This is a genomic window from Paenibacillus sp. (assembly GCF_035645195.1).
In the GTDB taxonomy this organism is placed as follows: Bacteria; Bacillota; Bacilli; order Paenibacillales; family YIM-B00363; genus Paenibacillus_AE.
In genome coordinates this window covers 113,932-229,274 of record NZ_DASQNA010000041.1, presented here as the reverse complement: position 1 = coordinate 229,274, position 115,343 = coordinate 113,932, and the positions used below count along the sequence as shown (strand labels likewise).

Here is a 115,343-nt window from a genome sequence, read left to right as displayed (position 1 = left end):
CCGATCTCCTCCCCTTCCGAATGCTGCGGCGCGGCGCGCACCGTCTCCGGATCGAAGCCGCCGCCCGCGACGGAATACAGCGTTTCCCCGTCGAGATCGACGATGAACCGCGCACGCTCCAAACCGGACCGATGCGGCGGATGAAGCTTGGCGAACAGCTCTTCCTCCTTCAAATTGATCGCGACGATGCCGCGGAATTCGCCTTGAATGAGAATTTTGCGAAACAGCGTCAGCTCGGTGCCGCTGTTGCGGACGCCCGCGCCCGAAGGCACCGAACGTTTGCGAACCAGCATTTTGGCGTCGCCGAATTCGTCCGCGACGCTCACCCACTGCGAATCGACGAACGTTACGCGGCTCGAGCTGTACCCTTGCGGCGTCGCCACGAAGCTGCCGCGCGCTAGATCGTGCACGTAAATGCTGTCGATGTACGACGTGTTCGCGATCAGCGTATCGAAGAATTCGTAAATTTTGCTGACGTTGTCGTACGAATTTTGGTTCTCCGACGTCAAGAACGTGTAAACATTCGGATGCAGCGCGACCGTTACGGCGATTTGATCCGTTTTCTCGATATACTCGTCGATGAAATTCATGCTGATCTGGAGCATTTGGTGCTGCGGTTCGCTTAATTCGCTCTGCAGGACGGACTTGGACGTGTAATAGGAGGTCAAGCTGACCCCCGAAATGATAACGCAAACGGAGACAGTCAAAAACAGAACGAGACGGGTTTGCGTGTTGGTCAACGTATACGCCAGCCATTGTTTCACAGATTGCATCATTCCGTTGTCCACCTTTCACAGTATCATCCCATTATACTGCGATACGGTTCGGGCATCGCAAACGCTTCCAACCCCGTCTCGTCCGGCTGAGCCCCGCTTTTCGGACGCTGCCTCCGTAATCCTGCCGCAGACGCCGACTTCCGGGAATTTCCCAGACGTGTCAGCTTACGGCGATCCGTTCGTTATTGTTTCGTCTTTTCGTACCATTCCTGCACTCGCTGCGTGACCGTTTCCCCGCCGGCTTGATGCCAGCGCTCGACGAATTCGTCGAATTTTTCGATATCCCATTCCCCGATCACGATTTTCGTCAAATACTCTTGGAACAGCTTGTGCGATTGAATGTCGGGGAATCCTTCGTAAACGGTGCTCGGCAGGCCGTCTCCCGCGATCCGCCGCGCGTCCGCCGTGCTAATTTCGAAAATGTCGCGCACCATCTGCTGCATATCTTCCGGAATCGTCTGCTGAATGCGGACCTCCATGTCTTCCGCCGTCGTCAAGTTGCGCATGCCAAGACCGATCGGCTTGTCGTCCGCCGGCGGCAGGAGCACCTTCTTCCCGTCCACGACCTCATGCTGCACGCCTTCGATGCCGAACCGGACGAATTCCTCGTGCTTCGGATCATAAAAGAAGTCGAGCAGCCTCAGCGCATCCGGCGCCTTCTCTTCGGACGCTTTCGGGATGACCCACTCCGGCTCGCCCATGCTCTTCTGCGTCACGAAGCCTTCGAAGCCCTCGGCTTTCGGCAGCGGCAGCCCGGCGACGTACGCGTTCGGCGCGCCCTGCCGCATCGCGGTCAAACGATCGCGCAAGTTCGCGGGCAAATGGTACCAGCTTCCGACTAGGTTGTTGTTGATTTTCGCGGTCCATACGTCCCCTTTGTTGAGGAACGTTTCGTTGTCCAGCAGCTTCTCCGCATACAACTCCCGGATGAACGCGATGGCGGCTTTCATGTTCGGCGTGACGCCGGCGTACTGGATTTTCCCGTCGTACACATCCCACTCCGGGTACCCTTCCCACATCGCGACGCCGTACATCGCGAACAAGTGGTCCATCCAGCGGCCGAATTCGCGGCCCGTCGTCGGCAGTTCGTCCGCTTGGCCGTTGCCGTTCGGGTCTTTGTCGCGGAACGCGCGGAGCAGCTCCTTATACTCCTCTACCGTCTTCGGCATGTCCATACCGACGGCCTCCACCCAATCTTTCCGGATGAGCGGCGCGCGCTCGGGCACGAGGAACACTTTCGGGACGTAGTAAATTTTGCCGTCTTCGGAAGCGGAACGAACGATGTCCCACGCTTCTTTCGGAATGCTGTTCCACACGTTCGGCGCGTATTTCGGCAGCAGGTCGTCGAGCGCGAGCGCGCCGCCTTGCTGAATCAGCGTCTGCTCGACGCCGCCGATTGGACGCAAAATATCGGGCAGATCGTCGGACGCGATCATCAAATTGACGTACTCCGCCGGCTCGGAGCCGGGCGGCGTCGTGATGAGCTGATATTCTACCCCCGTATGCTCGGCGACGTATTTCACATGCGGATCGTCGCTGCCGGGAATCGTACCCACGCCCATATGACTTTTGAACACTTTGATCGATACCGGCGTTTCCGCCCCGCCCGCATGGTCGCCCGCCGCATCCGACCCCTTTTCCGCGGGAGCGCCCCCCGCGCCGCATCCGGCGCTCAGCGCCATCGCCGCGGCCAACCCGATCGCCGCCGTCGGCTTCCATCGTCTCCAACCCCATTGTTCCATATCAAATATTCCTCCTTCGCCTATTATTCTTTCAGCGAGCCCAGCATGGACCCTTTGACGAAATATTTTTGCAAGTACGGGTAAACCAACACGATCGGAAGCGTCGCGAACAAAATCGTCGCCGCCTTCAGCGTCGTCGTATTGAAATCGTAGTCCCCGAGGAACAAATTGACCGCGGCCAGCTCCTCCGGCGACTGCAGGAAGGCGCGAAGCTTCATTTGCAACGGCCACAGCTGCGGATCGCGGAGGAACAGCACGGCCCGCTGGAACGTGTTCCAATACCCGACCGCGTAGAACAGTCCGACCGTCGCCATCACCGGCTTCGACAGCGGCAAGTAAATTTGGAACAAAATGCGGAAATCGTTGCAGCCGTCGATGCGCGCGGAATCGTCGAGCTCTCCGGGAATGCCCATGAAGAACGTGCGGATGATAATCATGTTGAACGTGCCGATCGCGCCCGGAATAATGAGCGCCCACAGCGAGTTCATGAGGCCGAGCTCCCGGACCGTCAGGAAGAACGGGATCATCGGCGCGTTGAAAATCATCGTGATCACGATTCCCAGCATGATCGGCTTCCGCAGCAGAAACTCCTTGCGCGCCAGCGGGTATGCCGTCAGCACCGAGAACAGCATGCTGACGAGCGTCCCGACAATCGTAATGTACACCGTAATGCCGAACGATTGCCACAACGATTCGTTGCGCAGGATATGCGCCCAGGACGCCGCCGTCGCGTCGACGGGCAGCAGAAACACCTTTTTGGAATCTGCGGCGATCGGCGAGCTGAACGACATCGCCAGCAGATGCAAGAGCGGGACGATCATCGTCGCCGCGGCCGCCGTCAGCAGCGCGTAGTTCACCGCTTGGAACGTTTTTTCGCCGAGCGTCAGTTTCATTACCACAACCCCTGTTCCGTTTTTCGCGCGAGCCGGTTGAACGTCCACAGCAGGGCGAAGCCGATCACCGATTGGAACAGCCCGATCGCCGTCGTTACGCTGTACTGCCCTTGCAGCACGCCAGCCCGGTACACGTACGTCTCAATAATGTCGCCGACCGAATACGTCATCGGCGTCAGCAGGTTGTACACCTGGTCGAAGCCAAGCTCTAAGAAATTGCCGATGTTCAAGAGGAACAGCACCAAAATCGTCGGAGCCATCGAAGGCAGCGTAATGTACAACGTTTGCTTCCACCGGTTCGCGCCGTCCATGACGGCCGCCTCGTACAAATTCGGATTGATGCCCGTAATGGCGGCGAGATAAATGATCGTCCCCCAGCCGACCTCTTTCCAAATGCCCGACAGGACGACGATCGAACGGAAGTACCGTTCCTCCTGCATGAACAGCACCGGCTCGTAGCCCATAAACGCGCGCAGCTGATTCACGATCCCCTGCGACGACAGCAGCTCGAACACGATGCCGCCGACGACGACCCACGACAGAAAATGCGGTAAATAAAAGACGCTTTGCAGCGTTCGTTTGGCGAGCATCCATCGGACCTCGTTAAACAAAAGCGCGAGCGCGATCGGCGCCGGGAACGCGAACAGCAGCTGATACAAGGCGATCGTCGCGGTGTTGCGCAGCACAAGGTAAAAGTCTTGGTACGTGAACAGAAATTTGAAATTGTCGAGTCCTACCCAAGGGCTGCCCAAAACGCCGTGGAAGATTTTGAAGTCTTGGAACGCGATGACGCTGCCGGCCAAAGGCACGTATTTAAAAACGATATAAAACGCGACCCCCGGCAAAATCATCAAATACAGCATCCAATGCTTTCGTATGTTCCGCAAGTACCGGTTCTCCGTCAGGCGCCGCGGCGGCGTCGAAGAACGGAGCGGATCGCCTCGTTCCGCGCGGATCGGTGTCGATGCCATGGCTTCATTCCCTCCCTTCTCTTTTGTACGCCCATCGTACCCGTTCTCCGGCGAAACGCACAATCGATACATCTTCCAACGAATGCGCAAATCTTGCGAACGGGCGAAAATCGGCGCCGTTCCTGCTTTTTTCGGGGCGTCGGCGGCGGGATGGTTTGCTCCGTGGCGGATCGGTTCATCGGTTTGCGGCTCCCCCGGTCAATGGCCGCCGCGGGTTTCGCGGCCTGAAAACCGGCCGCGTCGTATTCGACGGAACTCCCGGGATGTCACCCCCGACCTCGGCCAGGCGGCCAACGGGGAGTAACCGTGGCGGTACCGCGGGATAGTCGGAGTTTCTCCGACTATTTCGCTTCCCGCGGCTGTTGAGCCGCTAATAGTCGGAGTTTCTCCGACTATTTCGCGTCCCGCGGCTGTTGAGCCGCTGATAGTCGGAGTTTCTCCGACTATTCCGCTTCCCGCGGCCGCAAGCGCCGCATTTGATGCTCTGCCCGAAGACGCGTATGATAGAAAGCGACCAAGAGTACCGGCTTAGAAACAAGACAAAGAAAGGGTCGTTGCTGAAATGAATTCGTTCCAATTCGCCGGGACGCCGAACGTTAGGTTCGGCAGCGGATCGATCGCGCAGCTGCCCGAAGCGCTGCCCGCACAAGCGAGGCGCGTCTTGTTCGTGATGGGCGGCTTCCAGCGGACGAACGCGGAGGCGTGGGCGCGGACGGAAGCCGCTTTGCGGGCGCGGGGCGTAGAGTACGAGATCGCCTACATTCGCCAGGAGCCGGACGCGCCGTGGGTCGACGCCGTCGCCGACGCGTACCGCGGACGCGGCATCGATGCGGTCGTCGCGATCGGCGGCGGCAGCGCCTTGGACGCCGGCAAAGCGGCGGCGGCGATGCTGCGCACGGAGCCCGGCGACACGGTGCTCCACTATTTGGAAGGGCAGCCGCTTTACCGGCCCCATAGCGGCGATAAAGCGTTCTTCGTCGCCGTTCCGACGACGTCCGGCACCGGCAGCGAAATGACGAAGAACGCCGTCGTCTCCATCCCGGGCGGCTTTAAGCGGTCGATCCGCCACGACCGCTTCATCCCCGACGCCGCGATCGTCGATCCGCTGCTTACCGTCAGCTGTCCCCGCGGCGTGAAAGCCGCGAGCGGTCTCGACGCGCTGACGCAGTTGATCGAGTCGTACGTGTCGACGAAGGCGTCGCCCATTACGGATGCGTTGGCGTTCTCGGGCATCGAGGCGGCGGCCGGCAGCTTGGTGCCGATCTGCACCGACGCGGAGAACGACGTCCTGCTGCACGAGCGGATGGCGTACGCTTCGATGGTGTCGGGCGCGACGCTGGCGCATGCGGGGCTTGGCGTCGTGCACGGCCTCGCCGGTCCGCTCGGGGGGCGTTTCGGGATCCCGCACGGCGTCATCTGCGGCACGCTGCTGGCCGAAGCGACGCGGCGCATCGTGGACCGGCTGCGCGCCGGCGACGGCGGCGGGGACGAAATCGCCGTCGCGAAGGCGAAGTACGCGCGCGTCGGCGCCGCGTTGACCGGCCATCCGGAGAACGATCCGGAAGGCTGCCTCGTTCAGCTAGCGGCAACGCTGGCGGAATGGACGGAGCGGCTCGCGATCCCGCGGCTGGGGACGTACGGCGTAACGGAGGCGAACGTCGACGACGTCGTCGCCGCGGCCGACAGCAAGCAAAGTCCGGTGCAGTTCGACAAACAAGAATTGTTCGAATTGCTGAAAGCGCGCATGTAACGAAAAAAAGACCGACGCGTCGGCGGAATCGCCGCTGCATCGGTCTTTCGGTGTATTCGAAGGATTACGGATTCGTCGACCAGAGGCCGGCCGTTTTGACGAACACGCGAGGATTGAGCTTCAGCTGAGCTACGATCAGCTCGGCCAAATCTTCCGGCTGCGCGACCTTCTCCGGGTTGCCGTCCGTCAATTTTTGCTCGACGGCGAGATCGGTCGCGATCGTGCTCGGCGTCAGCGCCGTAACGCGGATATTGTGCTTGCGCACCTCCTGCATCAGCGACTCGGTGAGGCCCAGCACGGCGAACTTCGACGCGCTGTACGCGCTCGTCACCGGAGCGCCCCGCTCCCCCGCCGTCGAAGACACGTTCACGATATCGCCGGACTTGCGTTCGATCATCTCCGGAAGCACGGCGCGGGTAACGTTGTAGACGCCCATCAGATTCACGCGAATGATGTTCTCCCATTCCTCGGGGGTGAGCTCGAGGAACTTGCCGAATTTCGCCGTACCTGCGTTGTTGATCACAATGTCGACATGGCCGAGCTCGCCTTTGATGCTTGCGACAGCCGCTTCGACGGATGCGAGGTCCTTCACGTCCGCGGTCGCTACCGCCGCCTTTGCGCCGAGCTGACGAATTTCTTGCGCCACCGCTTCAAGATTCGCCGCAGTAAGACCGATCAAGCCGACTTGAACGCCTTCCTTCGCCAGCGCGATCGCGGTCGCGCGGCCGATGCCGCGGCCCGCTCCGGTGACGATGGCCGTTTTCCCTTGCAACGATTGCATAGTTGGTTCCCTCTTTCCTTCTCCTAAAATTCTATCTGTAACAAAAACGATTATAGTTTAAAGCGCCTCTCAATGCAAACTCATAAGAAAAACTTCTATCGAAGTAAATTACAAGAAGAGCGACCGCGGTCAAGCGGAAGTTTTCTTGGTATAGAATTTATTCGTTCCGAAGTCAGCGAAACTTATAAATCCTATATCGATGAAAAAGAGCAGATTCTTATGAATCCGCTCTTCCTTTCAACCTCTTCCGCGCCGCCGCCCGATCCGGGAACACGACGTATTTCATGAGAAGGAAGCTGGACGCCGATGAAACGGCCATCGCCAGCCCCTTCGCGACGTTGTACTGCGTCCAAGCCGGGACGCCCCACGTCGACGCCGCGGCGAACGCCGCGACGCCGACCAGGAAGACGCCGTTGTTCAGCAACAGCGCAAAGCCGGCCTGAAGCGCGAAACCGATTTTTTCCCGCCAGCGGAACGTCGCGTGCCGCTTGAACGTAATGCGGGCGTTCCACACGTAGCTGTTTACGACGGCAGACACATACGCAGCCGTATTGTAAACGAATAGCCAAGTCGGGTCCGTCGTCGGCCTCGCGAACAGGAGCAGATTGAGCAGACCGATGTCGATCAGCGCATTGGCGACGCCGATCGCAAGGAAGGAACCGATTGCGAACCAAGGCCTGTCCCTTCCGCCGCCGGCTTCGGGCCGATCGTTATGCATCCTTTTCCCGTACCCGCGGTGACGGCTTCGCCTTCGGTCGCAGCACATCGCCGTAAAAATCGAACAGCTGCCGGCTCGGCTCGTCCCATCCGTACCGCATCGCCGTCCGATGCGCCAGCTCGCCGACCTCGCGCCGCTTCCGTTCGTCGCGCAGCGCGGCAAGCACCGTCTCCACGAAGTCGTTCGGATCCTGCGGGTCGAACAAAAATCCCGTTCGCCCGTCGTCGATCTGCTCCTGCGTCGGTCCGCTCGCGGCGGCCACGGCGGGCAAGCCCGAGGCCATCGCTTCAAGCAGGACGAGACCTAACGTCTCCGTCGTGGACGGGAAGACGAACAGGTCGCTGGATGCGTACGCCTGCGCCAGCTCTTCGCCGTGCAGAAAACCGGTGAACGTCGCGTTGGTGCCGGCGAAATGCTGCTGGAGCGCGTTCCGATGCGGCCCGTCGCCGACGATCGCGAGCCGGACGTCCGGCGCGGCGCGCAGCACGTCGCGGACGCGTTCGATGTTTTTCTCCGCGGCAAGGCGTCCGACATACAGCAGCAGAGGCTTGTCCGGTTCGCCTCCGGACAGGCGCGAGCGCATCGCGTCGTTCCGGTGGCGCGGCCCGAACAAATCGACGTTGACGCCGCGCTTCCACAGGCGCACGTTCTTGAACCCTCGAGCGTCCAGCTCGTGCAGCACCGCTTGCGACGTGCACAGGTTCAAATCCGCGCGATTGTGAAGCAGCTTCAAGTAGCCCCAAAGAATCGGCTTCAGCCAAGGCAGCTTGTAAAAATCGGCATACTGCGGCACGTTCGTATGGTACGACGCGACGAGCGGCCAGCGGCGCCCGTACCAGATGCCCGCCGCGCCGAGCACGGCCGGATTGACGACATGCACGAGATCCGGATCGAACTCCCGGAGCGCCTTCCCCACAAGCGGCCGCGGAAACGCCAGCTTCAAGTTTTTATACAAGAAAAACCGGAACGAAGGGATGCCCCGGATCGGGACCCCTTCGAATTCCTTCACCCCTTGGTCGGGGGCGATAACCAAGATGTCGTGCCCTTGGCGGCGCAGCCACCGAATCGACGACGTCAGCCGCGTCACGACGCCGTCGGTCGAAGGATAGAACGTTTCGGTTACGATCGCAATGCGCATAATTCGCTTATCAGCCCCACTTTACGTTCGGAAGCACGTTATCGAGCAGCACGCGATCCTTATGCTCGACGACCGAGCGGTAAATGTCGCGAAGCACGTCGTCCGTCAGCAGGTTCGGCTCCAGCCCAAGGTCCTGCAGCTTCGTGTTTTTCGCGTTATAGTAGTGCGATTCTTTCTCGATGCGCGGATTTTCGAGATTCGCGATGTTGACGCGGGCGCCCTCCTGCTCGGCGACGCGCTGCACTTTCTGCGCCAAATCGAGCACGGAGAACTCCTCCGTAAACTGGTTGAAGACGCGGAATTCGCCGCGATCGGCCGGGTTTTCCGCCGTAATTTCGATGCAGCGCACCGTGTCCGTAATGTTCAGGAAGCCGCGGGTTTGGCCGCCGCTGCCGTACACCGTCAAGTCGTGGCCGATCGCCGCTTGGATCAGGAAACGATTCAGCGCAGTCCCGAACACGGCGTCGTAGTCGAGGCGGTTCGTCAGCATCGGATCGAGGCGCGTCTCGTCCGTGTGCAGACCGTAGACGACGCCTTGGTTCAGATCGGTGCAGCGCAGTCCCCAAATGCGGCAAATAAACATCAGATTATGGCTGTCATGGACTTTCGACAAATGGTAAAACGATCCCGGCTGCTTCGGGTACGGCAATACGTCTTTGCGGCCGTTGTGCTCGATTTCGATGTAGCCTTCTTCGATGTCGATGTTTGGCTGCCCGTACTCGCCCATTGTGCCGAGCTTGATCAGGTGGCAGTCCGGCGCCAGCTCGCGAATGGCGTACGCCACGTTCAGCGTCCCTACGACATTGTTGACTTGGGTGAAAATCGCATGCTCGCGGTCAATCATGGAGTAAGGTGCGGACCGCTGCTCGGCGAAATGAACGAAGGCGTCCGGCTGTACTTGCCGCATCACTTCGCATAAGAAATCGTAATGGTTCAAATCTCCGATATACGTACGGATTTCTTTCCCCGTCAGTTCTTTCCAACGGCGAACCCGATCTTCCAACGACGCGATCGGCGTCAACGAGTTGGAGCGCAATTCGATATCCCATTTCCGTCTCGCCAAGTTGTCGATGATGAATACTTCATGGCCTTTCTGCGATAAATACAGCGCCGTCGGCCACCCGCAAAAACCGTCTCCACCCGCCACGATAATTCTCATCCAGCTACCTCCATGATCTGCTTGTTTATACTTATTATATCTACCTTCCTAAAAAAGATATCATCTATTTATTAAAAACGTATTAACTCTCTATATTAATATTTTATAAAGCAGCGGTTATGTACAGTTCATGGCAAAAGGCCCGGACGTCTTCTCGTCCGGGCTGCGGTTTTCGGTTATCGGATCGCCTGCTGTTCCTCGTCCGCGATGAAGTAGAAATGCAGGTCGTAATGCGGGATTTCGAAGCCCGGATGGCCCTCCGGCTGGAATTCGATATCCGTTTGAACGATCGGCGGCATCGGGACGCCTTTCATCCCTTCCAAGTTCACGTGGTTTTTGCCTGTTACGAAGTCATCTTGCGCGATCATGTACTCCAAGAAGACTAGCTTCCCTTTGTAAACGCCGTAGATCGGCCCGATCGGCAAATCCCCCGCCTCCGGGTTCGCCCAATGCTCGCCCATCGCAGGCACGACCTCCGGATCGAGCTGAATCGTGCCCTTGGGCAGCGCTAAGACGTACGCTTCCCGCGCGTCCGCGTCCCATGCGATCTGCTGAGCGCCGATTGCGTCCGCCAAATCGCGCACGCGCGCCGTCGGCTCGCCCTGCACGACGCGGATCGCGCCGATTTGTTTTCCGCGAAGCGAGAGCGTCTTCCGGTCCGCGCTGACGGCCGCCTCCTCCCCGAACAGCTCGGCGAACGCTTGAACGGACACGTACGCCTTGCCGTCCGTCCCGATATGGTTCGCCGCGGACTGCACCGGCACGCCGTTGACGAGCACGGTCAGTTTTCCGTCATTGCTTTGCGCGGATTTCGCCGCGGCTGCGGCCGCCCCGTGACTGCCGCCCCCCGCATGACCGTATGCCGTTCCCTGCAGCATGGCAAACAGGGCACAAACCGCAGCCGCCATAAACACCGCTCTCTTTTTCGTTTTCATCCTTCTTCGCAACTTCCTTTCCATCGACAGCTTCATTCGCGCTCATCGGGATCGACGCGCGGCCGACCCGGCACAGGTATTATTGTATCGCTCGAACCCTAGGGCGTCTGTCGGTAGAAATACGTATTTGATTATGGAAAAAAAGGACCGATCCCCGCATCGCAACGGAAATCGGTCCTTCCCTTACCAGCCGCCCGACACGCTGATCGTGTCGCCGGTGATCGAGCTGGCCCCCGGGGAGGCGAGGAAGACGCAAACGGCGGCCACTTCCTCGGGCAAAATAAACCGCTTCAACGCTTGCTTGGCAAGAAAATGCTTATGCAGCGCCTCCTCGCGGCCGATGCCGTCCTGCGCCGCCAGATGCTCCAGCTGATTCTCGATGAGCGGCGTGCGCACGACGCCCGGCATGACGGCGTTGACCGTAATACCGTCCTCCGCCGTTTCCAACGCGACGGTCCGCGTCAGCCCGACGACGCCGTGCTTCGCCGCGATGTACGCCGATTTGTACGGCGACGCGAGCCGGCCGTGCACCGAGGCGATGTTGATAATCCGCCCGTATCGGCGCGAGCGCATATGCGGCACGGCGTACTTCGTCATGAGGAACGGCCCTTTCAGCATGACGTCGATCAAGAGATCCCATTGCTCGATCGGGAATTGCTCGACGGGCGATACGTACTGCAGCCCCGCGTTGTTGACGACGACGTCGAGTCGGCCCCAGCGCTCGATCACGCTCTCGATCAAGCCGCGAACCGACTCGGCATCGGTCACGTCGAGCCGGCAAGCGGCGGCATCGACACCGAAAGCCGATTTTAGCCGCTCCGCCGCCGATGCGGCTACGGTCTCGTTCAGGTCCGCCAGAACGGGAATATCCCCTTCCCTCGCGAACGCTTCCGCGATCGCGTAGCCGATGCCGCCGGCGGCGCCGGTGACGACGACGACGTTCGGTTCCCGTTGCTTCATCTTTAGTACGCCTCCATCCGCACGGCGTCCGCGACGATGAGCGCCGGTTCGGTCGCCGCCTGCACGTCTTCGATCGTATATCCGGCGGCGACTTCGACGAGCCGCAGCCCGTCGGGCGCGACGTCCATGACCGCCCGGTCGGTGATGATCCGGTGCACGACGCCCCGCCCCGTCAGCGGTAGCGAGCAACGGCGCAGCACCTTCGGCTTGCCGTCCTTCGTCGTATGCTCCATAACGACGACGACGCGTTTCGCGCCATGCACCAAATCCATCGCGCCGCCCATGCCTTTGATCATTTTGCCGGGAATCATCCAGTTCGCGAGATCGCCGCGCTCGGACACCTCCATGCCGCCGAGAATCGCGATATCGATATGCCCGCCGCGGATCATCGCGAACGAATCGGCGCTGCTGAAGAACGATGCGCCGGCGACGGCCGTGACCGTCTCTTTCCCCGCGTTGATCAGGTCGGGATCGACCTCGTCGGGATGCGGGTACGGTCCGATGCCGAGCAGCCCGTTCTCCGACTGCAGCACGACGCGTTTGTCGGGCGACAAGAAATTGGCGACGAGCGTCGGCACGCCGATTCCCAAATTGACGTAGCTGCCGTCCGCGATTTCGCGCTCCGCCCGGATCGCGAGCTTCTCCCTGACGTTGTTCGCCTGCGCCGCCGTCATCGTTCCGCCCCCTCCCCTCCGCCGCGAACGGTCAATCGTTCGATGCGCTTCTCTTGCCTTGCGACGACGAGCCGCTGGACATAAATGCCGGGCGTATGAACGGCATCGGCGTCGAGCCCGCCCGGCTCGACGAGACGTTCGATCTCGGCGATCGTGACCCGTCCGGCCGCCGCCATCATCGGATTGAAATTTCGCGCCGTCTTGTTGTACATCAAGTTGCCCATCGCGTCGCCCGCGGCCGCCCGAATGAGCGCGTAGTCGGCGCGCAGGGCCGTTTCGAGCAAATATTCCTTGCCGTCGAACGTCCGCGTTTCCCTGCCTTCGGCAATCGGCGTGCCGACGCCGGCCGGCGTGTAGAAGGCAGGGATGCCTGCCCCGCCCGCCCGAATGCGCTCCGCCAGCGTGCCTTGCGGGATCAGCTCCACTTCAAGCTCGCCGCTCAGCGCTTGCCGTTCGAACTCCTTATTTTCGCCGACATACGAGCCGATCATTTTCCGAATTTGCTTCTGCCGCAGCAGCAGCCCGAGTCCCCAGTCGTCGACGCCGCAGTTGTTCGAAATGACCGTAAGCCCCTTGACGCCGGTTTCCGCAAGCGCCAGGATCAGCTGTTCGGGAATGCCGACGAGTCCGAAGCCGCCGACCATGATCGCGGCGCCGTCGGGAATGTCGCGCACCGCTTCGATCGCCGAGGAGAATACCGGTTTCATGCGATCCCTCCCGCTCTAAATGACGAGGCCGCCGTTCACTTCGAGCACGGTCCCGTTCACGTAATCGGCGTCGTCGGAAGCCAGATACAAATACGCGTTCGCCACGTCCGCGGGCCTCCCGAGCCGGCGCAGCGGCACGCGCTCGATCATCGCCGTCAGCACCTTCTCCGGCACCTTGGCGACCATGCCGGTCTCGATGTAGCCCGGCGCGACGGCGTTGACGTTGACGCCTTTGAACCCGAGCTCCTTCGCCCACGTCTTCGTCATGCCGATGACGCCCGCCTTCGTCGCGGCGTAATTCGTCTGCCCGATATTGCCGTGCACGCCGACGACGGAGGACGTGTTGATGATTTTGCCTTTCCCCTGCTGCACCATGTAAGGCGCAATCGCTTTCGTGCAGTAGAAGACGCCGTCCAAGTTGACGTCAATGACTTTGCGCCACTGCTCGACCGACATTTTGGACAGCATCGCGTCCTGCGTAATGCCTGCGTTGTTGACGAGCACGTCGATCCGGCCGTACCGCTCCGCGATCGCGGCGGCCATTCGCTGGACGCTGTCCCAATCCGATACGTCGACCGGGAAGAACGCGGCGTCCCCGCCCTCCTCGCGAATGCGCAGCGCCGCGGCCTCGCCCGCTTCGGCGTCGAATTCCGCCACGGCGACCCGCGCGCCCTCCCGCGCGAACGTCAGCGCCGTCTCGAGGCCAATGCCGTTGCCGGCTCCGGTAATGACGGCGACCTTCCCTTGCAGTCTCAGGTTCATATGAACGAAGCTCCTTCCTTCTCGTCCGTCCGCGCAGGCGCCGTCAAGCGATGAACTCTCGAGTTGCCGAGCCGAGCCGATCCAATTGATCGATCATCGGCGAATGGCCGCAATCTTCCAGCCACAGCACGCGAGCATGCGGCAAATCGGTCATCAGCTCGAGCGTCATCTCCTGCGAAATGACGTAATCGCGGCGGCCCCACACGATCATCGTCGGCACGTCGACGCGCTTGACCGCTCCCGTTCCTTCGGATACTTCATTATTAATGTCGCTAATATTAAATGTGTTCAAGCAATGGTAAATGTCCAATATGTTTCGCTGCGTTAAAATATCGTCCATATATTCGTCGTACAGCGGCTCGGGCGGGCGGTTATGCGTGTAAATGGCCGCTTCCCAAATCGCGCGGAGCGTCGCCTTGTCCCGATTGTCGAAAATCTCCTGCACCATCCGGTTTCGGGCTTGAGCGGCAATGTCCTCCCTTGTCTTCAAACGGCTATCCGGGATCGGCTCCAGATTGTCGTTCAACGCATAGAACGGATAACCGCGCGTCGACATCGAGCTCATCAATATGAGCCGGTCCGCATATCCGGGATGATCGGCGATAAATTGCATCGCGACGCCTCCTCCCGTCGACCAGCCCAGCACCGCGAAGCCGCGGAAGCCGATCGCGTCGCAGAACAGCCGCAAATCGTCGGACAAATCCTTCAGCCCTTCGATCGGCCGATGGTACGAAGAGAGCCCGAAGCCGCGCATGTCGACGGCGACGACCGTATACGCCTCGGGCGCGAACGTGTCCATCAACAGCTCCATATGCTTCGAAGACGTCATGTTGCCGTGCACGAGCAGCACGTTGCGCGGCCCGTTCCCGCGGCGGCGGTACCCGTACGTTTCGCCGTTCGGCAGCGTGACGACGGCGACGGTAATCGAATTTGTCATGCGGAATCCCCCCACAAAATAGTTGTCGCGCTCCAAGCGTAGCCGATGCCGGCGCTGACGAGGACGACGACGTCGCCGTCCTTCAGCCTTCCTTCGCGCTCCGCCAGCTGCAGCGATAAAATCGGATCGAACTGGCCGACATGGCCGTATTCGTGCAGATAAATCGATTGCTCGTCGCGTAAGCCCAGCTCCTTCAGCACATGCTCGTGCGCGGACCGCTTCATGTGCAGCAGTCCGAGGTACGCGATATCCCGCTCGGCATAGCCGCTCGCCGACAATGAGGCGCGGACGGCCTGCAGGAAATTGTCCATCGATTTCCGCTCGAGCCGCTCTTTCATGCCTTCCGGATCCGGCACGTCGAGGCAGTGGAGCCGGCGGTCGAGCGCGTCGGCCGTCAGCGGAAGCTTCGTCCCGCCCGCGGGCACGACGACGTCTTCGGAGAACGAACCGTCCGTAATGACGCATGTCTCCAGCAGAACGTTCCGCCGCAGCCCGCCGCGCAGCACGACGGCGCCGCCTCCCGCCGCCAAGTTGTACATGAATCTCGTCCGCGGGTTCGCGTAATCGATCAAATCGACGTTCCGATACCCGCCGGCAAGCAGCACCGTCCGGATGCCCGGGTCGGAGGCGATCATGTGCTTCGCGATTTTGATCCCGGCGAGCGCGGTGCTGCACCGGAGCGACATGTCGAAGCCCCACGCGCCGCGCGCCCCGACGGCTTCCTGCAGACGCAGGGCGGCGGTCCACACCGGGTATTCCTTATGCTCCTCGCCGATGTACACGACGAGGTCGATCTCCTCCGGCGCCGTCCCTGCGGCCGCCATCGCCTCCCGCGCCGCCCGGATGCCCATTTCGCAGGTGTGGTCATCGGGACCGGGGATCGGCTTGCGCGAGATGCCCATCTTCTCGGTCACGACGGCGAGGGGCAGACCGGAGCGGCGGCTGAGCTCTTCCGCGGTCATATAAGTATCGGGCAAGTACGTCCCGATGCCGGCGATGCCGACAGGGTCCTTCGCGTTCACGACGCAAATCCCCTTTCCAACGTCTCGTTCATATACAGCGCGGCTTCCTCCATCGTGCGGACGGTGACCGCTTCGTTCGTTTGCACGTTCGTCACTTTGATGCGCCACTGGCAAACGCCCGATTCGGGATCTTTCCCGACCAGGAAGGCGCGCAGCACGAACGAGGAAATGAGTGGATTCGTCATGCCCGGTTCACCTCGAATGTTTTTTCTGCAGCTGCGCACGCCATTTCTTCACGGTGCCGACGAGGCCGAGCGGAAACAGCATGACGACGACGATGTACACGAGTCCGAACAAAATGAGCCAGCGCTCGAAAATCCAGTGCACCTTCGCGAGGTCCGTCAGCCCTTCGTGCGCAAGCTCGATGATGCCCGCGCCGATCAAGCTGCCGTACAAGGTGCCGACGCCGCCGATGATCGTCATGAGCAGCGCATCGAGCGTCACCTCGGTCGAGAATACGGCGGCGTTCACGAACCGCAGCGTCATGACGTGCAGCCCGCCGCACAGCGCGGCGACGACGCCGGCGACGACGCTCGCTATTACTTTGTAGTGGAGCACGGCGTACCCGAGCGAACCGGCGCGCGCTTCGTTCTCGCGGATCGCCTGCAGCACGCGGCCGACCGGCGATTGCGTAAACCGGCGCAGCAGCAGGAAGACGACGATCAGGAACGCGAGCGACAAAAAGTAAAACGTTTGGCGATCCTTCAGCGCGTCCGGAATCGGGAACGTAAAGCCGTCGTTGCCGCCGGTGAGCGACCGCCACTTTTGCGCCCCGACCAAAAACAGCCCCGCGAACGCGAGCGTCAGCATCGCGTAGAAATGGCTTTTCAGCCGAAGCGACAACATGCCGACGACATAGCTGACGGCGGCCGCCAGGATCACCGCGATCAACAGCGCCAGCAGCAGTATGCCGCCGGAGGCGCCGAAGCGATCCATCATAATCGCGACGGCGTACGCGCCGATGCCGAAAAACATCGCGTGGCCGAACGACACGATGCCCGTGTAGCCGAGCAGGATGTCGTAGCTCATCGCGAATGCGCCCATGATGAAAATATGCGTCATCATGATGAGCGTGCTGTTGGAATCGGTCAGCAGCGGGAACGCGGCGAGCGCCAGCGCGACCGCCGCGGCCGCCCAGTCGGGCGTACGCAGCAGAGACTGCCTTGTCTTCGCTTTCGGCATCGTATCCGCGATCGGCTTCATGATTTCACCCCGAACAAGCCCGACGGCTTAAATAAAAGTACGGCGACCATCAGCAGCATATTGACGGCGAGCGACAATTCCGGCAAAAAGTACGCCATGAACGCGCCCGAGAGGCCGACGAGCAGCGACGCGAACGCCGAGCCGAGCAAATTGCCCATCCCGCCGATCACGACAACGATAAAGGCCAAAATGCCGAACTCGAGCCCCATCTCCGCGTAGATGACGCCGGAGTACGGGCCGAACAGCGCTCCGCCGACGGCGGCGATCGCGCACCCGAGCATGAAGACGACCGCGAACACCTTCTTGATGTCGATGCCGAGCGCCTGCACCATTTCCTTATTCGCCACGCCGGCGCGGACGATGAGCCCGAGCTTCGTGCGCGTCATGACGAGGTGCAAGGCGGTGAGCACGACGAGACCGACAGCGATAATGAACAGCCGGTACTTGATCAGCACGATGCCGCCGAAGCTCCAGCTCCCTTGCAGCCAGGAGGGCACGCCGGACGACAGCGGGTTCGGTCCCCAGACGACCTTCAGCAGCTCGCCGAGCACGATCATGACCCCGAGCGTGATCAATATTTGCTGGATGTGATTGCCGTACACCGGCTTGATGATGAATCGCTCCAGCGCGAAGCCGAGCGCGGCGCCCGCGACGAGCGCGGCCCCGACCGCCGCCGCGAGGCTGCCGGTCGAAGCGAACGCGGCCGCGCCGGCGTAAGCGCCCCAGGCGAACAATCCGCCGTGGGCGAAGTTGAGCACGTCCATGAGCCCGAAGATGAGCGTGAGACCGGCCGCCAGCAGGAAGATCAGCATGCCCGTGGCGAGCCCGTTCAGAAATAAATTGATAAACGATTCCATGTTCGCCTCCCCTCCCGCGCAGCGCGGGCCGCTACGCGATGCCGAGATATTTCCGCTTCGCCGCGTCGTCCCCCGTCAGCTCCGCCATCGCCCCGCTGTGCACGGTGCGGCCGTCGTCGATGATGTAAAACCGGTCGCCGATGCGGCTCGCCATGACGTAATTTTGCTCGACGAGCACCACCGTCGTTTTTTCCTTCATCTGCTGAATGGCTTCCATCAGCTTTCCGACGACGATCGGCGCGAGCCCCTTGCTCGGTTCGTCGATGAGCAGCAGCTCGTTGTCGTTCACGTACGCTCTCGCGATCGACAGCATTTGCTTTTGTCCGCCGCTTAAGTTGCCGCCCTTCCGCTTCCAGAACGCGCGGAGATCGGGGAACAGCTCGAGCATCCACTCGAGCCGGCGCAGCGACTCGTCGTCGGCGGCGCGCATCGCGACCCGGATGTTTTCCTCGACCGTTAAATCGCCGAAGATGCCTTGATCCTCCGGCACGAACCCGATGCCGAGCCTCGCGATCCGGTGCGTCGGCAGCGCCTGGATCGGCTCGCCTTTGAACGATACCCTCCCTTTCGCCGCCGGGGTCAGCCCCATGATCGTGCGCAGCGTCGTCGTTTTGCCCGCGCCGTTGCGCCCGAACAGCACGGTGATTTCCCCCGCCCGCGCCTCGAACGACACGCCTTGCAAAATATGGTACTGATCGATATACGTCTCGATCGATTCGACGTTAAGAAGCGTCATCGTAAAGCCCTCCCAGGTACGCGGACTGCACGAGCTCGTTCCTCATAATTTCTTCCGGCTTCCCGTCGGCGAGCAGCTTGCCGTTGAACAGCACCATGATCGAATCGGACAAGTCGAGTACCATATCCATCTTGTGCTCGATTAGCACGATCGTTCGCGTCCCGGTCGCCTTAATGCTTCGAATGACGTCCAAGATCGCGGGCACTTCCTCGAGGGACATGCCCGCCGTCGGCTCGTCGAGCAGGAGCAGCTCCGCCTCGAGCGCGAGCAGCATCGCGATTTCCAGCTTCCGCTTTTCGCCGTGCGTCAAGTGCTTCGCCTGCGCCTCCTCTTTCCCCGACAGCAGCACCGTCTCCAGCAGCTCCATCGCTTTCGTTTCGAACCGCTGGTACCTTTTGAAATGGGAGAAGACGTCGAACCGGACGCCGGCCTGCGACTGCACAGCGAGGCGTACGTTCTCGAGCACGGTTAAATTCGGGAACACGTTCGTAATTTGGAACGACCTCCCGATCCCGAGACGTGTGCGGAGCGGCGGCGCCAGACGCGTGACGTCCCGCCCTTTGAAGATCACTTGGCCTCGGGTCGGCTGCAGTTGCCCGCTGAGCAGATTGAACAGCGTCGTCTTGCCCGCTCCGTTCGGCCCGATGATGGACTTGAAATGATTGCGGGGAACGGTCATCGCGACGCCGTTCACGGCCGTGTGCCCGCCGAACGAGATCGTAAGGTCTTTCGTCTCAAGGATCGGGTCCATACGTTCACCTCGGATGTTCGATTTACCGCGAGTTGCGGATCGGCGGCGCCGTCTCTTCCGGCGACAGTTCCTTGATCAGCACCGGCACCGGATAGTCGACGCCTTCCTGCTTCTCCAGCCGGACCGCGTACAGCGTCTGCAGCGCTTGGTGGTCCTCCGGCCGGAACGTCATCGTCCCCTTCGGCGTTTCGAACGACATGCCTTCCATCGCGGCGATCAGCGCGTCCGTATCGTTCGTCGCGCCGCCCGTCTTCTTCAGCGCTTCCACGACGGCGATCGCGGCGGACATGCCGCCCGGCGTGAACAAATCCGGCACCTCCCCGTTATGCCGCTTCTTGTGCTCCTCCACGAGCCAATCGTTGATCGGGTTGCTCGGAAGCGTATGGTAGTACACGCTGAAGCCTTCCATGCCGACAAGATCGTTCATCGTTTTCAGTGCGGCGATGTCCGGCGCGCCGGTCGAAATTTTGATGCCCTGGGACGTCACCTTCATATCGGAAATTTGCTTCCACGGCGAGTTCGCCCCCGCCCACACGACGAACAAGTAATCCGGCTTCGCGTTCATAATTTTTTGGATGTTGGCCGTGAAATCGGTCGCCGCCGGATCCGCGTATTCCTCCGCGACGAGCTCGGCTCCGAGCTTCTCCGCCGTCTCCTTGAAGGCGGCGATGCCGTCGCGGCCGAACGAGCTGTCGGGCGCGAACGTCGCGATTTTGACGCCTTGCCCCGCGATGGCGGCGGCGCCCGCCACGGCGTCCTGCGACGAGTTGCGGCCCGTGCGGAACACGTATTTGTTCCATGCGTCGCCGGTGATGCTGTCGGCGACGGCCGGCTCGACGACCATGATTTTCTTGTAATCCTCGAGCAGCGGCAGCACGGCGAGCGTATCGCCGGAGCTGGACGAGCCGACGAGGAAGTCGACTTTATGTTCTTCGAGCAGCTTCGTCGCTTTCGTGACCGCGACGTCCGGCTTCGTCTCCGTATCCTCGATGACGACTTCGATCGGGCGCCCGCCTACGGCGTTCGTTCCTTCCGTCGCGTACTCGATGCCGAGCTCGAACCCGCGAATCGTCTGCTTGCCGTACGCCTCGAGCGCGCCCGTCGTCGACGCCAGCAGCCCGATGCGGATCGGCTCCGCGTTCGCCGGCTCGCTCTCCGTCGCCGCGCTCTCCTTCGCCGCGCCTCCGTTGTCGCCCGCGGCCGCCTTCGGTTCGCCGCCGGACGCGGGCGCCGCGGCTTCGGGCTCCGCCGCTCCGCCGCCGCAGGCGGCCGCGAGCAAGAGCGCAGCGACCATGCTTAACGTCAAGAACGTCTTCATTGTTCTTCTGGTAGGCACCATGATTCAATCTCCCCCTTAGTGAAGTGCTTTCATCTTACGCCGCAAGGGTTACAAATCAGTTACACCGTCCGAACGAAGAACCGCTTCGTAGCATTTCTGCGTCGCTTCCATCGGCTCGATGCCGAGCTCGGCTTTCAGCGTTTCCACGCATTTCGCGTAATACTTCGCCGCCTGGCGGCGGTTGTTGTTCCGGTAATGGCAAATCATGAGCAGCCGGTACGCTTCCTCCCAGCACGAATCGTGCTCGAGGATGCGCTCGCACCAGCCGATCGCCGCGTCGATCTCCCCGCCTTCGAGGAGGAGACGCGCCAATTTCTCCGCTCCGCGCAGGAACAGTACGGCGAGCCGCTCGCGCTCCTCGGCGCTCCAATCGTCGTAGCGGCGGTCCGGCAAATAGTCGCCTTTGTACAGCTGCAGCCCTTTCTGCAGCGACAGCTTCGCCGTCTCGGGATCCTTCGTTTCGAGCCCGATTTTGACGTGCTGCTCGAACGCGACGGCGTCGAGCTCGAACCCGGACGCCAAATTCAAGGCGTAGGCGCTGCCGTGACGCTGCACGAAGAACGGGTTCGCGCGCGCCTTCCGGCCGGGCTCGAGCGCGGCGTGCAGCGCGTTGAGCGCGACCTTGAAATCTCTGGCCGCCGCTTTCTCGTCGCCGTCGCGCCATAGCGTCGCCGCGATTTCTTCCTTCGTCAGCATCGACTTGCGCTTCGTCAGCAGCAGCTGGAACAGCTCCTTCGCCTTCCCCCTCTGCCAATCGCGGTCCTCGACCGGCTTGTCGCCGAGCCAGACGCGAAATTCGCCCAGCGTCTCGATGCGCAGCGTGTAGCCGGGATGATGCTCCATATGGTCGATGCCGAGCAGCGAGAGCAAATATTTGACGAAATGCTTATGAATCCCCCGTCTCTGCGCTTCGAACAAAAGCGGCGCCAGCTGCTGCACGTCTTTGGGGCCGAACAGCGTCCGCTTCGAAAACAGAAACTCGTATTCGCCGTTCTGCACGGTTCGCAGGAAGGCGTCCATCGCTTGGTCGAATCGTTCGTCTTGATCTTCCTGATACGCGGTCAGCGACATCCACATGTGCGCGAGCGCGACGCCGTAGCTGTCCCCGCAGGCGGCGAACGCGTCGGCGCATCGCTCGAGCAGCGGCTGCGCCGTCTCGGCGCGGCCCGCGCAGCAGGCGGCGACCGCCGTCCCGAGCCGAATGAACGTCGACAGCCACACGTCGTTGACGCGTTCCGTTTCGGCAAGCGCCTGCCGGCCGTAGGCTTCAGCGGCTTCCCAGTCGCCTTCGCGGCCGTACAGCAGGCACAGCCCCATCAGCGGCTCCGCCTTCCCGCGAGGGACGTCGAGACCTTCCATAATGCGCAGCGACGTATTGTAACATTCGAGCGGCACATGGAAGCCGTAGCCCGGCAGCAGCTGCGCCGCATGGCCCATCCGCATCCATCCGACCGCCTCGGAGAACGGCGCCTTCCGGTGAACGCCGTTCAGCATGCCTTCCTGCGCGTATCGCTTCGCCGCCTCCGCTTCGCCGAGGAACGCCTCCACGAGCGACAGCAGCAGCTCCGTCTCCCGATGGGACCTCGGCAGGGCGGACGTCGGCGCTCCGTCGTCGCGCTTCGATCGCTCCAGCATCCGCTTCACCGAATGCAGGCGGCCCGTGCGCAGATGGAGCCGGGCGGTCAATTCGTCCGGGCGTTCGTCCTTCGCGGCGGCGCTTTTCTCCGCCCAGCGCGGCGCTTCCGCCGTCCGTCCGGCGTTCAGCAAATTTTCGGCGATGAGCCGATACAGCGCCCCGCGGTAAGCGGCGATCCGGTCGGAATCCCCCTCCTGCTCGAGCAGCTGAAGGGCGAGCTCCAGCAGCCGTTCGGCCTTGCCCGGCTGGATCGTGTCCAAATAGACGTTCGCTTGCCCCTTCAAACCGAGCATGCGCACGATTCGTTCGCCCGACGCTTCGCCCAGCGCCTCCACCCTCCGGTAATGGCGCAAAGCCGAGGCGTATCGGCAATAGTGCCGGTCCGCTTCGCCTTCGAAATACCACAGGAGCGGATACCGGTCCTTCGTCGCGTCCGGCAGCGGCCTGACGCACTCGACGACCCGGTCGAGACGGCCTTCGGCGACGATCGTCTCGCCGCGGCGGTTCAGCAGCGAGGCGAGTCGATCCTCGTCCTGAAGCGCTTTCAAATGGTGGAGCGCTTCCGCGTATTCGCCGCTTCGCTCGTAATGCTCGGCGGCCAACCGATGGCATTCCGCCTGCAGCTCGGGCTGCAGCGCGAGCTGTCTCGCCAAAAATTCGCGAAACAGCGCATGGTAGCGGTAATGCCCTTGCCCGAGCGCCACGAGGAACAGCCGCTGCTCGTACGCCCGCTCCAGCGTTTCGCCGCCGTCCGGCGAATCGAGCACGGCGCCGCACGCTTTCTCGTTCAGCGCGTTCAACACGGACGATCGCAGCAAAAATCGGCGCATCGGCTCGGGCTGCTGGCGCAGCACCTCCGTCGCCAAATAAGGGAATAAATCGTCCATCGTGAGGTCGGGCCTCTCGAGCAGACTCGAGACGTCCCCGCCGGACAGCAGCCGCTGCCAAATCAACTGAATGGCGATAACCCAGCCTTCCGTGCAGCGGTAAATTCGCTTCGCCGCTTCCGGCGCGAGCGGATACCCGTACGCGTCGCTGAACAGCACCTCGAGTTCTTCTTCGGATAGGACGAGATCGCGCTCGGTGATTTCCAGCAGCGTCTGATTCAGCTTCATCCGGGCGAGCTGCGGCCAGTCCGGCCGGGAACGCGTAGACAGCACGAGGTGGACGCGCGGCGGCAGGTGTTCGATCATATATCGGAAAAACGTTTCCGTTTCTTTCGACGGTTCGAGGTGATGATAGTCGTCGACGACGACGATCAAATCGTCGCGGAGCCCGGCCAGCTCGTTGACGAGCGCCCCGCATACCTGCATCAAATCCTCCTCGCGGACGTAGCCGTCCTCCGGCAGGAGCAGGTCGAGCGCGTCCTGCCCGAACGACGGCAGCGCCGTTCGGACGGCATGGACGAAATAAAGCGCCGCGGCCGTCCAGCTTCGGTCTTCGGCGGAGGCGGTATACCAGCAGCTCGGCGCCGCGCGATCCGCGAGGAAGGTCGCGATCGAGGTGCTTTTGCCGTAGCCGGCGCCCGCGTGGACGAGCGTCAGCGGATAGTTTCGAATTTGGTTGAGTTTTTTGGCCAAAGAGGACCTGCGGAGCACATGCTTTTTCATGATCGGGGGAACCAGCTTCGTGACGACGACGGACGTGTTCATGACTCACGCTCCCTTCGCATGCGTTCGGCCAACGGATAAGTTGGAAACGTTGCCAAGATTATCATAGCATATTTACGATCGCTTGCTTGTTAATCTTGCCGACGGGCGTTTTCGGCAGCCGATCCCACACGACGATGCGTTTCGGCACTTTGTACCGCCCGAGCCGTTCGGCGCAGTGCGCGCGCAGCTGTTCCGGCGTGGCCCGCTGGCCTTCGTGCATGACGACGGCGGCGACGACCGCTTCCCCCCACTTCGGGTCCGCGACGCCGACGACGGCCGCCTCCTTCACCGCGGGCGCGGACAGCAGCGCCTGCTCGATTTCGATCGGGTAAATGTTCTCCCCTCCGGAAATGATCATATCCTTCAGCCGGCCCATAATGTAGACGAACCCGTCCTCGTCCCGCTTCGCCAAATCGCCCGTCCTAAGCCAGCCGTCCCGCATCGCCTCGAGCGTCGCCGCTTCATCGTTCCAATATCCGTTGAACAAATGATGGCCCTGCAGCCAAATTTCGCCCACTTCGTTCGGACGGGCATCCTCGCCCGAGCCTGTGACGATCCGCACCTTATTCAGCAGCATCGGCTGGCCGACGGAGCCGCGCCTTCGCATCGCCTCCTCCGGCGCAATGACGAAATTGTTCGGACCGGCCTCCGTCATGCCGTATCCTTCCTTGAATTTCAGCCCCCGCGCCGCGAAGGCGTCGTAAATCGACAGCGGGCAAGGAGCCCCGCCGGAGATGAAGACGAGGTTCGGCGGGAAGGCGCCCGCGCGGAACTGCTCCGTCTGGACGACGAGGTGGTACATCGTCGGCACGAGCAGCACGTTCGTGCACCGGTATTGAATGAGCCAATCAACCGTTAGGACGGGGTCGAACTGCTTCCCCAGCACGACCGTGCCTCCGGCGAGCAGCACCGGCAGCGTCAGCGCGTTGATGCCGCCCGTGTGAAACATCGGCATGCAGTTCAGCGTGACGTCGGCGTCGCTCAGCCCCCAGCTGACGATCGTATTGACGGCGTTCCACCAGACGGCTCGATGGGAAATGAGCACGCCCTTCGGCTTGCCGGTCGTGCCGCCGGTATAAATCAACAGCCACGGCTCCGCCCAATCGACCGGCTCGCTATCGCGCCGCGGCGCGGAATTGTCGTCCAGCAGCCGCGCGTAAGCGGCGTCGTCCACTCTCCGCCGGTCGGGAATCGGCCAAGCCGCGACGGTCGGCTCGTGAACGCCGGCATAGCCGATCGCTTTCGGGGCGCAGTCGTTCACGATGTACGCGAGCTCCGCTTCCGACAGCCGATAGTTCAGCGGCACGAACAACGCGCCGAGCTTCGCGCACGCGAACATGTAGTCGAAATACGCGACGTCGTTCGGGCTGAGCAGCGCGACGCGGTCGCCTCTGCCGACGCCGGCGTCCCGCAGCGCCGCGGCGAGGCGCGAGGCGCGGTCGTCCAATCTCTCGTACGTATACCGACCGCCGCCGTCCGCGTCGATCAGGGCGATGCCCGCGGGCGACACGCGGCGGCGGCTTGCCAGCCAATCCGCTTCCCAGTTCATGCGCCATGCTCCTCTCCGGTGTCGTTACATCCTTTCGAATACGGCCGCCACCCCGTGTCCGCCGCCGACGCACAGCGCGGCGACGCCGTTCGCGGCGCCTCTGCGGCGCATCTCGTGCAGAAGCGTTACGACAATGCGGGCGCCGCTCGCGCCGATCGGATGGCCGAGCGCGATCGCGCCGCCGTTCACGTTCACGAGTGCACCGTCGAGGCCGAGGGTACGTACGACCGCCAGCGACTGCGCCGCGAACGCTTCGTTCAGCTCGGCGAGCTCGACGTCGTCGGCGGCGAGACCGGCGCGCTCGAGCGCGCGGCGCACGGCCGGCACGGGCCCGAGCCCCATGACGGCGGGCTCGACGCCGACGTACGCGTACGCGCGCAGCTTCGCGAGCGGCGTCCAGCCGTGCCGTTCGGCCGTCTCGCGCGCGCACAGCACGACCGCCGCGGCGCCGTCGTTAATGCCCGACGCATTGCCCGCGGTGACGGTGCCGCCGGGCCGGAACGCGGGCTTCAGCTTCGCGAGCTTCTCCAGCGTCATGCCGGGCCGCGGATGCTCGTCGGCGTCGACGAGCTGGACGGCGCCCTTCTTATCCCGGATTTCGACGGGGACGATCTCTTCGCGGAAGGCGCCCGCCGCCATCGCCCGCTCCGCGCGCAGCTGGCTCTCCAGCGCGTAGAGGTCCTGCTCCTCGCGCGTAATGCCGTTCCGCTCCGCCACCGTCTCCGCGGTAATGCCCATGCCGACGTTCTCGATCGAGCAGTGCAGCCCGTCGAGCGTCATAGAGTCGACGACCGCGCCGTTCCCCAATCGATAGCCGGCGCGCGCGCCCGGCAGCAAATACGGCGCCTGCGACATATTCTCCATGCCGCCGGCGACGACGACGTCCGCATCGCCGGCGCGGATCGCCTGTGCGGCGTTCAGCATCGCCTTCAGTCCCGAGCCGCAAATTTTATTGACCGTGTACGCCGGCACCTCCGGCGGCAGCCCCGCGCGAAACAGCGCCTGGCGTGCCGGTCCCATGCCGAGCCCCGCCTGCAGCACGTTGCCCATGACGACCTCGTCGACCTGCTCGGCCCGAACGCCCGCGCGCTTCAGCGCTTCTTGAATTGCGATGCCGCCCAGCTCGACGGCCGGGACGGACGATAACGATCCCATGAACGATCCGATCGGCGTTCTCGCGGCGCCGACGATGACGACTTCTCTCATCGCAATGAACCCCTTTTCGCGTCGAAAATGTATTACGTTCACTGTACGGAAGGGCAGTTACAAACCAGTTACAACTCGATCGGCGTGCCGCTTTCGGCGAGATCGGCATGAAAAAAAGCAAGCCGGACGATGCCCGGCTTGCTCTCTAGGTTAGATTTAGTAACAGTTCCTGATTGCATCTTACCATACGGCGTGCTATCTTTTATTGTTCGAATGTAATCGAATTTTGGAATTTTAAATAAGCGAGGGATCTGGTTATGGCTTCCGATAAATCTATACGAGAAGGGCTCGTCACCGCTCTGCTCGGGATTGCGATCGTACTGGTCATTATGAATACGATGATGTTTAATTTAGCGCTTCCAGACGTTTCTCGGGACTTCTCCCTGTCGGCATCGTCCGTTTCATGGATCGTAACCGCTTATTCCATCGTGTTCGCCATATCGTCCATTACATACAGCCGATTATCCGACTTCGTTCCGATCCGCAGGCTGTTTCTCATCGGACTTGCAACGATCGGCGTTTCCTCCATCGCGGGCTTTTTCACCAACGAGTTCATTCCATTGCTAATCGTGCGCATCCTTCAAGCTTCGGGAGCCGGGGCGATCCCCGCTTTATCCTTAGTCCTGTTTTCAAGGTACGTACCGCTGGAGCGGCGGGGGAAAGCGATGGCGACGATCATGTCTGCCGCTTCGCTCGGTCTAGGCCTCGGACCGATCGTCGGCGGGGCGGTCGTTCAATATCTCGGCTGGCCGTATTTGTTCGCCGTGACCGCGCTCACGTTACTGCTTCTGCCGTCCTTCGCGATTCTCGTCCCAAGGGAGCAGCCGTCTAGAGGCTCGTTCGATGCAATGGGCGCACTGTTTGCCGGCATCGGGACGACAGGGTTGCTGTTATTCCTGACAAGCGGATTGTGGATCGCTTTAGCGGCGGGGCTTGCCGCTTTGATTCTCTTTATTGTGCGTATTCGCAGCGTTTCGGACCCTTTCGTTCAACCGGCGTTGTTCCGCAATCGGTCTTTCTTGACGCTCGGAGCCGTAGGGATCGCCGCCTATTTGTGCAGCTTCGCTACGCTGTTCTTAATGCCGCAAATCCTTGTCGGCACGTACGGATTAAGCGCCGGCGCAGCGGGACTGATCATCTTCCCCGGATCGCTGCTGGCGATGCTCGTTTCGCGCAAGGCGGGGACGATCATCGATAAGAACGGGAACGATTCCATCATCCGATACGGGCCTTTGGTGATCCTGGCGTCCGTCGTACTCTTCGCATGGCTAGGGGACGTTTCGCCGATCTCAATTATGCTGATCTATATGATCCTGAGCGTGGGCTTTACCTTTCTGAGCAGCAGCATCTCTAACGAAATGTCCCGCATTTTGCCGCCGTCGCAAATCGGGTCCGGGATGGGGCTGTTTCAGCTGCTGCAATTTTTCAGCGGCGCCTTCGGCGTTGCGGCTACGGCCAGCGCGCTGGAGTGGCAGGAAGGATTGCCGCCAAGCGCCGCCTATGCAAACATTTATTGGGGGCTGGCGGTGATCGTGTTCTTTTCGATCGGCTGCTCCATGCTGTATCGCCGCATGTCCGCGGACAAAGCCATCCAAACGTCGTAATGTTCGGCAGCTTCAACGCTGAGACAACAGAAAAGGCCGCCACCGCGGTGACGACCTTTACATTGTCGTTGCGCTACTTTTGTCCGTGGACGAAACCGTCCAACCCTTGCCGCTTTAAGTCCTCCGCCACGAGGCGGGCGAGCTCCCTCGCGCCGGCCCGGTTCGGGTGCAGACTGTCTCCCGGCATGTAGAGCAGCCTGGTCGCTTCCGGACCGATCGACGTGAAATACGCCGAGCTCAATACGTTCAAATCGACGAGCGGCACTTGCTCCTCCTGCGCGAGCGCGACGGTCGCGTGGCGGTACCATCGGTTGACCGAGCTGTGCACGCCTGCCGAGTTGAAATCCGTAGCGCGCCCCTGCGGCGTGGAGAGGACGACCGTTGCGCCGGTCGCTTTCACCTGCCGCACCATGTCGCGCATAATTTCTTTGAATTCCGCTTCCGTCGTGCTGTTTTTCGGATTCGTGTCGTTAATGCCGAGCTGGAGGATGAAATAGTCGCCCGGCTTAATGTATTTCAAAATCGCTTCCAGCTGGCCGTCGTTCCGGAACCCTCTCGCGATTTGTCCGCCGGAGGCCATGTTGCGGATTTGGAAATGCCCCTTCCCGACGAATTCGCCCAGCATTTGCCCCCAACCGGCCTGCATGCTCGTCTCGAGCGGATAATAATTGGCGACCGTCGAATCGCCGCCGATGTAAATCGTCCGATTCGTCACCGGATCTTCCGATAAACGGCGAAGTTTCAGCGCGCTCAGCGTGAACGGCGTGCCTGCTCTCCCCTCCGTCACCAGGAGGTTCAACTGGCCGTCCGTAATCGGAATTTGGAACGAATCGACCGCGTTGTTCCCCGTCATATTGATGATTTGGTACACGCCTTCGGCCGCGACGCTGGCCCGGAACGTGTTGCCGAGCGTGACGGTCACTTGGTAGAGACCGTTCGGCACATCGACGTTGAAGGTGTTCGGCCCCTTCCGATCGTACTGCAGGAACTGCACCGCATCGCTGGCGGCGCCGACGCCGGCGGCGGGCACGTCGCGCATGTGCTCCGGCGTCGCGAAGCCGTACCCTTTCGCCGGGTCGTACGCATCCGCCGCGCGGACGCCGACATGCCCCGGCTCGACCGGTCCGGCGCCGAAATCGAATTGGTACACGTTCGGCGTCTTGACGCGCTCGAGCCGTTCCTTCGCGCCGGCGCCGACGCTTGCCGACGCGCCGCCGAGCAGCGTCGAGAGCAGCAGCGCCGCCGCGACTCCGACTTTCCATCCTTTATTCCCCATTACGATTCCTCCTTCGAGTTCAAGCAAGGACCTTCCGCGGAAGGTCCTTGCTGATCGATATTATTGGGTTACGATTTTGATCGTATCGCTGCCGGCGAAGCCGCTGCCGTCCTGCATCGTTCCTTGGATATGCACGGGCTGCTCACCGCTCGTGCCCGCGAACGCCTCGCGCACCTGCGCGGCGTCGAATTTCACCATGAGATCCTGCTTGCCGTCGCCATCATAGTCGCCTACAGCGGTCGGTTCGGCCTGCGCCGCGATCGTCCGCCCGTTCGCGATCATCGTGACCGTCGCCGGATTCGGCAAGGAGACGTCGCCTCTCGGCTCCATGTACACCGTCACCGCGTTGTCCCCGCTCGATGCGTTCAAGTTCAGCGCATCCGGATCGACGTCGACGGCGACCGGCGAGACGACGCGAATCGCCGGCGCCGGCGGCGTCGACATGCCGTAGCCGAGGAAGAAGCTCGGGTGCGGCGGCTGGTTGTACGATACGTTCTGCCAAGCGATGCCGAGACGGTACATCGGGTCGTGCATGAGCGTATAAATTTTCGTGCCCGTCAAAGCGGTCGTCGTGTAGATGTGGAGCGCGCTGCTGTCCTGCGCCCGCACGACGACTTCCTCGCGCCAATCGCCGAACAAGTCCGCCTGCAGCGTCGGCGTTCCTTTCGTATGGTTGTTCGAATACGTGCCCTCGAACGTGACGACGTTTTGCGTCGTGCCTGTTGCGTAATCCCATTTGTCGATCTTCGGAATGCCGGTGCCGAGCTCGTTCCCGAGCCATACGTGATCGAGCAGCTCGCGCTGCACGTCGCCGTCCCACCAAATGCCGAAGTTGATCGACGACGGCACGGACGTGCCGATTTTCTCGCCTTGGCTGCTCCACAAGCCGACGCCGGCAGCAGCCCACACTTCTTCGCCCGGATACCGCGGGTCGATGTCCGCGGACATGCCGCGGCCGGTGTCTCTGCCGGTGTACACGCCCCACAGCACCTCGCCCGTCTTCGGATCGCGGTACGATGCGCCGTACGGCGAGTTCCGGCTTTCATGCACGCTGAATACTTCCAGACCCGGACGCTGCGGGTCGAGATCGCCGAGATGCATGGCGTCGCCGTGGCCGAGACCCGTCGTGTACAGCCCCGTGCCGTCGTCGTCGATCGCCATCGCGCCGTATACAATCTCGTCCTTGCCGTCGCCGTCCACGTCGCCGACGCTCAGTTGATGGTTCCCCTGGCCGCCGTACCCTTCGTTGCCGGGCTGCGTGCTGTCGAACGCCCAACGCTTTACGATTTGACCGTCTTTAAAATCGTAAGCGACGATGACCGACTTCGCGTAGTAGCCGCGCGCCATGATAAGGCTCGGCGTCTCGCCGTTCAAATACGCGATGCCGGCGAGGAAGCGGTCGACGCGGTTGCCGTAGCAGTCGCCCCAATCGCACACGTTGCCGCGGGCGGGCTCGAACGGCACCGTTGCGAGCGCGCGGCCGGTGGCGCCTTCGAACACCGTCAAGTACTCGGGTCCTTCCAAAATGACGCCGCCGTCGGTCCGATAGTCGACGTTCGGATCGCCGATGACGTTGCCGACGCCGTCGACCGTGCCGTCGGCCGTCTTGAACGCCACCTCCGACTTCCCGTCGCCGTCCAGGTCGTACACCATAAACTGGGTGTAATGCGGGCCGGAGCGAATGTTTTTGCCTAAGGAGATGCGCCACAGGAACGTCCCGTCCAGCTTGTAAGCGTCAATGAACGCTTCCCCGGTTTTGCCGTCGGGCAAATTGTCGCGCGAGTCCGACGGATCCCATTTCAGCACGATTTCGTACTGCCCGTCGCCGTCGAGATCGCCGACGCTCGCGTCGTTGGCGCGGTATGTGACCGTATTCCCGTTGTTGTCGGGATCCGGTCGATCCGCCGGCTTGTTCAGCGGCAGGCGGAGCAAATTCGACGCCATGACCGTCGCCGCCGCGGACGGGCGCTGCTCCGCGCCGTCGATGACGGCGCGCACGTCGTACGTCGAAGCCGGCGTGCCCGTCGGATCGAGGTAGTTCGTCGAGTCCGCGATCGGCTCGGCCGTTAGGCGGACGCCGTCCCGGTAAACGTGGAACGCCGTATCTTGGCGCTCGTAGCCGAGCAGGCGCCAGCTGAGGAACACGCCGGTTTCCGTGCGAATCGCCACGAGCCCGCGATCGAGAAACTCCATCTGTCTCGTCATGCCGTGCGGCGCCGCCGCGGCGCTTCCCGACTCCTGGGCGGCGTCGATCCCGACGAGCGCGTCGAGCGGCAGCGCTTCCGTCGCTTGCGCGCCGCCGAATGCAAGCAGTTGCGAAGCGCCGAGCGTCGCGGCCGCGGCAAGCTTCATGCGTTTCTTCCATAATGGGGATTTCATAGTCATGCCTCCTTATTTGTATCAGCTGCGTCGAGTTCCGATTGGTTTCATGCCGACGGCCGCGCAGCGCGCGCCGGTCGAACGGTCCGCGGTTTGGATGCAGCGAACGCTCCCATCAACATCCCTCCTTTGACCCCAACATAATGGAGTCGCGAAATGGGAACAAGCGTACTTTTTTGTCCGCAAGTTTCCCGCGGGTTGATCGCCGCGTTTGCACCGTTTTTGCCGTTTTGCACATTTTGGTTGGACGATTTTGGACGTTTTGGCCCCGTTTGCCTGACGCTGCCCGCACTCTCGGAAATAAGCGCTTTCAAACGATCGCGCGGCGAAAAAATGTCATCGTTCCGCTGCGCGCGTGCGAAGCGCCCCCGCCGTTCAACCGTCCCCGGGCGCGCGGCTTCGCCGATTTGTCCTACTCCGGGCCCGGTATTCGCCGGGCGTCAACCCTTCCTGCTTTTTAAACATGCGATTAAAGTAGCTTTGTTTATAGCCGACCGCCTCGGCCACCTCGTTCATTTTGAGCTGCGTATCCCGGAGCAGCTCCTTCGCTTTGTTCATGCGCAGCTCGGTCACATACTCCACGAAATTTTTCCCCGTCACCTTCTTGAATGTGCGGCTGAGCGCGTTCGGCGTCGTGCCGGCCCAAGCGGCGCACAGCTCCAGCGTGACCTCTCCCGTATAATGCGCTTCTACGTATGTGAGCGCCTGCTCAATCGTTTTCGCCGCTTGCCGGTCTCCGCTTCCTTCGAGCGCTTCGGCGTACGGCGCTAAGACGCGCCGCTCGAACCACTGAAGCAGCTCTGCCGGATCCTTGCACCTGGAGAGCTCCTCGTACCAATCGACGCCGGGGTACAGCCGGTGGACGGAGACGCCCGCCTGGAGCATCGCCTGCATTGACGCGCCGAGCAGCTGCAGCATCGCCTGCTGCACGTCCGACTCCCTCCCGCCCTGCTCCACAATCGCGCGTTGGAACGCTTCGACGAGCCGCAGCGTTTCGTGCGGCAGGCCGGAGCGGATCGTCTGCGCGATCTCGCTTTCTAGCGTAGCGGGGTACCCGACGGGGACGAAGGCATCTTCGCGCAGCTGTTCGACATCGATCCATTGGCAGTCCCGCTCGAAGCTTCGGTGCCGCAGCGCTCGTTTCGCCTCCGCCGCAAGCCGCGGGATGTCCCGCGCGGTACCGGACGCTCCGCTGATCGACACCGTCACCTTCAGCCGAAGCAGCCGGCGGACGGCATCGATCAGTTCGCCGGCGAACGTCTGCAGCTCTTCCCGAGACGTACCCGCGCCGCCCGACGTCAACAGCAGGGCGACCGTCGTCTCGGGCAGGAGCGCCGCATCGGCCTGCGCGAACCGGATCGCCCCCAGCTCCTCCGCCACATTGGCGGCGGCGAAGGCGGCGAGTCCGTCCTCCTCCGGGGCGAACGGCGCCCCTTCCGCGCCGAAGCCGTGGAGCCGCACGAAGCAGACGACGAACGATCCGCCGCCGGAGGGCCAGCCGAGCCGCTTCATTCGCTCCCTCAGCTCTCGTTCCGAATAATGGGAGGCGAAGCCCTGCACGAGCTGGAGCAAAAATCCGGCCTTCGCTTGCGGCAGCTGGAAGCGCAGCCGGCGTTCGAGCTCCGTCCGCTCCCCCAGCAGGCGGCGCCATTCGCTCTCGATAACGCGAAATTCGTCGCCGTTCGGCACGGAAGGCGACGCCGACAGTGACGGAGGCGTCGGCGATGCGGCCGAAGGCCCGCCGAACGACCGAAGCAGCCGCTCGATCGGCGAGTACAGCGCGCGGCAGGCGAACCACGCGCATGCGGCCGCCGCCGGAAGCGCCGCCGCGGCGAACGGCAGCGGTTCGCGCAGCGCATGAGACGTTCCGTCCCCCAGCGCCCAATGCCGAACGACGTCGATTGCGACGCCCGGCAGACAAGCGAGGGCGAGCAGCAGCGCGAAGCTTTTCCAATAAAATTTGCCTTTTCTTCGTAATTTCCCACCCATCTGCGAAGGTATCGTGACGAACAGCAAACGACGTACCATGAACACCACCCGTTTCGTGTGATTTTCATTCCTCCGTGCGAACCGCCCGCGGCGGTCCAAATGGAACACGGATGCCGCGCCAGCGTGACATCCGTGTGTACGATCGAACAATTCGTTATGCTTCTTCCAATTGGTCGCCGATCAGAGCCATACAAACGATGACGTTGATCGACCACTGCGATGCCGTATTCGTCGAAATCCAAGGGAGCTCTTGAATATTCCTTACATATTCGCCGCGAGGCACCGGCGTCGTCTCGAACGGAAGAGGAACGGTCCAATGCGTGAACTGCTCCAGCAGCAGCGACCACGTCTCCCGCGCCAGCTCCCGGTCGCCCCGGTGCGCGGCCGCGAACGCCATCATCGTCGTCGCGAGCATCGGAATGTTCCAATCCTTGCCGCGGATGGCGCCGTTCGTCCGCCGCGCCTTCTCCTCGGCCGGCAACGTATAGAACGCTCCGAATTCCGCGACCATGTCGGCCCATTCCGGATCGTCGATCAGCCCCGCGAGCTCCGTCCAAATTTGCGCCCCGCCCATGCAGATGATCAGATGATGCCCGTAGTTTTCGTCGCCGAAATAGTGCATTTCGCCCGTTTTCGGATCGTAGCCGAAGACGGGACCGGTCAGCAGCCGATGCGGCATCTTCTTCAAGCATTCGATGCCGACGAGCATCTTGTCGCGGTACGCCGTATCCTCGTGCCGCTCCCACTGCGTGAGCCAGTTGGAGCAGAACGCCGCCCAGTCGGGTCCGCTGCGCGCGTGCGTCGGGAACTCGTCCTTCGGATAGTAAGCGCGCATCGGGTCGAGGCCGAGCAGCGCGAAGTCGGCGTCCTTGACCGCGTCCATCAAGTCGCCGATCCGCTCGTCCGCCGTCAAATAATAGTAGTAGCGGTGCAGACCGGCCATTGCGATGCGCGCTTCCTTGCAGCCGCAGCCCCAGTGCAGCACGTTATGGCGAGACCCGAGCCCCGCGTATTCGCCGATATGATACGCATCCACTTCGCTCGTATGGCGCGTCATCGCCTCGGCGAAGCGGAATACGTCCTCGCGCCCCGAGCGGAGGAACATGTACCACAGCCACATGTTCGGCGCGAGCTCCGTGTTTTGCCAAGCGCAGCCGCCGATGTCGTAGCGCCATGTGTGGCGGACCGTGTCGTAGCTGTGCATGACGTCGCCGTAATCCCAGAAGCCGTACCAGCCGCGCTGTTCGACCTCCTCCATGTAGAAGGCGACCAACCCGTCGAGCGCGTCCTCCAGCTTCGCTTTCAGCGGCGTGCCCCGGTCCGGCAGACTCCAGACGCCGAGCGTTTTCGTGCCGTGGTACGTCTCCGGATCCGCGATCAGAAGCGGCGGCGATTCTTTCACGGAAGCGTATGCATCGAGCGCGGACAGATCCGGCGTCGATTCGCAGCACCAGAGCGTCAGCTCGTTCGTGTTCGCGATGCCGTACGGCGTGCTGCGCATTTCGTCCGCGCCTTCGTAGCAGGACAAGACATGCGTCTCTGTATCGTAATGGCGCAAGTCCATCGCCGGCGCGTCCGGCGACCAGAGCCACGCGGTCAACGAAGCTTCGTTCGCCGACATCGCCTCCGCCTCGAGCGCCGTCGGCGCCTTCTGCCAGAAGTGGCGCAGCCCGACCGCGAGCCCGCCGCCTTCCCCGCCGGCGTACGCGAAGCCGCCCGCGCGGCGGCCGACGGCGGCGCGAATCCAGCTGCAGCCTTCTTTCGTGCGCTTCAGAACGGTGTACGAGTCCGCCGTATGCTGCACGAGCTTAAACCCGTTCCACACCGGGGAATCGTCGATCAGCTTCAGGAAATCGGCGTCCTGCGCCTCGTCGAACGCGATGCGCTCCCCCGCCGTCTGACGGCGGTACAGCTCCTGATACCGGTCGCGCGTCCGGAACGTCTCGAGCCCTTTCGGCGATTCGGCGAACCAGCCGTCGTCGCCCGCGAGCCGGACATGCCGGTTGTACAGCGGCCCCCGCAGCGGCACGCTGAAGGAGACGCCGAGACCCTTAATGTAGTCTTGATGCGGATTGCCGTCGTACGTGAACGTATGGACGACGCGCACCGACTCGAGCCCCGCATAAAAATACAGCCGCACGACGAACGGCAGCCATTTCCGTCCGCCGGCTTCGACGCGGTGCCGTCCCGTCACCTTCACGACCGCGCGCACCGGCCCCGCTTGCTCGACCTTCGCGCCGGCCACTTCGCTGACGAACGGCTCCTCCGCGGTCGTGTTTACGCCGCCGTCCGTCCGCCGCGCCTCCCGAATGCCGACCAGCTTCGCGCCTGAGCAGATGCGCTCCTCTCCGCGCACGATATCGCGGATGATCGAAGAACCGGTGCGGGGAATGCGGCAGCGAATCGCGCCGGTGTCGACCTCGATGTCGCCGTCGCCGTCCGTTACCGAGACGGTCGCCCCGCCCGGATTCGCCGAGCCGGCCGTCGTCCGCTCCAGCGCGAAGCCCGCTCCCGCGGCGCCTCCCGCGAACGACGCCGCATGCGCCGTCCATTTCACGCTGCCGTCCGGCCAATACGCCGTCGGCCAGCTCTGCACCGGAACGGCGCCGCCGTCCGCCGCGCGCAGCGCGAACGCGTCCTCGCGGGACAGCGCGCCTTTCGCCCAAGGGACGCCCCATGTCGTCCCGGCCGCGCAAGCGGGCAGCTCGCCGCCCAGCCAGCGCAAGGGCACCGTTGTCGCAGGAGCTTGAATCGAGTTTGTCATTGTGAGTCCTCCTCGCCGCATGCCGCTTCGCCGCGGATGCGATGGATTTGCAAATCGGCGTATTCCGCGATCAGCGGCGCCATTTGCCGGAAGCCGACGCTGCCGGCGCCGAGCGGCGGCCCGTGCTCGCCGTCGTCGATGTAATGAAATATAGGCAGTCCGTCGATCGAGAACGATACATGGTTGCCGAGCTTCGCGACCTCGATCCGGTACGGCGGATCGCAATCGTTGATATGCGGAATCGGATCCGCGCCCTGCGCGACCAAGTGGAAGCCGTAGCTTTTGCGCAAATTACACGTCTGAAACCGCCGCTCCGATTCGTACATGCGTCGGAAATACGACACATGGTACGCGTTGATGTCCCCATGGTGATACTGGTCGTACGGCCCGCTTCGCGGCGCCAGCGACTCGTCCAGCACATGCTCGCCGTTCCGCCCGCTAGCTGCGAAGAACAAAATCGCAAGACCCGGGTCCCGCACCGGCCAGAAGCTCCAGCTTATGGCGACATCGTCCGGGAACGTCTCGGGACACCAAAATACGATATTGGCCGCCTGGCCTTCGGCGGGGTCGCGCCTGCTCTCGAGCCGCATGCGGCCGAGCGGGAACGTGACCGCGCCGTCTCCCTCCATGACGAAATCCCGCACGTCCGACGCCTCTGCCAGCGCGTTTCGATACAGCAGCTCCGTTTTTTCATATTGCAGCACGCCTGCAGTCCTCCTTCTATAACCGTCTCTAATATTCTCCGCCGGGATACAGCGTCGAGCTGTACAGCCGCTTCGGCTGCGGCAGCGCGCGGCCCGGGTTCCGCGCCTCGAGCGCCGTCGGCTCGGCGCCGAAGATCGTTACCTCGTCGTCGGTATAGATCAACACCTGCTCCTTGCCCGAGCCGACCAAGTCGGCATGCGCGGCGTACCCGTCGACCGGGAACGATACGACCGCGTTCATATGGCCGTCGTACAGCGTCGGGAAGATGCCGCCGCCGCGGCGGTAGGCGAGAATGTGATCGAGCGGGCCGCCGTCCCAGCCGCGCATCGTTTCGACGATCGTCAGCCAGCCGCTCGTCGTCCGCTCCTCCTTCCACAGCTCCCTGCCTTCCCCGTCGAGCAGGAACATCGCGTCCTTCCCTCGGGTCGGAACGCCGGCATCTCCCCGCTCGATGCGGTCGAGTCCGGCGATTTGCAGCCCCGGCACGTCCGCGCGGAATTTGCCGAGCGCGACGTGCTGCGACTCGATCGATCCGGCGTACCGCCATAGCTCGCGCCCGTCCGGGGCGTACATGACGGTCACGCTTCCGCCGATGACGAGCTCGTTCGTCCCGTCACCGTTCACGTCGCCGACCCAGATGCAGTCCGCATGATCTTCGAGATCGCGGCATGACCACAGCTTCCGCCCGTCGGCGTCCAGCAGATCGTAGCCCGCCATCACCTCGTCGCGGCCGTCGCCGTTCACGTCATGCGCCCACGGGAAATGGCCGGGATTGCCTTCATGCGTCCACAGCGGCTCGAACGTATCCGTCATCGCCCACATGCGCCGGTACCGGTCCTTCAGAATGATGTCGCGCGGCCGCGGGCCGCCTCGTAAATTCGCGATGATAATGCAGTCATGCGCCTCGTCCGCCGGCAGCGCGTAGGACGCCTTGACCTTGCCCGTCGCGCCTTCTAGGACGAGGAACCGTTTCCCCATCACGCACAGCACCTCGAGCGCCCCGTCGCCGTCGATATCGTAAATTTGCACCGGATAATCGGATCCGGCTTTGCCGCATTGCGGATCGGGCTTTCCGACCTGCCATATCAGCCTGCCATCCAGATCGAACGCCGTCAAGCAAATCACTTGATGCGGCACGTACCGGTCGTCGATGCCGCCGTCGGGCTGCGCCATCAAGAGCTCCATCCGGCCGTCCCCGTTCAAGTCGCCGAGCAGCAGCTTGTTCCTTACGCCCGCCGCCCGGATATCGATGGTGCCGAGCAGCGCTGAAGTTCTCGTTTCCACCGTTTCCCACCGCTCCCCTCAAAAGGGACAGTGCCGCAGCCTATCGGCCGCAGCACTGTCCGGCGTATTATTGCTTCGACGCCTCGTACAGCTTATTGATTTCGTCGATATATTCCTGACCGCCCGTCTTGAGCCACAGATCGTGCGCGGCCTGCAGGCCGTTGTCGTCGATTTGACCGACGATGTACTGGATGCGCGCATCCAAAATAATGTTGTCAAGCTGCTGTCCCTTCTGCGAGTAGACTTCGGAGATCAGCGGCTCCGCCGGGTTCGCGACGACGATTTGTTCGTTAGCCTTTTGAACGTCGGTGATCATCTTGTTGATCGGCGTCACCTCGCGCGTCGGAAGGTCCGGTCCGATATACATCGTCATTTGGTTCAAGCTGAGGCGCTCTTTCTTAAGACCCGGTTCGTTGCTTTCGATCGGTACGACGAAACCGTTCTCCATCTTGTAATGACGCCCTTCGATGCCGTACTCCAGCACCATTTGCATTTCCACGTCGTTCAACTGGTCGAGGAACGTCAGTACGCGCTTCAACTGCTCTTCGGTTTTAATCGAGGTTTTGGAAATCGCAATGACGTTCGCGTAACCCGACGTCGGCATGTCGCGATGGCCCTTCGGACCGACCGGAGCTTGGAACACCGCCGTATACGGCTCGTCGCGCTTCCCGTATTTTTCCTGCATTTTGTCGTCGAGTCGGCGGGCGTTGTCCGCTACGTCGACGAATACGCCGGCCTCTCCGTTGATGAACGGATCGTTCCATACCGCCGAGTCCATGACCGCGAAGTCTTCGTTCACAAGCTTTTCGTCATACAGCTTCTTGAAGAACTTCAACGCTTCCTTGTACTCCGGCGTCATGTGCGTCGGCACGAGCTTGCCGTTCGCATCCTCGCCCCACTTGTTCGGCGCGCCGAACCATACCTGCATAATGTCCCACGGTCCGTGCCATTTCGTAATGACGATGCCGTACGTATCGTCCTTCCCGTTGCCGTCCGGATCTTGTTCGCTGAACGCTTTCAAAACATTGTAAAATTCATCGATCGTTTTCGGCGCTTCGAGACCGAGTTTTTTCATCCAATCCGCATTTAACGTCATCCCCATGCGGCCGAGCGTGCGTTCGCGGTAGATGCCGTAAATCTTCCCGTCGACGCTGGTGTTGTTGAGCACGACAGGATTCGCCTGGCTAAGGTTTTTGTAGTCCTTCAGATACGGTCCGATTTCCCAAAATGCGCCGTTTCGCGCCGCGTTAATAAAGCTCGGGTTTTTGGGGTCGATGACCATCAGCGTAGGCAGCTCCCCCGATGCGAGCGTAATATTCATCTTGTCGCCGTACGTACTGTTCGGCACGAACTGCATCGAAAGGTCGGTGTTCGTATATTCCTCGATCGCCTTAATTACGACGGAGTTATCGTCCGGATAACCTAGGTTTTCCGGATCGAACCCTGGAACCATGAAAGAGATCTTCAACGGATCCTGCTTCGCTGGCGCCTCCGCGCCTTTGTTGTCCGTCGATTGCGTCGTATCCCCGCCTGTCGAAGGCGCCGGCTCGCTGCCGGTTCCCGAATTGCCGGAGCATGCCGCAAGCGTCGTCATTCCGGCAGCCAGCAAAATTGCGAGCGATTTTTTCGATGTCCGTTGATTCGTCAACATGTTTTTGCCCTCCCTATTTTTTATAGCTAGTTATCTATAGATATCGCCAGTCGGCGACAATCTACCCCTTAATGGAGCCTAGCAGAACACCCTTGGCGAAATGCTTCTGCAAGAACGGGTACACCATGAGAATCGGAATCGTGCCGACCACGATGACCGCCATCTTCACGGATTGCGCAGGCGGCTGCACGAAATTCGGATCCATGTTATTGATGTCGCCGGCCGCCATCTGGGACAGCATGACGATCTCTCTCAGCATGACCTGGAGCGGCCACATCTTATGGTCGTTCAAATAGAGCAGCGCAGCGAAGAAGTTGTTCCAATGACCTACGGCGTAAAACAACCCGAATGTGGCGATAATCGGCTTCGACAGCGGAAGGACGATGCGCCATAGCACGCCCAGATCGGTACAGCCGTCGATCCGGGCCGATTCCTCCAATCCCGCGGGGAGATTTTGGAAGAAGTTCTTAATGACGATCAGATTGAAGGCGCTGATCGCCCCCGGAAGAATGACCGCCGCAAAGCTGTCCAACAACCCAAGCTCCTTCACGATGAGGTACGACGGAATCATCCCGCCGCTGAAAAGCATCGTAAAGATGATCATATTCATGAAGAAATTACGGCCGATCAAGTCTCTCCGGGACAAGGAGTACGCCATCGTCAGCGTGAACGCCAGGTTCGTTAACGTGCCGAATACCGTAATGATCACGGAGTTGCCCATTGCCCGAAAAATCGTATCGGTCGAGAAAATATACTGGTACGCCGCGATCGACGGATCGTGAGGGAACAAAAAGAATTTCCGGGCCGTTAATTCAGCCTCGGTCGCGAACGACCCGGCGATAATGTAGACGAACGGGAGCACCGTGACGAGCGCAAAGATGAATAAGAGCAAATAGTTCACGCCATCAAACATCTTTTCGATGAACGAATCATGTTTACTGATCATTTTGTTTCACCCCTTTGACGCTATAAAATGCCTTCTTGTCCGAACTTTTTCGCGAGCCAGTTGCTGCCGTAGATCAATACGATGCCGACGAGCGATTTGAATAAGCCGATCGCCGTACTGTAACTGAATGCGCCTTGCGTAATGCCTACGAAGTACACATACGTATCGAACACATCGGCGACGGAGCGGTTCAGCGAGTTCGTCATCAGGAAAATTTGCTCAAAGCCGTTGTCTAGGAAGTTCCCCATCCGTAAGATCAACAAAATGACGATGGTGCTGCTGATCGCGGGAAGCGTAATATGAAGCAGCCGTTGGAATCGAGTCGCGCCGTCGACGATCGCAGCTTCGTACTGTTCTACGTCGACCGAAGCGAGCGCGGCGAGAAAAATGATCGTCCCCCAGCCCGTCTCCTTCCACATGATTTGCAGAATGATTAACGGGCGGAACCAAGCCGGATCGCTGAGGAAATTGATTTGCTTACCGGTAATCAGCGCAATCAATTCGTACAGGATGCCGCCGTTCGGCGTCAGGAAGACGTACGTCATGCTCGCCACGATCACCATCGATACGAAGTGAGGCACATACACCATCGTTTGCACGAACCGTTTGAAAATGTCGATCCGAATTTCGTTCAGCAGCAGCGCGATAATGATCGGAGCCGGGAAGAAAAACGCTAAGTCGTATACGGCCAAGATTAACGTGTTGCGCAGCAATCTTTCGAAATCCGGATTGGCGAAGAAATTCCGGAAATGCTCGAAGCCGATCCAGTCGCTTCCGAAAAAGCCGAGAAACGGCGAATAGTTTTGAAATGCGATCAGCACGCCCCACATGGGCAAATATTTGAAAACGATAAAATACAGTAGACCGGGCAGCAACAGAAGGTATAACCAACGATCCCTCTTCAGCTTGCTGATCCAGGGCCGCGTCGCCTTGCGCATCGTTGCGTGCGGCGTCGCGTAAGCTTCATGGGATGACGGCAGCGACGAATTCATCGGAATGCTCCTTTCGGGTATTGAGTCCCGCGGCAGCCATCGCCGCTGCGGTTAACCTGAGTATGGAACAAGGGTGAGATCGCTTTCAATTCAACATTTTTGCAAGCGAAAAGGCCTTGCGTATCAAGGCCTTTCGCTGTCGATTGCACTCTTTTGTCGGATGTTTCATTTCTTGCGGATCACGTCATATCGCGGTATTGGCCGGGCGTCACGCCGACTTGCTTTTTGAAGATACGGTTGAAATAGCTCTGTTGGTAACCGACCGCTTCCGCGATGTCGTTAATTTTTTTGTCCGATTCGCGAAGGAGCGTTTTCGCCCGTTCGATGCGGACGTTCGTCAAATAGTCGATAAAATTGACGCCCGTCGTCTGCTTGAACCACTTGCTCAGCGTATAGGGGGTCGTCCCCGCCAAATCGGCGCACTGCTCGAGCGAAATGTCCTTCCAATAGTTTTCGTCGATATATGCGACCGTCTGATCGACCATCCGTTTCATTTCGGCATCCGCCCGCGCTTCGAGCTCCTTCACGAACGGTTCGATCATGTGACGCTTCATCCATTCAAGCATCTTGCCCGGTTCGCGCATTTGCGACAGCTCGCCGAAGCCGTTCGCTCCGCCGAGCCAACGGCCTGCGTCGAACCCGGATTCGAGCACCGCGTGGCGCAGGCTGCCGTACAGCTGCAGCATACCCTGCTGCACGCCGTATTCCGACCCCCTCGCGGTTTGCAGCTCTTGCAGGAACGCCGAGGTGAGCTTGCCCGCCTCCTGGCTGCGTCCCATGCGCAGCGCCTGTACGATGTCTTTCTCCAGAGAGAACGGATATTTGCTTTCGCCGCTCTCCGGTTCGGCCGTCGCTTCGTTCAGGTCGATAATTTGATTTTTGTTGCCGAATTGCCGATAGTTCGACGCCCGCTCGACTTCCATGAACACGTCCGACAGCCGTTTGACGCAGCCTTCGGAACGGCCGATCGTAATCGACACCCTCATTTTTAAAATCGCGTTGATCGCCTTCGTCATGTCGTCCCCTAGCTCGCGCAGGCGCCGCTCCGTATCCTCATCCGCCGGACAAGAAATTAACAACCCGGCGGAGAGGTTATAGAAAGGTATGACGCAATATTGCCCGAACCGCTCTCGCGCCAGCTCGTCGATGATGTTCGACGCCGAGAACGACACGAGGCTCTCGTCGCCGGAGAATCGGTCGGATACGCTGTCGTGGCCGGTCAATTGAATGTACATCAAATAAAACGAATGGCCGGCGACGTCCCATTCGTACTTGCGCAGCCGCTCGCGAAGCTCCTCCTCCGAGTAGCCGTACAAATGACCTTGGAGCAGCTGCTGCAGGAAGCCGATTCGCAGATGCGGCACCTGCTCGCGAAGACGCTCCTGCAGGTTGCGGCTTTCCTGCGTCAGGTCCGTCCACCGGTGCTCGAGGAACTGGAATTCGTCCAGTCCGTGCGGCTTCAGCTCGTGGGGTGTTCCGCCGGTCAACACCTGGAGCATGCGCGCTACCGGCGAATACATGCGGTTGGACGCAAACCACGATAAGACGACCGCCGCAAGCAAACCCAACGAACTGACGGCGAGAATGATGTTCGACGTGACGACGGCCGACGACACGATCGCGGTGAGCGGAGCGGCCGACACGTACGTCCACTCCGTCTCGATCCGGGGCATCCTCCCGTAGGAAACGGTGTACGCGACATCTCCCGTCTCGAACACGAACGTCCCGTTCGGCGACTCGAGCAGCCGCTTCGCGACCCGCTCGCGCAGCGTCTCCGTCGCTTCCGCGCCCACCGTACTGTCCGACACGATGCTTCGGCCCTCCCCGTCTAAGAGCATCGTGATCCCTTCATTGTACGGAGTCAACGTGCGCAGCAAATTCAACAGCCTCTCCCGCTCAAGCGTCAGCGACAGCAGCGCGAACGGCGTCTGACTGTCTCCCGGCACTTTGTGAACCAACGTAATGGGCTCTCGGTCGCTGATCCAATATACGGTGCGGCCATCGTCCATCAGCCGTTGGTATTCCCGTATGCGCGAAGGATCGGTTAGCCTCCGGTAGCCGGGCTGGAAGAGGACGGGCTTCTCTCTCCCGCCGACGTATAGCTCCGTATCTTTAATGAGCGGATGCGAGCCCTGCATGACGACCAGCGTCTTGCTGATATCGTTCGTTTCTTGAAAATAGTACACGAAATCGAGGTCGCGCATCCCCGAGCCGAATCGCGGGTCGAACGCCCAATGCGCGAGGTTCAGCTCCAAATATTGCAGCTGGTCGTCCACGTTCCGGGCCCGTTCTTCGATTTGCTCCTGATGCAAAGCGCCGAGATGGCGCTCCATGCCGCCAATGACGAAAAAGTAAATTATCGCGCCGGTAATCAATCCGGGTATGCTCGCCGTGAGCAAAAACATGATTAAGCTTTTTTTATAATAGGTCCCCTTTTTCGCCGATTGGGTTGCGCTGCGTTGAAACATGCGCGTATCGCCTGCCCTTCCGATGGTGATTATGATGTAAGCGTTTGCATTCCTCCCAAAAAAATGTCGTTCTCTATTATATCGCAATCTCTTTCTGAACATAGGTGAAAAAATCCGACCTAAATAGGTAAAAATCCGTTATTTTACCAGTATTTTTGTAAAAAAAGAACGCGGCCGGCAAATCCGGACCGCGTTCTTTTGGCGTTCGTCGGGGAAGCTTACTTTACCCCTGTGTATACGAACGCCCGTATAATTTGGCGTTGGGCGAAGAAAAAGGCGATTAAAATCGGCAGCACGAGAATGACGTTGCCGGCCATCAACACGTTCCACGTCTCCACCCCTTCGACTTCGCGAATTTTCGCGATGCCGAGCGGCAGCGTGCGCGCCGTTTCGTCCGTCGTCATGACGAGCGGCCAAAAATAATCGTTCCAATGCGCGATAAAGCTGAACAGCGCGAACGTGACGAGGACGGGCTTCGCCATGGGGACCATGATTTTCCAAATAATTTTCCATTCCGGCGCGTTGTCGAGCCGCGCGGCTTCGAGCAGCTCTTCCGATACCTGCATGAACGACTGCCTAAGCAGGAAGATCCCGAAGGCGCTGGAAGCGAACGGCAAGATCAGCGCCCAATGGGTGTTGAGCAGCTGCCATTGGCTGAGCTGCAGGTAGACCGGAAGGAAGATCAGCTGCGACGGGATCATGAGCGTGATCATGACGAGACCGAACAGCACGCTGGAGCCTTTGAACGTGTACCGAGCGAAAGCGTAAGCAGCCGGAATGATCGTAGCGAATTGGAACACGAGTATGCCGATCGCTACCACGAAGCTGTTGACGAAGTATTGCGGGAACGGTCCCGAATTCCACGCGCTGGCGTAGTTCGACCACTCGAGGCTGCGCGGGATCCATTCCGGCGGGAAAATCATCGTTTCCGGCAGCGTCTTGAACGATGTGGACAACATCCAGAAGAACGGCATCGCGAAGATGACGACAACCAGGAGCATGCCCGCGACGCTGATCGCCGATTTCGCGTATTGCAGCAGTTTGACGGGCGACAGCGCCGACCAAAGGTCGGGGCGTTCCGCCGGCGGATTCCACATCTCGCGGTTCAGGGCTTTCATCGATGCGCCTCCTTTCTCAACGGTAATGGACGCGGCGGGACAACAGCTTGAAATACAGGATCGTCAGCGCGCCGATGATGACGAGCAGCACGACGCCGGCCGCGGATGCATAGCCGATCTTGAAGAAGCGGAACCCGTATTCGTAGATGTAATACACGAGCGTGTTCGTCGTATTGATCGGTCCGCCCTGCGTCATGATCGCGATCGTCTCGAACACTTTGAACGAATCGATCATGTTGATGACGACGAGGAAGAAGACGGTCGGCGACAGCATCGGCAGCGTCAACCGATAAAACGTCGTCCATGGCTTGGACCGGTCGAGGTCGGCTGCCTCGTAAATATCTCTCGGGATACTTTGCAGCCCCGCGATAAACACGAGCGTGTTAAAGCCTACGTTTTTCCAGATAGCAACAAGCACGAGCGAAAAGAGCGAGGTGCTTGGATCGTTGAGCCATCCGCTCGGCCCGATGCCGAACAGCCCGATCACCCAGTTCAAGAGGCCGTACTCCGGATCCATCAGCCAGCTCCACAGCAGCGAAATCGACACGAGCGAAATGATGTGCGGACTGAAGATCGCCCCCTGCACGAAGCCGTGCAGCCAAGTGGAGCGATTCAGCCAAATCGCCGCCGCCAGCGCGATGCCGGTCGTCAGCGTCACCGCGAGAAACGTATATATCGTAGAGTTACGGATGACCTGCCGGAACCCTTCCTCCTTGAACAGATCGACGAAGTTTTGGAAGCCGACGAACGTTTTCGTCGGGCTCACGAAATCCCAGCTGAACGTACTTAAATAGATCATGAACAAGATCGGGTAGATGAAAAAGATCGCAAAGATGAGAATCGACGGCGACACCATCGCGTAAGGGCGAATTCGCTCCCAATAACGCATCTTACACTCCCCCGACGGCCGTCAGCGGCCGGACCGGTTCTTTCGCGTACAGACGCTGGCCGTCGGCGCCGAAGAAGTATAGCCGCTCCTGCGGTACGAACATCGCCGCGCGGGACGACTGCTCGACCGGGGCGAGGAACGTTTTCGCGAACAACGAGCCCGCCTCCGTGCGAATTTGGTAAATCGTTTCGGCGCCCAAGCTTTCGCGCGTTACGATTTCGCCTGCGAGCGCGAGACCTTCCTCGCCGCGGGCTTCGCCGAACCGGACATGCTCCGGCCGGAAGCCTACATGAGCGATGTCGCCCTCGACGTTAGGTACTAATCCGAGGCCGGCATGATACGGGAATACGTTCATCGCCGGCGAGCCGATGAACTGCGCCGCAAACAAATTTTTCGGCTCCTCATACAGCGTCATCGGCGCGTCCTGCTGTTGAATGACGCCCTTATTCATAACGACGATTTCGTCGCCCATCGACATCGCTTCGACTTGATCGTGCGTGACATACACGAACGTCGTGCCGAGACGCTGGTGCAGCTGGATGAGCTCCGTCCGCATTTGGCTGCGCAGCTTCGCGTCCAAGTTGGACAGCGGTTCGTCTAGAATGAACACCTTCGGCTTCTTCACCATCGCGCGGGCGAGCGCCACCCGCTGCCGCTGGCCGCCCGACAGCGTCTGCGGCTTCTTATCGAGGTAAGGCGTCAAACCGACGATTTCGGATATTTCTTTCACGAGCGCTTCCCGCTCCGGCTTCGGCACCTTCCGGTTTTTGAGGCCGAATTCGATGTTGTCGCGCACCGTCATCGTCGGGTACAAAGCATAGTTTTGGAACACCATGGCGACGTCCCGCATGCCCGGCGCCGTGTCGTTCACCAATTTATCTCCGATCCAAATATCCCCGCTCGATTGCTTCTCGAGACCGGCGATCATCCGCAGCGTCGTCGACTTGCCGCAGCCCGAAGGACCGACGAGCACCGTGAACGAGCCGTCCCGAATCGTCAGGTTCAGGCTCGGGATGACCGTCTCGTCTTTAAACCGTTTGACGATGTTTTTCAGTTCGATCTTCGCCAATCGTTCCGCCTCCTTAGTTGAGTTGCGCCGCCGTCGACCGCTCGCCGCGCTTCGCTTCGCGCAGCTCACGAAGCAAAGCGGCGAGCTCGCCGACCGTATGAACTCGTATATCCCAGGATTCCTCTTCCGCCAGTTCGTACGGCGATATGCAGCAGGTAAGGGCGCCGAGCCGCTTCGCCGGCAGCAAGTCGTTCCACGGGTTGTCCCCGATAGACAAAATTTCGCTAGGGGCGATGCCCCGGCGCACTAAAGCATCCATGTATTCCGCGATGCCCGCCGGCTTCTCCGCCGCAGGTACGACGTCGTCGAATGCGCCGTCGAGTCCCATGCGACGCAGGAAATCAAGCGCGGACTGCTCATACGTGTTCGTCATAAGCACTTTCGTCACCCCGTCCAGTTCGCGGACGGCTTGAAGCAGCGACTCGTCGAGCGGAAACGCATAAGGCGCTTCCAGCATCTCCTCCCGCACGCGGCGGAACGCTGCATCCGCGGTCTCCAGCGGAATCCGATGCTTATGGCGAAGCGCGTTGACGACGCCCCACGGGTCGCCGAGATACAGCAGCCGCTCATCCGTCGGCTCCATCGATGCGTAGGAAGCCGCGAACCGCCCGGCTTCCAGCGGTTCGCCTTCCCACGTGTACGCATTCGCGAAGATGCCGCCCGAGCGAACGAGCACGACATCGTCCTCGCGATGATAATATTGCCCGAGCCGGATCGGCGAGTCGCCGGTCAGCAGCGCTCGCGCGCGAAGCGCCGCCGCCGACCGGGCCCCCTCTTCCGTCTCCGCCATCATATAAGCGATATAGCGTTCGACGAATGTATCTTCTTGGTATAACGTTCCGTCCATATCGAAGATGACGACGGAAATGTCGGTCAGTTTCCTCATTGCGCGCTCAACAGCTTGTTCGCCTTCTCCGCGGCTTGGTCCATCGCCTGCTGCGGCGTTACGTTCTTATCGAGAATGGCCAACTCGATCGCTTGCTTAATGATCGTCGCGATTTCCGGGTACGCGTTCTCCATCGGGCGCGGTCTTGCGTATTCGAGCTGCTCGAACGCCGTTTTGAAGTGCGGAACTTCCTTATACAGCTGCTGCAGTTCTTCCGTTTCCACTGCGGACAGGCGCGTCGGCAAGTAACCTACATGCTTGTGCTGATAAATCGTGTTTTCCTTCGTCGTCATAAACTTAATGAATTCCCAAGCCGCTTCTTTCTCTTCGTCGCTAAGCTTCGACGTCATGACGAGCTGGCAGCCGCCCGTCGGCACGCCGTACGATTTGTTCGCAGGCATGAACGACGTGCCCATTTCGAACCCTGCGCCGTTCGCGACTTCGAGGCTCCCCGTAACGCCGGCCGTCGAACCGAATTTGAATGCCGACAGCTGGTTCGCCCAGTCTTTGTCCGCCGTCGCGCCGCCTTCGTTGCCGACCGGAATCTTAATGAGACCTTCGTCATGCAGACGTTCCCAGAATGCTACCGGCTCTACGCCTGCCGGGCCGTTGAACGTCGCCGTTTTGCCGTCTTCGCTGAGCACCGTGCCGCCGCTTTGCGCGACGAACGCTTCGTAGAACCAGATGTCCGCCGGCATCGTGAGGCCGTTCTTGCCCTTCTCCTTCAGGACGCGGGAATATTCCTCGAGCTCCGCCCAGTTGCGCGGACCTTCCGGATCGAGCCCGGCTTCCTTCAGCATCGTGTTGTTTTTGTAGAGGATCGGCGTGGAACGCATGAACGGAAGGCCGTACAGCTTGCCGTCGACGTATGCGTTGCCCATCAGACCCGGGTTGAAGTCTTCGATTTGTACTTCTTCCGCGTCGCGTTCAGCGAGCGCCGTCAGCTCCTGGATCATGCCCGAGCGCGCGAACACGCCGGTGGACGCGATCTCCAGATCGCTAACGGCCGGGGCGTTGCCCGCCGCGAACGACGCCTGCACCTTCGCGTGCAAGTCTTCGTAATTGCCTTGATGCTCGGCAATGACTTCGATGCGGTCCTGCGATTTATTGAACTCTTCGACGAGATGTTTTTTCGCTTCCTCGATTTTGCCGCCGAACGCGTACCAGTACTTGATCGTAATCTTTTCGCCGGAGCCGCTGTTCGCGCTCGCTCCGCTCGTCGCCGCCGGCGCGCTTCCGCCCTCTGCGCCGCCTTGCGTCTGCTGCGCCGTGCCGCCGCCGCAAGCCGTCATCGTCACTGCCGTTACCATCGTTACTGCCGCCATCGACCATTTCTTTAACATGTGTGTTTCCCTCCATTTTTTTAATAACGAAAGAAACCTAAATCTACCGCTGTGCGCGCTCAGCGGTGAATTAGGTTTCTCCAATACTCCAACCCGACTATTTACTTGTCTTTGGATACCTTAACTATAAACTAGGTTTATTAAACGAGTGTTATCTCTCTATGAAACTTCTGTAAATCTTCTTTGCAGCGGTTCGCGCCATAGTTCCGTGCGAGAGGACGAAACGGCGGAAGCGCCGTACCGGAGACATTCGAGCGATTGCGCGGCGTCCGACAGCAGTCCCCCGGTAATGATCGGCAGATTCGTGAACGTTCTCACCCGCTGGATCATCTCCGGTATGCGAGCCGGCATCAATTCGACGATGTCCGGTTCGATTTGATTGAGGCTCTTCGCGATGTTATCCAGCCCTTCGCTGTCGACGAGGAAGAACCGCTGCACCGTAATGAGCCCCATCCGCTTCACCGTCTTGACGACGTTCGTCTTCGTCGTAATGATGCCCGTAGGTCGAATGGCGTTCGCGATGTATTCGAGACCGTAAGTATCTACGCTCAAACCGCCGATTTTTTCTAAATGAAGAAACACGGGAAGGTCGTGCTTTCGAAACAAATCAACATAACCCTTGATGACGCCGATATGTCCTGTCAGCAAAAATACGCCGCTGAGCTGATGTTTTAAAGCTAATGCGGCTTCGATTTGCTTCGGCTCTTTGATCGAAGCGATCATCCGATGCGCAGTCAGCCTGTTCATAAACGCCGCGGCGTCCCAAGTCTGCTTCATGCCTGCGTCGCCGCCGTCAGCGATACGACGCACTCCCGGTCTTCCGCTCCGCCGCGCGCTTCGGGGTTGTGGCGGAAATGCGGCATATGCGCGTACAACGTAGGCGCGGACTCAAGCACGCCTGCTTCCTCTACGTCCTTCGCCGCAATGCGGATGCAATCGGACTCGACGTCTACGAGGCGAACGGCATGCTGATCCAGCACGGCGGACAGCTGCACGAACGTCCAATTGCGCTCCCGGTGGATCGAGTCGACGTGCGTGTGACCGTTGAAATATACGCCGACGCCTTGCTTTTGGCCGAGCACGCTCCACATGTCGATGCTGTGGTGGATCGAGCCTTTGTCCATCTCCGAGCGCTTCGTCGTCCGATACACCGGATGATGAGCGAATACGAGCATCGGCTTCGCGCCCGACGCCTGCACGACGCCCTCGAGCCAGCGCAGCTGCTCTTCGTCGACCCAGCCGCCCCAATCCTCGAAATCTTGTTCCTTCGCTGTATCCAAGAAAACAAGCGTCGCTCGCTCTGTATCGATCGAATGGTATCGTTTCTGCCCTGTGATGGCCAGCACGTCGGCTCTCTTCTGAGCGTACAGGTCATGATTGCCGAGCGCATGCACGAACGTTCTCGACGCTTGTCCGAGCAAGCCGTACACGCCCGCCAACTCCGTCGCCGTCCCGTAATTCGTCAAATCGCCGAGCGAGATGTGGAAGTCGCCTTCTTCCTCCAGAAACTTCCCGATCATCGTTTCGTAAAACCGGTCGCGCGCCTCCGTCCACCCGGCGATAGCGGCGTCCGTATCGTGATAATGCAAATCCCCCATAACGATCAATCTCATGAGTTTCCCTCCCTCGATTGTTGACTCCTCTTCTAGATTAGCCCAAATATATTCGGGGATTGTAAAACAAGCGTTGAGATTCTATGAAGATATCGATGCAGCGGCGTTTCATAGAAAAAGCGGCGGTCCAGGACGCAAATCATGTCCTGGACCGCCGCTTTTCGTGAGACTCTCTTACTCCTCCGTGAACGATCGAAGGAACGCGCGGACCGCCCCGCGCATCTCGGCCGTTTCCTCATGCCCGGCGTCGAACTGCCGCAGCCGCCAAGCATGCTCCGCATCCGCCTCCCGGTACGCCTGCGCGATGCGCTCCGCGAACCGGTCGACGCCGGGCGTCAGCGGATCGCGCACCCCGACCGCGCACAGCCGCGGACGCGGCGCGCCCATCGCTTGGATGTCGCCCGAGCTAAAGCGCGTCAGCAGCTTCGGCACGTAATAATAGATGCCGTGATAATCCAGCCTGCGCTCCTCGATCAGCGCGTCGTAATCGGCCGCGCCGCACAAATCCGCGCAGAACGCGATCCGCTCGTCGAGCGCCGTCAGCCACCACGCTTTCGTGCCGCCCATCGACATGCCGAGCGTGCCGATGCGCGAGGCGTCGATGTCGTCGCGCGAGCGCAAATAACTAACCGCGCGCATGCTGTCGTACAGCATCATGCCCCAGAGGACGCGGCCGCGCCACAGCATTTCCTTGAACAGCTCGGATTCCTTCCGCGTGAACCGATCCCCGAATCCCCAAGCGTCGGTGGCCAAGGCCGCGAACCCGAGCGACGTGAGCAGCTTCGCGTACGGCTCCGGGTCAAGATATGACGCACCCTCGATCAACTCTATTTTGCCTGCCTTGTAATTGCCGCCGTGCGAGTGATTGAATACGACCGCCGGGAACGGCCCCGGGCGGTCCTTCGGCAGCGCCAGCAGCGCGGACACCGGCTCCAGGCCGTTCAGGTCGAGCGTCAGCCGCTCCAGCACATAATCGTCGCGCTCCTCCGCTTCTCGCGCGATGATGCGCAGCGGGGCGTCGACGTCGGGCAGCTGGTCCAGCTCGAGCAGCCCCATCAACGCTTTCCGATCTTCGTTCACGTTCATGCGTCCCCCTCCGTTCGCATCGCGTTCGCCAGCAGCTCCTGCACCTGCACCGGCCGCTTCGTGCGGCTGCTCTCGATGGCGGCGAACACCATCGCCATCGACTGCAGATTCGAGGCGACCTCGGTTTCCATCGGCGCGCCGCCCCGCACCCATTCGACGAACTGTTCGATCAGCCATACATTGCCCCAAGAAGGCCGGTCCAGCAGCGCCAGCGGCTGCGCGCCGCCGGTTCCGTCCCGGACGTCGATCCGGCGGTGGTCGAGCACGATCGTCCCGTTCTCGCATTCCGCGCGGATGTACTCGTTCGCCCAATCGTTGAGGCCGTGCGCGTTCGTGTTGGCGCCTTCGTATACGGCCCGGACGCCGCCGCGCATGTTCATGACCACGAACCCTTGGGCGTCCCCCTTGAACGTCGACCACGGCGCGTTCCACGTTTCCGCGTAAATCGTCTCGCACACGCCGCCCGCGAGATCCGCGAGTATGTCCAAATGATGCACGGCCATCTCGATCAGCAGCGGATGCTCCATCTCGTGCCGGTACGCGCGGGCGCTGCCGTATTCGCGGTACCGTCCGGAGTAATGGCACGTCAAATAGTCGAGCGCGCCGTAAGCGCCGCTTCGGAGCGCGTGGCGCAGCGACGTCTTGTCTTGGTCGAATCGGTGCGTCATCGTGACGCCCATCTTCGCTCCGGCCGCCTTCACCTTGCGGGCGATGCGCACGGACGCTTCCAGCGTGTCCGCGATCGGCTTCTCCGACAAAATATCCATGCCGTACCGCAGCGCCAAGTCGACGACGCGCTCGTGGAAAGCGGGCGGCACGACGATCGCGCAAAAATCGGCCTCATGCTCCGCGAACGCCCGTTCCAAATCCGTGTAGCAGCGATCGTCCGCGAGCCCTAGCCCTTCCTTCGCGTGAATATGCGCCGTCGGATCGATATCGACCGCGGCGACGATGTCGACGAGCCCCTGCCGCAAGACCGGGGGCAAGTATGCCCGGCACCAATATGCTCCGTGTCCGCCCGTCCCGACTAGAATGCCTCTCAATGCCACGTCGGCCGCCTCCCCGTTCCACTCAAGTCAAGCAATGCATCCGCTTCGCGGGATCCGGCGTCGCCGGGCCGTGCGTGTGATTCCATAAATGACCGCGCCGCTTCCGCCCGATCAAGGTCGTCTCGAAAAACACGGCCTTCAGCGGCTTCACGACGATCGGAATGTCGTGATGGTCGCCGGCCGCCGTCACGACGCAGTCGCCGGCGCCGACGATATAGTGGCGCGACTCGGTGACGACGACGCCGAAGCCGTCATAGATAATGTAATATTCATCGCAATCGTGGTAATGATTGTCGTTGAACGTGTTTCTCGGGTATTCCGCCGGGTCTCCGTCGTTGCCGGGCAGCTCCGACGCCTCCATCCGGAATACGCCGCAACCGCCGACCTCCTCGCCCCATTGCCCGAACATGCGGATCAGCACGAACGGGCCTTCCCGCACGGAGATGCGCGCGGCGACGGCGTCTTCCTCCGCAGCGAAATCCAGCGCAGTTCCGGCGAAGACCGGCATCTGCCGCTCTTCCTTCGAAACGATGCCTGCGCCTTCGCAGCAAATCCATTTCTCCTTGTACCCCCGGCCGTTCAACGTCACCGACCAAACGTCCCCGGCCTCCAGACGAATAATTTCGTAATGCTTCAACTCGCACCAGTCGGGCAGCTGCTTCGCCCGTTTTAATACTGGCATGTGGTGCACACCCCCTTGTCAGAATGGTTGTTACAACGTTAGCCCTTCACGGCGCCCGCCACGAGCGCGCTTTCGATTTTACGCTGAAGCAGCAAGAATATTACAACGCTCGGCAGGACGACGACGACCGACGCGGCGAACAGCTGGCCGTAATTGCTGCCATACATGCTTTGGAACGCCGTCAGCGCGACCGGCACCGTCCGGGCGCTGTCGCCCGTCGTCAGCACGAGCGCGTACAGAAAATCGTTCCACGCCGTCAGAAAGACGAGCACCGCAGAGCTGGCGAGCACCGGCGCGGACAGCGGCAGCATGATGCGCAGGAACGTGCCGGCAAAGCCGGCCCCGTCCAAATACGCCGCCTCCTCGATCTCTTTGGGGATCGTCAGGAAGTAGCTGCGCATGATGTAAATGACGACCGGCATCGACAATGCGGCGTACACGAGCACCAAGCCGATTTTCGTATCGTACAAACCGATCGCTTTCACGAAGATATAAATGGGAAAAATGATCGCCGTCACCGGAATGAGCAGCGACATAGACAGACAAACGTAAAGGAACGCCTTCCCCCGAAAGTGAAAACGAGCGAACACGTAAGCCGACATGCTGAACACCGCGAGGCTTACGACGATACAGAGCGCGGATACGATCAAGCTGTTGCCGTAATATACTCCGAGCGGCAAGCTGTCGAACGCGCCGGCGTAATTGTCGAACCCGAACGCGGACGGCAGCGTGAACGCCGAAGTTAAAATATCGCGGTTCGATTTCATGGAAGACATCAGCGTCCACAAAAACGGAACCACCGAAATGGCGGCGACGAACCCGAGAAACAAAAGGCGAGCGGCCTGCCCCGTCCGAGCGGATCTTGTCATGTACGAGCCCCCGTCCGTTATTGATACGATGTTCCCATTCGAAACGCGCGGCTGATCATCGCGATGCTGACGACGCCGATTACAATCGTGACGACCGCGATCGTGTTCGAATAACCCAAATTGTTGTTGTTCATCGCCATGCGGAAAATGAGAATCGGCAAATTGACCGTGTCGTTCCCCGGCCCGCCGACCGTCGTCAAATAAATGATCTCGAACGACTTCAACACGTGAACGGTCGTTAAAATCATCGCCGTGCCGATCATGTTGCGCAGCAGCGGAAGCGTAATCGAGAACGCCGTGCGCAGCTCGCTGGAACCGTCGATTTTGGCCGATTCGTACACTTCTGCGGGAATCGCCGATATTTCCGCCGCAAACAGCAGGCATAATATGCCGCCGTACAACACCGACGTCAGCGTAACCGTGAGGAACGCCGTGCGCGTGTCCTGATACCAGTTCAGCGCCCAACGCTCCAAACCGACCGCCTCCAGGAAGCCGTTGATCGGACCGATCGAAGGATTGAAGATGAAATAAAACAAAAACGCGAGCGCCGCGATCGGAATCATGTTCGGCAGCAAATACGCGGTGCGGACGAAGCGGGAAAACCGGCTTCCGTTCGCCGTCATGACCGCGACCGCGAGCCCCATGCCGACGTAGACGACCCAATGGATGACGAGCCACAGCAGCGTGTGCGCAAGGCCCGCCGCGAAATCCGCGTCGGTCCCGAGCGAAGCGTAGTTGTCGAAGCCGACGAACGACATGCTCGACGCCAGACGCCAATCCGCGAACGAGGAGATGAACACCGTGATGATCGGATAAGCGTAAAATGCCAAGAAAAATAAAAGCGTCGGCGCCAAAAACAAAGCGATCCAACGGGCGTAACGAACCGTCATGCCGCACCCTCCTTCGCGCCGCCGCCGCGTCCGTCCCGGGAGCCGCGCCCCGGGACGGACGCTTCGCGCGCCTCGTTCCGCTTATTTATTCGCCGCTTGAGTGAGACGCTTCGCGAACTCCTCCGGCGTAATGGCGCCCGAGCCGAGCGCGGCGAGCTCCTGCGCGATGATCGCGGACACGCTCGATTGATACACCCGCCACGGCGACATCATCCGGTATTGAACGTCGTCCGCCATATCCATGTACGTCTGGAGGAGCGGGTCGACGTCGAGCTTGGTGACGTCGATGTTTTTGTCCGCCGGCATGAAGTCGAGCATCTCGAGACGCACGCCCTGGTCCTCCGTATTGTTGAAATGTTTGATGAACTCGTAAGACGCCTTCACCTTCGCCTCGTCTTTGGAGCCGGTAAACCACGCGTACGCCGGGAACGAGAAAATACCGTTATTCGGGAACGCCGCGACGCCCACCTTCGCGCTGAAACCTTCCGGGGCCGCGCTGTTGATCAGCGTAATATCCCACGTGCCGGTCGAGAAGATGGCCGCCTTCTCGTTGAAGAAGTTGTTTTGCGCCACCGAGTAATCGCCGCCGATCGCGTCTTTCGTCGTGTACTGCCGGAACATCGTTTGCAAGTCCGCGGCGGCTCGTACGAACTCCGGCGTCTCGTAGCTCTCCGGCGACGGCGTCAGCGCCAGCCTATTGCCCGCGTCGCTCTGCGTGCCCAATAGGCCGAGCAGCACATTGCTGGAGATGAACGCCGTCTTCGTCTCCAGCGCGAGCGGCGCGACGCCGATCGCTTTCAGCTTCTCGAGATTCGTGAAAAATTCGTCCCATGTTTTCGCCGGGGCGATCGCCGCTTTCTCGAACATCTCTTTATTGTAGAAATAGCCATAGAAATCTTTGTGGCTGGAAATACCGTACACATGATCCGCCCCGTCGTTCCAATCCGCGAGATCGGCCGGGTCGAGCGCGTTTTTGAATTCCGCGTCCGCATCGAGCAGCGGCTTCATGTCGTGCAGCAAATTCGCTTCCTTCGCGATGCGGATCATATCTTTATCGTTCGTGTAGAAGACGTCGGGCAGCTCGCCCGATGAGATCAGCACCTTCAGCTTGCCGTCCATGTTCATGTTGCCGGCGCCTGCGATCTCCTCGACCTGCACGTCGATGTTCGGATGCGCGTCGCGGAACTCCTGCAGCCGTTTGTCCCAATACGGGCTGAACGGGTGCGCGCCGACGAACTCCGTAAACACTTTGATAGACACCTTTTCATCCGCCGCTCCGTCCGTCCCGGCTCCCCCGGAAGCGGACGGCGCCGTGCCGCCCGAGCCGCATGCGGCCGCGGTCAGCATGGACGCGAGCGCCGAGGTCGCCGTAAGCCATCTCCATTTCGGTTTCAACACGAATGCCCCCTCATCTTCATTTCGCCTTCAACCTTTTACAATCCAAGTGTACGGGAAAGAAAGATCCATTGGAATGTAAGCGCTTTACATGATGTTCGACGATTTTTACTTTTTTTCCGCTTCCGCTGCGCCGTCATGTCGAATATATTTACTTTTCCTATAGTCTCTTTACTTTCTTCTCCCGGAGGAAGGATTCGGGCTTTCGCCGGACGAATACATACGTACTCTAACCGGCGCGAAGGATGAGTGGCGATGAAGGCGTGGGACAAGATTTGGAATTATTCGATCAAACGCAAAATTTCCGTATTTACCGTGTTTATGATCTTGATCCCGCTGCTCGTGACAGGCGCGTATTTCATTCGGACGATCCATACGATTCTCTCCGGCAGCCATTACGAGGAATTCGTGCGGCTCGCCGACGCGGCGCATGACGATTTATCTTCGCAGCTCGATTTAATCGAAAATACATACTTCATGCTGATCAGCGATCCCTCCTTTCGACAGGACGTCGACCGGCTGGCGCTGACCGGAGCGGACGTGTACGAAACGAACGAGCGCATCGACCTGCGTATGCAAAATTTTTTGTTCTTCAACTACCCTTGGACGAGCAAGCTGCTTCAATCCGTATACATCTTTATTAATGAAGAAACGAGCTATTTCTACGATTACAACAACGTATACTCCAACAATTATCAATATAATAACGAAGAACGCAACAAAACGATGACGCAGCTCCTACACGTTTCTTGGCCGGAGCTTCGCGACAACATCGCCCGCAAACAGCGCGTCAAGCAGCTCCTCCCCCCCTCGCCCGGGGATCCCACGCTCTATTACGCCAGGGATTTCTACGATTTCAATTCGACAGCGTTCAAAGGGCTCATCGTGCTGGGTATTGATGAAACCGTTCTCTCCACGTTTTACCGGACGAATTTGCGTTATGAAGGCTCGTTCGCCGCGGTCGTCGACGGGCAGGGCGTCATCGTCTCGCACACCGATCATGCGATGCTCGGCTCCTCGGCGCCGCCCGAGCTGCTCGGCGTCTCCTCATCGATTGCTTACAAGGAAATCGTCATTGAGGGCCGAACGTACTTGGCCGCGGCCCGGAAGCTCGGTTCGCTCGGGCTCACGACGGTCATGGCCGTGCCGAAAAACGAAGTATTCGCCAAGCTGACCGCGAGCATCCGTCAATACGCGATCATCGCGCTGCTTATTTGCCTGCTGTTCGTCTTCGTCAGTTCTTTGCTGTCCGCCCGCATCTCGAAGCAGATCGGCATGGTCGTGCGCAAAATGGAAACGGTCCACCAAGGCAACTATGAAACGCGCATGGAAGATTTCAAAGAGTACGAGCTCCGGAAGCTGAGCCGCATCTTCAACGAAATGACAAGTCAAATCCACTATTTGATCAACGAAGTATACGAGAAGCAGCTGACGGTCAAGGAAGCCGAGCTGAAATCGCTGCAGGCGCAAATCAATCCCCATTTTCTGTTCAACACGCTGCTCAGCATTGGGTGGAAAGCGAAAAAGACCGGCAGCGAAGACGTGTACCGGATGGTCACGTCGCTCAGCGAGCTGCTCCAAGCGTCGATCTTCGCCGGCTCCCGCGACAAAACGACGATCGCCGACGAATTAAAAAACGTCGACTTTTACTTGTACCTGCAGCAGGTCCGGTTCGCGGACCGGTTCGAAATCGACCGCTCGCGGATCGACCCGCACGTGTACGGATACTACGTGCCGAAGCTGTGCCTGCAGCCGATCGTCGAGAACGCCATCGTGCACGGCCTCGAGCGCAAGATCGGCAAGGGCCGGCTGTCGATTCGCGCGGAGAAGCGGAACGACGGCATCTACTTCGAAATCGAGGACGACGGCGTCGGCTTCGACCCGGGCGTCGTCCGTTGGAACGATGCCCGCGTCCGCCGGCATCTTCCGAACCATACGAACGTCGGGTTGGCGAATACGGACAAACGCATCCGCTACCTATACGGCGACGAGTACGGCTTAACCGTCGTCAGCGCGCCGGGGGCGGGCGCGAAGGTCGTCATCCACATCCCCGTCGACAGAGGTGAAGACGCATGACATACCGCATTCTGATCGCCGACGACGAACCGATCATTCGCGACGGACTCGTCCATTTCATGGATTGGGAATCGCTGCAGTGCCGGGTAGCGCACGTTGCGGAGGACGGCCTTCAAGCGAAACGAGCCGTCGACGGCGAGCCGATCGACATCGTCGTGGCCGATATTCGCATGCCCGGGATGAGCGGCATCGAACTCGCCGAATACGTGCAGCGTGAGCACCCGGGCATCAAAGTCGTCATCTTGACCGGCTTCGCCGATTTCGCTTATGCGCAGTCCGCCATTCGGTACGGCGTGATCGATTTTATCGTCAAGACGAATCCGATTCCGAAGCTGAAAGAAGCGATCGGCCGGGCGATCGACCGGATCGAAGCCGATCGGCGGCTCGCGCGGCAGCTGCGCGAAGTTCGCGCCGCCTGGTTCCGCGATTTGCTTACGGGCGCGGACGCGGACGAAGCCGACACGGCCCGAGCGGCCGCGGAGCTCGGCGTCGAGCCAGGGCCGTATCGTGTATTGGCGCTGGAGACGCCGGAAGCCTCGGACGCCGCGCGCCGGCTCGTCGACGCCTTCGCGGAAGAGCGGCATCCGCGCCCGATCTACGCACTGGCGGTCGATCGACGCCGCGTCGCCGTCGTCGCGCCCGCGGCGTCCTTCGAGCCGGAGGAGCTGGAGGACCGGCTTCGGGAGGTGCTCGCTCCGCCGCGGATCGGTTGGAACGGCGAAGCCGTGTCCCTAGCCGGGCTGCGGGCCGCCTGCGAGGAAGCCCTCGCCTCCTGCGGCGGCGCATCGCAGGCGAACGGCTGGCCGGAGCCCGCCTCCACGCATCGGGGAATCCAGCAGCTGCTGCGTTATATCGAAGCGCATTATCATGAGAAGCTGCAGCTCGAAACGCTGGCCGACCACGTCCATATGAATCAAAGCTACTTGAGCCGGTTGTTCAAGAAGGAAACGGGCGAGTCGCTGACCGATTACATTAACCGGTTCCGCATCGAGAAAGCGAAGGAGCTGATCGCTTCGGGCGAATACCCGGTCACCGAAATTTCGGCGATGGTCGGGTTCGGCGACCCGGGCTACTTCTCGCTCACATTCAAAAAGCTGACCGGGCAAAGTCCGCGGGATTATAAACACGGACATTCATGACGCGCGAAGGAAATGAAAATATATGCGTAAGCCGTTCCGTCGGATGTCATTCCGCGGTCAATTCCCTAATGTCCGCGATGTGCCCGATCGGAGCGACGCCCATCCGGCGCATGCTCGGCTCGTCCGCCCGGTAAGCGACGAACGGGATGCCGGCGGCCGCCGAAGCTTTGCCGTCCGCCCACGAATCCCCGACCGAAATCCATTTCCCCGCCGCTATGTCCCGAAACCGTTCCAGCACGTACAGAAATCCGTCGGGGGCCGGCTTCAGCGTACGCATCATCTCCCGGCCGACGACGCAGTCGAACGCTTCGTATATTCCGTTGTCGCGCAGCGCCCTCACCGCGGCTTCGACGGAGTTGTTCGTGACGACGACCAACCGGCGATTCCCGCGCAGCCGGGCGAGCGCCTCCGGGACGCCGGGCTCCAGCTCCGCGTTCTCCATGCCGAGCAGCTCGAGCCGTCTCGGAATGTCCCACATTTCCCGAATCCACTGCTCGGTCATGCGGTTCGTATTCATCGCCGCTTCGATGACGGTCGCCGTCGTGTGCGCCTCCAAATTCATGCCGCTCGGCAGCACGCCGCGGGCAGCGAGATACGCATGCGTCTCCGTCTTCATGCGCGCGAAATCGATGTTTGACCGCAGCAGCGTGTTATCCAAGTCGAAGATGATGCCTTCCGCTCGAACTTTCATGCGAAGCCTCCCGCCCGACGCCGGCGGAAGCGCGCGTTCGCGGCGTTCCGCCGCCTCGAAAATGTCTCTTTCAGGGTTTCCATCCGGCGATCTGTATGGTATTCTGTAACTAACGAAGCCGAGTGCGGCGAACACTCGGCTATACAATTGGCTTGGATGGGTTTCTCCCTTCTAAGTCTCAGGACACGAAAACCCACCTCCGGCGAGCAACCTTGGGGTGGGTTTTTACTTTCTCTTGTAGTGATTTCCGATGTACGTTAAAAGTGCTATGACGAACGTTCCGAATAGGATCATGATCGTAATCGCATCTTTCAACTCCATGGTTTCACCCCCTTTCGAAGGGAAACCATGACCCGCCCAAGATTCAATTGTACTTCATAATTATACCATGGGAATTTCTACAATGATAGAATGTATGTTCCTATTTTTTTAGTTCGCCAAATACGGAATGACGGATCGTTCGCGTTCGCTGCGTGATCCTCATTCCTTCCCGCCCTCGACGCTGGCCGCCCAGCGCGCGCTGTTGCGAATCAGCCTTCGATACGGTTCTACTTGGAACGACGACGCATTGTGTCCCGGCTGCAGATACACGACTCGGCCGAGTCCGTACCGCTGCTCCCATCCCGCAGGAATGCGCGCGCCTTCGAACTCGTATTCCAAGAATACGTTCCTCGGCGAGAACGAATCGAGCTCGAACATATACGGCTCCTCGTCCATCTCGAACGGTGCGACTCCGTCCATCAACGGATGTCCGTCCCCGGCCGGAACATACTTCAGCGGTTGATACGGCGGATGAGTCGTGAACTTGCCGCCAACCATTTGCGCCAGCTCGTAGCTCGCTTGGATGGATATACCGGTATGGACGACGAGCAGTCCCCCGCCGCCCGCCACGTAACGAAGCAATCCGGCGGTTTGTTCCGGCGTCGGGCCGCTCCGCAGCCAGCAATCCGTATAGCTGATGCACAGCGGCAGCCGCGACGGCTCGAGCCGCGCGAACGCGTCGTAATCCTCCGTGCCCGTTACGTCGAACTCCTCTTGCAAAATCTCCTGCATCGCTTTCAATGCCGGTTCTAGCGGGTGGTACGGCGCGTCCGTATCGTCCCCGATCATCCATGCCTCAAGGCGCAAACTCATCAATGATCTTCCTTTCCAGTAGTATGTAACATGGACGGAAAGGCGGCCGGTCGAACGAACCAGCCGCCTGCACGTTATTGCCGTTCCATCACGGCGAAATAATTGTCTTCGTCATCCGAGAAATTGAACACCCGTCCGGTAGGCATCGTCACGATTTCGCCGACGTTGACGTTTTTGTTCTTCAGATCGCCGTACAACCGGTCCAGATCGTCGGTGAAGAACATCAGGGAAGGCGTGCCGAGATTCAACCCCGGGGACATTCGGGCGACGAGCTCTTTATTGTGCAATACGATGCTGGTTTCCGCGTCCGCAGGTCCTACTTCGATCCATTTCATCTCGCCGAGGCTTCCTTCGGACACGATCCGAAAGCCGAGCTTTTCCGTCCAAAAATCCCGAGATTTGTCTTGATCGTTGACATACAGCATAATTTGACCGACTTTCCGAATCATCGCGCTTCCCACTCTCCTGGATTTTATGAGGCGAATCTTCTATCTTGCCTCTACGAAACTATTATACCATGGAAAAAATGCCAAAGGGATGCGCTTTCAAACGAAACTCCCCAAACCGGGGAGTCGATTACGCTTCTATGATCCGATGCGTATGCGTATACACGTTCATCGACTCGCCGCGGATGAAGCCGACCGCCGTAATGCCGAGGTCGTCGGCCAAATCGAGGGCGAGCGTCGTCGGCGCCGATTTCGAAAGGACGACGCCGGCGCCGATTTTCGCGACCTTGAGCAGCACTTCGGAGGAGATGCGTCCGCTGAAGGCGACGATCGCGTCCTTCGTCGGCACGCGCCGCTGCAGGCAGTAGCCGTAAATTTTGTCCAACGCGTTATGGCGGCCGATGTCGGCTCTCGCGACGACGACGGCTTCGGGCGTGCAGAGCGCCGCGTTATGGACGCCGCCCGTCGCGCGGAAGCCGCCGGACGACGCCTGCAGCTCCGCCATCAGCGACCGGCACTGCCGCGGCGTCAGCGTCACCGCGCTCGTCGACGTCTTCGCCGTCCGCGCGTCGTTGTGGAAATAAAACTGCCGGCTCTTGCCGCAGCACGAACCGATGAACCGCTTCGAGACGGTCGACTTGCCCGCCGCGTTCGGATTGACGAGCTCGACGCGGGCGAAGCCGGCGGCTTCGTCGACCGCCAGCGACTTAATGTCGCTAGGAAGCCGAATGACGCCCTCCGAGGCGAGAAAGCCGACGACGAGCTCCTCCAAATCGGCGGGCGTGCACACCATCGTGGCGAAATCGTCGCCGTCGAGCCGAATCGTCAGCGCGTATTCGACCGCGATCTCGTCTTCCTCGTCCCGCACGCCGTCGGCGCCGTAGCGCACGATGCGCCGCCTGAGCGAAACGCGTTCGCCGGCGAAGTCGTCCATGCCGCCCCCTCCTTCTTCATTAATGAACTTCCGTCTCCAATTCCTCGATCCGTTTCTCCGCGTATTTCGTGTCTTTGAACGCGAAGAACGTGTCCGCGCGTTCGACGACGACGGCCGCGTTATATTCGGGGATGCCCGCGTGCGGCTCGTAGACGCCTTTCGGTATCAGCACGTTGCCTTCGGGCCAATAGACGGCGACGTTGCCGCGGCGCGTGTCCGCGAACTTCGCTCGCCCGTGGAACGTGCCGTACCGGTTGTACGCGACGATGGCCTCGCCGTCCCGGATGCCGAGCGCCTTGGCGTCGTCCGGATGCATAAGCACGTCGCGCCGATCCGCGTCGTTGAACGGGTCCTTGTCGCTGTAGACCATCGAGTTGAACTGCTTGCCGCGCCGCGTCGTCACGTAGAAATGCCCCTCCGGCTTCCGCAGCTCCGGCAGCTCGATCGGGATCAAGCGGCCGCGCCCGTCCGGCGTCGGACAGACGCCGCCTTCGCACAGCCAGGAGCCGCCCCATTGAAACACGTCGCCGCGCGCTTTCAAATGCTGGATGCCGTCATAGTTCGGGTTCGCCTTCGCGATTTCCGCGCGGATCTGCTCGGCCGATTCGAACGCGATCAGGTGTTTGCGCTCCGGTTTGACGCGGGAGGCGAGATCGACGTAGATCTCCCATTCGCAGCGAGCTTCCTCGATACGCGGCCCTTCGATCTCCGGCGAGAAATACACCATCCGCTCGGTAGACGTCGAAGTGCCGCCGCCTCGCTGCTCGTACCGCGTCATCGCCGGCAGCACGATCGTCTCCTCCGCCGCGTCGACGAGCGTCGACGTGTTCAAAATAATGTCTTGGTGTACCCGCAGCTCCACCCGTTCGAGACATTGTCGGACGAATTCCGGGTCCGGCATCGTTTCGAGAAAATTGCCGCCCGACGTGTAAAACACCTTCAGCCTCCGCTCATGGTCGTCCGGCAGCGTCGCGTTCTCGAGCGATACGCCGACGATGTCCCCCTGCCATTCGGGCAGGCGGAAGCCCCACAGCCGTTCGATTCGATCGATCGTGCGCGGGTCGAATTCTCCGCCCGGCAGCGAGAACGGATCGGCCCCCATCTCGCCGGAGCCCTGCACGCCGGAATGGCCGCGAATCGGCATGACGCCGCAGTGCTTGCGGCCGAGAAAGCCGCGCAGCAGCGCGAGGTTGACGACCTGCGTGATGTTGTCGGTGCCGAACCGATGCTGCGTGAGGCCCATCGACCAGACGAAGACGCCGGACTTCGACCGCGCCAGCAGCTCCGCGAATTCCCGGATCCGCGCCCGGGACAGCCCGGACGACCGCTCCAGCAGCTCCCAGTCCTGCTGGAGCGCATGGACTTTCAGCTCCTCGAGCCCGGTCGTATGTTCGCGGACGAACGATTCGTCGATCGCCGAGCCGGGGCGTTCCTCCTCCATCTCGAACCACGTCTTGATGACGCCGTTCATGAAGGCGATGTCGCCGCCGATGTTCACCTGATACACATCATCGACGAGCTTCGTCCCGAACAGCGCGCTATCCGGGATCGACGGAATCCAATACTGTTCCATCGAAGGCTCTCGATACGGGTTTATCATAATGATTTTCGTGCCCTGCCGCTTCGCCGCGTACATATACTTCGTCGATACCGGCTGGTTCGTCGCCGCGACGGAGCCCCAGAACACGAGCACGTCCGTGCCGATCCAATCCTGGTAGTTGCAGCTCGACGCCCCGATGCCGATCGACCGCTTCAATGCTGTCTTGCTCGGCGAGTGGCAGATGCGCGAAGCGTTGTCGATGTTGTTCGTGCCGAGGAAGCGAGCCGCCTTCGCCGCCGTATAATACACTTCGTTCGTAATGCCGCGGGCCGTCAAGAAAAACGCGAGCTGCTTCGGGTCGATCGAGCGGATTTTGGCGGCGATCGCGTCCATCGCCTCGTCCCACGTGACGCGGCGGAACCGGCGCTCCCCCTTCTTCCGGCGCAACGGGTACGGCAAGCGCCCCAGCTGGCGCAGCTCCGCGCTGCTGAGCCTCCGCAGCTCGTCGATGTCCGCGTGCAGCACCTCCGGGCGAATCGCCGGCATCGTATTGAGCCGCAGCACGTTCAATCGCGTCGTGCACAGATGCGGCCCGGTCAACGTTCGATCGTACAGCCCGGATACGCCCAGCGCGCAGCCGTCGCAAACGCCCTGCGTCAAAATGCGGGCCGCGTATGGCAAATTGTCGCGATTATCCCAGGCGACCTTCAGCGTGTCCCGAATATGCTTCGGCTTGATTTTGCCGAGTCCGAACGGGACCGGACTGACCCACAGCTTCGGATCCGGCGTGCTGGGCAGTCGAATCGGCCCAGGATGCTTCGTAGTCCCCATCATGCTCACCTCATTGCCATTATATTCAAGCGCCTCCCGCCCAAGCGGAACAAAAAACCGCGCACGTCCCCCGATGTCGATCGGTTGTCGAGGATGCGTGGCGGTTAGTCTAGAGCAGGGTCGCTGCCAAGTGCCAACCTGCGCGCGGGCGGTCGAACAGCCGCCTTCGCGTCATGCGTGTCCGGCGCCGGGCGACCCGTTCGCCGGGCCGCCGCGGCCGAATTTCTCTTCCAAATTGATGTCGAACACGAAAATCGAAATGCCGTAATCCTTCTCGATGTCGATGTCGACGTACAAATCGACGAACTTGGCGCCGAGAAATTGTTCCATCTCGACCGGATGATGCTTCCGGTACATCGATTTCACCATCTCCGTGCGCGCGGCGCGAAGCATCGGTTTGCCTTCTTTATGCTCCGCGATGAACTTCTCGACCGGGGATAAATTGCCTTCGAGCTCGCAGATCGCCCAATTGCGGCAAAACGTCGTGCGGATATGGCTCGGGCCTTTCCCCATGTGGCGCTTTCGAAACGCGCGTACCAGATTGCTGAATTCCGCTTCGTATTTGTTCATAAGTGCGTCGTTCCTTTGGACTGCCGAATTTTCGAAGTAAGCGATTCCAAGACGAACTGCGTCCCTCCGCGTTACGAGGCGATCGTGCGCGTGTTCGCGTTCGCCGCTTGGCGCTCGTTCTCCTCCCGAAGCCGGCGAATGTCGATGCGGATCAACAGCGACACGATTAAGGCGACGACGAACAATCCCGAGAAAAAGACGAGACTGTTGGCGTACGACCCCGTCGTATCCTTCATCCACGCCGCGAACAGCGGACCTGCCAGCCCCGCCGCCGCCCATGCGGTCAAGATGTAACCGTGGATGGCGCCGAGCTGCTTCGTTCCGAACAAATCGCCGATGTACGCGGGAATGGACGCGAAACCGCCTCCATAACAAGTATACACGATAGCTAGCATGATCTGGAAGGGAACGGCGGCCGTCGTGAACGGCAGCAGCGCGAACAAGACGATTTGGAGGGCGAAGAAAATCGTGTACGTATTCGGGCGGCCGATATAATCGGACACGCTCGCCCAACCGATGCGCCCGATCCCGTTAAACAGTCCGAGCACGCCGACGAGCGCCGCCGCCGCGGCCGTGCTCATCCCGATGCTCTCCTGAGCGAGCGGCTTCGCCGCCGACAAAATCGCGATGCCGCACGTAACGTTGATGAACAGCATTACCCATAAATAGTAAAACCTTCTCGTTTTGATCGATTCGTTCGCGGTCAGTTGGGACAAATCGACGGCGATGCGCTTCGCTTTCGATTCGAGCTTCGCCTTGAACCCGGCGGGCAGCCAGCCTTCCGGCGGGCGCGCCATATACAGCGAAGAGCCGCCCATGACGAGGAAGTAAGCGGCGCCGAGCACGAAGAACGTGTTCGCGAGCCCGACGCTCGTAATGAGCATTTCCATGATCGGACTCGAAATCGCGGCAGCGAAGCCGAACCCCATAATCGCGAGTCCCGTCGCCATGCCCCGCTTATCCGGAAACCACTTGACCAGCGTCGAGACGGGCGCGATATATCCGACGCCGAGCCCGATCCCCCCGAGTACGCCGTAAAACAAATACAGCAGCTCCAGCGAGCCGGCGTTCACCGCGAAGCCGGAGCCGAATACGCCGACGCCGAAAAACGCAGCCGAAAGCAGCCCCGATGCCCGAGGTCCGTACTTTTCGACGAAGTGGCCGAGAAACGCCGCCGACAACCCGAGAAACAAAATCGCCAAGCTGAACGTAAACTGCACCTGCGACGCGCTCCAGCCGAATTTTTCGATGAGCGGGTTCGTAAAATTGCTCCAGGCATACACCGATCCGATCGAGATGTGAATGCCGACGGCGGATGCCGCAATCAGCCAACGGTTCTTTGTCTTCGCCATATCCTTCACAACTCCTTCTCCTTGGAATACGTTTCGCCCCGGACAAAAAGAAAACCGCCACCTCCGGCCCCGATGAAGCGAGCCAAGAGAATGACGGTCGCCGTTCGCCGCAGGATCGCTACGGGAACCAACGTTGTCATGCCGCGGGATGGAAGACCGGAAAACGGGAGAACAGGTTCGCTGCTTCGCCGCCGACCGGCGCCCTTCCATGAGCGCACAAGTAATGTTCGGACAAAATTTCCATCTCCTATAGTAACATGACAGCGGTTACATGACAAGGAGCGCCGCGAAGAAAGTTGAGCCGATGAGCCGCGAAAGCGTCATTTGCCGAAGCCGAGCGCGTTCAGCTGCGCGACGGAAGAGTCCATATACGTCTGATAATTCATCGTCGTCTCCAGCGTCTTCAGGAAGTCGTCGTACTCGGCGAGATCGCGCTTGCCGTATATGAATTTCGCGAGCTCCTCCTCGATGAAGCGGTACGCGTCCGCGCCGTTAAATCCTTCCGGCGTATCGATGAAGCCGTTGAGCGATTGAATGCGCGGCTGGTCGTTCGCGAACTCGATAAATTCCGCCTGCTTCGCGAACTTCGCCTGCAAGTATTCCATCTCCGGCCGGCCCGTAAATTGATACAGCCACGAATAGCCGACCTCGCCCGCCTTGTCGGTCATGACGGGCTTGCCGCCTTCCAGATTGTAATGCACGCCTTCCACGCCGAACTGCACGAGCATCGAGCCGCCGTTCGGGTCGCTGATATAGTTCAGCAGATCGAAGACGCGCTGCAGCTTTTCCGGATCTTTCTCGAGCGCCTTCGGAATCGCGTATCGCCCCGGCGTCGCCCCGATGTCCCAAGAACCGTAGTTCGCGCCGGCCGGTCCCGCCGGCGGTTCGATTTGAATCCAATCCGCGTTCGGATTGACCGTCTTGATTTGTTCGACGAACTGCTCCTTGGTCATGTTCGGCCAATCGATATAAATGATGCCGGCCTGCCCTTTGATCGCCTTCTCTTGGTGCTGCAGCCCCGCGTTGGCGAGCAGCTCCGGATCGACCGAACCGCCGTCGATCAACGTTTTGATGAAGGCGAGCGCGTCGCGCATCGCCGGATCGTACAGCGCGTTGACGACTTTGCCGTCTTTCTCGTAGAAATGGCCGGGATCGCCGACGCCGAACGCGCCGAAGATGGGCGAGAACGCGCCGAATCTGCCTCCGGTCAAGCCGAACGTGTCCTTTTTGCCGTTGCCGTCCGGGTCGTTTTTCGTGAACGCCTCCGACACCGCTTTCAATTCTTCGATCGTCGTCGGCACCTGAAGCTGCAGCCGATCGAGCCAATCTTTGCGGATAAAGAACGTGTTGTACGGAATTTGCGGCGATTTCGAAATCGCGAACAGCTTGCCGTCCACCATGCCCTTCTTCACGCTGTCCTCGCCGATGAACGTCTGCACCTGCTGCAGCTGATCCATATACGGCGTTAGATCCAAAAGCAAACCTTGTTTCGAGAACTCGACCAGCTGCTGGCGGTCGACCGCGAACAAATCCGGGAAATTGCCGGACGCCATCCGAACGTTCAGCTGGTTTTTGTAATCGTCCCCGGAAGCGTACACCGTCAAATTCAAATCGATGTTCAGCGCCTTATCCAGCTCCTGCTTGATAATATCTTTGTCGGGCGAAGGCAGGTTGTTGCCGCCTTCGATAATCTCCAGCTTGATTTTTTTGTTCGACGTCTCTTCCTTCTTCCCTTCGGGAGCGGCGGCGCCGCCGGAGTTCTCCGCCGGTGCGCTGTTCGCCGGCGATCCCGCGCCTGCGCCTCCGGAGGAACAAGCCGTCAAGAGAACGGACGCCAGCAAGACGACGGCGACCGAGAGCGAATACAGCTTCTTACGGATCATGTCGATGAACCCCTTTCTGCATTCTAATGATATGGTACGGACGGCCGCGCGTCTGGCCAGTTCCCGCGCGGCGATCCGGCTTACCCTTTGATCGAGCCGAGCAGCATGCCTTTCGTGAAATGCTTTTGAATGAACGGATATACGATGAGCACCGGCAGGCTGGCGAGAATGACGGACGCCATCTGCATTGTTTGGGTCGGGGTGACGTTGTCGGCATTCTCGAGCGGCTGCTGGCTCTGCATCAAAATTTCTCTCACGACGACTTGCAGCGGGAACAACGTCCGATCCGTCACGTAAAAGACCGCTTGGAAAAATTCGTTCCAGTGACCGACCAAGTAAAACAACCCGATCGTCAATATGACGGGAACCGACAGCGGCGTTACGATCTGCAGCAAAATTCGGAACTCCTTCGCCCCGTCCATGCGGGCCGATTCGAACAGCTCTTCGGGAAGCCCTTCGAAGAAGCTTTTCATAATGAGCACATTAAAGCTCCATATCGCATTCGGCAGGATCATCGCCCAGACGGTGTCGAGCAAGCCGACTCCTTTCACCGTCAGGTAGGTCGGGATCAAGCCTCCGTTAAAAATCAAGGTGAACAAGATCATCAGCAAAAACCATTCCCGGCCCGGCAAATTTTTGCGGCTGAGCGGATACGCCATCAAGGCGGTTAATACCAAGTTGATGGCGGTCCCGACGACCGTAATGAACACCGTCACCTGGAACGCCTGCGGAATGTTCGATTCCGTCAGCAGCGTCCGATAGGCCGTGAACGTAATTTCTCTAGGGATCAGAATGAATCCCCCGTTGCGAAGCACTTCGCCGAACGGCGTCACCGACACCGACACGACGTACATAAGCGGGAAAACGGCGATCAGCGCGCAGAAGACAAGAATCGAGTAGACGACGGCGTTGAATACTTTATCCTCTAGGCTTCTTACCATATGCCTTCCCCCCACCGCTTCGCGACTTGGTTCGCGGCTAACACAAGCACCATGCCGATCAGCGATTTGAACAAGCCGACGGCGGATGCGAGGCTGAAATTCAGCTGCTGCAAACCGGTTCGGTACACCCAAGTGTCGAGAATGTCCGCGACCGGGTACACCTGAATGTTATATAAGATGTAAATTTGGTCGAAACCGGCGTCCATCACATGTCCGAGCTTCAAGATCAGCAGCAGGACGATGACGTTGCGAATGCCGGGCAGCGTTATGTGCCAGATCATGCGCAGCCGATTCGCGCCGTCCACCCGGGCGGCTTCGTACAGCGTCGGGTCGATGCCGGCGATGGCGGCGAGATAAATGATCGCGCCCCAACCGAGATTTTGCCAGACGTCCGAGCCGACGAGCATGCTGCGGAACGTATCCGTAGACGTCAAGAACGGAATCGATTCGCCGCCGTTCTCGACGATCCACCGGTTGACCAGCCCCCCGTTCTGGGAAAACAATGCCAGCAGAATGCCGAAGATGATGACCCAGGACAAAAAGTGCGGCATGTACGTCAGCGTCTGCACGATCGATTTCAGCCATCGAACGCGGCATTCGTTCAGGAGCAGCGCCAGCACGATCGGGGGGATCGTCCCCCACACGAGCTTGTAGAGACTGATGAGCAGCGTATTGGTCAACAGCTGGCTGAAATAAGGCGATCGGTAAAACGCCTCGAAATGTTTGTACCACGGGTTCGCCCATCCGCTGCCGACGATGCCGTCCATGATCGAGAAGTCTTTGAACGCGATGATCATGCCGTACATCGGGAAGTAACGGAAGACGACGTAGTATGCGACCCCCGGCAGCAGCATGAGGTATAAGGGCCAAAATTTGCGTATCGATCGAGCGACCACGGCCATGAATGTCACCTCTCCGCACTTGTTGTAAACGCTTGCATTTCTGTATTTAGTGTATCCGAGGTTCGATTCGGGCCGTTATACACAAATTCCGAAATAATGTTCGAATTTTTGACCTGACGGTCGCCGTTACTCCGGCACGTACGCCTCGAGCGGCACATCGATGCGGACGACGGTGCCGGCGCCCTTGCGGCTCGCGACTTTCAGCCCGTGCGGTTCGCCGAAATGGATGCGGATGCGCTCATGCACGTTGGAGAGACCGATGCCGGTAAACCGGTGCTTGGACGGTTCGGCCGCTTGCTGCCGCAGGGCGGAACGGATGGCCGTCCGGTCCATCCCGGCGCCGTCATCCCGCACGTACAGCCGCAGCCTCCCCTTCTCCGCCTTCGCTTTTACCGTCACCGTGCCGCCGCCTTTCGGCGCGATGCCGTGGAACAGCGCATTCTCCACGAGCGGCTGCAGCGTCAGCTTCAGCATGCGGCAGTTTAGCAGCGACGGGTCGACGTCGACGGCGTACGCATACCTCTCTCCGTAGCGTACCTGTTGTATTTGCATGTACATGCGCAGTCCCTCCAGCTCCTCCGCCAGCGTGACGAACTCCGATTGCTTGTCGAAGCTGAACGTCAGCAGACCGACGAGCGAACGAATCGTCTGCCGCACTTCGGCGATTTGCTGCTGCTTGGCGAGGCTGCTGATGCAGGCGAGCGTATTGTACAGAAAATGCGGCGCGATTTGGCTGCGCAGCATTTTCAGCTCGTACTCTTTCTTCTGCTCCTCCGCCCGCTTCGTTTCCTGGAGCAAATTATGGATACGCTCGAGCATCGCATTGTAACTTCGCGCGAGCCGTCCGATTTCGTCCTGCCGTGTTTCGGACAGTTTGGAGACGACCTGCACGTCGCTCAACCGATCCATTTTCTCGACGAGCCGGCGGATCGGCTTCGTGAACGAACGGGACAGCATGTAGGCGCTGAACAGCAGGATCATCGCCCAGGCGATCGAGGCCGCGCGGTAGTTTTCGTACAATGGCTGCAAATCTTTGTAAAACGAATCCTCGGGGATGAATGCGATCAAGGACCAGCCGAGCCGGTTTTTGCCCGATTTGACGACGACGAGCGTATCGCCGCCGATCCGCAGACTGTCGACCCCGACCTTGAGCTCCGGCAGCCTCTCGACGAAATCCGGCTCAAGCTCGGGCGGATACGTTCTCGGTTTGACGGGAAGCAGCTTCTCGGACGGATCGATCCGGTTGATGACGTTGCCGTCTGCCGAAATGAGCGCGTATGACTTGTAGATGAGCGGCGCGATGCGGGCGGCGAGCAGGTCGAGATCGATTTCCGCGATGACGACGCCCTTCAGCTGCTTAGCCCGATCCGTCACCGGCATCATATAGGCGAGCGTATGACCCGACAAGGGGGAACGGTACGGTTCGCTCACCCGGATGGCGCCGTAGTTGCCGAGCGCTTGCTTATACAAGGAGTGCAAATGCGGATTGCCGATGATTTCGTAAATCGTTTGCGAATTGGAGAGGACTCGTCCGTCGGTACGGACGAAATACAGCGTTCTCGCGACGGAGCTATTGTAATTGGCGTAGTCCTGCAGCGTGCGGACGGCCGCCTCCTCGCTGCCGGGCTCCAGCAGCTCGTGGCGGGAAGACAGCAGCAGGAGCATATTCTCGACGTTGTCGAGGCTCGCGTCGATGAATTGATTCGTGCGGGCCACGAGCAGCTCCGCGTCGGTCGTCGCCCGCTCCTTCAGAAGCCGTTCCGCTTCGTTCAAGTTGTTCCAAGCGAGCAGCAAAAACATCGTCAGCGTGACGGAAAACAAATAGATGAATTGCTTCGTCGCGATGCCGAGCTTTTGGAACTTCAGGATCCATCTCATGGCCGTCCCCCGTCCTGCCCCGGTTCCGGCGAACGGCCGCTTTTGAAATCGGTCGGCGCGATTCCCGTCCAATTGCGGAACGTGGACGCGAAATACCGGTAATTCGGGATGCCGACCGCTTCGGCGATTTCGTACACCCGCAGCGTGGAATGCTGGAGCAGCTCCATCGCCTTCTCCATTCGCAGTCTCGTAATATATTGATTGACCGATTCGCCGGTTTCGTCTTTGAACAGCCGGCTGACGTATTCCGGGCTTAAGCCGACGTGCTCCGCGACGCGGGCCAGCGACAGCGCTTCATGCAGATGTTCTTTAATGTGCCGCTTCGCTTCCCGAATTTCCGGACGCAGCCTCGCTCCAGAGCTCTGCACGGCCCGAACGGCGCTTTCCAAATCCGCGGACAACCCCTCTAAGCTGTCGGCCGCGGCGAACGACGGAAGGTGCCAGTGCCGCTGCGCCGCTCCTCCCTCCCGTTCCCGTTCCGACAGCCATTCCGTCCACCACCGGATGAGCCACCGTTTCAGCGCGTCGGGACGGATCCGTTCGCGGGCGCACCATGCGGGAAACTCCGTACGGAAAAACCTCAGCAGCCGCTCCGGGTCGGCGTCCGAGCGTTGCACCGAGACGCGAAGAAATTTGCGGTGCCGCTCGGACAGCTCCCCCAGCGGCCGCTGCGGCGAACCGGCCAGCACGATCGGCTCGTCGTCTCGCTCGTAAAACAGCCAATCTATCCAGTCCGTCTGTTCCCCGAGCTTTGCGAGCGCCTCCTCGCGCGTGCGGACGACCCCGGCGATCCACGCCCGGCATACCGGCGCCCTCCCGGCGGCGTCGCTCCCGACCGCCTCCGCGATCGAGGAGAACAGCTGGATGAGCCGGTCGGCGACGGATGGTTCCGGCTCTTCTCCAGGGAAAAACAAAGCGAACTCCTCGCCGGGCAAGGCGAGCCAACCGACGCGCTCCCGCTGCTGCCGCTCGAACGCCGTCAAGGCGTCAAGCAACTCGTCGAACGCGAACGGATCGTCCGCCGGGAGGCGAATCCGCAGCCGGACGCAGCGTAACGGGAAACGGTCGCCGATATCGAGCGTCTCCCAGCGCGCCCCGCCGTCAACCGCGGCGGCGCCGTCGCCCTTCACACCGCGCAGCAACGACTCGAGCGCCTTCGCTTTTCGCGCCTCCCGCTTTCTCGCTTCCTGCCGCCGCGCGTCGGTTTCCCGCTCGATCGCTTCGCGCGCTTTGGCGATGGCGCGCAGCAGCTCTTCCTCGTCCATCGACACCTTCAGGATATACTCCAACGCCCCGATGCGGATCGCTTCCTGCGCGAAGCGGAAATCGCTGTGGCAAGTCAGCAAAATGATTTGAACTCCCGGATACCGGCGGCGCACTTCCTTGACGAACGTCAGGCCGTCCATAATCGGCATCGTAATGTCGGAGACGATGACGTCCGGCGGCTGACGAGCGCACAGCGTCAGCGCTTCCTCGCCGTTCTCCGCTTCGCCGGCCCATCGGGCGCCGCACGCGTCCCACGGGAACGCGCGCAGCTCTTGACGAATCGGCAGTTCATCGTCCACGACAAGAACGTTCAGCGGTTTATTCGTCATATGGAGATCTCCTTTCCGCACAGAATGTAAGCGTTAGCATTTCATGTATGTATTATCCTTCCGCACTCGGAAACCTGCAACCCGAACGGAATAACCATTTTACCCCAGTTCACGCACGCAAGCCGACCCCGCCCCGATGAATCGGGCAAGCTCGGCTTGTTGGCGAGACCGCGCTCGTCGATTATTGGCGGCGAGGCGGTTCTCCGCGAATCGCGTCATTGTAGCGGCGGCGGTCCTCCCCGCTGACCAGGAACGTCCGGATGCGGTTTTTGTCGCCTTCCCATTCGTCGATCTTGAACTTCACTTCGGGAGTCGTGTACCGAACCGAGAACGCTACGCGGGGAATCGGCGAGCCGTTCCGGTTCGACCCGTGCACGATGCGCTCGTTGAAGAACGCGATTTGCCCCGGCGCCATTTCCAAGTCGATCGCCTTCGTTTCGTCGACGTCCTCGGGCCTGACGCCTTCCCGGAAGGCGCTGCCGTCGTCGCCTATTGGTGCATGGACGGTTTCCCCGCCGTGCGTGCCGGGGATGACGCGCAGACAGCCGTTCTCCGCGAGCGAAAATCCGAGGCTTACCCACGCCGTCGCATTGATCGGAGGATCCATCGGCCAATAATGAATGTCCTGGTGCCAAGGAATGAACTTGTCGTTGAACGGCTCCTTATACCAAAAATGCATCGCCCACAAAATCAGATCGGGTCCGAGGATGTCTTGCATGACCGTAACGATCGACGGGTGCGTCGCCAGCTCGTACGCCCATGCGTGCCGGTGATGCCACGCCGACATGGGCGACGACGTCGGACCGCACGCATGCCTCGATTGCCCGATCGTCTCGAAAAACCGGCGGTATCCATCCTCCGCCTCCTCCGAGGTCAGCCCCTGAATCGGCCCGCTGTACCCTTCTTCCTCGTACTGTTTCAACGAAAACGCCGTCCCCGCCGCGATCATTCGCGTCTCCTCCTTCGACTCGCCCTTGTGATTCTCATTATACGAACGGCCGCGGCGCCGCATCAGCCGTCAAAACGATCAATGCTAGCACAAATCGCTCATGGGCGGTACAATGGTCGCGAACGAAGATCGACGAGAGGCGGGGAATGGGCATGGTTTCGGTTGCGGGCGCGCATTTGTGGGTGGACGCTTTGGAGATTACGTGCTATTCGGCAAGGCGGTATCGGCTCGACGGCGGCTGGGCGATTCCCGAGCGGAAGCTGAAGCATGCCGTTCTGTGGCATGTGATCGGGGGCAGCTTCGCGTTCGCCGTGAACGGCGAAACGCGCCGCGCCGAGCGGGGGCAGCTCGTCTGCCTGCCGGCGAACGCGCGGATTTCGAGTCGGGCGATCGCGGATGACATCGACATTCTCAGCGTCAATTTCGACGTCCGTCTGCCGTACGCCGCTTCCTTGCCTTGGCTCGAACTCGTTCGGTTTCCGCATTGCCAATCGGCGCTGCCGTTCCGCGCCCGGCTGGCGGAGCTCGCCGAGACGGCCGACGCAACGTCGGCTCTGGCGCCGATGAAGCGTCAGGCGCTGCTGACGCTGCTGCTCGCGGAATGGATCGAGCTGTCGCTCGTCGCGGGGGCGGCGGCCGAAGGGAATGCGCCGTACGCCGACGCCCGCCTCGCCCGGCTCGCGGAGACGATCGCCCTGCAGCCGCGGCGGCTGCCGACCGTCCGCGAGCTCGGCGAATGGGTCGGCCTGAGCGAAGCGCAGCTGCGTAAGCTGTTCCGAAAGCACACCGGCATGTCGCCGCTGCAGTACGTCCATTCCGTCAAAATTCACCAAAGCAAGCAGCTGCTCCTCCGGCGCGCCGACCGCGTTTCCGAAATCGCCGCGCAGCTCGGGTTCGAAGACGCTAATTATTTCGCGAGGCTGTTTAAAAAAGCGACCGGCGTCTCCCCCAGCGAGTTCCGGGAAACGGCGGAGGATTGGATGACGTAAACGCGCCGAGCCCTTCGGCGCGAGCCGAAGGGCTTGTTTGGTTTGCTACTCTCTCGCTTACGCCTCCCCCATCTTCAACCCTTCGATGTCGTGCTTCTGCACGATCGGCTCCAACTCATCCACGATCCTGCACAGCAAATGCGTCTTCAGCCGCTCCGGCAGCGTTTCATAAAACGCGCGGGTCACTTGCAAATCGTGCCGCTCGTGATTGTTCGCCCCCGGCGCGTCGACGCCGAGCACGAGCACCGGCCTCGCTTTATCGGAGACGTTGGCGGTCCCCCGATGAATCGTCAGCGCGGATCGCACCGAAATGTCTCCCATCTTCGGCATTTTCCGCTCCGCTCTCGCTTCGTAGCGGGCGTACTTCTCCTTCGGCGGGAACATGCCGTACTCGAAATCCGACGCGTCGTCCCACTGGGTGCCGGGCGCGATTTCGAACGGCCCCATGTCCGGCTCCACGTCGACCGTCGTTACGTTAAACGCCAGCGAGTTGAGCCGTCTCCCCCGGTACGTCTCCTCCGGCGAAGGGAAATCGCGATGCCAAGGCTGGTCGACCGCGCCCGGGTTCGGCACGTCGAAGCCGATTTCGACGATTTTGTAATCGGGGCCGAGCACCGCCTCGCAGACGGCGGTCACCCACGGATGCGTCGCAAGTTCCACGAAGCCGCGAATGTCTTCGGGATGAATTTCGACATAATGCCGCTTCGGACCGCGGCCGACCGCTCCGCCGGGACGTTCAAGCGCTTCCCGGTACAGCCGCTCGACGTCTTCGCGCAGACGCTCCGTCCATTCGCGGCTGAACGCGCCTTTCAGCCCTAGAAACCCGGGGCCGTACAAGGAGCCCATGATATGAGCGGTATCGTAGGATTGTTCGGTTATCGTTTGCATTTCGTTCGCCATCGTTGTCCCCCTCCTGCGCGCGCCGTCGTTCCAAGGTTCGGCGCCTTGCGTGCTTCCATTGTAGAGGAGCGCGGCGAGCCGCGGAACGACATAATTTTGGAGGCAACGGACCGTTTTTTGGGAATGTCCTGCGCAAAACGCCTCGGTTCCCCCGAGGCGTTTTCTTCCAAAACGATTCTGTTTAATCAAAACGGATACATATCTTCCAAACCGTCGTCATCTCTCGAGACGGGCAGCGAGATGGTAAACGTCGTCCCCCGTCCTAATTCGCTGTCGACCGAAATTCTGCCGCGGTGATTGCCGACGATGCGGTAGCTGGTCATGAGACCCAGGCCGGTCCCTTTCTCTTTCGTCGTGTAGAAGGGCTCGCCGAGCCGTTTCAGCATATCGGGCGAGATGCCGATGCCTTCGTCGCGAATGCGGATGCGCACCGCGAACGCGCCGTCACGCTCCAACGAGACATGCAGCGTGCCGCCGTCCGCCATCGCTTCGATGCCGTTTTTCATAATGTTGATGAGCACCTGCTTCATTTGGTTTTCGTCGCACAGCACTTCGGCGTCCTCGGCCTCGATGTCGCAGACGATCGAGACATCGCTCATGATCGCCTGCGACTCCAGCAGCGCAACGACCTGCACCGCGATGTCGGCGATGCGGCGCTTCACGAAGCGCACCTGCTGCGGCTTCGCGATCATGAGCAGCTCGCTGATGACGAACTCGATGCGGCTCAGTTCGGAGCGGATGATGTCGTAATAGGGGGGCTCCTGTTCCTCGCTCATCAGCTGCAGGAACCCTTTGATCGCCGTCAGCGGATTGCGGATCTCGTGCGCGATGCCCGCCGCCAGCTCCCCGGCTACCGAAAGCTTTTCGGAACGCTCGTAGAGCTCCCGCGCTTTCCGAAGCTCCGTCATATCCCGGACGAGCACGATGCGGACGAGACCGTCGGTATCCCCGAGCCTCGCGGGAATGGCGGACACTTGAACGTGAATTTCGCTGCCGTCGAACCGGATCCACTTCTCCTCCATCCGCTCGGTGCGGCGTTCCTCGGTTTCCGTGAGCCGAATGCGGGCATGGATGTTTGCATGGTATTCGGGATGTACGAACGAGAAGACGTCCCGTCCCAACAATTGTTCCCGCGACGAGGCGCCGAGCAGCTTCGCTCCGGTTTCGTTCGCATACACCCACCGATTGCCTTGTCCGATGAAGATCGCTTCGGGGAACGACTCGATCAGCTGACGGTAACGCTCCTCGCTGACGCGCAGCGCCCGCTCCGCCGCTTTCCGCTCGGTAATGTCGCGGATAATCGCGCTGTAATACGCAGTTCCCTCGACCTTCCAGGCGCTGATCGACAGCTCCAGCGGAAATTCCTCCCCGCCTTTTCGAACCCCGTGCAGCTCCTGCGTCGTGCCGACGATCCGTCCCTTCTGCGTACGCCGATACCGCTCGACCGCTTCCCGGTGCGACGGCTGCAGGCGCTGCGGAATAATGAAATCGATTCTTTGGCCGAGCACCTCTTCTTCGGAATAACCGAACATTTTTCGAGCGCCTTTGTTCCATACCAAAATGTTCATATTCTCGTCCGTAACGATGACCGCGTCGAGCGCCGTCTCGACGACAGAGTGGAACTGCATCTCCATCTGCGTCTGCTTCCTGCGGGCAAGCTTGGCCTCCGTTACGTCCTTAAGTACGACGTATATCGACTGACCCGCGGGGTCGCCGGTATGCGGAATCGCTTTGGTTTGGAAATACAGCGTGCGGCCGCTGCGGTGCCGGATCGTCAGCTCGAGCTCGACCGGCGCGCCTCCGGCCGCTTGACGCAGCGTTTCTATCGCCCGGGAGCGATCCTCCTCGGAGACGAGCAGGTCGAAGGTCCGTCCGGCGAGCGCCTCGGGCTCCCATCCGAACGCGCCTGCCGCCGCGCGGTTGCTTTGCAGGATCGTTCCGTTCCCGTCGACGAGCAGGATGACGTCAGGATAATTTTCGAACAGCGATTTATGTTTCCGGTCGTTGTATGTCAAACGATGGAGATACACCGCGATTAAAGCGGCCAATACGATACCGATCGTCACATGCGCGACCGTGTGGGCGAGCCAGTTGGAAACGGGTCCGAAATACGGCCTCCCCGCGATCGCCGCCTGCGGCGCGAACGTTGTACCGTGCATCCCGACGCTGTGCATGAAGGTCATGCCCGCGGTCAGCAGCAGCGCGCAGAAAAATCTCGCCGCCGCGCCTTGCCGGGGCTCCCGACGCGCCGCGATGCCGAATACCAACATTGCGGCCGCGACGCCGATCGCTCCGCTCAATACAACCATCGCCGGATCGTACTGTTTGGTTGCTTGAATGGCTTCCACGCCGATCATATGCATGGAGACGGCGCCGAGGCCGAGCAGGAGCGAGGCTCCGACGTAGCGCGATTTCGAGCCCCCGCCGCCGAAGCAGCCGAACGCCGCATAGGAAGTCCCTACCGCTACGAATAAAGAGAGTAACGTAAGCCACCTATCGTACGCGACAGGAAACCCGAGATCGACGGACATAAGCGCAGTGAAATGCATCGCCCAAAGCCCGATGCCGATGAGCCCCGCGATCAGCCAACGCCAAAATTTCCAGGGCTCGATTTTCATATAGCCGAGAAGATGTAAGGAGACGTACGACGTAATCAGTGCAATAAGCTGAGAGATGGATAACAGCGCAATGTTATGTTGTTCGATGAATGCATACACTTGGTGTTTCCCCCATTCGAGCTGCTAACCATATTGAACGGGCCGCCGTTTCTATCATAAGCCGTTTGGGAGAAAAAAGAAACACTTCGCCCGCGGTGCGGACGAAGTGTTCGCGTTAACTCGATTAGGAACAAGCAATGTCGGGTTCGCCCGACAAGATCGCTCTCGCCCAGCGCTCCAGCCGAGCCCCGTCCGCGGCGGCGCGGGGCGGCTCGAGACGGCTTCCGGAGCGGAGCCGGCCTCTCGCTCGATGCAGCTGGGATTTCACCGCGGATGCCGACGTGTGCATCATATCGGCCAGTTCCTGAACCGTAAACCCGAAATATTCGGAGAGCAGCCACATTTCCGCGCTGCGGGACGGCAGCCGTTCGGCCAAGCTTTCGAGGCAGCTGATGACGAGCACGTAGTCCAAGTCGCCTCGAGCCTCCGCTGCTTGGCGGAGCTCCTCCGACATTCGGCGGCGCCGGCGGTAATCGTCGATCCAGGCGTTGCGAGCGACCCGGTACAGCAGCGCAGCGCCGCCTCGAATCGCGCCCGTCCGGCAATAGTGCAAATACGCCTTCATCAACGTCGTCTGCAGCAAATCTTCCGCGTCCCAGGGCGAACGGGCGAGCCTCGCGCAGTACCGTTTCAGCTGCGGAAGATGCGGCTCGACGGCGGCGGCGAAGCCGTCCTGAAACGCGCCGTTATTCATTCAAGTACGTGCCGACGCGGTTTTGGATCAGCTCCGCCGCGTCCTCGGCGGACATCGCCCCGTTGAAGAAGGAAGCCGCTTCCTCCTTGACCATGCTCAGGATTTGCGGGTCGCTGCCGGTATACGCCCCGACTTGCTCCGTCAATGCGGCGATCGCTTCGATCTCCGCCTCCGTCGGCGCGGGGGGCGTGTCGCCGGCCGGACCGGACATCCGGATTTGGCCTTTGCTCATCATGTCCACGACCCGGTTCAACATCTCCTTCAGCGCCGCCTTCCGGACCGGAAACCCTTCCACGCTCGGATGCGACTGCACCGAATCCGACAGCAGGAACGAAAGAAACTTCCACGCTTCCTCCGGAACCTTCGAATTGCTGTTCATGGCCAGCATCAAACCCGAATTGTAGGAGATGCCTTGGCTTTCCCCGCCGCCGGGCGCCCAATATACTTCCCCGGATCCTTGATAAGCGATTTTCGGCATCATGAACAGTTCCATCGGACGTTTCATCTGCAGCGATTTGAATACGTCCAAATCCTGCATGGCCGTTTCGACATCGGCGTCGATCAGTCCCGCATCCGATAGGCGCTTCAATTCTTGGAGCAGAGAGATGAATGAATCGTTCGTAAAATTCGCGGTTTTGGCGGCGGCATCGGCGTACTGTCCGAACTCGGATTGGACGATGCGGGCGAGCACTTCCTCCGGGCTCGTTCCGGCCAAGACGACTTGCGCGGCGCCCGGCCGCGAAGCGAGCGCCCGCTCCCCGGCCTGCAGCAGTTCCTGCCACGTCCACGTTCGATCGTCGACGGAGAGTCCGGCGTCGTTCAACAGCTTGGCGTTCCCCACGATCAAATTTAAGTTGTAGTAAATCGGGAGCGCCGCTTGCCGACCGTTCACCTTGACGCCTTCCAGCACGCCCGCGTTCAGTTCGTCCGTCTTCGTTGCGGCGTCCTTCTGCAGCCGTTCCGTCAAATCGACGAGCATGCCTTGCTCCGCATATTTCCCGTAGGCGAGCGACTCGACCGCGATCAAATCGGCTCCTTGGCCCGACATCAACTCGGTGTTCACGGTCGAGCGGAATTTCTCCAGCGTCGCTTCGTCGAGTCCGCCGCCGAGCTCTTCCACGACCGGGCCTTGAGCTTCGGGGGATGCGGCGTACGATTGAATTTGAATGTCGATCGTCGGATTCGCCTGCTCGAATTCGGCTTCGGCCTGCTGCAGAAACCTGCTGTTTTTCGGCACTGATACGGTAACCGCCGTTTTCTTTTCCCCTGAACCGCCCCCGCTTTCTTGATGCACCTCCTGGCCTCCGCCGCTTCCTCCTTCCCGATGCACCTCGTTGCCTCCGCCGGAGCCGGAGCCGGAGCTGTCGTTGCCTCCTGCCGGAGCCGCCCCCCCCGCTGCAAGCCGTCAACAACATCGCCAGCCCCATCGCGATCCACGCAACCTTTTTCCGTTTCATGTTCATCTCTTATCCTCCATTCATTGATTAATAGCGAACGCGGTCGCCGTCGTTCAGCGGCGCCGACGTTTCCTTCACGACCCGGTCTTTGGGCGACAATCCGCCGACGACGAGCGTGCTCGCCGCGTCCGAATCGCCCGTGCTGACGTACACCTTCTGGACGGTGAATTCGTTGCCGAGCGGACTCGTCTTCTCGTTCACGACGTAGACGTAGGTGCCGCTCCCGTCCTGTTTCACTGCTTCGTTCGGCACGAGCAGACCGGGCTGCCGGGTTTGGTTCGTCCACCGGAACCTCACTCGTTCCCCGCCTTGCACCGTTCCGTCCGCGAATCGGAATCGAAGCAGCTTCCGAGGATTGCCCTGGCCGCCGTCTTCGATTTTTTCGAGCGTCGCGTGCGCCGTCCGGTATTCGTCGCCGATGATTTGCATCGTCACCTCTTGGCCCGGCGCGATGTACGACGCCAATTCCTCGTCGATCTCGACCGACACCCCCCAGCCGTCCGCCGCGTCCGCGAGCACGACCGCCGCGCCTTGCCCGTTAGGCAGTCCCTCCTTAGCGGAAACGTTCAACACGATGCCGTCGACGGGCGCGCGCACCGTGCCCTCTTCGTCGATCCTTTCGCGCAGCCGATCGATCTTCCGCCGCTGCAGTTCGATGTCGAGACGCAGGGAGCGAACGTCCTGCTCCGCGGTTTTCGCTTGCTCTTCGCTGCCGCCCATAGACGCTTTCTTGTATTGATCCAACAGCCTGTTCAATTGCAACTCGTATTTCTTCAGTCGGATCCGTTCGTCCGACAGCTCCCGCTCCGCGGCTTCCGTATCGAGACGAAGCAGCGGCTCGCCTTTTTTAACAGATTGATCCTCTTCTACCAGCACCTCGGCGACCTTCCATCCCGTCCGGTCGTACACCTCGGTTTCCCTCATCGCTTCGACCGTGCCCTCGCCTTCGATCGTGAACGATAATCCGCCGAGCTTCGCCTCCTCCGCCTGAACCTTGGGCAGCGTCAGCTGCCGATACGTATTCGCGAACATCGACAAGAGGAGCAGCCCCCCGAAAAACGCCGCCATGACGATGCGCAGCGCGCGGCGCCGTTCGCGCTGTCGAGCTTCCTCCGATTTTGCAGCGATCAACCGACCATCCCCATCCTTCCTTTCAACCTTTGACGCCGGAGAGCTGTATGCCCTCGATCAACTCGTTCTCTCCGTACCGGAACACGAAAATCATCGGCGCCATGTACAGCACGGAAGCGGCGAAGGCGACGCCCCGGTCCCCCTCGTTGACATTGGCCAAATAAATGGACAACGGCAGTTTGTACGCGTCGCGAATAAAAATGAGCGGCTGCTCCACCATGTTCCAGTAGTCGACGAACGCCAAAATCGACAAGGCCGCGATGCCGGGCGCCGTCATCGGCACGATGATGCGCGCGAAAATGTACGCATACGACGCGCCGTCGATCTGCGCCGCCTCGACGTACGCCTTCGGAATGTGCAGCATGAACTGGCGGAGCAAGAACACGCCGAACGCCGCGAACACCCCCGGCCAGATGATCGCCCAGCGCGTATCGAGCAGCCCGAGCCGCTCCATCGCCAAATAATTCGGCACGAGCGTCACCTGGAACGGCATCAGCATCGTGATAAGGTACACGAGAAACAGCCGCTCCCTGCCGGGAAAACGCAATTTCGCGAACGCGAACGCCGCCATGGCGCCGACGAGCGTTTGGCCCGCGACGATCGGGACGACAAGCGCGACGGAGTTCCAAAACATCGTCAAAAATTGGCTTTTATCCAACAACACGACCGCATACTGCGCCAACGAGACCATGTCGGGCACCAGTTTGAGATTCGCGTACGCCCCCGCTTCCGCCGTGGAACCGATAGCGTCGTAATTGATTCCAATCTCTTCTTCCGTCATGACCGAATTCGTCAGCGTCACGACGAGCGGCAGCAGCATGAGCGCCGCCCCCGCCGCCAGCAGCGCCGCGACGACGCTTTCCCGTATCCGCGTCATTCCGACACCCCCTACTCCAACGCCTTCCGAAATTGCGATTCCACCCGGAACAGCGCGACGACCGCGACCGCGATCGCCAGCGCCATCAAGTACGCGGCGGACGTCAGCTTCTGATAGTTCAGAGATAAAAACATGTTGTTCATATAATGCTGCAGCAAATAAATGCTGTCATGCGGGTATTCCCCCGCGACGAGGTACGTCTCCCGAAACACCTTGAAGGAATTGATGATCGACATGATCAGCACGAAAAACGACGACGGCGTCAAATATACGAGCGTAATGGACACGAACTGCCTCAGCCGCCCCGCGCCGTCCATGCTTGCCGCTTCGTAGTAATCCTTCGGAATCATCTGCAGTCCTGCGAGGAACATCACCATGTTGTATCCGACGTTTTTCCAGATGTACATGCAGACGAGCACCCAACGGGCCGCTTCCGTTTTCATCCAATCGCGGGGAACGGCGCCGATCGACAGCAGCCAGCCGTTGACCGCTCCGAAGCCGTCGAACAGCACCTGCCAAAACAACACGACCGAGGCGACCGGCACGACGAGCGGCATGACGTAGGCGGTTCGCAGCCAATCGCGGAACGGCAGGTTGCGGTTCAAGAGCAGCGCGAGAGCGAGCGACAACGACATGACAGCCGGAACGCTGACGAGCGTGAACCACAGCGAATTGCCGGCCGCTTTGCGGAACGATGCGGACGCGAGCACTTCCCGGTAGTTCGCGAATCCGACGAAGTCGCCTCGCACCGGATGGTCTACCAGCGAATAATAGAAACCTACGGCGAACGGAAGCGCGAAAAAGAGGCAAAACCCGGCGGCGCTCGGGAGCAGGAAGGCAAGGGCGATCCCTCCTTCCCCCCGCAGCGGCGCCGACAGACGGCGAAGACGGCTTTGAACCATAACAACCTCCCGGGTAAAATAATAGTTGGACTTTCTAGCGGCGGATCGGGTATGAATAGAACTATAATCTTGCAATGTGACGGGCGTGTGACAAGAAGGGAGAATCGTTGCCGGTGAAAACGATCATGGTCGTCGAGGACGAACCGAGAATGCAAGACTTGATATGCGACTACTTGCAAGAGCAGCCGTTCCGGCTGCTCCGCGCCCGCGACGGCCGGCAGGCGCTCGAGGCGTTCGCGAAGGATCCGGCCGATCTGGTCATTCTGGACGTGATGATGCCGTTCGTGGACGGATTCGAAGTGTGCCGGACGCTGCGCCGAAAGTCCGACGTGCTGATCGTCATCTTAACCGCGAAATCGGAGGAAGCGGACAAGCTGCTCGGCTACGAGCTCGGCGCGGACGACTACGTGACGAAGCCGTTCAGCCCCAAAGTGCTCGTCGCCAAGGTGCGGGCGCTCCTGAAGCGCGCGGAGCGGTCCGGGAGCGATGTTGACGCCGCGCTCGTGCGCGCCGGCGACCTCGAAATCAACGAAGCGACGTTCGAGGCGCGTCTCCGCGGCGAGCCGCTCGCGCTGACGCCGAAAGAGTTCGATCTGCTGCTGTTCATGTGCCGCAACCGCAACCTCGTCTTGTCGCGGGATCAGCTGCTCGACAGCGTCTGGGGCCACGACTATTTCGGCGACGTGCGCACGGTGGACACGCATGTGAAACGGCTGCGCCAAAAGCTCGGGCATTGCGCCGACTGGATCCGCACGGTGCGCGGGAACGGATATATGCTGAAGGCGGGCGATTAAGATGAGGTTTCGAGGCATCGCGTTCAAGCTGTTCGCGATCACCAGCGCCGTCTTAATCGGGCTGCTGACGCTGCTGATGCTGTCACAGCTGCTGTTTTTCGAGAAATATTATTTATACAAGAAGGAGTCCGAGATCAGGAACGAATGGATCGAGCTGCGCGACCGATTCGTTCGGGAGAAGGAGAATCCGAATACGATTCCGCTTTATTTTCTTGGATTCGAGGATCGGTTCGGCGCGATGACGGCGATCGGCACCTTCCAAGACGGGCAGCTGCATTTAACGCTGAGCCAAGGCTCCGGCGACGGGAACCGCACGATCGTTCGAACGCTGCGAGTCGAGCCGGGCGGCGCGCCGCAACTCGCGCCGCTGATGCCGTTTCTCGATTTTGACCGGGACAAGCTGCTGCTCGGCATTCGCGATTGGGCGAGCGACGAGGAGGCGCTGCGCGCCGTGATGGAGGAAGGGCGAGCGGTCATCCGCACGTTCGACGTTCCGCTGCCGGGTCTGGAAACGGCGACGCACATGCTGGTCATCGCCCCGGCGGAAACCGAGACCGGGGACACGGCGCTGCTGTTCGCGGTCACCTCCCTCCAACCGGTCGGCGACGCCGTCATGGTGCTCGGAGATATTTATTTCGTGATGTACGGCGCGGCGATCGCCATCGTGCTCCTGCTCGCCTTCGTCTACTCGGGCATGCTGACGAAGCCGCTGCGCGCCCTCAACCGAGTCGCGCTACGGATGGCGAAGCTCGATTTCAGCGAACGCAGCCGCCTTGCGCGCAAGGACGAGCTCGGCAATTTGTCGGAGACGCTCAATTTTCTCGCGGACAACTTGCAGCGCGCGATGGAGGAGTTGACGCGCACGAACGCGCAGCTGCAAGCGGACATCGAGCGGGAGAAACGGCTGGAGCAGCTTCGGAAAGAATTCGTCGCCGGCGTCTCGCACGAATTGAAGACGCCGATCAGCCTCATCAGCGGCTATGCGGAGGCGCTGCAGGACAATTTGGGGGACGAGGCGCGCAAGGCGCATTACGTGGAAGTCATTATGGACGAGGCGGCGCAGATGGAGAAGCTCGTGCTCGACATGCTCGATTTGTCGCAGCTCGAAGCGGGGCAATACACCGTCGAACCCGTGCCGTTCGACATCGCCGAGACGGCTCGCGAGGCGGCGCAGAAGCTGGCGCCTTATTACGACGGCAAGCTGCTGGAAATCGAGGGCGCCGCCGCGGACGTTCGAGCGGACCCGTTCCGGATTCGGCAAGTGCTGACCAATCTGCTCAGCAACGCGATCCGCCATACGCCCGACGGCGGCGCGTTCGGCGTGCGGATCGACCGGCCGGCTCCCGGCACCGTGCGCGTCGTCGTCTGGAACGACGGCGAGCCGATTCCGGAAGCGGAGCTCGAGCACATTTGGACGCACTTCTACCGCGTGGAAAAATCGCGCCACCGCGGGCACGGCGGCTCGGGCATCGGCCTTGCGATCGTGCGGCAAATTTTGCGGCTGCACGGGAGCGCGTTCGGCGCGAGGAATCTGGAGGGCGGCGTCGAGTTTTATTTCGAGCTCGAGGAAGCTTCATAGCGGATAGCAAAAGCGCGCGAACCGATTCGGTCCGCGCGCTTTCCTTTACCAGCCGATGGCCGCGCCGTCGCTGCGCGGGTCGGCCCCGCCGCTCGGGAAGCCGCGCTCGTCGATCGCGATCGCATGGGCGTGACCCATAATGCCGTCCCAAGGCTGCACGACGTTCACCTGGTGACCCGCCTTGCGCAGCGCCTCGGCCACCTCCGGCGCGATGCGCCCTTCGAGCTTAACCTCCTGCGTCGGCGCTCCCCACGTTCTTCCCCACACCCACCGCGGCTCGGAAACCGCCTGCAGCGGATCCATGCCGTAATCGACCATGCGGGTGAACACGGCGGTCATCGTTTGCGGCTGCCCTTCCCCGCCTTGCGTGCCGTACACGAACGCGGGCTTCCCGTCCCGCAGCGCCATCGCCGGGGCGAGCGTGTGGAACGTCCGTTTGTGCGGCTCCAGCCGGTTGACGTGGTTCGGGTCGAGCGAGAAGAACGAGCCCCGGTTTTGCAGCAAAATGCCGGTATCGCCCGCCGCCACGCCCGATCCGAATTCGAAATACAAGCTCTGGATGAACGAGACGGCGTTGCCCTCTTCGTCGACGACGGCCGCGTACGCGGTGTCGTTCCCCTGCGGCACGGCGCTGACGTCGACGGTGCGGTCCATACGGATGGCGCCGGCGAGTTCGGCCGCGTACGCTTTGTCCAGCAGCCGGTCGAGCGGGATCGCGGAGAATGCCGGGTCCGTGAGGTAGCGGTTGCGGTCGCGGAAGCTCAGCTTGATCGCCTCGATCAACAGATGGTAATACTCCGGCGAGCCGTGCTCGACGGCGGAGAGGTCGAAGCGCTCCGCGATATTCAGCGCCATCAGCGCCGCGAAGCCTTGCGAATTCGGCGGCATCTGGAACACGTCGTAGCCCCGGTACGTCGTCGTGATCGGATCGACCCAATCGCCTTCGTGATCGGCGAAATCGTCTTCCGAGAGCAGCCCGCCGTGCTCGCTCGCCTCGCCCGCGATCGTCCGCGCGATCGGACCTCGGTAGAACGCGTCGCGCCCTTGCTCCGCGATCAGCCTGAGGCTTGCGGCCAGCTGCCGCTGCACGAACCGCTCCCCCGCTTTCGGCACGCGCCCGCCCGGCAAATAGATGGAGGCCGTCGACGGGTATCGTTCCAATACCGAAGCGTGCGCCGCCGTGTTCGCGTGCTGGTCCGCGGACAGCGGAAATCCGTCCGCCGCGTACGCGATGGCCGGCTCAAGCGCTTCGGCGAGGCCGAGACGCCCGTACTGCCGAAGCACGGCGTCCCAGCCGTCGACCATGCCCGGCACTGTCAAAGCGGCCAGAGGCCCGCGTACCGGTATGGCGTCGAGTCCGGCGTAACGGGCAAGGGTAGCGGCGTATGCGGAACGCCCGCTTGCGTTGTACGCCCGCACCTTTCCTTCCCCGGCGCGGCAGACGAGCCAGAACGCATCGCCGCCGAGCCCCGTCATATGAGGATAGACGACCGCCAAACACGCGCTGACCGCCACCGCGGCATCGAACGCGTTGCCGCCTCGAGCGAGCGCGCGCGCTCCCGCCGCCGAAGCCAAGTAATGGGGGCTGACGACCATCGCTTTCGTACCTTTGAACGTTTGCTGCATCTCGGTCCACTCCTCACATAGTAAAGGCGAGGCCTGCGGATCGGTTCCGCAGGCCTCTTGGGTCAAAAGGGTTTACGATTTGTTCGTCGTGTTGTCATTCAAGGAAGCCGGCTGAACGAACGGCAGCGCGTAGACGATTTTCACCGTCTGACCTTCGTAGCTCGCCAGATACACAAGCTGCTGCGTCGTAAAACCGGTTCCGTTCTTGGTGAAATTCGTTTGCAGCTTCTGCTCGAACGACGTGCCGTTGATCGTGTAGCGCAGCGTGTAGTTTTGCTGCACGTTGCCGCCGTTCGCCGACGTTCCGGTCCACGTGGACTCGATGCCGCTTTCGTCCACGACGCCCGTCGTTTCGGCCGGAATCGACGGCGCCGGAGCGGCCGGGGCGGCCGGAGCGGCGAGCGTGAACGTCTTCGTCCATCCTTCCAGCGTTACCGTCACGTCGGTGGACGTCCCCGGCAGTAAGCCCGCGCGCTGCACCGTCTCCGACGACTTCGCGCCGTTGCTGTACGTCTTCTCGACGGCGAAGTCGACGCTGTACGTCGGCGCTTCGTACGTCCATACCGGCTCCGCGGCGGTCAGCGCGAAGTCCCGCAGCACGACCGGAGGCGCGATTTCGAAGCCCGATGCGGCGTATACCGCGTCCCCCGCAACCTGCGCCAAGGTCGGCTCCGCCACGACCTCCCTCACCTCGTCGTCCCACACTTTCACCAATTGGTACGAGAACGAGAACAAATTCGATACGCGGTCGTACGCGTCCCAAGAGAGATTCGTATATTCGTAATACTTAATGAACGGCACGTGCACGACTTGCGCGGCCGCGGATGCGGCCCGCGTATGGACGGCGCCCGCCGTCTTGCCGTTCATGTAAACCGTATATGCGTCGACATTGAACGCCACGTCGCCGGTTTGCGAGCCGACGGACGTCGGGTAGCGGTACGTCCACGTTCGATCGCCGATTTTCGTAAGCTGCGCCGATGCGCTGACGTCTTGTCCGTTGACGAGCAGCACGAGCTTCGGACCGTCGATCGTGACGGTGCCCGTGAGCACGACGTCGGTCGCGTAGTGAGCGAGCGTCGGAATGAAATCCGGGCTGATCGCGCCCGTCATGCGCTGCTGTTCCGTCCTGCCTGTCTCCTTGGCTTCCGCCGCCGTTTTCGCGGCCGCCGCGGCGTCCAGCGCGCCCGCGCCGCAGCCGAACAGCATGAAGCCGGCCAATCCGGCCGCCCCGACTTTGCTTGCCCATGTTCCGTTCTGAATGATTTTCATCTGGTTGTCTCCTCTTAGGTCGATGTCGCTAAGAGGGCCGGTTACACTATTCGCTCCGCATACCCTAAGTGTCCATGTACAGGGCAGGCTTCTTCGCATCCCGCTATATCGCAGACTTCATTATAGGGGGCGATTCGCCGCCGCACAAGACGGGGAACCATCATTTTGAATCGCGTAAATTATGTCAGCTGCGTCCGCTCGTCCGCGATTTGTCGAAGCCATCGGAGCAGCCTTCGATCTTGCCCGGGGCCCGCGACGACGGATACGCCGACCGGCAAGCCGCCGACGTCGCCCCACGGCAGCGTCGCCTGGGGCAATCCGGCGAGGCCCGCGATGCAGCACAGCTGCAGCGTTCGGCTGCGCAGCCGCTCCAGCGCTTCTCCGCCCGCTCCCCGCCGCGGCGCGGGACCCGGCGTCGTCGGCAGAACGAGAACGCCGTCTTCGCCGAGAACGTCGACGAGCCGTTCGCGAATGACCGAGCGCATCGCCGTCTTCGCCGCGCTCGCGGCGTCGTCGACCGTGCTCGCCCACGCGAACCTCTCGGCGATGCCGGGACCGAAGCGCGGCTTCACCCGTTCGATCCAAGCGCCGTGCGTCCGCCATATTTCCGACGCCTGCAAAATCCGGAACGCGCGCATCCATTCCTCGAGCCCCTCCGGCGCGAGCGTCGTCTCCTCTTGCGAATCGGCGCGCGCCGCGAGCTCGCGAACGAGACCCAGCAGCGTCGGCTCGCACTCCGGCGCGAGCAGCGCGCAGGCGTCGAGCGGCATGATCGCCCGGCGGAACGGCGCCGCGTCGTCCGGCTGCTCCAGCAGCGCTGCGCCGACAGCTTCCAGCGTGCGCGCGTCCCGCGCCATCCAGCCGACCGTATCGAACGACGGCGCGAGCGGAATGACGCCGTCCTCGGACACGGCGCCGTGCGTCGGCCGGAACCCGTAAATGCCGCAATACGCGGACGGCACGCGCACGGACCCGCCCGTATCGGTGCCGATGGCGAAATCCGTCAGCTCCCCGGCGACGGCCGAAGCCGAGCCGCTGGACGACCCGCCGGGAATATGCTCCGGCGCCTTCGGATTTACCGGCGTGCCGTAGTGGTAATTCTCGCCGTTCAAGCTGTACATCAGCTCATCGGTATGCGTCATGCCCGTGAGCCGGGCGCCCGCGCGCAGCAGCCGCACAATCGCTTCCGCGTCGCGTGCCGAGGGGGCGTGCGTCCGCTTCCAATCCGGATGGCCCGCGCCGGCGGTGTAGCCTCGAACCTCGAACACGTCCTTCGCCGCGAACGTCAGAGCGTTCAGTACGCCATGACCGATCGGGTCCCTTCGAACGTCAGGCGCGCATACCGCTCCCCACGGGTCCGCCTTCCCCGCCGCGGTCACGGCCTGCCGGCGGCGGCATCCCGCTTGCGTACCGGCGCCATCCATCCTAATGAGCGTTCCATCGACATCCTCGCCTTTCGTTCGAAACTGGTTTCATTATATCGGGATGCGGCAACCGCCGAAATACGATTCGGTCAAGTTTGGTACCGAGACTAAATTTCGGGGGCGCATTTTGGTTCCCCGTCTAATTGCCTCCGTTTGCATAAAAAAGGAAGCGGATTGACAAACTTTGGGTACGACTATAGCGGATAAGGGATGTCAGATGATGCGAGACGGCGGGATCAAAGATCGCTTAACCAGTAAAGAAGGAACCTCGACGAAGCCGTCCTCCGCCGCGCTGGTCGATCGCTTGGATCGGAACGTGGAAGCGGTGCGGGAAGCGTTCTCGAACTGCGACGACGTCGTCTTCCGCATGCTGGAATCGGAGAACGGGACGAAAGCATGCCTCGTTTATATTGCCGGTCTGGCGGAGACGAAAGAGCTGAGCGAGCATGCGCTCCGCCCGTTCTTGGACGGCGCGGTATCCGCCGGGGGGAACGGTTCGGCCGCCTCCCGATTGAACGAGCACCTGCTGTCGGTGGCGGCGGCGTCCGTCGCCGAGACGTTGGACGCGGTCATCGCGGAGGTGACCGAAGGCGGCGCGGCGCTGCTCGTCGACGGCATTGCCGAAGCGATCGCGCTGCGCGTGCCGGGCGCCACCCGGCGAGCGGTGCAGGAATCTACGACGGAAGTGAGCATCCGCGGACCGAAAGAATCGTTCACGGAGGACATTCAAGTCAACACGTCGCTGCTGCGGCTCAAGATCAAGACGACGGATCTGAAAATGGTCTCCCTTCGCGTCGGAGAGCGCACGCATACGAATGTCATCGTCGCTTACCTGCAGGGCGTCGCGAACCCCGGCGTCGTCGCGGAAGCGATGCAGCGCATTCGCTCCATACGGATCGACGGCGTGCTGGAAAGCGGATATATCGAGGAGTGCATCGAGGACGATCCGCATTCCCCGTTCCCGCAAATGCAGTACACCGAAAGGCCCGACACGGCCGCCGCCATGCTGCTCGAAGGCCGCGTCGTCATTCTCGTCGACGGGACGCCGAACGTCTTGACCGGTCCGATCACGTTCTGGCAGCTGATGCATTCGAGCGAAGATTATTACGAAAGGTACTATGTGGCGAATTTGCTGCGCATGCTTCGGTACGCCTTTCTTTTCTTGGCGCTGTATTTGCCGGCATTATATATCGCCGTCACTACGTTCCATCAAGACATGCTGCCGACGAGCCTCATGTTCAGCATCGCGGCGGCGCGGGAGCCGATTCCGTTCCCCGCCTTGATCGAAGCGCTTATCATGGAGATTTCGTTCGAAGCGCTCCGGGAAGCGGGCATCCGGCTGCCGAGGGTGATCGGGCAGGCCGTGAGCATTCTCGGCGCGCTCGTCATCGGGCAGGCGGCCGTCCAGGCGGGCATCGTTTCCGCGCCGGTCGTCATCGTCGTGTCGCTCACGGGAATCGCGTCGTTCACGATTCCGCGCTTCAATCTCGCCATTTCGATCCGGATGCTCCGGTTCCCGCTGATGCTGCTCGGCAGCATCTTCGGCGTGTACGGCATCGTGCTCGGCACCGTATGGATCGTGCTCCATTTGTGCAAATTGACGTCATTCGGCGTGCCGTATTTGACGGGCGTCACCCCGTTCCGATCCGGAGATCAGAAAGATATTCTCCTCCGCGTCCCATGGTGGTCGATGCGGCGCCGGCCCTCCTTCCTCTCCCGCAGAAACCGGAGACGAGTCGGCGGCGACGGAGCGGCGCCGACATGAGAGGGGCGGCCGCTGTCTCGCTGTGCGTCTGCATGGCGCTGCTGCTGACGGGTTGTTGGGATCGGAGAGAAATCAACGACGTCGCCTTCGTCGTCGGCACCGCCATCGATCTCGAGAAAGACGGCTACCGCGGCACGCTGCAAATTCCGCTCGTCGGCCAAATGGGCGGCCCGCAGGGCGGCGGCGGCGGCACGTCCGGCTCGAAGGCGTGGCATATCGAGTCCGCGTTCGGCAAAACGATTCGCGGCGCAACGGAAGCGCTGCAGGACCATTTGTCCCGCGTGCTCAATTTCTCCCACCGACGCGTGTTCGTCATCGGTATGCCGTTGGCCAGCCAAGGGGTCATGCCGTTTTTCGACGCCGTCTTTCGCATTCCGCAAAACCGGCTGAGCGCATTCCCGCTCGTCGCCATAGGGGATGCGAAGGACATTTTGACCGCCGACGCGCCGATCGAGAAAATGCCCGCGGAGATGCTCCGAGAGGTTGCGCAGCTCGCCACCGTCGATCCGATCAATTTGCGAATCTTCTTCTATTCGCTGCTGACGGAAGGCATCGATCCGATCGCGCCGGCCGTGAAGCGGATCAGCTCCGCGACGAATATCAAGAAGTCGAAATCGACGATCGAGCTGGCCGGCGTCGCCTTGTTCCGCCACGATCGGCTCGCGGCGATCTTATCGGAGGACGACGCGCTGGGGCTCTTGATCGCGATGAACCAGGCGCGATCGCCGCTCATCGACGTGAAACCGCCGCACGGCGCGAAAGGAACGATCATGATTCAGCTTCAACAGTCCATAACGAGCATCGAGCCGAAGGTCAAAGGCGCACGCATCGGCTTCGACGTGACGATCATGGCGCACGGGAACGTCGCCGAAAAAATGTCGGACTACCCGACCTCGACGACCGTCCAACGCGACGCATTGGAGCGGGCGGTCGAATCGAGGCTGACCAAGATGGTCGAACATGCGATTCGGGAAAGTCAGCGGCATCAATCGGATCCGATCGGCTTCGGCGACGCCCTTCATCGAAAGCAGCCTCGCGTCTGGAAGGACGTCCGCGGCCGATGGGAACGCGAGGAGCTGCCGCGGGCGGACATCCGCGTGCGCGCCCGCGTCCATCTGGAACATGACGGCGCGCTGACGAAATCGTTGGAACAAATGAAATAAGGAGGAATGCGGTCATGACGTTCTCCGCCGCGCCGATCTTCGTGCTCGCGGCCGCCGCCGTCGCCTGGGAGTGGAAGCTGTACCGGAGAGGAAGCCGGACGGACCGCTGGGCCGTCTTCCTGTTCTATGCGGCCAGCTGCGCGCTGTGGTGGTGGATCACGCGGGACGCGCGGATCCCCCGTCCGGCGGATTGGATCGATTCGATATGGTGACGGGAGGATAAGGCTTCGATGCAGACGTTGTCGAAACTGCAGCTTAACGCATTAACGACGCTGTTCATGGTTGCGGTGGCGATCAAGCATCCGCCCGTCCCGATGATCGAAGCGGCTCGGCAGGACGCTTGGATGGGCTACATCGTCGCCGGCGTCGCCATCATCCCTCCTCTATGGATCATTGGCGTCGTCCACCGGAAGTACCCAGAAGGCACGCTGCCGGAAACGTTCGTCGCGCGGCGGCCTTGGATCGGAAGGGCGCTGCTCGCGCTCGTCGCATTGGTGTTTTTCGCGATCCTCGCGCACGACCTCCGGTTTTTGACGGAGCTCGTGAACATTTATTTGCTGCCGAATACGCCTCCGATCATCATCGCCGCGACGGGCGCTTTCACGGCGGTGCTGTTCGCGAAAGCCGGACTCGCGGCGACCGCGCGCGCGAACATCTTGTTCGTCGCGCTGTTCATCTCGCAGGTGGCCGCTTTGCCGATTTTGCTGCAGGGGCAAACGCGAATGGAGTTTTTAGCGCCGTTCTTCGAGCGGCCCGCGGGCATCTTGGAAGCCGGCGCTTACGCCTTCGGCCATTTCGCGGAGCTGTTGATTATCCCGATGCTGCTGCGGGATCAATCGCTGCGAATGCGGGATATCGCGCCGGGCTTCCTCGTCGGCCTCGCTTCGAATGTGATCTTGATCATCGGAGAGCTCGTGTTGTTCGGCCCCGATTTGACGACGATGTTCTGGGATCCGCCTTATGAGCTGATCCGTCAGCTTCGCGTCACCGATTTCTTGGACCGGCTCGATATGGCGATCGCCGCGGCGTGGATGCCGACCGCATTCGTTAAGAGCGGCGTTACGATTTATTTCCTATGCCGCTTGATCGGCCTCATCGTGCCGCGCGTGAATGCGGATGTACTGACGACGCCTCTCGCCGTTTTCGCGGTCGTCGTGTCCGCTTGGTTTTACGATTCCGCGGCGCAGATGATCGAGACGACGCGTTCCCGACCTATATTCCTCGGGACGTTCGCGTTTGTGGTCCCTCTGGCGATCCTCGCGTTCTACGGACGGCGGAAGCGGAAACGCGGGCCGCCTCCCGCCGAAGCCGAGACCGGATAACGACGAGAAGACCGCCGGGTTCGGCGGTCTTCTCGTTGCGTCGTCGTCCTTATTCCGACTCGACGTTATGATACACCTGTTGGACGTCTTCCAAATCTTCCAGCGCGTCGATCAGCTTATCAAATTGAACTTGGGCGTCTCCCGACAGCGTGACGTAGTTTTGCGCGAGCATCGAAATTTCCGCCACCGTAAACTCGGTGACGCCGGCCTGCTTCAGCGCTTCCTGCACGGCGTGGAATTGGTCGGGCGCCGCATAGACGATGACCGCCTCGTCCTCCTCCGTGACATCCTTCACGTCGACGTCGGCGTTCAGCAGCACTTCGATGACTTCGTCCGCCGACTTGCCGGTCAATCCGATGACGGCCGCCGCGTCGAACATGTACGACACCGACCCGTTGACGCCCATGCTGCCGCCGTTCTTGTTGAACGCGGCCCGCACCGCCGACGCCGTTCGGTTGACGTTGTTCGTGAGCGCGTCCACGATGACCATCGACCCGTTCGGGCCGAAGCCTTCGTAGCGAAGCTCCTCGTAATTTTCTTCCGCGCCCTTCTTCGCCTTCTCGATCGCGCGGTCGATGATCGCTTTCGGCACGTTGTATGTTTTGGCGCGCTCCAGAACGACCTTCAGCGCTCGGTTCGACTCCGGGTCCGGCTCGCCTTTCTTCGCGGCGACGTAAATTTCAAGACCGAATTTCGCGTAGATGCGGCTTGTGTTGGCGTCCTTGGACGCTTTCTTTTCTTTGATATTGTTCCATTTACGGCCCATGCTGCTCCCGCTTTCTCTTTATTTCGTCGATTCTAACGATTCCAAAGTCCTTGTCCATTATATCCCTAAACCTCCGGCTGGAACAAGGTCCTCGCGGCGAAAGTTGTCGAAAAAGCCGCGGCGAGTCAGGCGCGCGACGATCGGTATCGGCGGATCATATCCGTCTTCAGCTTCCAGACGTCCTCGGACAGCCAGACGGGATACGGTTCCGGATTAAGGGCGCGCAAATGCTCGGGAGCGAACAGCCGCAATTGGGCGGCATGGTGCTCCCGGATGCGCCCTAAATCGGGCAGCCCCTCTTCCCGCAGTTCGCCTCGGGCGACGACCTGCGTAAGCAGCGGCACCGCTTCGTACCGCTCGAGTTCGCGCCGCTGCAGCGGATCCGACGGGTCGACGAACACGGTCGCCTTCGCGCCGCGCACGTCGTCCTCCGACGGGAACGCCAGCGCGTCGGCCGCGGCTCGGCCGGTATCGGCTCGGATCAACCGATACGCCGTTTTGGCGCCCGGCGTCACCGTTTTCTCCGCGTTGCCCGAAATTTTGATCACCGGCTGCCAGCCGTCGTCCGTCTCCCGGGCGACCAGCTTGTAGACGCCCCCGAGCGCCGACTCTTCCCCGCCCGTAATCAGCTTCGTGCCGACGCCCCAGCTGTCGATCGGAGCGCCCTGCGCCTTCAAATGAAGGATGACATGCTCGTCCAAGTCGTTCGAAGCGACGATCCGGACGTAACCGAGCCCCGCCTCGTCAAGCATGGCGCGCGCCGCCTTCGCCTGCGCGGCGAGGTCGCCGCTGTCGATCCGGATGGCGCGCATCCGCTTGCCGCGCGCTTCCAGCCGCTGGGCGATGCGAATCGCATGCGGGACGCCGAGGGACAGCGTATCGTACGTATCGACGAGCAGCGTCACTTGATCCGGCAGCGCTTCGGCGTATTTTTCGAACGCCTCGAGCTCGGAATCGTGCGCCTGCACCCACGAGTGCGCATGCGTCCCCGCCGTCGGAATGCCGAACCGTTTCCCGGCGAGCAAGTTCGACGTGGCGTCGAAGCCGGCGATATACGCGGCCCGCGCCCCCCAAATGGCCGCGTCCGCCTCCTGGGCCCGCCGCGAACCGAACTCCAGAAAGTTGTCGCCGGGCGACGTGCGCTTGATGCGCGCCGCTTTCGTTGCGATTAACGTTTGGAAATTGACGAAATTGAGCAGCGCCGTCTCGATCATTTGCGCTTCGAACACCGACGCTTCCACGCGAAGCAGCGGCTCGTTCGGAAACACGATGGTCCCCTCCTGCGCGGCGAACAGGTCGCCGGCGAAGCGAAAGCGGCGCAGCTCGTCGAGAAACGGTTCCCGGTACGCTTCCTCCTGCTCCCGCAGGTAACGAATGTCCTCTTCGTCGAAACGAAGCGTCGACAAATAATCAATCACCCGCTCCAGCCCGGCGAAAACGGCGAATCCGTTGCCGAACGGAAGCTTGCGGAAATAAAGCTCGAATACGGCCCGCTTCCGATGCGTGCCGTGAAGCCAATGGGCGTACGCCATGTTGACTTCGTATTTATCCATATGCAACGCGAGCGCGCCGCCGTTCATGTGCGCGACACCTCCGGGTAATGTGATCCTGTCGCATCCATTGTACCCACGCGGAGCCCGCGATAGACGGGGCAAAGTGTTCAACGCAAATAAAGTATTAGACTGGGAAAATAAAGTATTAGACCGAGAAAATATAGTTGTAGACTAGTGACCATGTAAGGTTGCTAAAAGAGAGATTATCGCAACCCTAATCTAAGAATTGGGTAAATCTGCTGTCTGGGACACCGGCTTGTTTGTTGGAGTTATTTCTCATTAGGCACATTGCTGCTTCCCCAATCATAAAAGATGTATACCTTCCCACAGGGTGTCTATATCCTTCTCTATGCATCCATGCGTGCAGTAATGAGCCTCTAAGAGTTGCATCAACGATATCGGTCCGACCGAGAGTATTCGGGTTAATTGTGACGGACAATGAGTTTTGGTCGGGATTAGAAGCATTGACACCTCGGATAGCTTTTGGTGGGGTGGATGAACCTGGATGCATAATTTGTGCACGGGCAGCTCTACCAAAGCCATTTGCAATGAACATTCTTGTTAAACCCTCCATCATTACATCAAAGGCAACATTCACGTTGGCTATCTTATCTTCAAACCAAACAGGGGCAAGATTAAATCGAGCATATCTAGCTGTGCATTGCTTTAGAGGACTATCAACTCCATTATCTCGGTCGGCGTAATACTCATTCCATTGTGCAAATATACCGGAAATTAATCTTTGTATCCTACTCCTCTGAGCCGTTGTAAATCTGGAATCAACAAAGAAGGTTAAGTGAGTTGGTAACGGGTCTTCAATTCCAGGTGCTTGAGGAAGCGTTACTGTAGTCCGTCTAAACGATTGACTAATAAACGCTTTCATCCTCATCCCCTCTTTCAAAAGGTTTTCTACAACCTCCAAAAATCGTTAAGCGCTTTGTGTTGCTCATATATGGATATGTCGTTCGGTAGGATGACTCTTTTAGCGAATAAGAACGTCTTTTTCTTGTGTGGGGTATTGATATCGGAGATTAATACTCTCTTGGGCGAGGGTAGGCAGTGGATCATGGTTCCATCACCAAGATAAATGCCGACGTGTCCGGGGATGTAGTTTGTTGGGAACCTTTCGGGTACATAGAAAAATAATAAGTCGCCTTCCTTCAAGTCGGTTTTATCCACTTCTATTCCGTGCTTTGCTTGCTCTCTGGCTTTGCGCGGCAGCTTAATGCCGTATTTTCCATAGACATGCTGCGTGAAAGAGGAACAATCCATTTTTCGTAACTTGGGATAAGGTGTCGTTCGAAGTTTAGGGCTAGCCACAAGAAACCTTTTAGCGTATTCAATCAAGGAGTTAATATCTTGGTGTGTCACTTTCCTTCCCCCAAAAAGGTATGAGTCAATCTAGAAATGCAGTTAACCTGCTGTCGGGTACTCCGCTTTGTTTGCTAGTATTGCCATGCATTAGACACATTGCTGCCTCACCGATAAAGTACGACGTATAGAGTTCGGCAGGATGACGATAACCAATCCGATGCAACCATGCGTGCAATAATGAACCGATAAGAGTCGTGTCACCAAGGTCGATTCTGCTTAATGTTTTCGGATTGATGATTACAGATAATGAGTTCCTGTCAGGATCAGAAGCGTTTGCACCTCTAATAGCCTTTGGGGGTGTCGTACCTGGAGAAGGATACATAATTTGAGCACGAAACGCTCTCCCAAAACCATTAGCAATAAATGCCCGTGTTAAACCATCCATCATCACATCCACGGCGACGTTACCGTTAGCTATCTTGTCTTCAAACCATTCAGGGGCTAGGTTAAAGCGGGCATATCGAGCCGTACACTGTTTCAGTGGACTGTTAACCCCATTATCTCTATTAATGTAATATCGGGCCCATTGAGACATAACGCCTGTAATTAACCTGGTAATCCGATTTCTCTGCGCCGTTGTGAATCTAGAATCAACGAAGAAGGTTAGGTGAGTCGGTAACGGGTCTTCAATTGAAGGTGCTTGAGGAAGCGCTACTGTAACCCTCATGAATGCCTGAGAAATTGTGAGTTTTTCCTGTTTCGTGCTTGTATCCTTGCGAGGCCTTCCCTTCATCTTTTCACCGTCCATTCCACAGCAGGTAAGTTAGTATATGACCCAGCGGTTTAAGCGGAGTGGGTATGTGTGCTAAAAGGGCTATTATCATAACCAATACCAAAAAAAACCGCGTCAGTCTAAGACTTTATTTTCACGTCCTTAGTTACGCCGCTGTTTCATTTTCTGAATTAGTCTAAAACTTATTTTCCCTAGGTAGCCGATTGGGGGTTCAAAAAAATTCACAAATTCAACAATTTCAGTCTAATACTTTATTTTTTCATAACACAAAGCAACAGGGAGCCGCCCGGGCGGCTCCCCATCGATTATTCCCACGTCTTTAGTTGGTCCTCGATCGTCTCGAGCGAAACGGGCGTGCGCTGCATCGTATAATGCGGAACGATGCGGTTGTATTTCGAGATGCGGCCGTTAATGCTGCGGAGCGTCTCCTCCGCTCGCACCGCCGTCCCGAGACGAAGCTCCTTCAGCAGCTCGCGCAGCTCGTCGCGAATGACATGCTGCAACTCCAGCCACGGCGGTTTCACGCCGGCCGTCTTGAGCACGCCGTACAGCGGGTCGCCGGTCGCGAGCTGCAGCGGCTTGCCTTTCCCTTTCACATGCTCGAGCCCGCCGTTCTTCTCGAACTCTTGAACCGCTTCGTCCACCCGATCGTTGTATTGGCGGTACATGCGGAGCTCTTCCTCCTCCGCCTGCAGCTGCTCCTTCAGCCGTTTCCACGACTCTCGTTCCCGTTCGTTCATGCCGTAAGCCTCCCCGCCGCGCCTTGGAAGCCGTCAGCGATAGGCGCGGATGAATTGCACCGCTTTGCGAATGTCGTCCTCCGGGGAGTCGCCGACCTCGCGCTCGATCGTCAAGTACCCGCGATAGCCGATCTCTTGCAGCGCCCGGAAGTACGCGTCGAAGTCGACGGCGCCTTCGCCGAGCGGCAGCTCCTCGAACAGCTGGCCTTCTTTAAGGATTTCCGCGATTTTGTCGTGATCCATCCCCTCCGTGTCCAAGCTGCCGTATACCGCCCGGGGGTCGACCTCGCGATGGCGGACGCCGTCTTTCACATGCGTGTGCACGATATAGTCTTTCAAAATATGGACGCCTGCAACCGGATCGTCGCCCGTCACCATCACCATGTTCGCCGGATCGAAATTGACGGATACGCCTTTGCCGCTCAGCGTATCGAGGAACGCTTTCAGATGCGCGGCCGTCTCGGGACCGGTCTCGATCGCGAAATACGCGTTCAAGCTGTTCGCGTACCGGCTAAGCTCTTCGCAAGCTTCCTGCATCGCCGCGTAAATCGGTCCGTTCGCGTCGTGCGGCACGATGCCGATATGCGTCGTGACGATGTTCGTGCCGAGCTCGACGGCGAGATCGAGAATGCGCTTGGATTTCTCCACCTTCTCGCGGTTGACGGCGCGGTCTTGAAAGCCGTGCCCGCCCAGATCGCCGCACAACGCCGAAATTTCCAGACCCAAGTCCTCGATATACGATTTTAATTCCTTCCGAGCGGCCGGGGTTAGGTTGTCTGGGTCCATTTCGCCTTTGACGGCATAAATTTGAACGCCTTCCGCTCCGACCTCTTTCGCCTTCTTCAGCCCTTCGCGCACGCCGACTCCAAAGCTGTCTACGATCACGCCGATTTTGTTGTCGAGTTTCATCGCGTTTCCTCCTTGGATTTCGTCATTCTCGAACGGATTCGTTCGGCCTTGCGAACCGTTTCGCGGATCTGACTTTCGCCCGCTGCGCTTCGATTTCGCGGCTGCGCGGCGCGGCTTTCGTCTCGAGCGAAGCGAGCAGTTTCCCGGCCGCGTCCGCCACCTCGTCGACGGCGCGGCGGAACGCGTCCTCGTTCGCCTTCGACGGCTCGCGGAAGCCGGACAGCTTCCGGACGAACTGCAGCGCGGCGGCGCGAACTTCCGCTTCGGTCGCCGGCGGATCGAAATTGTGCAGCGTTTTAATGCTTCTACACATCGCTTTCGCCCTCCATCGATGATGTTCCGTCCGCGGTTTCGACGCCGGACGTCGACAGCTCGAGGACCGCGTACGCATCCTCGCCGAACAGACGGTCTCCGGCTGTTTTGGTCGCGTGGCGGTACCCGTTCCGGATCCAAAACCGGAGCGCCGGCCAATTTTTCAGCGCGACCGCGACGCGCGCTTCTTCGTACCCGAGCCCGAGGGCGAGCTCGCGGCATCGGCTCGCGATCTCGCGGCCGCAGCCGTTCCCCTGCTCCACCGGGTCGATAAATAAAAATCCGATGTATAACGAACGCTCGTGCGGGTACCCGTGGTACAGCTCGAGCAGGCCGATCGGCCGCCGCTCGGGATCGTCCTTCCGCGCGATTCTCTGCAGCAGCAAGCGATCCTGACTGCCGCCCGGCGGCACCTCGCCGCGGCCTTCCGCGATCCGGTCGATATAATCGGGCTCCACGACGCGGCCGTCCCATGCGGCCATGTAGCTCGACTTCTCATAGAGCGCTTGCAGCGCTTGCCGCGCCGCGGCATCGTCCGCATCGAACGACGCGACCTCGCAGCGCTCCGTTTCCCAGCGGGCGGGCAGCAGTTTCACCATTCCGTCGTCCTCCTTGCCGGCCGCGGCCGGCTACGGCTGCTTCAGTTCTTTCACGACATAAGCGCCGCCGCCGCCCCGCAGCGTCTCGACCAAGTTGCGCGCGGCCGTCATCGCCATGTCGAAGCGGGTTTGCGCCGTAGCCGACCCGATGTGCGGCACCGCGACGACGTTCCGCAGCGCGAGCAGCGGATGATCCGGCGGCACCGGCTCCGTCTCGAATACGTCGAGTCCCGCCCCGCGAATCGTTCCGCCGCGGAGCGCCTCGACGAGCGCCGCTTCGTCGACGACTTTCCCGCGCGACGCGTTGATGAAGAACGCCGTCGGCTTCATGAGCTCGAACTGCGCCCGGCCGAAGAACCGTTCGGTTTTCGGCGTCAGCGGCAGCATCAGCACGACGAAGTCGGACTCGCGCAGCAGCTCCTCCAACGACACATACTGGGCGCCGTATTTCTCCTCGGCTTCCGGATTTCGACTCCGGTTGTAATAGTACACCTGCATATCGAAGCCGAGCGCGGCCCGCCGCGCGATCCGCTCGCCGATGCGGCCGAGGCCGATGAGGCCGAGCTTCGCGTGGTGCACGTCCGTTCCGAACAGCGCGGCTCCCGCTTTTCCTTCGTCCCGGTGCCATTGGCCGCTCTTCACATAAGCGTCCAGCTCCGGCACGCGTCTTGCCGCCGCCAGCATGAGCGCCAGCACGAGATCGGCCACCGTGTCGTCGAGCACGTACGGCGTATGCGTCCCGACGACGCCGCGGCGGCGCATCGCGTTCAGGTCGAAGTGATCATACCCGACCGACACCGTGCTGACGGCCCGCAGCTTCGGAGCGCGGGTTAGGAGCTCGTCGTCGATGCGGTCGCCCGAGGTGAGCAGACCTTCCGCGTCGGCCAACGCTTCGAGGAGCCGATCGCGGGGCATCGGGGAGCCGCCGTCCCATACGTACAGATCGCAATGCTCCCGCAGCAGGTCGATCGCCGGTTGCGGCAGCGGTTTGGAAACTACTGCTTTCGGTTTCGAGTTCATGTTCATGTTCACATCTCCGTATCGATCGAGTTCCCGCCGTAGTCGACGAGCAGCGTGTGCTGGCAGGCGGTTTGGAGGTCGCGCCACGCCCGGTTGACGGGATGGTCCTCCATGACGACCCCGATGCCGAGAATCGGGAACAACTCGGCTCCGGCGCGCAGCGACGCCGCGGCGGCGAGCTTGCTCCGCCGTCCGGCTTCCGCCCACGCATCGTCGCCCCCGCCGCCGCCTGCTTCGTTCGCGCCGCCCGATCCTCCGATCCCGACATGCCGCTCCCACGCCCGTTCGACGGCGGCGTAATACCGCTCCGCCTGCGCGTCGAGCTCCGCCGCCGCTTCGCGCAGCCGCTCTCGGACGAACGCGAGCCGCGTCTTGCCGCCGGCGCTCCACCTGTCCGCGCAGGCGTCGGTCCACCGCTCGGCCTCCTCGAGCAGCCGGCGGGCGACGCCGACCGCGACGGCCGCGAACGAACTCTCCGCGAACGGCAGGAACGGCACGCGGTAAATCGGTTCGTCGCGGTACGGCGTCTCGTCGACCCGGAAGGCGAACGCATCCGGCACGAACGCGTCCTTCGCGACGATCGTATGGCTCGCCGTCGCCTTCAGCCCGAACGCCCGCCACGTCGGCACGATGTCGACCTGATCCGGCCGGAAGGCGAACGCGAGCGCGTCGTCTTCCCCCGCGACGGCGGCGACCGCCGTGAACGTCGTCGCGTACGGCGCGCCGCTGCAGAACGCCCACGAACCGTTCACGATGTATCCGCCGTCGACGCGCACGGCCGTTCCCGTCGGCGAGCCGCTGCCGGCGATGACCGACTTCGGGTCCGCGAACACCCGCTCGGCGGACGACGGCGGCAAGCAAGCGGCGAAAAACCCGCCCCCCGAGCCGATCGTCACCGCCCAGCCGAAGCTGCCGTCGAGGCGAGCCGCCGCTTCGAACAAGCGAAGCGCCGCGGGCAGCGGCTCCATTCGGCCGCCGTAGACTTCCGGAACGAACAATTTAAACAGCTTCTCTTCATAAATGAACGACAGCGCCTCGCCGTCGATGACGCCCGCCGCTTCCCAGCGGCGCGACGCATCGCGCAGCGCGGCGCTCCTTTGCTCCCCAAACATCCAACCGCTCCTTTACGTGACCCCGTGTCGAACGTTTCGCCGCGCAAGCGGCAAGTTCTTCCACAATTGTATCACATGAAGCGGAAGATCGACGACGCTTTCGCGGCGAAATGCTCCCGATTACACCGGGTGAAGGCGCGGCCAATCGAGCTCGAAGCCCTGCGCGCGCAGCGACCGCTGGAAATCCTCGAGCTTCGCCCGGTCGGCCCGCACGGCGCGCGGCGGCAGGCCGAGCCGGACGCAGTGCGCGGCTAGGGCGCCGGCCGCCTCGCCGATATTCCACTCGACGGGATGCAGCCGGTAGCAGCCGTTCGTAATGTGCGTCGTGCCGATATTTTTGCCGGCCGCCAGCATGTTGTCGACCCGCACCGGGAGAAGACTCCCGAGCGGAATACGGAACGGCAGACTCGAAACGTCGATATACGTCCGCTGCGCGGTGCTCGGATGCAGGTCAATGCGGTAGCAGCCGATTCCGACCGAGTCGGGATACGCCTCCGCGGTCCCGTCCGGCCGGCAGGCGGGGCTGAGATGCTGCTCGACGACGGTCGTCTCCGCCGCGATGCGCCTCGACTCGCGAATGTACGGCTTCTTCGCGAGGCCGTCCGTCGTCCCCACGATGTCGCCCCGCAGCCTGAGACCGGGATAACCCGCTTTGCCGTCCGGCCGCGGCGCCTCCGTTTGCATCCAATACAGCAGCGACAAGCTCAGCTCCCGGGCGCCTTCCAAATGCTTCGCCCGCTCTTCCGGCGGGACGTCGATGATCGGGCCGAGCCAATAATCGTTCTGCGGCCAATTGACGACCGTCGCGTCGGTATCGAACGCGCCCGGAGCGAACTGCGTCCGGTCGATCAGGCGCCGGTACGTCCACAGCGAGAACGATCGGCCGTCCGGGAACAAGGCGTAGCGGATCGGCTCGAGCGTATGCGGCACGACGCCCATCCAGCTGAGCAGCCGATCCGGCCAGAACGGCGCTCGATACTCCCGCCAGAAGTCGTATTGCGCCGGCTTCGAGATCGTGAAATCTTCCCCTTCGACGTAATCCATCGCGAAGCACCACGTGATCGCCTGCATATCGGACGGATCGGGGTCGCCGGGCAGCGCGTGCGGTTCGCCCGTTTGGCGGACCGATTCGGCGCCGGTGACGTATTCGATCTTCGCGAGCGGCAGCAGATCGCCCTCCTCCGTCGCGTCGAGGAAGACGGCGCCGATCAGCGCCACCTCCTCGCTCCGCTCCTCGGAGCGGACCGTGACGGAGACGATCCGGTCGCCTTCCGTTTCCGCCCGCACCGGGACGTGCCGCTCGAGCACGACGAGTTTCCCGCTGTGCACGTACGGCGCGAGCATGCCGCGCAGCACCGCCAGCGCGGCTCTCGGCTCGTGAGCGATGCGGCTGACGAGCGCGTTGCCGGGGTTGAACTCCGCCGACGCGCGCGCATCCGGCATGACCGGAAACCAACGCTTGTAATATTCGCGCACGCCGTTCCGAAACTCGCGGTACGCCGCCGTGCAGCCGAACCGCTCGATCCATGGATGCTCGTCCGGGGGCACCGCCTGGCTCGTCAGCTGGCCGCCGATCCAGTCCGTCTCCTCCGTCATGACGACGCGGCAGCCGTTCCGCGCCGCGGCGAGCGCCGCCGCGACCCCTCCGACGCCGCCGCCGATGATGACGACGTCCGCGCGCATTTCTTTCGCATTCGGTTTCATTCGCTAGGTACCGCCTTTCCTCCGCCGGGAGCGCAGGACGCCGTCCGCGCCGCCTCCCGGTCCGCCTCATCGGCGTAAGGGTATCGAATCAGCGTGCCGATCGCGGCCGCGGACCGATCCGCGGCGTACGCGTCCGCCGCCCGCGCAAGCGGGACGTCGCCGGCGAGCAGCGGCGCGACGCGGATGCGCCCTTCCGCCAGCAGCCGAATATATTCGGCGAGATTCCGGCCTTCGGTCCAGCGGACGTACCCGATCGGATAATCGCGGTTGTCCCGTTCATACGAAGGGTCGTACCGTCCCGGGCCGCCGGCGCGCGAAATAAGCACCTGCGCTTCCTTCGCGAACATGAGGCTTCGCGAGAATTCCGTCGTCACATCGCCGACGACGACGATTTTGCCGCGGTCCCGCAGCCAGCTCATCGCCCGGTCGATCAACGCGCCGCCGGGCCCGGCGGCGCAGACGAACACGGCGTCCGCCCCGTTCGGGCCGACGGCGTCGGCGAGCCGCGCCTCCAGCGCTTCCGCCGACGCGTACGCGTGCGGCACCCCGAGGCGTCCGAGCGCGTCCGCCCGCTCGGGCGCGACGTCGACGCCGGCGATCCGGAACGCGGCGGCGGCGCCGATCTGAGCGATCAAATTGCCGAGAATGCCTAAGCCGACGACGACCGCCGACTCGCCGAACGCGAGCCCCGCCGTGCGCAGCGCGTGCACGGCGATAGCGCCCAAGCCGCCGAACGCGGCTTCGCGCGGGTCGACGCCCGCCGGCACCGGCGCGGTCAAATTCGCGGGCATCGACAGCAGCTCCGCATGCCTCGCGTAAGGCGCGCCGTAGCAGGCGACGCGCTCGCCGACGCTCCGTCCGGCGACGCCATCGCAGACCTCCTCTACGATGCCGACCGCGCTGTAGCCCAGCACGACCGGCTCCGCCGGACGGCTCCGCACGAAGCTCATTTCGGTGCCGGGGCTGACCGCGGAGTATTCGACGCGGACGAGCACGCGGCCGGGCAGCCGCTCCGGCGGCGCGAGATCGACGATCTCGATCGCCCCGTCTCGCGTTGCAATCGCCTTCACAAGCAGCAACTCCTTCGCCTATTTAATTATTAATTACATAAATATTCATCCTGTTTAACTAACCATCCGCTTACGGTATTCGCTCGGCGAAATGCCGAAATATTTTTTGAACGTCGTCGTAAACGTCGACGAATTGATATAGCCGGTTTTCTCCCCGACCTCCGCGACGGACAAGCTCGTGTCCCTCAGCAGCACTTTGGCGTGCTGCAGGCGCACTTTATTCAAATACTCGACGTAATTGACGCCGAACGTTTTCTTGAAATAATTCGAAAAATATTTCGGCGTCGTTTCGAGCACTTCGGCCATATGGTCCAAGTACAAGTTTTCCATATAATGCAAATCGATATATTGGGAGATGAACGCCGGGTTCAGCTTGCTCCGCTGCTCGCCTCGGCCGTGCGCCGCCGTTTCCGCCGCCAGCTTCGCCAGCGCCTCCTCGACGGCGCCGACGTCGGCGGCGCCGTCGGCCGTCCGCCGAAACTCCGTCTCCATTCGATACAGCGTCTGCGAATCGGCGCCGGCGCTTTCGAGCGCCTGCAGCATCGAATACAGCATCGCGTTCGCGACGTGCCGCAGCTGGTTCCGGTGGACGTTCCGCTCCACATTTTCCCGCAGCGTGTCCCGCACGATCGCCGCCGCTTCGTCCGCCCGAGCGTTCAGCAGCAAGTTCGACAGCTTCTCCACCTTCTCGAACGGGAAGTAGACGTTCCATTCGTACCGAAGCGCCTCCGCGTCCAGCAGCGGCGTATCTTTCACCTTGCGGTACGGCATCGCCTGCATGATCTCTTCGTAAGCGCGGGCGCAGTTCGACGTCTGCGCTTCGTACATTTTGCCGGCGCATCCCCACAGCGAACAGCCGTCCAGCCCTTTCTCGACGCGGGACAGCCCGTTCCGCAGCCGGCGCAGCAGCGTCTCCCGGCCGGCGGGCTGGTCGACGCCGAAGACGAGCAGATAACGAAGACCGCCTTGGTGAAACACGTCGACGGACGTCAGGTCGCCGCCCGCCGCCTCCCGGATGCGTTCGCCGATCGCCCAGGCGCCGCCCGCCGCGCCCTCCTCCGTCGGGACGACCTGAACGCAGGCGAGGAGGAAATGGCTCCGCGCGAAAAACTCCGGGTAATGCGCCTTCATCCCTTCGTCCCGCTCCTCCGCGCGCACGGACCCGTCCAACGCCTGGAACAGCGCCGCCTTCCGAAGCTCCGCGTCCGCCAGCCTCAGCCGAGCCCGGTACGATTCGTTCTCCATCTGCATGCGCAAAATGCCGCTGTGGATGTTCAGGAAATCGTTCCCCTTGACGTACCCTTCGCCGAACAAGCGCAAAATGCGCTGCACCGGTTTGTACAAATACGCGCTGAGCAGCCCGGACAGCAGCACGGCGCAAACGATCGCGGACAGCATGATCAACAAATTCGCCCGATTGACCGAATCGATGTTTTGGAATTGATACGGCACTTTATCGATATAAATAAACGAATTAAAGCTCGACTTGTAAAAATTGTATTCGTAATCTTCCCGCGTCACGCTCGTTTCGTTGGAGGCGTTGAAATAGACGTCGTTCAGCACTTCCATCAAGCCCCAATTTTCGTCGGTGCTCAAAATGATATTGCGATCTTCGTCCAGCACGATCAGCGACGCGCCCGGCAGCATCGCCTTGCGGTCGACGTGCTTCATCAGCGCTTCGACGTTGACGAGCACGATAATGTTTTTGGCGGACATGCGGATTTTGTTGCCGCCGAATATCGCCATCAGCTTCTTCGTCTTGAACTGCGTCCCGTCGGCGTACACGCGGAAATCCGCCGCGGGGAACGTCTTGAGCGACTGCTTCGTGAGCGAGAACGAGCGCCAGTAGTCGGCGTTATACAGGTCGTGGCGGTATTTCCGGGAGAACAGCGTATGCAGATCGCTCGTCCCCCGCGCCGTAATCGCAAGATTCGAGTCGTCGTAAAAGACGATAACGTCTTCAATGAAGTCGACGTTACTCGAAAGCTGCGAGATATGATCCCTAAGCATATACACCTTGCTCATGTTTAGCGACCCGTCCGCTTGTACCGCGTCGTCGTACGGCAGCCCATGAATCGAATAAATCAAATTGTTCACCGACCGAAAGCTGTTATCGAACGACTGGATGACCGATCGGACGACCAATGTGTTGTTTTCGGTAATTTTATCGTAAATGCCGGAGATCGAATTGCGGTATACGATGTAGTTGGAGGCGAACATCACGGTGATGACGAGCAGCAAAGCAAAGAAGATTTTCAACAACCCGGCATTCGTGACGATACGTTTCATGCGCTCTTCTCCCCCGCCGTAATTTGTTCCCTACATTTTCTACACCGCCGCCGCTCAACCCTTCTCCGAACCGAGCATAACGCCCTTCGCGAAATATTTTTGGGCGAACGGGTAAATGAGCAGCACCGGAATCATCGACAGCACGATCGTCGCGTTCTTCAGCGCCTGCGGGGCGAGCGCGGCCGCGTCCACCAGGCTGGCGTTGTTGCCTTCGCTGAAAATGAGCATCCCCCGAAGCACGACCTGCAGCGGATACATCATCTGATCCGTCAAATAAATCATCGGAATAAAGAAGCTGTTCCAATGTCCCATGAAGTAAAACAAGCCGATCGACGCGAGCGCCGGCTTCGACAACGGAATGACGATCTGGAACAAAATCCGGTATTCCGAAGCGCCGTCGATGCGCGCCGCTTCCCGAATCTGCGACGACATATTCTCGTAGAAGCTCTTCAAAATGATCAACTCGAACGTCCAGATCGCGTTCGGAATGACGAGCGCCCAGACGGAATTCAGCAGTCCCATTTCTTTCACGATAATATAATTCGGGATGATCCCGGGATTAAGAAACATCGTGAGCACGATCGCAAACATGAACGTTTTGCGGCCGAAGAACGACCGCTGCGACAGCGGATAGGCCGCGATGGCGGTCAGCAGTAAATTCGTGAACGTGCCGAGCGCCGTGTAAAATATCGTATTTAAGTACGCCCTCGGGATGCGGTCGTGCGCGAGCACTTCCGCGTACGCGTTGAAGTTGAGCCCGACCGGCCACAGCCACACCTTCCCCTGCGTTACGTGCGCCGTATCGCTGAGCGATACCGCCGTGATGTAGAGGATCGGGTAGACGGTAGAGATCGCCAGCAGCGTCAACAGCAGCGCGTTCACAGCGCCGAACAGCGAAAATCTCGGCTGCCCTACCATAATCCGTTCCCCCCCAATCTGCGGCTCAAGGCGTTCGCGCCGAGCAGCATAATCATCGCGACGACCGCTTCGAACATGCCGACGGCGGCAGCGTAGCTGTAGTTGGATTCCAAGAGGCCTTTCCGATAGACGAACGTCGAGAAGACGTCCGCTACATCATACGTCGTCGGCGTATACAACAGAAGCACCTTCTCGTAGCCGATGCGGATCATCGAACCCGTTTTCAAAATAAACATGACCAAAATCGTCGGCAGCAGACCCGGCAGCGTAATGTACCGCATCATTTGAAACCGGCTCGCTCCGTCGACCCTCGCCGCCTCGTACAGCGTCGGGCTGATGCCCGCGATCGCCGCGAGGAAAATGATCGCCTCGTACCCGACGGACGCCCATATGTCCGAAATGACGTATACGGGACGGAACCAATCCGATTCGATCAAAAAGTAGACGCGTTCGAAGCCGAGCGCGGCGATGATCCGGTTGATAACGCCGTTCGTCGGCGACAGAAAGTCGATGATCATGCTGCAAATGATGACGACCGACAGAAACGCCGGCAAGTAGCTGAGCGTCTGGATCGTTTTCTTGAACCATCGCAGCCGCACTTCGTTCAGCATGATCGCGAGCAAAATCGGAAACGGGAACCCGAACACGAGCGAGTAAAAGCCAAGCAGCAGCGTATTGCGGAACAAATTCCAAAAATCGGGGCTGGAGAAAAATTTCGCGAAATGCTTGAAGCCGACCCATTCGCTCGCCATGACGCCTTGAAACACGCTGTAATCTTTGAAAGCGATAATCAGCCCGTACAACGGGCCGTACCGGAAGATGACGTAAAACAAAATGCACGGGATAAAGAGCAGCAACAGCTGTCGGTCCCGCTTGATATGCTTGACCGTCGACGTCAGTCTTGCGTAGAAGACGCCGCGGCCGTTTCGGCGCGAAACGCTCTCCGTTCCCGGATACTCCATGATGGACTCCTCCGATCGATGGATTTCGGCGCGGGGGGGCCCGCACCTTGGGCTCCCGCGCCGAAAACCGTTGCTGGTCAGGCGGTCGAATCGTTACTGCGCGGCGTCGTAGCGCTTCTGCGCCGCGTTGTACACTTCTTCAAGCTTGGAGGCGCCGAGCTTCTCGGCGTTCGCCTTCCACTGCTCCCACTGCGCGTCCCCGTACGACTTGTCGAGGATGTAGTTGGCATTGAACTCGTTGGCGGCTTTCTCCAGCGCCACCTGCAGCTCCGCGATCGTCGCGTTTTCGTCGTCCGTGAAGTTGAGCACCGGATCGAGCGCCTCGAATTTGTTCTGGGACAGCATTTTGTCCTGCGCTTCTTGTTCCTTCTCCGTGAAGTTGTAGTACACGCTGCGGCGGTCCGGACGCAAATACATGCCTTCGAGCCAAAGCCCGTACTTGTCTTCCAATACCTTAATGTCGACGAGCGGCACATCGGCGAGCTCCGGATATACGGGCTTGCCGTTCGCGTCGAATTGGAACGTCTCTCCTTCGACGCCGAGCGTGACGAGCGCGCCGCCGGACGGGCTGGTCAAGTAATCGAGCAGCTTGAGCGCCGCTTCCTTGTTCTCGTTGTTGGCGACGGCGATGCCGAAGTTGACGTCGATTTTCGGCAGCGTCCGGATGTTGCCCGTCGGACCGACCGGGTTCGCGTACCGCAGATCATACGTCGGGTTTTGATCCTTCACTTGGTTGTAGAACAAATCGAGGCGGCCGATCCAGTCCCACGTGACGAACGACTTGTCGGTCGTCATCTTCGCGGTCCACGAATCCGGGGTATCCGTCAAAAACTCGGGATCGAGCAGCCCTTCGTTGTAAAGCTTCTTCATGAAATCGAGCATCTGCTTATGCTCGGGTTGGATCGACGCGAATTTCCACGTCGTCGCCTTCTCGTCGTAGATCACCGGGAAATACGAACCGCTGATGCCCCAACCGTAGCCCCAATCGCGGAAAATGAATTCCTTCGTCTTCGACGCGATCGGGTACGAGTCCGGATACGCTGCTTTCAGCTTCTTCATCGCTTCGTAAAATTCGTCCGTATTCGTCCACTCCGCGATGCCGAGTTTGTCGAACACGTCCTTCCGGTACATCCAGCCGTGGTTGACGTCGCGGTTCAAATTGTAAATCGGCCACGAATACAGCTTGCCGGATTCGTCGCCGTACGATTTGACGACCCACGGATTTTCTTCCAAATAGAGCTTCGAGAAGTTCGGCAGCATGTCGGCGTAATCGTTGATCGCGACGACCGCGCCCTGCTGGCCGATTTTTTTCAGCTCGGCCTGCGTCAGCCCGTGGAAAATGTCCGGCAGCTGTCCGGAAGCGACGACGACGCGGAGTCGATCTTGGTACGTCGTCGGAGAGTACGTTTGCAAATCGAGCGTGATGCCGGTCCGTTTTTCGATTTCTTTGGCGATCAGTTTGTCGTTGGCCGGATTTTCGCTGACGAGCATCCACGTCAGCTTCGTCGGCTTGTCGACGAGCGGCAGCGTCAATCCGCCGGTATCGCCGTACGGATTGGAGGCGGGCTTTTCCGCCTCGGCGGCGGGCTGCGACTGCTGCGTTCCCGCGTCGTTCGCTGCGGGCGGCGTCGCCTCCGGCTCGGCTGCTTCTCCGCCGCCGGAGCCGCTGCAGGCGGCTAGGATCGAAGCGAGAAGCGTAAGAATGAGTGAAGTGGAGACCAGCTTGTGTTTCATTTCTTGTTTCCTCCCTTTTACATTCATAATTTCGGGGCAACTCTTCGTCGGTGTCACATTACATGACATACAACTCCGCGTGCTCCATCCGAGGTCATCGTAAATCGAAACAGCGGCGCCGTAAACGGTCGGTTCTCCCCGACTTCTCGCCATCGAAACGATATGTTGCATTTTTGTAAAAAGCGTTGATTTATCAAGGACATCGGCGTGTGGAAAACGGTAAACTCGCGAAAAAAAGCGCTTGCGGCCAGCGAATGTTACAGTTTACATCTACTGT

At 60.6% G+C, this 115,343-nt stretch carries 99 protein-coding genes and 1 riboswitch (1 of these 100 running past the window's edge); of the genes, 11 read left to right on the top strand and 88 right to left on the bottom strand.

What is annotated here, in order from left to right:
- The 4 genes from VE009_RS23275 to VE009_RS23260 all read right to left on the bottom strand — a co-directional run.
- Positions 1-776 carry the 5' portion of a helix-turn-helix domain-containing protein gene (locus VE009_RS23275; RefSeq protein WP_325011838.1) on the bottom strand. 1,597 nt of this gene lie to the left of the window's left edge, so 776 of the gene's 2,373 nt are visible here — the first part of the coding sequence; the start codon lies at positions 774-776; its stop codon lies beyond the left edge, outside the window.
- Between the two features lie 182 nt (positions 777-958).
- Positions 959-2,518, bottom strand: a complete 1,560-nt coding sequence (locus tag VE009_RS23270) for an extracellular solute-binding protein (protein WP_325011837.1) — start codon at positions 2,516-2,518, stop codon at positions 959-961.
- A gap of 23 nt (positions 2,519-2,541) precedes the next feature.
- Positions 2,542-3,411, bottom strand: coding sequence for a carbohydrate ABC transporter permease (locus tag VE009_RS23265; protein ID WP_325011835.1), 870 nt, complete (start codon positions 3,409-3,411; stop codon positions 2,542-2,544).
- Positions 3,411-4,274: an ABC transporter permease gene (locus tag VE009_RS23260; RefSeq protein ID WP_325012156.1), complete on the bottom strand. Its 864-nt coding sequence runs from the start codon at positions 4,272-4,274 to the stop codon at positions 3,411-3,413. Before VE009_RS23260 ends, VE009_RS23265 begins: the two co-directional genes overlap by 1 nt.
- A 670-nt stretch (positions 4,275-4,944) precedes the next feature.
- Here VE009_RS23260 and VE009_RS23255 point away from each other — a divergent pair.
- Positions 4,945-6,132: an iron-containing alcohol dehydrogenase gene (locus tag VE009_RS23255; RefSeq protein WP_325011833.1), complete on the top strand. Its 1,188-nt coding sequence runs from the start codon at positions 4,945-4,947 to the stop codon at positions 6,130-6,132.
- Between the two features lie 64 nt (positions 6,133-6,196).
- On the opposite strand, the gene VE009_RS23250 is transcribed toward VE009_RS23255, so the two are convergent.
- The 20 genes from VE009_RS23250 to VE009_RS23155 all read right to left on the bottom strand — a co-directional run bounded on the left by VE009_RS23250 (position 6,197) and on the right by VE009_RS23155 (position 26,854).
- Positions 6,197-6,913: a 3-ketoacyl-ACP reductase gene (locus VE009_RS23250; protein ID WP_325011831.1), complete on the bottom strand. Its 717-nt coding sequence runs from the start codon at positions 6,911-6,913 to the stop codon at positions 6,197-6,199.
- Positions 6,914-7,130: 217 nt separating this feature from the next.
- Positions 7,131-7,631, bottom strand: coding sequence for a GtrA family protein (locus VE009_RS23245; protein ID WP_325011829.1), 501 nt, complete (start codon positions 7,629-7,631; stop codon positions 7,131-7,133).
- The gene (locus VE009_RS23240; RefSeq protein ID WP_325011827.1) at positions 7,624-8,769 is read right to left on the bottom strand and encodes a glycosyltransferase family 1 protein; all 1,146 of its coding nucleotides are present in this window, start codon (positions 8,767-8,769) and stop codon (positions 7,624-7,626) included. The genes VE009_RS23245 and VE009_RS23240 overlap by 8 nt, the downstream gene beginning before the upstream one ends.
- Positions 8,770-8,779: 10 nt before the next feature.
- The gene (locus VE009_RS23235; RefSeq protein WP_325011826.1) at positions 8,780-9,928 is read right to left on the bottom strand and encodes an NAD-dependent epimerase/dehydratase family protein; all 1,149 of its coding nucleotides are present in this window, start codon (positions 9,926-9,928) and stop codon (positions 8,780-8,782) included.
- A 176-nt stretch (positions 9,929-10,104) separates the two neighbouring features.
- Positions 10,105-10,863: a hypothetical protein gene (locus tag VE009_RS23230; RefSeq protein WP_325011824.1), complete on the bottom strand. Its 759-nt coding sequence runs from the start codon at positions 10,861-10,863 to the stop codon at positions 10,105-10,107.
- A 183-nt stretch (positions 10,864-11,046) separates the two neighbouring features.
- Positions 11,047-11,823 (bottom strand): 3-hydroxybutyrate dehydrogenase, encoded by a 777-nt coding sequence (locus VE009_RS23225; RefSeq protein ID WP_325011822.1) that lies wholly within the window; start codon positions 11,821-11,823, stop codon positions 11,047-11,049.
- A gap of 2 nt (positions 11,824-11,825) precedes the next feature.
- On the bottom strand, positions 11,826-12,497 hold the full coding sequence (locus tag VE009_RS23220) for a CoA transferase subunit B (protein WP_325011820.1): 672 nt from the start codon (positions 12,495-12,497) through the stop codon (positions 11,826-11,828).
- The gene (locus tag VE009_RS23215) at positions 12,494-13,204 is read right to left on the bottom strand and encodes a CoA transferase subunit A (RefSeq protein ID WP_325011818.1); all 711 of its coding nucleotides are present in this window, start codon (positions 13,202-13,204) and stop codon (positions 12,494-12,496) included. The genes VE009_RS23220 and VE009_RS23215 overlap by 4 nt, the downstream gene beginning before the upstream one ends.
- Positions 13,205-13,219: 15 nt before the next feature.
- A complete protein-coding gene (gene fabG / locus VE009_RS23210; RefSeq protein ID WP_325012155.1) occupies positions 13,220-13,960 on the bottom strand; it encodes a 3-oxoacyl-ACP reductase FabG in 741 nt (246 codons plus the stop codon).
- Between the two features lie 49 nt (positions 13,961-14,009).
- Positions 14,010-14,903 (bottom strand): alpha/beta hydrolase, encoded by an 894-nt coding sequence (locus VE009_RS23205; RefSeq protein WP_325011816.1) that lies wholly within the window; start codon positions 14,901-14,903, stop codon positions 14,010-14,012.
- On the bottom strand, positions 14,900-15,925 hold the full coding sequence (locus VE009_RS23200) for a 3-oxoacyl-ACP synthase (RefSeq protein WP_325011815.1): 1,026 nt from the start codon (positions 15,923-15,925) through the stop codon (positions 14,900-14,902). The genes VE009_RS23205 and VE009_RS23200 overlap by 4 nt, the downstream gene beginning before the upstream one ends.
- The gene (locus VE009_RS23195; protein ID WP_325011813.1) at positions 15,922-16,110 is read right to left on the bottom strand and encodes a hypothetical protein; all 189 of its coding nucleotides are present in this window, start codon (positions 16,108-16,110) and stop codon (positions 15,922-15,924) included. Before VE009_RS23195 ends, VE009_RS23200 begins: the two co-directional genes overlap by 4 nt.
- A gap of 7 nt (positions 16,111-16,117) precedes the next feature.
- Positions 16,118-17,107, bottom strand: a complete 990-nt coding sequence (locus VE009_RS23190) for a branched-chain amino acid ABC transporter permease (RefSeq protein ID WP_325012154.1) — start codon at positions 17,105-17,107, stop codon at positions 16,118-16,120.
- 17 nt (positions 17,108-17,124) lie between these two features.
- The gene (locus tag VE009_RS23185; RefSeq protein WP_325011811.1) at positions 17,125-17,985 is read right to left on the bottom strand and encodes a branched-chain amino acid ABC transporter permease; all 861 of its coding nucleotides are present in this window, start codon (positions 17,983-17,985) and stop codon (positions 17,125-17,127) included.
- 31 nt (positions 17,986-18,016) lie between these two features.
- Positions 18,017-18,721, bottom strand: coding sequence for an ABC transporter ATP-binding protein (locus VE009_RS23180; protein WP_325011809.1), 705 nt, complete (start codon positions 18,719-18,721; stop codon positions 18,017-18,019).
- A complete protein-coding gene (locus VE009_RS23175; RefSeq protein WP_325011807.1) occupies positions 18,708-19,472 on the bottom strand; it encodes an ABC transporter ATP-binding protein in 765 nt (254 codons plus the stop codon). Before VE009_RS23175 ends, VE009_RS23180 begins: the two co-directional genes overlap by 14 nt.
- A gap of 22 nt (positions 19,473-19,494) precedes the next feature.
- Positions 19,495-20,811: a substrate-binding domain-containing protein gene (locus tag VE009_RS23170; RefSeq protein ID WP_325011805.1), complete on the bottom strand. Its 1,317-nt coding sequence runs from the start codon at positions 20,809-20,811 to the stop codon at positions 19,495-19,497.
- 48 nt (positions 20,812-20,859) lie between these two features.
- On the bottom strand, positions 20,860-24,099 hold the full coding sequence (locus VE009_RS23165; protein WP_325011803.1) for a BTAD domain-containing putative transcriptional regulator: 3,240 nt from the start codon (positions 24,097-24,099) through the stop codon (positions 20,860-20,862).
- A 61-nt stretch (positions 24,100-24,160) separates the two neighbouring features.
- A complete protein-coding gene (locus VE009_RS23160) occupies positions 24,161-25,648 on the bottom strand; it encodes a long-chain fatty acid--CoA ligase (protein WP_325011801.1) in 1,488 nt (495 codons plus the stop codon).
- A gap of 24 nt (positions 25,649-25,672) precedes the next feature.
- The gene (locus tag VE009_RS23155; RefSeq protein ID WP_325011799.1) at positions 25,673-26,854 is read right to left on the bottom strand and encodes an acetyl-CoA C-acetyltransferase; all 1,182 of its coding nucleotides are present in this window, start codon (positions 26,852-26,854) and stop codon (positions 25,673-25,675) included.
- A gap of 257 nt (positions 26,855-27,111) precedes the next feature.
- Here VE009_RS23155 and VE009_RS23150 point away from each other — a divergent pair, with 257 nt between their 5' ends.
- Positions 27,112-28,458 carry an MFS transporter gene (locus tag VE009_RS23150; protein ID WP_325011797.1) on the top strand — a complete coding sequence of 449 codons (1,347 nt, stop codon included), beginning with the start codon at positions 27,112-27,114 and terminating at the stop codon, positions 28,456-28,458.
- Positions 28,459-28,531: 73 nt separating this feature from the next.
- On the opposite strand, the gene VE009_RS23145 is transcribed toward VE009_RS23150, so the two are convergent.
- The 23 genes from VE009_RS23145 to VE009_RS23035 form a co-directional block, all read right to left on the bottom strand.
- A complete protein-coding gene (locus VE009_RS23145; protein ID WP_325011795.1) occupies positions 28,532-29,734 on the bottom strand; it encodes a rhamnogalacturonan acetylesterase in 1,203 nt (400 codons plus the stop codon).
- Between the two features lie 60 nt (positions 29,735-29,794).
- Positions 29,795-31,927 carry a rhamnogalacturonan lyase gene (locus tag VE009_RS23140; RefSeq protein ID WP_325012153.1) on the bottom strand — a complete coding sequence of 711 codons (2,133 nt, stop codon included), beginning with the start codon at positions 31,925-31,927 and terminating at the stop codon, positions 29,795-29,797.
- A 561-nt stretch (positions 31,928-32,488) separates the two neighbouring features.
- Positions 32,489-34,141 carry an AraC family transcriptional regulator gene (locus VE009_RS23135; RefSeq protein WP_325011793.1) on the bottom strand — a complete coding sequence of 551 codons (1,653 nt, stop codon included), beginning with the start codon at positions 34,139-34,141 and terminating at the stop codon, positions 32,489-32,491.
- Positions 34,142-34,256: 115 nt separating this feature from the next.
- Positions 34,257-36,866 carry a hypothetical protein gene (locus tag VE009_RS23130; protein ID WP_325011791.1) on the bottom strand — a complete coding sequence of 870 codons (2,610 nt, stop codon included), beginning with the start codon at positions 36,864-36,866 and terminating at the stop codon, positions 34,257-34,259.
- Complete coding sequence (locus tag VE009_RS23125) at positions 36,863-37,570, bottom strand: DUF1961 family protein (RefSeq protein WP_325011789.1); 708 nt, start codon at positions 37,568-37,570, stop codon at positions 36,863-36,865. The genes VE009_RS23130 and VE009_RS23125 overlap by 4 nt, the downstream gene beginning before the upstream one ends.
- A gap of 28 nt (positions 37,571-37,598) precedes the next feature.
- Positions 37,599-38,855 (bottom strand): hypothetical protein, encoded by a 1,257-nt coding sequence (locus tag VE009_RS23120; protein WP_325011787.1) that lies wholly within the window; start codon positions 38,853-38,855, stop codon positions 37,599-37,601.
- A gap of 67 nt (positions 38,856-38,922) precedes the next feature.
- Complete coding sequence (locus tag VE009_RS23115) at positions 38,923-40,506, bottom strand: extracellular solute-binding protein (protein WP_325011785.1); 1,584 nt, start codon at positions 40,504-40,506, stop codon at positions 38,923-38,925.
- Positions 40,507-40,567: 61 nt separating this feature from the next.
- Positions 40,568-41,452, bottom strand: coding sequence for a carbohydrate ABC transporter permease (locus VE009_RS23110; protein ID WP_325011784.1), 885 nt, complete (start codon positions 41,450-41,452; stop codon positions 40,568-40,570).
- A gap of 20 nt (positions 41,453-41,472) precedes the next feature.
- Entirely contained in the window at positions 41,473-42,390 is a 918-nt protein-coding gene (locus tag VE009_RS23105; RefSeq protein ID WP_325012151.1) for an ABC transporter permease, read from the bottom strand.
- Positions 42,391-42,623: 233 nt separating this feature from the next.
- Positions 42,624-44,912: an AraC family transcriptional regulator gene (locus VE009_RS23100; RefSeq protein ID WP_325011782.1), complete on the bottom strand. Its 2,289-nt coding sequence runs from the start codon at positions 44,910-44,912 to the stop codon at positions 42,624-42,626.
- Positions 44,913-45,130: 218 nt separating this feature from the next.
- Positions 45,131-45,913 carry a carbohydrate ABC transporter permease gene (locus VE009_RS23095; RefSeq protein ID WP_325012150.1) on the bottom strand — a complete coding sequence of 261 codons (783 nt, stop codon included), beginning with the start codon at positions 45,911-45,913 and terminating at the stop codon, positions 45,131-45,133.
- Between the two features lie 133 nt (positions 45,914-46,046).
- On the bottom strand, positions 46,047-46,919 hold the full coding sequence (locus VE009_RS23090) for a sugar ABC transporter permease (protein ID WP_325011780.1): 873 nt from the start codon (positions 46,917-46,919) through the stop codon (positions 46,047-46,049).
- Position 46,920: 1 nt separating this feature from the next.
- Positions 46,921-47,988, bottom strand: coding sequence for an ABC transporter ATP-binding protein (locus VE009_RS23085; RefSeq protein WP_325011779.1), 1,068 nt, complete (start codon positions 47,986-47,988; stop codon positions 46,921-46,923).
- Positions 47,989-48,001: 13 nt separating this feature from the next.
- Positions 48,002-48,874, bottom strand: a complete 873-nt coding sequence (locus VE009_RS23080) for an HAD family hydrolase (protein ID WP_325011777.1) — start codon at positions 48,872-48,874, stop codon at positions 48,002-48,004.
- Entirely contained in the window at positions 48,871-50,217 is a 1,347-nt protein-coding gene (locus tag VE009_RS23075) for an ABC transporter substrate-binding protein (RefSeq protein WP_325011775.1), read from the bottom strand. Before VE009_RS23075 ends, VE009_RS23080 begins: the two co-directional genes overlap by 4 nt.
- A 159-nt stretch (positions 50,218-50,376) precedes the next feature.
- Positions 50,377-50,994, bottom strand: a complete 618-nt coding sequence (locus VE009_RS23070) for a glycerol-3-phosphate responsive antiterminator (RefSeq protein ID WP_325011773.1) — start codon at positions 50,992-50,994, stop codon at positions 50,377-50,379.
- A complete protein-coding gene (locus tag VE009_RS23065; protein ID WP_325011771.1) occupies positions 50,991-51,830 on the bottom strand; it encodes a metallophosphoesterase family protein in 840 nt (279 codons plus the stop codon). Before VE009_RS23065 ends, VE009_RS23070 begins: the two co-directional genes overlap by 4 nt.
- A gap of 174 nt (positions 51,831-52,004) precedes the next feature.
- Complete coding sequence (locus VE009_RS23060; RefSeq protein ID WP_325011769.1) at positions 52,005-52,916, bottom strand: dienelactone hydrolase family protein; 912 nt, start codon at positions 52,914-52,916, stop codon at positions 52,005-52,007.
- Positions 52,913-53,965: a Gfo/Idh/MocA family oxidoreductase gene (locus VE009_RS23055; RefSeq protein WP_325011768.1), complete on the bottom strand. Its 1,053-nt coding sequence runs from the start codon at positions 53,963-53,965 to the stop codon at positions 52,913-52,915. Before VE009_RS23055 ends, VE009_RS23060 begins: the two co-directional genes overlap by 4 nt.
- Positions 53,966-53,987: 22 nt before the next feature.
- Positions 53,988-54,647, bottom strand: coding sequence for a hypothetical protein (locus VE009_RS23050; RefSeq protein ID WP_325011766.1), 660 nt, complete (start codon positions 54,645-54,647; stop codon positions 53,988-53,990).
- A gap of 38 nt (positions 54,648-54,685) precedes the next feature.
- The gene (locus VE009_RS23045) at positions 54,686-55,516 is read right to left on the bottom strand and encodes a carbohydrate ABC transporter permease (protein WP_325011763.1); all 831 of its coding nucleotides are present in this window, start codon (positions 55,514-55,516) and stop codon (positions 54,686-54,688) included.
- A gap of 17 nt (positions 55,517-55,533) precedes the next feature.
- Positions 55,534-56,406, bottom strand: a complete 873-nt coding sequence (locus tag VE009_RS23040) for a sugar ABC transporter permease (protein ID WP_325011761.1) — start codon at positions 56,404-56,406, stop codon at positions 55,534-55,536.
- An 81-nt stretch (positions 56,407-56,487) separates the two neighbouring features.
- On the bottom strand, positions 56,488-57,801 hold the full coding sequence (locus VE009_RS23035; protein WP_325011759.1) for an ABC transporter substrate-binding protein: 1,314 nt from the start codon (positions 57,799-57,801) through the stop codon (positions 56,488-56,490).
- Between the two features lie 255 nt (positions 57,802-58,056).
- Between VE009_RS23035 and VE009_RS23030 the strand changes: the two genes are divergently transcribed.
- On the top strand, positions 58,057-59,877 hold the full coding sequence (locus VE009_RS23030) for a sensor histidine kinase (protein ID WP_325011757.1): 1,821 nt from the start codon (positions 58,057-58,059) through the stop codon (positions 59,875-59,877).
- Positions 59,874-61,016, top strand: coding sequence for a response regulator (locus tag VE009_RS23025; RefSeq protein ID WP_325011755.1), 1,143 nt, complete (start codon positions 59,874-59,876; stop codon positions 61,014-61,016). The genes VE009_RS23030 and VE009_RS23025 overlap by 4 nt, the downstream gene beginning before the upstream one ends.
- Positions 61,017-61,062: 46 nt before the next feature.
- Here the strand turns inward: VE009_RS23025 and VE009_RS23020 are convergent, their stop codons facing one another.
- From VE009_RS23020 to VE009_RS22955, 14 genes are all read right to left on the bottom strand, one after another.
- Positions 61,063-61,707 (bottom strand): HAD family phosphatase, encoded by a 645-nt coding sequence (locus VE009_RS23020; RefSeq protein WP_325011753.1) that lies wholly within the window; start codon positions 61,705-61,707, stop codon positions 61,063-61,065.
- A gap of 225 nt (positions 61,708-61,932) precedes the next feature.
- Positions 61,933-62,028 carry a putative holin-like toxin gene (locus VE009_RS23015; RefSeq protein WP_325011750.1) on the bottom strand — a complete coding sequence of 32 codons (96 nt, stop codon included), beginning with the start codon at positions 62,026-62,028 and terminating at the stop codon, positions 61,933-61,935.
- A 159-nt stretch (positions 62,029-62,187) separates the two neighbouring features.
- The gene (locus VE009_RS23010; RefSeq protein ID WP_325011748.1) at positions 62,188-62,841 is read right to left on the bottom strand and encodes a ThuA domain-containing protein; all 654 of its coding nucleotides are present in this window, start codon (positions 62,839-62,841) and stop codon (positions 62,188-62,190) included.
- Positions 62,842-62,915: 74 nt separating this feature from the next.
- Positions 62,916-63,290 (bottom strand): VOC family protein, encoded by a 375-nt coding sequence (locus tag VE009_RS23005; RefSeq protein WP_325011746.1) that lies wholly within the window; start codon positions 63,288-63,290, stop codon positions 62,916-62,918.
- Between the two features lie 127 nt (positions 63,291-63,417).
- Positions 63,418-64,221 carry a formate dehydrogenase accessory sulfurtransferase FdhD gene (fdhD, locus tag VE009_RS23000; protein ID WP_325011744.1) on the bottom strand — a complete coding sequence of 268 codons (804 nt, stop codon included), beginning with the start codon at positions 64,219-64,221 and terminating at the stop codon, positions 63,418-63,420.
- A 19-nt stretch (positions 64,222-64,240) separates the two neighbouring features.
- Complete coding sequence (locus VE009_RS22995) at positions 64,241-66,592, bottom strand: FdhF/YdeP family oxidoreductase (RefSeq protein ID WP_325012148.1); 2,352 nt, start codon at positions 66,590-66,592, stop codon at positions 64,241-64,243.
- Positions 66,593-66,763: 171 nt separating this feature from the next.
- Entirely contained in the window at positions 66,764-67,162 is a 399-nt protein-coding gene (locus VE009_RS22990) for a DUF2294 domain-containing protein (RefSeq protein WP_325011742.1), read from the bottom strand.
- 71 nt (positions 67,163-67,233) lie between these two features.
- A complete protein-coding gene (locus VE009_RS22985; RefSeq protein WP_325011740.1) occupies positions 67,234-68,514 on the bottom strand; it encodes an L-lactate MFS transporter in 1,281 nt (426 codons plus the stop codon).
- A 320-nt stretch (positions 68,515-68,834) separates the two neighbouring features.
- Positions 68,835-70,397 carry an extracellular solute-binding protein gene (locus tag VE009_RS22980; RefSeq protein WP_325011738.1) on the bottom strand — a complete coding sequence of 521 codons (1,563 nt, stop codon included), beginning with the start codon at positions 70,395-70,397 and terminating at the stop codon, positions 68,835-68,837.
- An 80-nt stretch (positions 70,398-70,477) separates the two neighbouring features.
- Positions 70,478-71,338: a carbohydrate ABC transporter permease gene (locus tag VE009_RS22975; protein ID WP_325011736.1), complete on the bottom strand. Its 861-nt coding sequence runs from the start codon at positions 71,336-71,338 to the stop codon at positions 70,478-70,480.
- The gene (locus VE009_RS22970; RefSeq protein WP_325011734.1) at positions 71,332-72,240 is read right to left on the bottom strand and encodes an ABC transporter permease; all 909 of its coding nucleotides are present in this window, start codon (positions 72,238-72,240) and stop codon (positions 71,332-71,334) included. The genes VE009_RS22975 and VE009_RS22970 overlap by 7 nt, the downstream gene beginning before the upstream one ends.
- 126 nt (positions 72,241-72,366) lie before the next feature.
- On the bottom strand, positions 72,367-74,118 hold the full coding sequence (locus VE009_RS22965) for a sensor histidine kinase (protein WP_325011732.1): 1,752 nt from the start codon (positions 74,116-74,118) through the stop codon (positions 72,367-72,369).
- Positions 74,115-75,713, bottom strand: coding sequence for a response regulator (locus tag VE009_RS22960; protein WP_325011730.1), 1,599 nt, complete (start codon positions 75,711-75,713; stop codon positions 74,115-74,117). The genes VE009_RS22965 and VE009_RS22960 overlap by 4 nt, the downstream gene beginning before the upstream one ends.
- 181 nt (positions 75,714-75,894) lie before the next feature.
- Positions 75,895-76,662: a phytanoyl-CoA dioxygenase family protein gene (locus VE009_RS22955; RefSeq protein ID WP_325011728.1), complete on the bottom strand. Its 768-nt coding sequence runs from the start codon at positions 76,660-76,662 to the stop codon at positions 75,895-75,897.
- 152 nt (positions 76,663-76,814) lie between these two features.
- Here VE009_RS22955 and VE009_RS22950 point away from each other — a divergent pair, with 152 nt between their 5' ends.
- Complete coding sequence (locus tag VE009_RS22950) at positions 76,815-77,651, top strand: AraC family transcriptional regulator (RefSeq protein ID WP_325011726.1); 837 nt, start codon at positions 76,815-76,817, stop codon at positions 77,649-77,651.
- 57 nt (positions 77,652-77,708) lie between these two features.
- Here VE009_RS22950 and VE009_RS22945 read toward each other — a convergent pair whose 3' ends face one another.
- The 7 genes from VE009_RS22945 to VE009_RS22915 all read right to left on the bottom strand — a co-directional run bounded on the left by VE009_RS22945 (position 77,709) and on the right by VE009_RS22915 (position 86,329).
- Positions 77,709-78,551: a phytanoyl-CoA dioxygenase family protein gene (locus VE009_RS22945; protein WP_325011724.1), complete on the bottom strand. Its 843-nt coding sequence runs from the start codon at positions 78,549-78,551 to the stop codon at positions 77,709-77,711.
- A 185-nt stretch (positions 78,552-78,736) separates the two neighbouring features.
- Complete coding sequence (locus tag VE009_RS22940) at positions 78,737-81,268, bottom strand: PAS domain S-box protein (RefSeq protein WP_325011722.1); 2,532 nt, start codon at positions 81,266-81,268, stop codon at positions 78,737-78,739.
- Between the two features lie 124 nt (positions 81,269-81,392).
- Positions 81,393-81,962, bottom strand: a complete 570-nt coding sequence (locus tag VE009_RS22935; RefSeq protein ID WP_325011720.1) for an RNA polymerase sigma factor — start codon at positions 81,960-81,962, stop codon at positions 81,393-81,395.
- Positions 81,955-83,292 carry an ABC transporter substrate-binding protein gene (locus VE009_RS22930; protein ID WP_325011719.1) on the bottom strand — a complete coding sequence of 446 codons (1,338 nt, stop codon included), beginning with the start codon at positions 83,290-83,292 and terminating at the stop codon, positions 81,955-81,957. Before VE009_RS22930 ends, VE009_RS22935 begins: the two co-directional genes overlap by 8 nt.
- 154 nt (positions 83,293-83,446) lie before the next feature.
- Complete coding sequence (locus tag VE009_RS22925; RefSeq protein ID WP_325011717.1) at positions 83,447-84,550, bottom strand: efflux RND transporter periplasmic adaptor subunit; 1,104 nt, start codon at positions 84,548-84,550, stop codon at positions 83,447-83,449.
- A 22-nt stretch (positions 84,551-84,572) separates the two neighbouring features.
- Entirely contained in the window at positions 84,573-85,427 is an 855-nt protein-coding gene (locus VE009_RS22920) for a carbohydrate ABC transporter permease (protein ID WP_325011715.1), read from the bottom strand.
- An 11-nt stretch (positions 85,428-85,438) separates the two neighbouring features.
- On the bottom strand, positions 85,439-86,329 hold the full coding sequence (locus VE009_RS22915) for a sugar ABC transporter permease (protein WP_325011713.1): 891 nt from the start codon (positions 86,327-86,329) through the stop codon (positions 85,439-85,441).
- Positions 86,330-86,442: 113 nt separating this feature from the next.
- On the opposite strand from VE009_RS22915, the gene VE009_RS22910 reads away from it, so the two are divergent.
- Positions 86,443-87,123 (top strand): response regulator transcription factor, encoded by a 681-nt coding sequence (locus tag VE009_RS22910; RefSeq protein ID WP_325011711.1) that lies wholly within the window; start codon positions 86,443-86,445, stop codon positions 87,121-87,123.
- A gap of 1 nt (position 87,124) precedes the next feature.
- Complete coding sequence (locus VE009_RS22905) at positions 87,125-88,702, top strand: HAMP domain-containing sensor histidine kinase (protein ID WP_325011709.1); 1,578 nt, start codon at positions 87,125-87,127, stop codon at positions 88,700-88,702.
- 45 nt (positions 88,703-88,747) lie between these two features.
- On the opposite strand, the gene ggt is transcribed toward VE009_RS22905, so the two are convergent.
- From ggt to VE009_RS22890, 3 genes are all read right to left on the bottom strand, one after another.
- The gene (gene ggt, locus VE009_RS22900) at positions 88,748-90,328 is read right to left on the bottom strand and encodes a gamma-glutamyltransferase (protein ID WP_325011707.1); all 1,581 of its coding nucleotides are present in this window, start codon (positions 90,326-90,328) and stop codon (positions 88,748-88,750) included.
- A gap of 72 nt (positions 90,329-90,400) precedes the next feature.
- Positions 90,401-91,597 carry a hypothetical protein gene (locus tag VE009_RS22895; RefSeq protein ID WP_325011705.1) on the bottom strand — a complete coding sequence of 399 codons (1,197 nt, stop codon included), beginning with the start codon at positions 91,595-91,597 and terminating at the stop codon, positions 90,401-90,403.
- A gap of 26 nt (positions 91,598-91,623) precedes the next feature.
- Positions 91,624-91,707: riboswitch (cyclic di-GMP riboswitch) on the bottom strand.
- A gap of 69 nt (positions 91,708-91,776) precedes the next feature.
- Complete coding sequence (locus VE009_RS22890) at positions 91,777-93,021, bottom strand: amidase (protein ID WP_325011704.1); 1,245 nt, start codon at positions 93,019-93,021, stop codon at positions 91,777-91,779.
- A gap of 217 nt (positions 93,022-93,238) precedes the next feature.
- On the opposite strand from VE009_RS22890, the gene VE009_RS22885 reads away from it, so the two are divergent.
- From VE009_RS22885 to VE009_RS22870, 4 genes are read left to right on the top strand one after another with little or no spacing between them, the layout of a single operon-like run.
- Positions 93,239-94,786 carry a spore germination protein gene (locus tag VE009_RS22885; RefSeq protein ID WP_325011702.1) on the top strand — a complete coding sequence of 516 codons (1,548 nt, stop codon included), beginning with the start codon at positions 93,239-93,241 and terminating at the stop codon, positions 94,784-94,786.
- The gene (locus VE009_RS22880; protein WP_325011700.1) at positions 94,783-95,949 is read left to right on the top strand and encodes a Ger(x)C family spore germination protein; all 1,167 of its coding nucleotides are present in this window, start codon (positions 94,783-94,785) and stop codon (positions 95,947-95,949) included. Before VE009_RS22885 ends, VE009_RS22880 begins: the two co-directional genes overlap by 4 nt.
- A 14-nt stretch (positions 95,950-95,963) precedes the next feature.
- Positions 95,964-96,161 carry a hypothetical protein gene (locus VE009_RS22875; RefSeq protein ID WP_325011697.1) on the top strand — a complete coding sequence of 66 codons (198 nt, stop codon included), beginning with the start codon at positions 95,964-95,966 and terminating at the stop codon, positions 96,159-96,161.
- A gap of 18 nt (positions 96,162-96,179) precedes the next feature.
- Positions 96,180-97,271 carry an endospore germination permease gene (locus VE009_RS22870; RefSeq protein WP_325011695.1) on the top strand — a complete coding sequence of 364 codons (1,092 nt, stop codon included), beginning with the start codon at positions 96,180-96,182 and terminating at the stop codon, positions 97,269-97,271.
- A gap of 49 nt (positions 97,272-97,320) precedes the next feature.
- Here VE009_RS22870 and VE009_RS22865 read toward each other — a convergent pair whose 3' ends face one another.
- The 17 genes from VE009_RS22865 to VE009_RS22785 all read right to left on the bottom strand — a co-directional run bounded on the left by VE009_RS22865 (position 97,321) and on the right by VE009_RS22785 (position 115,066).
- Positions 97,321-98,037, bottom strand: a complete 717-nt coding sequence (locus tag VE009_RS22865) for a YebC/PmpR family DNA-binding transcriptional regulator (RefSeq protein WP_325011693.1) — start codon at positions 98,035-98,037, stop codon at positions 97,321-97,323.
- Between the two features lie 125 nt (positions 98,038-98,162).
- On the bottom strand, positions 98,163-99,617 hold the full coding sequence (locus tag VE009_RS22860) for a nicotinate phosphoribosyltransferase (RefSeq protein WP_325011691.1): 1,455 nt from the start codon (positions 99,615-99,617) through the stop codon (positions 98,163-98,165).
- 187 nt (positions 99,618-99,804) lie between these two features.
- Positions 99,805-100,473 (bottom strand): hypothetical protein, encoded by a 669-nt coding sequence (locus VE009_RS22855; protein ID WP_325011690.1) that lies wholly within the window; start codon positions 100,471-100,473, stop codon positions 99,805-99,807.
- Positions 100,474-100,499: 26 nt separating this feature from the next.
- The gene (locus VE009_RS22850) at positions 100,500-100,961 is read right to left on the bottom strand and encodes a C40 family peptidase (RefSeq protein WP_325011688.1); all 462 of its coding nucleotides are present in this window, start codon (positions 100,959-100,961) and stop codon (positions 100,500-100,502) included.
- Positions 100,962-100,986: 25 nt separating this feature from the next.
- The gene (locus tag VE009_RS22845) at positions 100,987-101,697 is read right to left on the bottom strand and encodes a hypothetical protein (RefSeq protein ID WP_325011686.1); all 711 of its coding nucleotides are present in this window, start codon (positions 101,695-101,697) and stop codon (positions 100,987-100,989) included.
- Between the two features lie 305 nt (positions 101,698-102,002).
- Complete coding sequence (locus VE009_RS22840; protein ID WP_325011684.1) at positions 102,003-102,437, bottom strand: DnaJ family domain-containing protein; 435 nt, start codon at positions 102,435-102,437, stop codon at positions 102,003-102,005.
- A gap of 33 nt (positions 102,438-102,470) precedes the next feature.
- Complete coding sequence (locus tag VE009_RS22835) at positions 102,471-103,346, bottom strand: sugar phosphate isomerase/epimerase family protein (protein WP_325011682.1); 876 nt, start codon at positions 103,344-103,346, stop codon at positions 102,471-102,473.
- Between the two features lie 22 nt (positions 103,347-103,368).
- Entirely contained in the window at positions 103,369-103,659 is a 291-nt protein-coding gene (locus tag VE009_RS22830) for a DUF2277 domain-containing protein (protein WP_325011680.1), read from the bottom strand.
- Positions 103,652-104,257: a GNAT family N-acetyltransferase gene (locus tag VE009_RS22825; RefSeq protein ID WP_325011678.1), complete on the bottom strand. Its 606-nt coding sequence runs from the start codon at positions 104,255-104,257 to the stop codon at positions 103,652-103,654. Before VE009_RS22825 ends, VE009_RS22830 begins: the two co-directional genes overlap by 8 nt.
- 30 nt (positions 104,258-104,287) lie before the next feature.
- On the bottom strand, positions 104,288-105,283 hold the full coding sequence (locus tag VE009_RS22820) for a D-glycerate dehydrogenase (protein ID WP_325011676.1): 996 nt from the start codon (positions 105,281-105,283) through the stop codon (positions 104,288-104,290).
- Between the two features lie 2 nt (positions 105,284-105,285).
- The gene (locus VE009_RS22815; RefSeq protein WP_325011674.1) at positions 105,286-106,389 is read right to left on the bottom strand and encodes an acyl-CoA dehydrogenase; all 1,104 of its coding nucleotides are present in this window, start codon (positions 106,387-106,389) and stop codon (positions 105,286-105,288) included.
- Positions 106,390-106,509: 120 nt separating this feature from the next.
- Positions 106,510-108,093, bottom strand: a complete 1,584-nt coding sequence (locus tag VE009_RS22810) for an FAD-dependent oxidoreductase (RefSeq protein WP_325011672.1) — start codon at positions 108,091-108,093, stop codon at positions 106,510-106,512.
- On the bottom strand, positions 108,090-109,163 hold the full coding sequence (locus VE009_RS22805; RefSeq protein ID WP_325011670.1) for a zinc-binding alcohol dehydrogenase: 1,074 nt from the start codon (positions 109,161-109,163) through the stop codon (positions 108,090-108,092). The genes VE009_RS22810 and VE009_RS22805 overlap by 4 nt, the downstream gene beginning before the upstream one ends.
- A 54-nt stretch (positions 109,164-109,217) precedes the next feature.
- Entirely contained in the window at positions 109,218-111,452 is a 2,235-nt protein-coding gene (locus tag VE009_RS22800; RefSeq protein WP_325011668.1) for an AraC family transcriptional regulator, read from the bottom strand.
- 54 nt (positions 111,453-111,506) lie between these two features.
- Positions 111,507-112,370 (bottom strand): carbohydrate ABC transporter permease, encoded by an 864-nt coding sequence (locus VE009_RS22795; RefSeq protein ID WP_325011666.1) that lies wholly within the window; start codon positions 112,368-112,370, stop codon positions 111,507-111,509.
- Complete coding sequence (locus tag VE009_RS22790) at positions 112,364-113,332, bottom strand: ABC transporter permease (RefSeq protein WP_325011664.1); 969 nt, start codon at positions 113,330-113,332, stop codon at positions 112,364-112,366. Before VE009_RS22790 ends, VE009_RS22795 begins: the two co-directional genes overlap by 7 nt.
- A 93-nt stretch (positions 113,333-113,425) precedes the next feature.
- The gene (locus tag VE009_RS22785) at positions 113,426-115,066 is read right to left on the bottom strand and encodes an extracellular solute-binding protein (protein ID WP_325011663.1); all 1,641 of its coding nucleotides are present in this window, start codon (positions 115,064-115,066) and stop codon (positions 113,426-113,428) included.
- Positions 115,067-115,343: the final 277 nt, after the last annotated feature.

Excerpts from the sequence above, each read along its gene's own strand:
- VE009_RS22865 (WP_325011693.1), bottom strand. The coding sequence starts at position 98,037 with ATGGGCCGTAAATGGAACAATATCAAAGAAAAGAAAGCGTCCAAGGAC.
- VE009_RS23250 (WP_325011831.1), bottom strand. The coding sequence starts at position 6,913 with ATGCAATCGTTGCAAGGGAAAACGGCCATCGTCACCGGAGCGGGCCGC.
- VE009_RS23185 (WP_325011811.1), bottom strand. The coding sequence starts at position 17,985 with ATGGAATCGTTTATCAATTTATTTCTGAACGGGCTCGCCACGGGCATG.
- VE009_RS23170 (WP_325011805.1), bottom strand. The coding sequence starts at position 20,811 with ATGGTGCCTACCAGAAGAACAATGAAGACGTTCTTGACGTTAAGCATG.
- VE009_RS23180 (WP_325011809.1), bottom strand. The coding sequence starts at position 18,721 with ATGACGCTTCTTAACGTCGAATCGATCGAGACGTATATCGATCAGTAC.
- VE009_RS22810 (WP_325011672.1), bottom strand. The coding sequence starts at position 108,093 with ATGAAACCGAATGCGAAAGAAATGCGCGCGGACGTCGTCATCATCGGC.
- VE009_RS22795 (WP_325011666.1), bottom strand. The coding sequence starts at position 112,370 with ATGGTAGGGCAGCCGAGATTTTCGCTGTTCGGCGCTGTGAACGCGCTG.
- VE009_RS23020 (WP_325011753.1), bottom strand. The coding sequence starts at position 61,707 with ATGAAAGTTCGAGCGGAAGGCATCATCTTCGACTTGGATAACACGCTG.
- VE009_RS23235 (WP_325011826.1), bottom strand. The coding sequence starts at position 9,928 with ATGAGAATTATCGTGGCGGGTGGAGACGGTTTTTGCGGGTGGCCGACG.
- VE009_RS22945 (WP_325011724.1), bottom strand. The coding sequence starts at position 78,551 with ATGGCGAACGAAATGCAAACGATAACCGAACAATCCTACGATACCGCT.
- VE009_RS23060 (WP_325011769.1), bottom strand. The coding sequence starts at position 52,916 with ATGAACGTGAACGAAGATCGGAAAGCGTTGATGGGGCTGCTCGAGCTG.
- VE009_RS22990 (WP_325011742.1), bottom strand. The coding sequence starts at position 67,162 with ATGAACAAATACGAAGCGGAATTCAGCAATCTGGTACGCGCGTTTCGA.
- VE009_RS23260 (WP_325012156.1), bottom strand. The coding sequence starts at position 4,274 with ATGCTGTATTTGATGATTTTGCCGGGGGTCGCGTTTTATATCGTTTTT.
- VE009_RS22935 (WP_325011720.1), bottom strand. The coding sequence starts at position 81,962 with ATGAATAACGGCGCGTTTCAGGACGGCTTCGCCGCCGCCGTCGAGCCG.
- VE009_RS22995 (WP_325012148.1), bottom strand. The coding sequence starts at position 66,592 with ATGGGGACTACGAAGCATCCTGGGCCGATTCGACTGCCCAGCACGCCG.
- VE009_RS22835 (WP_325011682.1), bottom strand. The coding sequence starts at position 103,346 with ATGAAACTCGACAACAAAATCGGCGTGATCGTAGACAGCTTTGGAGTC.
- VE009_RS23130 (WP_325011791.1), bottom strand. The coding sequence starts at position 36,866 with ATGACAAACTCGATTCAAGCTCCTGCGACAACGGTGCCCTTGCGCTGG.
- VE009_RS23245 (WP_325011829.1), bottom strand. The coding sequence starts at position 7,631 with ATGCATAACGATCGGCCCGAAGCCGGCGGCGGAAGGGACAGGCCTTGG.
- VE009_RS22800 (WP_325011668.1), bottom strand. The coding sequence starts at position 111,452 with ATGAAACGTATCGTCACGAATGCCGGGTTGTTGAAAATCTTCTTTGCT.
- VE009_RS22875 (WP_325011697.1), top strand. The coding sequence starts at position 95,964 with ATGACGTTCTCCGCCGCGCCGATCTTCGTGCTCGCGGCCGCCGCCGTC.
- VE009_RS23090 (WP_325011780.1), bottom strand. The coding sequence starts at position 46,919 with ATGCGTTATTGGGAGCGAATTCGCCCTTACGCGATGGTGTCGCCGTCG.
- VE009_RS22960 (WP_325011730.1), bottom strand. The coding sequence starts at position 75,713 with ATGACGAATAAACCGCTGAACGTTCTTGTCGTGGACGATGAACTGCCG.
- VE009_RS23265 (WP_325011835.1), bottom strand. The coding sequence starts at position 3,411 with ATGAAACTGACGCTCGGCGAAAAAACGTTCCAAGCGGTGAACTACGCG.
- VE009_RS23025 (WP_325011755.1), top strand. The coding sequence starts at position 59,874 with ATGACATACCGCATTCTGATCGCCGACGACGAACCGATCATTCGCGAC.
- VE009_RS22885 (WP_325011702.1), top strand. The coding sequence starts at position 93,239 with ATGATGCGAGACGGCGGGATCAAAGATCGCTTAACCAGTAAAGAAGGA.
- VE009_RS23255 (WP_325011833.1), top strand. The coding sequence starts at position 4,945 with ATGAATTCGTTCCAATTCGCCGGGACGCCGAACGTTAGGTTCGGCAGC.
- VE009_RS23110 (WP_325011784.1), bottom strand. The coding sequence starts at position 41,452 with ATGATCAGTAAACATGATTCGTTCATCGAAAAGATGTTTGATGGCGTG.
- VE009_RS22830 (WP_325011680.1), bottom strand. The coding sequence starts at position 103,659 with ATGTGTAGAAGCATTAAAACGCTGCACAATTTCGATCCGCCGGCGACC.
- VE009_RS22820 (WP_325011676.1), bottom strand. The coding sequence starts at position 105,283 with ATGAACATGAACTCGAAACCGAAAGCAGTAGTTTCCAAACCGCTGCCG.
- VE009_RS23135 (WP_325011793.1), bottom strand. The coding sequence starts at position 34,141 with ATGGTACGTCGTTTGCTGTTCGTCACGATACCTTCGCAGATGGGTGGG.
- VE009_RS23150 (WP_325011797.1), top strand. The coding sequence starts at position 27,112 with ATGGCTTCCGATAAATCTATACGAGAAGGGCTCGTCACCGCTCTGCTC.
- VE009_RS22890 (WP_325011704.1), bottom strand. The coding sequence starts at position 93,021 with ATGGATGGCGCCGGTACGCAAGCGGGATGCCGCCGCCGGCAGGCCGTG.
- VE009_RS23240 (WP_325011827.1), bottom strand. The coding sequence starts at position 8,769 with ATGCGCATTGCGATCGTAACCGAAACGTTCTATCCTTCGACCGACGGC.
- VE009_RS23030 (WP_325011757.1), top strand. The coding sequence starts at position 58,057 with ATGAAGGCGTGGGACAAGATTTGGAATTATTCGATCAAACGCAAAATT.
- VE009_RS23080 (WP_325011777.1), bottom strand. The coding sequence starts at position 48,874 with ATGAGGAAACTGACCGACATTTCCGTCGTCATCTTCGATATGGACGGA.
- VE009_RS22980 (WP_325011738.1), bottom strand. The coding sequence starts at position 70,397 with ATGATCCGTAAGAAGCTGTATTCGCTCTCGGTCGCCGTCGTCTTGCTG.
- VE009_RS23195 (WP_325011813.1), bottom strand. The coding sequence starts at position 16,110 with ATGACGAATCCACTCATTTCCTCGTTCGTGCTGCGCGCCTTCCTGGTC.
- VE009_RS23010 (WP_325011748.1), bottom strand. The coding sequence starts at position 62,841 with ATGAGTTTGCGCCTTGAGGCATGGATGATCGGGGACGATACGGACGCG.
- VE009_RS23220 (WP_325011820.1), bottom strand. The coding sequence starts at position 12,497 with ATGACGGCGGCGCAGGCGAACAACGTCAGGGAGAAGCTCGCGATCCGG.
- VE009_RS22880 (WP_325011700.1), top strand. The coding sequence starts at position 94,783 with ATGAGAGGGGCGGCCGCTGTCTCGCTGTGCGTCTGCATGGCGCTGCTG.
- VE009_RS23175 (WP_325011807.1), bottom strand. The coding sequence starts at position 19,472 with ATGGACCCGATCCTTGAGACGAAAGACCTTACGATCTCGTTCGGCGGG.
- VE009_RS22870 (WP_325011695.1), top strand. The coding sequence starts at position 96,180 with ATGCAGACGTTGTCGAAACTGCAGCTTAACGCATTAACGACGCTGTTC.
- VE009_RS23155 (WP_325011799.1), bottom strand. The coding sequence starts at position 26,854 with ATGAGAGAAGTCGTCATCGTCGGCGCCGCGAGAACGCCGATCGGATCG.
- VE009_RS23045 (WP_325011763.1), bottom strand. The coding sequence starts at position 55,516 with ATGACAAGATCCGCTCGGACGGGGCAGGCCGCTCGCCTTTTGTTTCTC.
- VE009_RS22860 (WP_325011691.1), bottom strand. The coding sequence starts at position 99,617 with ATGAACGGCGGCGCGCTCGCGTTGCATATGGATAAATACGAAGTCAAC.
- VE009_RS23215 (WP_325011818.1), bottom strand. The coding sequence starts at position 13,204 with ATGAAACCGGTATTCTCCTCGGCGATCGAAGCGGTGCGCGACATTCCC.
- VE009_RS22920 (WP_325011715.1), bottom strand. The coding sequence starts at position 85,427 with ATGACGCGGATACGGGAAAGCGTCGTCGCGGCGCTGCTGGCGGCGGGG.
- VE009_RS23100 (WP_325011782.1), bottom strand. The coding sequence starts at position 44,912 with ATGTTTCAACGCAGCGCAACCCAATCGGCGAAAAAGGGGACCTATTAT.
- VE009_RS23190 (WP_325012154.1), bottom strand. The coding sequence starts at position 17,107 with ATGCCGAAAGCGAAGACAAGGCAGTCTCTGCTGCGTACGCCCGACTGG.
- VE009_RS22790 (WP_325011664.1), bottom strand. The coding sequence starts at position 113,332 with ATGGAGTATCCGGGAACGGAGAGCGTTTCGCGCCGAAACGGCCGCGGC.
- VE009_RS22825 (WP_325011678.1), bottom strand. The coding sequence starts at position 104,257 with ATGGTGAAACTGCTGCCCGCCCGCTGGGAAACGGAGCGCTGCGAGGTC.
- VE009_RS22785 (WP_325011663.1), bottom strand. The coding sequence starts at position 115,066 with ATGAAACACAAGCTGGTCTCCACTTCACTCATTCTTACGCTTCTCGCT.
- VE009_RS23160 (WP_325011801.1), bottom strand. The coding sequence starts at position 25,648 with ATGAACTGGGAAGCGGATTGGCTGGCAAGCCGCCGCCGCGTGTCGCCC.
- VE009_RS23230 (WP_325011824.1), bottom strand. The coding sequence starts at position 10,863 with ATGAAAACGAAAAAGAGAGCGGTGTTTATGGCGGCTGCGGTTTGTGCC.
- VE009_RS23005 (WP_325011746.1), bottom strand. The coding sequence starts at position 63,290 with ATGATTCGGAAAGTCGGTCAAATTATGCTGTATGTCAACGATCAAGAC.
- VE009_RS23140 (WP_325012153.1), bottom strand. The coding sequence starts at position 31,927 with ATGGAGTTTCTCGATCGCGGGCTCGTGGCGATTCGCACGGAAACCGGC.
- VE009_RS23270 (WP_325011837.1), bottom strand. The coding sequence starts at position 2,518 with ATGGAACAATGGGGTTGGAGACGATGGAAGCCGACGGCGGCGATCGGG.
- VE009_RS23205 (WP_325011816.1), bottom strand. The coding sequence starts at position 14,903 with ATGACAAATTCGATTACCGTCGCCGTCGTCACGCTGCCGAACGGCGAA.
- VE009_RS22955 (WP_325011728.1), bottom strand. The coding sequence starts at position 76,662 with ATGATCGCGGCGGGGACGGCGTTTTCGTTGAAACAGTACGAGGAAGAA.
- VE009_RS22970 (WP_325011734.1), bottom strand. The coding sequence starts at position 72,240 with ATGGCCGTGGTCGCTCGATCGATACGCAAATTTTGGCCCTTATACCTC.
- VE009_RS22905 (WP_325011709.1), top strand. The coding sequence starts at position 87,125 with ATGAGGTTTCGAGGCATCGCGTTCAAGCTGTTCGCGATCACCAGCGCC.
- VE009_RS23040 (WP_325011761.1), bottom strand. The coding sequence starts at position 56,406 with ATGACGGTTCGTTACGCCCGTTGGATCGCTTTGTTTTTGGCGCCGACG.
- VE009_RS22965 (WP_325011732.1), bottom strand. The coding sequence starts at position 74,118 with ATGAGATGGATCCTGAAGTTCCAAAAGCTCGGCATCGCGACGAAGCAA.
- VE009_RS22975 (WP_325011736.1), bottom strand. The coding sequence starts at position 71,338 with ATGGTAAGAAGCCTAGAGGATAAAGTATTCAACGCCGTCGTCTACTCG.
- VE009_RS23070 (WP_325011773.1), bottom strand. The coding sequence starts at position 50,994 with ATGAAGCAGACTTGGGACGCCGCGGCGTTTATGAACAGGCTGACTGCG.
- VE009_RS23165 (WP_325011803.1), bottom strand. The coding sequence starts at position 24,099 with ATGAACACGTCCGTCGTCGTCACGAAGCTGGTTCCCCCGATCATGAAA.
- ggt (WP_325011707.1), bottom strand. The coding sequence starts at position 90,328 with ATGCAGCAAACGTTCAAAGGTACGAAAGCGATGGTCGTCAGCCCCCAT.
- VE009_RS22950 (WP_325011726.1), top strand. The coding sequence starts at position 76,815 with ATGGTTTCGGTTGCGGGCGCGCATTTGTGGGTGGACGCTTTGGAGATT.
- VE009_RS22845 (WP_325011686.1), bottom strand. The coding sequence starts at position 101,697 with ATGAAGGGAAGGCCTCGCAAGGATACAAGCACGAAACAGGAAAAACTC.
- fdhD (WP_325011744.1), bottom strand. The coding sequence starts at position 64,221 with ATGGACGACTTCGCCGGCGAACGCGTTTCGCTCAGGCGGCGCATCGTG.
- VE009_RS23095 (WP_325012150.1), bottom strand. The coding sequence starts at position 45,913 with ATGCTCCTGGTTGTCGTCATCTTCGCGATGCCGTTCTTCTGGATGTTG.
- VE009_RS23015 (WP_325011750.1), bottom strand. The coding sequence starts at position 62,028 with ATGGAGTTGAAAGATGCGATTACGATCATGATCCTATTCGGAACGTTC.
- VE009_RS23075 (WP_325011775.1), bottom strand. The coding sequence starts at position 50,217 with ATGTTAAAGAAATGGTCGATGGCGGCAGTAACGATGGTAACGGCAGTG.
- VE009_RS22895 (WP_325011705.1), bottom strand. The coding sequence starts at position 91,597 with ATGAAAATCATTCAGAACGGAACATGGGCAAGCAAAGTCGGGGCGGCC.
- VE009_RS22855 (WP_325011690.1), bottom strand. The coding sequence starts at position 100,473 with ATGAAAGCGTTTATTAGTCAATCGTTTAGACGGACTACAGTAACGCTT.
- VE009_RS23065 (WP_325011771.1), bottom strand. The coding sequence starts at position 51,830 with ATGAGATTGATCGTTATGGGGGATTTGCATTATCACGATACGGACGCC.
- VE009_RS23050 (WP_325011766.1), bottom strand. The coding sequence starts at position 54,647 with ATGCCAGTATTAAAACGGGCGAAGCAGCTGCCCGACTGGTGCGAGTTG.
- VE009_RS23115 (WP_325011785.1), bottom strand. The coding sequence starts at position 40,506 with ATGTTGACGAATCAACGGACATCGAAAAAATCGCTCGCAATTTTGCTG.
- VE009_RS22915 (WP_325011713.1), bottom strand. The coding sequence starts at position 86,329 with ATGGTTCAAAGCCGTCTTCGCCGTCTGTCGGCGCCGCTGCGGGGGGAA.
- VE009_RS22985 (WP_325011740.1), bottom strand. The coding sequence starts at position 68,514 with ATGGCGAAGACAAAGAACCGTTGGCTGATTGCGGCATCCGCCGTCGGC.
- VE009_RS23225 (WP_325011822.1), bottom strand. The coding sequence starts at position 11,823 with ATGAAGCAACGGGAACCGAACGTCGTCGTCGTCACCGGCGCCGCCGGC.
- VE009_RS22815 (WP_325011674.1), bottom strand. The coding sequence starts at position 106,389 with ATGTTTGGGGAGCAAAGGAGCGCCGCGCTGCGCGATGCGTCGCGCCGC.
- VE009_RS23105 (WP_325012151.1), bottom strand. The coding sequence starts at position 42,390 with ATGCGCAAGGCGACGCGGCCCTGGATCAGCAAGCTGAAGAGGGATCGT.
- VE009_RS22840 (WP_325011684.1), bottom strand. The coding sequence starts at position 102,437 with ATGAACGAACGGGAACGAGAGTCGTGGAAACGGCTGAAGGAGCAGCTG.
- VE009_RS23145 (WP_325011795.1), bottom strand. The coding sequence starts at position 29,734 with ATGGGGAATAAAGGATGGAAAGTCGGAGTCGCGGCGGCGCTGCTGCTC.